Below are 115095 nucleotides of genomic sequence, written 5' to 3' on the forward strand. Positions count from 1 at the left end.
CTCCCGACGCGGAGACCGGCCGGGCGCTGTGGTGGGCGTTCGCGCTGGGCGCCTGCTTCTCCGGCAACGGCACCGCGATCGCTGCGAGCGCGAACGTGGTCGCGATCGGCATCGCCCAGCGCGCGGGTCACCGCATCAGCTTCTGGCGCTTCACCCGCTACGGGATCGTCGTGACGCTGCTCAGCACTTTGCTGGCGTGGGTCTACGTCTGGCTGCGCTACTTCTGATGAATCTGGCGCCCACGACGCCGGGAGGTACCGCCGATCGGCCCACGTAGAATGTCCATCAACCGAAAGCCATTACTCGGCTGACACCCCGACCATCAGTTCTCCGGTTGGCGGCCGCGTGCCGTCCAGCCCAACCGATCGGAGTGCCCTGCTCGCCGTTCTGCTCGCCCACGCGGTCGCCACCGCGCTGGCGCCGCTGCTTGTCCACAGGTGGGGGCGGACGGCGTTCTATCCGCTGGCGCTGGTGCCGCTCGTCTCGCTGGTCTGGGTGGCGCTGAACTGGCCGGCGGCCGGTCGGTCGAAGACCGTCGACCTGCCATGGGTGCCCGAGCTGTCGATGAACATCACGCTGCGGTTCGACGCGCTCGCGGCGATCATGAGCGTGCTGGTGCTCGGCATCGGTGCGCTGGTGCTCTTCTACTGCGCCGACTACTTCCAGCACCATGACGGCCGCCTCGAGAACCGGTTGCCCAGCTTCGCCGCCGAACTGGTCGCCTTCTCCGGCGCGATGTTCGGCCTGGTGATCAGCGACAACATGCTGATGCTGTACGTGTTCTGGGAGATCACGACGGTGCTGTCGTTCCTGCTGGTCGGCCATTACGCCGAGCGCGTCACCAGCAGGCGGGCGGCGACCCAGGCGCTGCTCGTAACGACGTTCGGCGGGCTGGCGATGCTGGTCGGCATCATCGTGCTCGGCAACATCGCGGGCACCTACCTGCTGTCGGAACTGCTCGCCTCGCCGCCGACGGGAGCGGCGGTGTCGGTCGCCGTGGTGCTCATCCTCGTCGGTGCGTTGTCGAAGTCGGCGATCGTGCCGCTGCACTTCTGGCTGCCGGGCGCGATGGCCGCCCCCACGCCGGTCAGCGCTTATCTGCACGCGGCGGCCATGGTCAAGGCCGGCGTCTACCTCGTCGCGCGAATGACGCCCGGGTTCGCCGACGTGGCGCCGTGGCGGCCGATGGTCGTCTCGCTGGGCCTGCTGACCATGCTCTTGGCGGGTTGGCGCGCGGTCCGCGAATACGACCTGAAGCTGATCCTGGCGTTCGGCACGGTCAGCCAGTTGGGGCTGATCACCGTGATGGTCGGCACGGGCGGCAGCGACATGATGCTCGGCGGGCTGGCCATGCTGGTTGCGCACGCCATGTTCAAGGCGGCGCTGTTCATGGTCGTCGGCGTCATCGACCACGCCACCGGCACGCGGGACATCCGCAGGCTGGCCTGGCTCGGCGACCGGGCGCGCCCGCTGCTGATCATCGCGATCGGCGCGACCGCGAGCATGGCCGCGCTGCCGCCGTTCTTCGGTTTCGTCGCCAAGGAGGCCGACTTCGAGACCGTGCTCTACAGCCCGTATCTCGGTAGCGCTTCGCCTTTCGTGCTGGCCGGCATCGTGCTCGGCTCGGTGTTCACCACCATCTACAGCCTGCGCTTCTTGTTCGGTGCGTTCGGCCGCAAAGGACAGCGGCAGCCGAGCAGGCGCGTCACCGAGATGCACCGCCCGAAGACCGCGTTCATGATCGCGCCGGGCATCCTTTCGGCGGCGGGACTGGCTTTCGGGGTCTGGCCCCTCGGGATCGGCGACGTTCTGGAGGGCTACACCGACACCGTGCCCGGCGGCGAGGACTACCACCTCGCACTGTGGCACGGGGTGAACCTGCCGCTGCTGTTGTCGGTGCTCGTGGTCGCCACCGGCGTCGCCGCCTTCGTCGGCCGCGAGCGGTTGCGCAAACTCCGCACCGTGCGCGAACCGCTGGGCAACGCCGACCACATCTACGACGGCGTGGTGCGCAAGCTGGACCTGTGGTCGGTGGAACTCACCGCGGTCACCCAGCGCGGTTCGATCCCCGCCACGCAGACGGCGATCCTGTCGACGCTCGTGCTGGTGCCGACGATCGTGCTGGCGTTCGGCGCCCGTGACCGCCCGAACTTCGCGCTGTGGGGTTCGCCGCTGCAGGTGGTGATCGGCCTCATCATCCTGGCCGCCGCGCTGGGTGCGCTGGTGATGCGCAACCGGTTGGCCGCGGTGCTGCTGGTCGGCGTGACCGGCTACGGCTGCGGGGCGATCTTCGCCGTGCACGGCGCACCCGACCTGGCCCTGACGCAGTTTCTGGTCGAGACGCTGACGCTCGTGGTGTTCGTGCTGGTGCTGCGGACGTTGCCCGCCGAGGCCGACCGCGTCCACATCAAACGGAATCGCTGGCCGCGGGCCGCGCTGGCGCTCGCGGTCGGTGCGACCGTGACGACGCTGACCGTGTACGCGATGGCCGCGCGCACCGGCGTCCCGATCGCCTCGCTGATCCCCGATGCGGCGTACTACCGCGGCCACGGCGCCAACGCCGTCAACGTGCTGCTGGTCGACATCCGCGCCTGGGACACCATGGGCGAGATCATGGTGCTCCTGGTCGCTGCGACCGGCGTCGCGTCAATGGTGTTCCGGCACAGGCGGTTCGGGACACCACCCCGGGTGGCCGACGCGGGACAGCCCGACATCGGACGGCTGCCTGCGATCCTGAACACCAGCCCGGCAGCCGGGGAGATCACCTGGCTGCGGGGCAGCGAACTGCGCGACCCACGGCACCGGTCGCTGATCCTGGAGGTCGCCACCCGGCTCGTCTTCCCGCTGATCATGGTGTTGTCGGCGTACTTCTTCTTCGCCGGGCACAACACCCCCGGCGGCGGCTTCGCCGGCGGGTTGACCGCGGGCCTGGCGCTGGTGCTGCGTTATCTGGCGGGCGGGCGTTACGAACTCGGCGAGACGCTGCCGTTGGATGCGGGCAAGATCCTCGGCGCGGGATTGTGCCTGTCGGCGGGCACCGCGTTCGCCTCACTGCTGGTGGGGGCGCCCGCGTTGTCGTCGGCGCTGATCGAGGTCGAGGTACCGGTGCTCGGCACCGTCAAGTTCGTCACCGCGTTGTTCTTCGACCTCGGGGTGTACCTGATCGTCGTGGGCCTGGTGCTCGACGTGTTGCGTAGCCTCGGCGCCCGGATCGACGTGGAGTTGGGCCAGGGACACAAGACGGCGGTGCCGGCCCGATGACCACCTCGTTCGTGCCACTCGTCCTGCTCGGCGGGCTCACCAGCGCCGGTGTCTACCTGCTGCTCGAGCGCAATCTGACCCGAATGTTGTTGGGGCTGCTGCTGATCGGCAATGCGATCAACCTGTTGATCCTGATAGTCGGCGGTCCATCCGGTAATCCACCGGTGCGGGGCCGCACCAGTGAGGGCCACACCACCACCGCAGATCCGTTGGCGCAGGCGATGATCCTGACGGCCATCGTAATCACGATGGGCATCGCGGCGTTCGTGCTGGCGATGGCGTACCGCACCTACAGGTTGACCACCGAGGAGGAAGTGGGCGACGACCCCGAGGATGCCAAGGTCTCCGAGCTGGCCGCGCTGGACACCGCGGCGGTCGAAGAGGACCGCCCGCGCCCCGACCGTCGGCGCGACACCGATGCGCCCGACGAGTTGGACGCGCTGCCCGGATACGAGGGCTCGAAATGAGGGGCGGGCGCGCATGACGTTGGCGGGTACCTTGACACCGCTGCCGGTGCTGATCCCGACGCTGGGCGCGGCGGCCACGCTGATCGCCGGTCGCCGGCCCCGCCTGCAGCGACTCGTCACGCTCGTCGCACTGTCGGTCGTCGTCGCGGTGTGCGGCGCGCTGCTCTATCTCGCCGACAGGGACGGCACACTCGTGCTCTACGTCGGAGGCTGGGGGCAGTCGGTGCCCGGGATGGGCCCGCTGGGCATCACCCTGGTGGTGGACCGCCTGTCGGCGCTGATGCTCGTGGTGTCGTCGATCGTGTTGCTGGCCGTGGTGTTCTACGCGATCGGCCAGGGCATCCGCGACGGCGACGAACGCCAGCCCGTGTCGATCTTCATGCCGACCTATCTGGTGCTGTCGGCCGGCGTCTGCATGGCGTTCCTGGCCGGCGACCTGTTCAACCTCTTCGTCGGGTTCGAGGTGCTACTGGCGGCGAGCTTCGTGCTGCTGACCATCGGTGCGAGCAAAGACCGTGTCCGCGCGGGCATCTCGTACGTGATGGTGTCGATGGTCTCGTCGCTGGTATTCCTCTTCGGGATCGCTCTCGTCTACGCGGCCACCGGGACGCTGAACTTGGCGGAGCTCGCGGTGCGCCTCGACGACGTGCCGGCCGGAACCCGCTCGGCGATGTTCGCCGTGCTACTGGTGGCCTTCGGCATCAAGGCCGCCGTGTTTCCGCTGTCGGCGTGGCTGCCCGACTCGTACCCCACGGCGCCCGCACCGGTGACCGCGGTGTTCGCCGGGCTGCTCACCAAAGTCGGTGTGTACGCGATCATCCGGGCACACTCGCTGCTGTTTCCCAGCGGCGGCCTCGACCCGGTGCTGCTCGTCGCGGCCCTGTTGACCATGCTGGTCGGCATCCTCGGCGCGATCGCGCAGAGCGACATCAAGCGACTTCTGTCGTTCACGCTGGTGAGCCACATCGGCTACATGGTGTTCGGTATCGCGCTGTCCAACCAGCTCGGCATGTCGGGTGCCATCTACTATGTGGCGCACCACATTCTGGTGCAGACGACGCTGTTCCTCGTAGTCGGGCTGATCGAACGCCAGGCCGGCGCGTCGACGATGGACCGCCTCGGCGGCTTGGCGGCCGCCAGCCCGCTGCTGGCGTTCGTGTTCGTCGTGCCCGCGCTCAATCTCGGTGGTATACCACCGTTCTCCGGTTTCATCGGCAAGGTCGCGCTGCTGGAGGCGGGCGCGCAGGACGGCTCGGTGCTGGCCTGGGCGCTGGTGGGCGGCGGCGTGGTGACCAGCCTGCTGACGCTGTATGTGGTGGCCCGGGTGTGGACCAAGGCGTTCTGGCGGTCCCGCGAGGACGCGCCCGAAGGCCATTTATCCGCGGCGTCACCCTCGGCGTTGCTCGACGAACCCGGGGACATCAAGTTCGTCGACCGCGACAACGTCGGTCGCATGCCGGCCGGGATGGTCGCGCCCACGGGCGCGCTGATCGCCGTCGGGTTGGCGCTGACCGTGCTCGCCGGGCCCATCTTCGGCTACAGCGAGCGGGCCGCCGGCGAGGTATTGGACCGTGGCCAGTACATCACCGCCGTGGTGGGTACGCGATGAGAAGTATCGCGTTGCGCCTCTGGGTCATCTGCTGGCTGGTGCTCGTCTGGGTGCTGTTGTGGGGCAACCTCTCTGCGGCCAATCTGCTGTCGGGCCTGGCTGTCGCGTTGCTGATCACGGTGCTGCTGCCGCTGCCCGCCGTGCCCGTCGAAGGCAAAGTGCACCTGCTGTCGCTGATTCGGCTTCTGCTCACGGTTGCCTACCGGTTGGTGCTGTCCTCCGTGCAGGTCGCGCTGCTCGCGGTGAAGCCCCGTCCGCCGTTGTCGGCCGTGCTGCGCGCCCAACTTTCGGTGAAATCGGATCTGGTGCTGGCCCTGGCGGTCAACATCTTCAACTTGATTCCCGGCTCGATCGTGCTCGAGATCGACCAGACTCGACGGCTGCTCTACATGCACGTCATCGACGTCGGCTCGGACCGTGCGTTGAGCGCGTTCTACCACCAGGTGGCCGTGGTGGAGCGGCTGCTGGTCGCGACATTCGAACGTCAGGAAGACTGGCGGCCCGCGGCTGCCGAGGAGGACGACGCATGAACACCGTCTGGGTCATCGCCGCCGTGATGATCACCGCCGCCGCGGCGATCACGATGTTCCGCCTTCTGGCCGGCCCGAGCACCCTGGATCGTCTGGTGGCGGTCGACACCCTCATCGCGGTGGCGATGTGCGGGATCGGCATCTGGGCGGCGTACAGCCTGGACAGCACTGTGACGTACGGCTTGACCGCGTTGGCGTTGATCAGCTTTGTCGGCACGGTGAGCGTCGCGCGCTTCCGCGTACCCGACGTCGACACCCCACGGACCGCCCGGAGGCGGCGATGAACGTCCTCGACATCGTCACGAGCGTGCTTGTGTTGGGCGGCTCGACGTTGGCGCTGACCGCGGCGATCGGCGTGGTTCGCTTCCCCGACACGTTGACCCGGATGCATGCGGCCTCCAAACCGCAGGTGCTCGGCCTCCTGCTGGTGCTCGCCGGCGCCGCGATCCGATTGCGCGGCCAGGCCGACGTCGGCATGCTCGTGCTGACCGGGCTGTTCACGGTGATCACCGCGCCGGTGGTGGCGAACCGGGTTGGTCAGCTCGCGTACCGGGAACAGAACGTCCGAGACGATCTGTTGACCACGGACGAGATCGATGAGTTCGCCGATCACACGGAAAGCGGTGGCAATGGCCAGGACTGAGAAAGACAGCTGGGACATCACCGAGAGTGTCGGCGCGACGGCACTGGGGGTGGCGTGGTCCCGCGCGCTCGAGCAGGACAGCGATTGCCCGCTGTTCACCGACCCCTACGCGAAGATGTTCGTCGACGCTGCGGTGGAGCGAGGTTGGCAACTCCCGCCGAAATACATGGTCGAGCGGATCAAGGCCATCGGCGGTTATGCGGCGTCCCGCACCAAGTGGTTCGACGAGTTCTTCGTCGCCGCGGGCGCCAACGGCATCGATCAGGCGGTGATCCTCGCCGCCGGTCTCGACGCGAGGGCCTGGCGGCTGCCGTGGATCGACGACACCGTGGTCTACGAGATCGACCAGCCGATGGTGTTGGCGTTCAAGGCCGAGACGCTGAACAAGCACGAGGCGACACCCGCCACCAGGTACGCCCCCGTGCCGATCGACCTTCGCGACGATTGGCCTCGAGCGTTGCGCGACGCGGGGTTTGACGCCAGCGAGCCGACCGCCTGGGCTGCCGAAGGGCTGCTGCCATACCTACCTGCCAGCGGCCAGGATCTGCTGTTCGAACGCATCCACGAACTCAGTGCGCTCGGCAGCCGGATCGGCGTCGAGTCGTTCGGCGCGGGCTTCTTCGACCCGGAGTATCTCGCGAGTCGACGCGAGAAGCTGCAGCAGTACCGGCAGGAGGCCGGCGAAGAGGACGCCGAGAACGTGTTCGACGTCGAGGATCTGTGGTTCAACGAAGAGCGCACCGAGGTGACCGACTGGCTGGCCGACCACGGTTGGGAAGTGACCGCGATAGCTGCCGCGGACCTGATGGACCGCTACGGCCGGTGCGCGGCCGGCGAGGCCGACGATGCCACGCCCCGAACGATTTTCGTCGAGGGCCACAAGACGCGCTGACCGGCCGAGGGCCTACTCGCCCGACGAGAGCTGAAACTCGACCATCGCGGTGACGGTCTCCACGGCATCGCTGAGCGCCGCCAGCCGCTCGGCAGCCGTCGGCGCCGCCAGCACGGCGTAGCGGTCGGCCTGACCCATCGGGAGCCGGGACGCCAACGCGTACAACCATTTACCGGCGTCGTCGGAGGCGTCGGCTCCCCTAACGATGTCGCGGGCGTCGACCTCGGGGGCGCCGCGAGCGGCGGCGATCCGTTCGAACAGTGCGACGATGCGGTCCTCGACGTCCCGGATCGCATCCACCTCGACGGCGTCGCCCGGCGCGTCCGGCCACGGTTCGACCGCGGCGCGCGGGTACGGATCGTCGGGCTGCCACTCGATTACCCGGAGGCGTTCGCCCATCATGCATTTCAGCCGGTATCGGCCATCGCCGAAGTCTGCGACCTCCGTGATGTGCGCGAGTGCACCAACGTCGCTGCGGGTGTCCCCGCCGCCGACCTCCCGACCCGCGGCAATCAGGACCACGCCGAACGCCGGGTCCGCATCGGCCAGACAGTCCGAAACCAGCGCACTGTACCGGGGTTCGAAGATGCGCAGCGGAAGTTCCTCGCCGGGCAGCATGGCCACCTGCAGTGGGAACATCGGGATCGCCGCCACGTCAGATCTCCAATTCGGCGACCAGCGCATCCACCACCGCACGCAGGTCACCGTCGTGCTCCTCGGCGACGCGGCGTTGCCGTTGATACGACGCGCCCGAGGTGTAGATGTCGGCGACGCGCCTCAGCTCGTCGGCGCAGTGCAGTGAGGCGGCCACCGGTTCGAGGCGGTTCAGCAACTCGTCGAGGTCCTCGGTCACCAACCGCTCGTTGCTGTCCGCGTCCTGGATGATGATCGCGTCGAGCCCGTAGCGTGCGGCGCGCCACTTGTTTTCCTGCACATGCCACGGCGGCATGGTCGGCAGCGACTCACCCGCATCCAGACGCCTGTCGAGGTCGACGACCAGACAATGCGTCAACGCCACCAGCGCACTGAGTTCGGCCAGGTTCGAAACACCGTCGAAGACCCGCACCTCCACCGTACCTATGTGCGGTGAAGGCCTGATGTCCCAACGGATTTCGTTCATGTGGTCGATGATGCCGGTCTTCTTCTGGTCGTAGACGAAGCGTTCCCACTCCGCCCAGGTCTGGAAGTGGAACGGCAACCCGGCCGTCGGCAACTGCTGGAACATCATCGCCCGGTTGGAGGCGTAACCGGTGTCCTCCCCGTCCCAGAACGGTGACGACGCCGACAACGCCAGCAGGTGCGGGTAGTGGTTGAGCAGTGAGGTGTTGATCGCCATCACCTTGTGCGCCGACCGAACCCCCACGTGCACATGCACACCCCAGATCAGCATCTGTCGGCCCCACCACTGGGTGCGCTTGATCAGTTCGGCGTAGCGGGGGGCGTCGGTGAGGCTGCCCGGCGACCATTTCGCGAACGGATGCGTGCCCGCGCAGAACAGATCCATGCCGCGGTTGCGAACGATCTGGCGGGCGGTCCCCAGCGTCGAGCGCAGGTCATCCATCGCCTCGGGCACCGAATCGCAGATCCCCGTGACGAACTCGACCGTGTTACGCAGCAGTTCCTTGTGCACGCGCGGATTGCCGCCGAGTTCTTCGATGACCGCGGCCGCCCCGTTGCTCAGGTCACGCGTCGTGGCGTCGACGAGAGCGAACTCCCACTCCACCCCGACGGTCGGCCGAGGCGAGCCCGCGAAGTCGATGCGGCTGTTAGCCGGTACCGATAACACCGCATGCCACCCGCGCGCCGGCGTCACCGGTCGCCAGAGTGGCCGCGTCCGGTGGCGGGTCACCGTTGACCTGCTGGTAGCGCTCCGGCGGGATGTTGGCGAAATTGTCCGCCTTCTCGTGGATGATGATCGCCGTTCCCGCGCCCGCGGTGAGTTCCTCGGCGGTGAACGCGTCGGTCGTCGTCACCAACTTCGCCGAACCGTCCTCGCGGACCTGCAGTGACGACAGGTCGCCACTGGCCGGATGACCGCTGTGGCCGGGGACCTGGAAGTGCCCGCCCGCGGAGTTGAAGTTCCCGGGTGCGCCGCCGGTCGGTGGGACCGAGTTGGCCTCGCACTTGCCGACCTGATGGATGTGCATGCCGTGGAAACCGGGGGTGAGCTCACCGGGTGTCGTTGTCTCCACGGTGACCGTGGCATAGCCGCCGCTGAACTCGATGTCGGCCTTGGCGACTGGGGTGCCGTCAGCCAGTTTCAGTTGCGCCGTGAGCTTCTCGCCGCCGGGCTGAGCTTCGCCCTGGCCTGCGCCGTGACCGCCACTGCCCTCCCCCGGCGCGGCCGAGGGCGCTGGAGAACCGGTCCACACGGACGGTGTCGTGCCGGGCGCGCTGCTGGGTTCTTCGGGCGCCGCGCAGGCGCCCAACGCGAGAGCGGGAACGGAGAACAAGGCAGCGGCTGCGACGGTCTTGAACATGCGCAAGAGCCTAACCGGTGACCGCCACGACGACTCCCGGCGGTTGCTCGGCGAGCCCGGGCACGCGCGGTTCGACGGGCGCCTCGAGCAGTCGGCCCACCTCTTCGGCGGCCTCGCGTTCGCCGGGGGCGTCACTGAAGTACACCGTGGTGGCGGTCACCTCCGGCAGTTCGAGGTTGCCGGTTTCGGTGACGTTCCAGCCGGCCTCCCGCAGCCGGTTGGCCGCGTCCTCGGCGGCGCCCTGCACCGTCGAGATGTTGAAGACGCGGACTTCGGCCTTTTCCGGGGTCGCCGGTGTGCTCGTCGGCGTGCTGGTCGTCGTCGCGGTGGCCAGCGGGGCCTGGGCGTCGTCGTCGTCGCTGTCGGAACCCATCGCCTGGAACGCCACCAACAGGAACACCACGCCGAGGAAGAGCAGCACCATCACCATGGCGCGCAGTGGTAACCCGGACGAGTCTCGCTGGTTCATTGCGCCCACCTTATCGAGCGGGCCACCCGGCCCGGGAAACTCAGGTGACGTCGAAGCCGAGACGGCGCGCCGCCCGGGCCTTCTGCCGGCTGGCCCGCAGCCGCCGCAACCGTTTGACCAGCATCGGGTCCGCCGCCAGCGCCTCGGGCCGGTCAACCAACGCGTTCAGCACCTGGTAGTAGCGGGTGGCCGACATGGAGAACAGTTCCCTGATGGCGTCTTCCTTGGAGCCGGCGTACTTCCACCACTGCCGTTCGAACGCGAGAATGTCGTGCTCGCGCCGGGTCAGCCCGTCGGAGAGATCGGAGTTGTCCCCGGATTGCTCAGTCCGCGCGATCGCGCCGTCCATCTGGCTCTTGGACCCTTCCGACAACTTGAATGACATCGCTGTGGTTCGGCGCTCATTCAACCACGGGTTTGGTTGATGAGCCGTCCGACATGCCCGCGAGTCGGCTCATTAAGCTTTCCGAGCATGGCAGTCGTTCCGATCCGCATCGTAGGAGATCCGGTCCTGCACACCGCTACCGAGCCGGTGCCGGTCGGGGACGACGGTTCGCTGCCGGCCGATCTCGCGGACTTGATCGCCGACCTCTACGACACGATGGACGCCGCGAACGGTGTCGGTCTGGCCGCGAACCAGATCGGGGTCGCCAAGCGGGTGTTCGTCTACGACTGCGCGGAGGTGCGAGGGCGCATCACCCGTCGCCGCGGAGTGGTCGTCAACCCGGTGTTGGAAACCTCCGAGGTGCCGGAGACCATGCCCGATCCGGAGGACGACGACGAGGGTTGCCTTTCGGTGCCGGGCGAGTCGTTTCCGACGGGGCGAGCCACCTGGGCGAGGGTGACGGGCCTGGACGCCGACGGCACCCCGATCACCATCGAGGGGACCGACCTGTTCGCCCGGATGCTGCAGCACGAGACCGGCCACCTCGACGGCTTTTTGTATCTGGACCGGTTGGTCGGCAGGCACGCGCGAAGCGCCAAACGGGTGTTGAAGTCGCACGGCTGGGGGGTGCCGGGCTTGTCGTGGATGCCCGGCAAGGATCCGGATCCGTTCGGGCACTGATGCAGTTACCTCCGGCCGGAGTCCGGGTGATGATCCGCTACCGGCTGCCTGCCGGTTCGGAACCGCCGCTCAACGACGTGGTCGGACACCTGGTGGAAACCGGTCCGAAGCTGCGGGTGCGCACCAAGCACGGCGACACCGTGGAGGTCGACACCGACGATGTCGTCGTCATCAAGGAACTGCCGCCGGCGACGGTGCGCACCGCCGACATCCGTAATCTCGAACACGCCGCGGCGCTGGCATGGCCCGGGATCGAACGACGATGGGTGAACGGGTGGCTCCTGCGTGCCGCCGGCGGCCACACTCATCGCGCCAATTCCGCTGCGCCACTGGGGTTCGAAGCGGACGCTTCGGCGCTGCCCGAAATCGTCGACTGGTACGACGAACGCGGGCTGACGCCGTGGCTGTCGGTTCCGGACCGGCTGTACCGGCTCGCCGATGGCCCGCCGCATCTGGAGACCGTCGTCATGGCTTGCGAACTCGGTGTCGAAAGAGCCTCTCCGCCAGTGCCTTTGAGTGCCGCCCCCGACGACGAGTGGCTTAGACTGTATTCACGCGACGTGCCGGTCGACGTGTTGACCGCCGTCGTGGACGGCGAGGTCACCTTCGCGACGATCCCCGGTGCGGCCGTCGGGCGGGCCGCGGTGACGACGGCACCCGACGGTCGGCGCTGGGTGGGATTGTCGGCGGTACGGGTGGCCGAGAAAGCGCGCGGACAGGGCCTGGCGCGGCAACTGTGCTCGGCGCTGCTGGGCTGGGGCGCGGAGCATGGCGCGGCCCGCGGCTACGTGCAGGTGCTGGCCGACAACGCGGTGGCCATTCGACTCTATGAGTCGATCGGGTTCGCGGTGCAGCACCGAAGCCGCTATATCGACGCTCGTAGCCTGTAGGCCATGCGGATCGCCACCTGGAATGTCAACTCGATCCGGGCCCGGGTCGAGAGGGTCACCGACTGGCTCGAGCGGGCCGACGTCGACGTGCTCGCGATGCAGGAGACCAAGTGCAGCGACGAGCAGTTCCCGACGATGCCGTTTCTCGCCGCCGGCTATGAGGTGACGCACTGCGGCTTCAACCAGTGGAACGGGGTGGCGATCGCGTCGCGGGTGGGAATCGACGACGTGCAGGTCGGTTTCGACGGGCAACCGACCTGGAGCGACAAACCCGAGGTGGAGGCGGCGGCCGAAGCTCGAGCGCTCGGCGCCACGTGCAACGGCGTGCGGGTGTGGAGTCTGTATGTGCCCAACGGCCGGTTCATCGGCTCACCGCACTACTTATACAAGTTGCAATGGCTTGCAGCACTGCGGGATACGGGGCACAAGTGGTTGTCCGACGATCCGGGCGCACAGATTGCGCTCGTCGGGGACTGGAACATCGCACCGACCGACGAGGACGTGTGGAGCGTCGAGTTCTACCGGGGGAGCACCCATGTCACCGAACCGGAACGCCAGGCGTTCGATGCGGTGGTCGAAGCCGGGTTCACCGATGTGGTGCGACCGTTCGCGCCCGGCCCGGCGGTCTACACGTATTGGGACTACACCCAGTTGCGGTTCCCGAAGAACCGCGGGATGCGCATCGACTTCGTCCTCGGCTCGCCGGCGCTCGCGAAACGCGTCGCACACGCCGAGATCGTCCGGGACGAACGCAAGAGCGGAAAGGATCGCATCGGAGCGCCTAGTGATCACGCCCCGGTGCTGGTGGAACTCGAGAGTCTGCGTTGCTAACTAGCGGGGCATTCCGGCCGACCGAAGTCGCATGGCAGACCGGGGCCTTGGGGTCGCCGAGCGCGTTCTTCTGCACCGACTAAATGCCCTTCTCAAAGGAACCATTGTCTGCCGCCTAGGACCGCAATTAATTGTTCCGCTCAACTTACTCTGATGTGATATTCGCATTTGAGCTCAGTTTTCTGTTCGTAGCGATGATTCTTGCCACGATCAGATAGTTGCATCCGCAACCGCAGCCCCTGCCCTCTTGCCTAATACGTTTTGCTGCGCCGCTAGGGCTCCTAAACTTCGCTAGGACATGAGTTTGCTGTGGATTGGCTGTGAGCTTCTTGTCGATAGCCGAGAAGAAGGAGGAACACCATATGAAGTAGAGGCAGGCTCAGCTCGACGCATCGCAGGAAATGGCTAACCTCAATCGCACTGGCCAGAATGAACCCGCAGGAGTAGCCGATACGGCTTCACCGGCGTCGAGCACTGGGAGGTGCGCCGTGTCCGAATAGGACCATCTGACAGGAAAACAAGATGAAGATTCTCATCGCAATCGCAGTGGCCAGTGCTGCCGCTATCGCGCTGGCCCCCAATGCCAGCGCCGCTACTCCCCCGGTCGCAGAGGGCATGCACAAACTCTGTGTGGCTTCCGGTGAGTGTCTGACCGAGCAGGTCTCCTACAACTGCGGGCCGGACTGCTTTTCCATGGATGACATCGCTGATCCGAAGAGTGGCACTCACTACCGCTTCGACCCGGCTACCAGCCAATGGCGAGCGCCCAGCAACGGGAATTGGACGCCAGACGGCGTCACCTTCCATACCCCTAGCGGGACGACGGCGACCCTTTCGCCACTCTGACCAACCCGACAGAACAGAATCGGTCGCGAGGATAGCGGTCCCGGCACAGGCGGTGCGCTGTACCCTCGGCTGAGGTCAACCGCTGCCGAGAACACCACCGGGTAAAGACGTTCCTGAGCCGAAACCGGAGAGCCGCCGCCCGATTGGGAACCGCCACCATCATCCCCCGGTCCCGACGAACCACCGTCTGACCTCACTGGCTCGGGCAGCGGTCACCTCGCCGCGGCGTCGTACAGCAATTCGCGTTCCATCTCCCCCAGTCGTCCCGGCTGCGCTAACGTGGCTGGCGTCCACACACGGGAGCGCACACCAGTGCGCTGAGAGGACGGGTGGGCCCGTCGACCGTACGAACCTGACCGGGTAATGCCGGCGTAGGGAGATGATCGAAATGACTGATGTTGTCGTGAATCCGTCCGTGACCACCGGCCCCATCGAGGGCAGCACCAAGATCTACCGGGACCTCGACGGTGTGCCCGGCGCGAAGGTGCCGTTCCGCCGGGTGAACCTGTCCAACGGCGAGCACCTCGACCTGTACGACACCTCCGGCCCGTATACCGACCCGGCGGCGAACCTCGATCTGCACGCGGGTCTACCGCCGAGGCCCGGCGTGACGCGCGACCGCGGCACCCAACTGCAGCGGGCCCGCGCCGGCGAGATCACCGCCGAGATGTCCTTCATCGCCGAACGCGAGGGCGTGTCCGCCGAGTTGGTCCGTGATGAGGTGGCTCGCGGCCGTGCGGTGATCCCAGCCAATCACCACCATCCCGAGAGCGAGCCGATGATCATCGGCAAGGCCTTCGCGGTGAAAGTCAATGCCAACATCGGCAATTCGGCGGTCACCAGTTCGATCGCCGAAGAGGTCGACAAGATGGTGTGGGCGACCCGGTGGGGTGCCGACACGATCATGGACCTGTCCACCGGCCGTGACATCCACACCACCCGCGAGTGGATCCTGCGCAACTCCCCCGTGCCGGTCGGCACCGTGCCGATCTACCAGGCGCTGGAGAAGGTCAACGGCGACCCCGCGGAGTTGACGTGGGAACTGTACCGCGACACCGTGATCGAGCAGTGCGAACAGGGTGTCGACTACATGACCGTGCACGCCGGTGTGCTGCTGCGCTATGTGCCGCTGACGGCCAAGCGCGTCACCGGCATCGTCAGTCGCGGCGGTTCCATCATGGCCGCCTGGTGCCTGGCGCATCATCGGGAATCGTTCCTCTACACCCATTTCGACGAGCTGTGCGAGATCCTGCAGCGCTACGACGTGACATTCTCGCTCGGCGACGGCCTGCGGCCGGGCTCGATCGCCGACGCCAACGACGCCGCCCAGTTCGCCGAGCTGCGCACGCTCGGCGAACTCACCAAGATCTCGAAATCGCATGGCGTGCAGGTGATGATCGAGGGGCCGGGTCATGTGCCGATGCACAAGATCGTCGAGAACGTGCGGCTCGAAGAGGAGTTGTGCGACGAGGCGCCGTTCTACACGCTGGGGCCGCTGGCCACCGACATCGCCCCCGCCTACGACCACATCACCAGCGCCATCGGCGCGGCGATCATCGCCCAGGCGGGCACCGCGATGCTGTGTTACGTCACGCCCAAGGAACACCTCGGCCTGCCCGACCGCAAGGACGTCAAGGACGGGGTGATCGCCTACAAGATCGCCGCACACGCCGCCGATCTCGCCAAAGCCCACCCACACGCTCAGGAACGCGACGACGCCCTGTCCCGCGCACGCTTCGAGTTCCGGTGGAACGACCAGTTCGCATTGTCACTGGATCCCGACACCGCACGCGCGTTCCACGACGAGACGCTGCCCGCCGCGCCGGCGAAGACCGCGCACTTCTGCTCGATGTGCGGGCCGAAGTTCTGCTCCATGCGGATCACGCAGGACGTCCGCGACTACGCCGCCAAGCACGGACTCGAGACCGAAGAAGACATCGAGGCTGCGCTTTCGGCGGGCATGGCCGAGAAGTCACGCGAGTTCGCCGAACACGGCAACCGCGTGTACCTCCCGCTGGCATGACTTACCTGCCGTTGCCCGAACCGGGCACCACGCCGGTGCGGGTGATGACGATCGCCGGATCGGATTCGGGCGGCGGTGCGGGCATCCAGGCCGACATGCGCACGTTTGCGCTCCTGGGCGTGCACAGTCTCGTCGCGGTCACCGCGGTGACGGTGCAGAACTCGATGGGTGTCAAGGGTTTCCACGAGATCCCACTCGACGTCATCGCCGGTCAGATCGAGGCGGTGGCGACCGACATCGGTGTGCAAGCCGCTAAGACGGGGATGCTGGCATCGTCGGACATCATCGACACCGTCGCCGAGGTGTGGCGCCGGCAAGGCCTCGCGGGCACGGTGCCGCTGGTGGTGGACCCGGTGTGCGCCTCGATGCACGGCGATCCGCTGTTGCACCCCAGTGCCCTGGATTCTCTGCGGACACAACTGTTTCCGCTCGCAACGCTGGTCACCCCGAACCTCGACGAGGTGCGCCTGCTGGTCGGGATCGATGTCGTCGACGACGCCACGCAGCGGGAGGCGGCCCGCGCACTGCACGCGCTGGGACCGCAGTGGGCGCTGGTCAAGGGCGGGCACCTGCGCACGTCGGCGCAGAGTTCGGACCTGCTGTTCGACGGCGCCGAGTTCCACGAGTTCGACGCCACGCGCATCGATACCGGACACGACCACGGTGCCGGGGACACGTTGGCCGCCGCCGTCACCTGTGCACTGGCACACGGATATCGGATGCCCGACGCCGTGGCGTTCGGCAAGCGCTGGGTCACCGAATGTCTGCGCGCCGCTTACCCGTTGGGCCAGGGCCACGGCCCGGTGTCGGCACTTTTCAGGCTGACCGGGTGAACCTCGAGCAGATCGCGGGCATCGCGCACGCGCCCGATGGCGACCCCGCGGGCGTCGTCGTCCTCACCCACGGCGCGGGCGGCAGCCGAGAAGCGCCGCTGCTCAAGAAGATCTGCGATGAGTGGGCCGCCCGAGGTTGGCTGGCGGTGCGATACAACCTGCCGTACCGGCGGCGCCGCCCGAAGGGGCCGCCGTCCGGATCCGCCAAGGCCGACCAGGCCGGGGTGGTCGAGGCCATCGGTGTCGCTCGCGAACTCGCCGACGGTCCGGTCATCGCCGGTGGGCACTCGTACGGCGGCAGGATGACGTCGATGGTGATCGCCGAAGGGCTGGCCGACATCGACGTGCTGACGCTGTTCTCCTACCCGCTGCATCCGCCCGGCAAGCCGGAACGTGCCCGGACCGAACACCTCCCGCGCATCGCGACACCGACGGTGTTCACCCACGGCACCGCAGACCCGTTCGGTTCGATCGACGAATTGCGGCCGGCCGCCGCGTTGATCGGCGCGCGCACCGAGGTCGTCGAGATCACCGGCGCCCGGCACGACCTGGGCTCCAAGGCGCTCGATGTGCCCACGCTCGCGGTCGACGCCGCGATACGGTTGCTCGGATGACCACGCCCCCGGGCCCGCCCCCGCCGTACGGACCGCCGTACGGACCGCCGTACGGCGAGCAGCCCAACCCGTACCCGCCGCCCGGGTCCCCGTACCCGCCGCCCGGCTCCCCGTACCCGCCGCCTTACCCACCGCCTTACCCACCACCGCCTCCGCCGCCGTATGCGGACCAGGCGCCCGGCTACTACCCGCCGCCCCAGCAGCGGCCGACGAACTGGTGGGCCATCGTCGCGCTGGTCTTCGGTCTGCTCGGCGGCGTGGTGATCAGCGTCGTCTGCGGCATCGTGGGCCTGAAGAAGGCCAAGGAGGGCCAGGGCGGCCGAGGATTGGCGATCGCGGGCCTGGTGCTGTCGGCGCTGTGGGTGGTGGTGATCGTCGCCGGCCTGCTGTTCTACTTCCTGATCAGCAAGGGCACCGTCACCGCGACCGAAGTCAGGGAGGGCGACTGCCTCGCCGACATCCCCGGCGACACCCGGGTGCGCACCGTGCAGACCGTCGCGTGTGACGAAACCCACGCCGGTGAGGTGTTTGCGGTACTGCAGATGCCCGACGGCGATTTTCCCGGTCAAGCGGCGATCGACGCCTACGCCGAAAAATGCGCCCCGGAACTGGCGGCCTACTCGCCCGCAGTGATGACAGACGACTCGGTCCAGCTGTATGTGCTCTACCCCACAGAGGAGACGTGGGCGGAGGGCGACCGCGCCGTCACCTGCGTTGCGACGCTCGATCCGCCGCGGTCGGGGTCCATCAAGGGCTGACGGCGCAACATCAAGAGCGGACCCGCCCAGCGCCGGTACGGGCGCTATCCAGTACCTGAGGTACCGTTTTCGGCATGATTCCGGAACGGTTCGACGCGGTCATCGTGGGCGCTGGATTCGGTGGAATCGGCGCGGCCATCCAGCTCAAGCGGATGGGTTACGAGAACTTCGTCATCCTGGACCGCGAGGACGACCTGGGCGGCACCTGGCACGTCAACCGCTACCCCGGCCTCGCCGTCGACGTGCCGACGACCACCTACTCCTACTTCTTCGAGCCCAACCCGAACTGGTCGCGGCTGTACTCCACGGGCGCCGAGATCAAGCAGTACGCCGACGACGTCGCCGACAAATACGACGTGCGCCGCCACATCCGGTTCAACACCACCGTCGAGGGCGCCCGCTGGGACGAGGAGGCCAACGTGTGGCGGGTCGGGTTGGCCGGCGGTGACACGCTGACGACGCGGTACCTCATCACGGCCACCGGGTTCCTGTCGCAGCCACACACGCCGGACATCCCGGGCATCACGAGCTTCGCAGGCAAGATCATCCACACCACGGACTGGGACGACAGCCACAAGCTCCACGGCCGCCGCGTGGCGATCATCGGCACCGGCGCGACCGCGGTGCAGCTGATCCCCGAACTGGCCAAGAAGGCGGCCGACCTGACCGTCTACCAACGGACACCGATCTGGGTGGTGCCCAAGGTCGACTTCCGGTTCTCCAACCACGTCAAGCGGTTGTTCGCCCGGGTCCCGCTGGCGCAGAGGGCAATCCGAGCCGTGACCGACGCGGTGTATGAGTTCTGCATCTACGTCGTGCTGCACCACCGCCAGCTGCTGTTCCGGCGGCTCATGGTCGCGGCGGCCGACCTCGCGAAGACGCACCGATTCTTCTCGGTCCGCGATCCCGAGCTGCGCAAGCAGCTCACTCCGGACTACGACTTCGGCTGCAAGCGGCCGACGTTCTCCAATGACTACTACCGGGTCTTCACCAAACCGCATGTGCACCTGCAGAGTTCGGGGATCGAGCGGATCGAGACCGACGGCATCGTCGCCAACGACGGCACCAAGACCGCGATCGACACGCTGGTGCTGGCCACCGGCTTCGATCTGTGGGAGGCGAACTTCCCGGCCATCGAGATCACCGGACGAGAGGGACGCAACCTCGGAAAGTGGTGGCGCGAGACCCGTTTCCAGGCCTACCAGGGCGTCACAATGCCCTACTTCCCGAACTATCTGAGCCTGGCCAGCCCGTACGCGTTCCTCGGGTTGAACTTCTTCAACACGATGGAATACCAGATGCGCCACATGGATCGGCTGTTCGGCGAGGTGAAGCGCCGGGGCGCGACGACATTCGAGGTCACCGAGGAAGCCCACACCCGCGACTTGACCCGAATGACAGAACTGGTCGGCGACTCGACGTTGACGGTCGGCTCCTGCGCGACATCGCGGTCCTACTACTTCGATCCGAGTGGTGAACCCTCGCTGCTGCGACCATTGTCCACCCGCAAAGCCATCAAGGAAGCATCGCAGTTCCCATTGAGCGACTATCGAATTGCGTAATCAGAGAGGAAGACCAGCTGTGTCACTTCAGGAGTCGGGCAGCGGTTTTCACGCGCGGCCACATTGGCGGGTCTAGGCATGGCGGGCGTGGGTCTTGCGCACTTCGCCAGGTCCGAGCTGTTCGAGTCGGTGACCGTACAGGCGTTCCCCCGCAACACCCGCGAGTACATCTACCTCAACGGCGCCATCGAGACCGCGCTCGGACTCGGGTTGGCCGCCCGCAAAACCCGCAAGCTGGCGCTCGTCGGTACTGTCGGCTACCTGGCCTACTTGGCGGGCAACGTGGCGCGTAACCGGTAGCGGCCCACCAGCGTCACATCCAGCAGCCGCTGCAGAACGTCCCGGTTCTGCGGTGTGTTCGCGTATCGCATCAACCGGCCCATGTCGATCACCAAAGACATAGCCGCGTGCACGGCGAACCTGGCCTGACCCGGCGTCCACTCGGGCCGTACGGCAACCACCAACTCCATCCACGATTCGACGGTGGAGCGCTGCATGTTGCGCAGGATCTTCTGGTCCGTCGGCGACATGTTGAGCCGCTCGGTGTAGTAGACGTAATCGAGTTCCGGCTGCGCGAAGGACCTCGCCACGTAGGCGTCGATGACCGCGCTCAGCGCGTCCTCGGGGTCCGCGATGGAACCGGTGATGGCCGTCAGTTCCTCCGAGAGCCGGTCGGCCGCGCGCCGGAACGCCGCGGCCAGGATGTCGCTCTTGCCCGCGAAGTACCGGTAGATGCCCGAAGCGGGCATGCCGACCGCGGCGGCGATGTCCTCCATGCTGGTGTCGCGGTACCCCTTGATGTTGAACAGCCGCATCGACTCGTTGAGCAGCGCTTCGTATTTCGACGGCTCGGTGCCCGCCGGGGACGGCGCGGACGGCTGCTCGGTGACGGCGTCGATGTCGGGCAGTTCCATCGCGGTGACCGCTTCCGCGAGATCGGCCAACAGGGCCCGCACCTGGATGGCGGGCAGCTTCGCCCGATGGTCGACGATGCTGCCGATGACCGACAACACGGCGATGGACAGCGTCCAACGTTGCCGTGACGTCAACTCCGGCCGCATGACACCCAGCGGGCGTTGGATGCGGTAGTGGACGGTGCGCATCTGCGCGATGAGCGACGCTTGATCGTCGCCCCGCAGATAACGGCCCTCCCAGCGGTAGAGGCCACCCGATTCCCGGTTCGCCATCGCGGTGTCGGTGAGCGCAGCGACCAGTCGGCGCAACTGCAGTTGCGGATCGTCGGCCGCAGACTCGTCGGCGAAGGCCGTGGCGTCCACCAGCTGCTGTCCCAGGCTCAGCACGGCGTCGCGGAACAGGTCGTACTTGCTCGCGTAGTGCCGGTACAGTGCGGCCGCCGAGATCCCGACCCGGGATGCGATGGATTCCATGCTCACGCCGTAGAAGCCCAGCGTGCTGAACGCCTCGGCGGATGCCCGGGCGATTTGGGCCTTGCGGTCCTTCGGCCGGCGCCGGACCGCGTCACCGCTCGCCGGCCGAGTGCGCGACATGGCAAACACGATAACGGACCATGCGCCTACATATCGGCCCACTTCGGTTGCCAATAATGACCGAACTTGCCCGATCAACCAGAATGGCCATTAACATAAGAGCGTGTTCGGGGCGCTGAGGAAGTTTCTGGGCTTTCAGGTCACCATCGGCGAGCTGATCACGGTCGCGCTGATCATCGGCACGCCGTATCTGCTCGTCGGCGTTTTCTGGTCGACCATGCACACCGAACATCTGCGGCAGATGGCGGGTGCCGACCCGGTCGTCTCGTATCTCGGGTCGATCGTATCCTGGCCGGTGCTGCTGTTCGCGGACGTCTGTATGACATGAACGGGGGAACACGTTGACTGCGCGCCATCATCGTCTCGCCTACACCGGCATCGTCGCCGCCGTCGTGTTGATCATCGGCTTGCTGGCGATGAACTTCCCGGTGTTCATCGACAGCTACGACCAGTACGGCTGGCAGATCAAGTGCGGAACGGGTTACGTCAGCAATCTCACTCAGGCGGCCGCGACCGTCGGTGAGGACAACTACGTCGAGCAGTGCAAGGACGCGCTGCTCGCCCGCCGGATGTGGACGATTTCCATGGTGGTGCTCGCCGGCGCGGTGCTGCTCACGACGCTGGTAGCAGCCGCGACGACCTCGGCGCGCGAGTCGTTGCAGCCGCACCACAACAACGCCTGAACTACCATTCTGGCGGTGAGCACGCCGGACGGCCCAGCGCTGCACCGGCGGCTCGGCACCTTCGATGCGGTGACCATCGGGCTGGGCTCGATGATCGGCGCGGGCATCTTCGTCGCCCTCGCACCCGCCGCGGCCGCCGCCGGATCGGCACTGCTCATCGGTCTCGCGGTCGCCGCCGTGGTGGCCTACTGCAACGCGACGTCGTCGGCGCGGCTCGCGGCGCGCTATCCGCAGTCGGGCGGCACCTACGTCTACGGGCGCGAACGGCTCGGCGAGTTCTGGGGTTTCACCGCGGGGTGGAGCTTCATCGTGGGCAAGACCGCGTCGTGTGCGGCGATGGCGCTGACGGTCGGGTACTACGTGTGGCCCGGCTGCGCCCGCGGGGTCGCGGTCGGGGCGGTCGTCGCGTTGACCGCCGTGAACTACGCCGGGATCCAGAAGTCGGCATTGCTGACCCGCGTCATCGTCGGGCTGGTGCTCGCGGTGCTCAGCGCCGTGGTGGTGACGGTCCTCGGTTTCGGCGAAGGGGGTACCGCCCCGTTGTCATTCGGCGCCGATGCCTCGCTCACCGGCGTGTTGCAGTCCGCCGGCTTGCTGTTCTTCGCGTTCGCGGGCTACGCGCGGATAGCCACTCTCGGTGAGGAGGTCCGCGATCCCGCCCGGATCATCCCTCGCGCGATACCGCTGGCGCTGGCCATCACGCTCGCCGTCTACGCGCTCGTCGCGATCGCCGTGCTGGGCGAATTGGGCAGCGACGCACTTGCTTCCGCGACAGCGCCACTGGCCGACGCGGTGATCCAGGCCGGCTTCCCCGCCCTCGGCGGGGTGGTTCGGGCCGGTGCCGCCGTGGCAGCGCTCGGCGCGCTGCTGGCGCTCATCCTCGGGGTGTCACGTACCACGCTGGCGATGGCGCGAGACCGTCGACTGCCGCACGCGTTGTCCGCCGTGCACCCGCGGTTCGGCAGTCCGCATCGCGCCGAGGTGGTCGTCGGGGTGGCCGTCGCCGCGCTGACCGTCGCCGTCGACGTCCGCGACGCGATCGGGTTCTCGTCGTTCGCGGTGCTCCTCTACTACGCGATTGCCAACGCGTCGGCCTGGACGCTGGGCCGCAGAACAATTCCGGCGATCGGGCTGGCGGGCTGCCTGTTGCTGGCCGTGCTGTTGCCGATCTCGTCGGTGCTCGCGGGCGCGGCCGTCGTGCTCGTCGGCGCCCTGGCCTACCGGCTGCGCCGCTGATCCCTCGGCGGAACGCCGTTGACGCCGTCGACCGACCGCGCATAGGTGGCGACGGCGTAGGCGACCGCCGGCCCGAGCACCGAGAGCGCGTCGGAGTTGATGTTGTCGACGGTGTCTCGTTCGGTCCGGTAGTTCGGATCGAACGGGACCCCCGCCCGGCCACCCCAAAGCCGGGCCTGCACTTCGCTTTTGCGGTGCGAGGCGCCGGCCGTCAGGCCGCCGATCGGGACTCCCGCGGCGAGGAAGGGGTAGTAGTCGGTGAACTGGCTCAGCGGCATGTCGGCGGGCCGCACGCCAGAGGAGTTGAGGTAGGCGGCCAGTGTGCGTTCGATACCGGCCGAGCCCGTGGGCACCGATCGGGTGGGGATATCCGGGTTGGGCTGGGCCGACTGGTCACCGTCGTAGGTGAAGTAGCCGGCGTTGGGCGAGCCGAGCATGTCGAAGTCCAAATACAACGCGATGTCCCGCAGTTCGTCCGGGGAGAGTCCCTGCAGGTACTTCGTCGGTCCGGCCAACCCGTTCTCCTCCGACGCCCAGAACACGAAGCGCACGGCGTTGGTGACCGGTGGCTGCGAACCCAACGCCGCCGCGGTCTCCAGTAGCGCCGCGATCCCCGTCCCGTCATCGTTCACGCCCGGGCTGGCCGCGGAGCTGTCGAGATGTGCGCCTGCGAGTACGACGTTGCGGGCGTCACCGGTCCTGGTCTGCGCCACCACGTTTCGGGTCTTCTTCATGACCGGTTCGCTGTCGAGGACCAGCCGCACCGGCGCTGTGGTGCGCAGCAGGGCGGCGTTGGCGTCGCGGTCGATCACGCCGACGGGAACCGTCAGATCCTGGTAGTAGCCGGGCGTGAACAGGCCGGCGGGGCTGCCGTCCGGTCCCGGGGTGCTGACCACGAGAAGGCCGACAGCGCCTTCGGAGACCGCGGCGTTCTGTTTGTCGACGACCGAGCAGCCGGTGTCGTCGACGACGGCGATCGCGCCCCGCACCGATGTGCCGTCGTAGTCGGAGGTACGGCAGCCGGCGGCTTTCCGGGGCCGCAGCGTGACGGCGTTCAGACCGCCGGGCCCAGTGGTGATCAGTAAAGAGGCCTGGTCGACGGGGAACTCGCGCCCGTTCACCCGTATCGTGGGGTTCCCGCCCTGGATACGGTCGAGCAGTTCGAACTCCGGAGTTGTGACGTCGAATCCCCTGTCGCGCAGAAATTTCGCGACATAGTCGACGGTGGCGTCGTAGCCGGCGGTGCCGTCGGCGCGGTTACCGTCGTTGGCGTCGGCGATCTCCTGCAGCTTGCGCAGATGGGTGTACATTCCGTCGGCGCTGACCTTGGCCGCCAGCTCCTGCGGTGTCGGCGGCGGCTCCTGCGACGCACACGACGTCAGTGCCGCGACGAGCCCGACAACGACTCCCACACTGGCCGCCCACTTCCTCATGAGGCGAGCGGGTGGCGGGTCCGCAGATCGCGGGTGGGCAAGCCGTTGGGGCCATCCTGATCTTGCGCGTAGATTCCGATCGCGTAGGGCACACCCGCTCCGTGGATGCCCAGCGCGGTGCGATCGATGTGGTCCAAGGTGTCGGATGCCTTGTGGTAGTTGGGGTCGAACGGCTGGCCGGCCTCGCCGTCCCAACGCTCGGCCTGCTCGGGTGTCATGTCTTTCTCGGCGCCCGAGAAGGTACCGCCCGACGGGATGCCGGCCAGGGCGAAACCGTCATAGTCGGAGCGGCCGTCGAAAGTCGTGTCCTGCGCCGGCTTTCCGGCCGCATCGAGGTATGCGACCAGGGTGCGTTCGATGCCCGCCGAGCCTTCGGGTATCCGGCTCGGGGCGCCGTCCGCGTCGGGCGGCAGGGACAGGTTTCCGTCGTAGGTGAAGTAGCCCGGATTCGGCGACGCGACCATGTCGTAGTTCAGGTACATCGAAATATCCTTGAGCGCCTCGACATCCAGCGACTGCAGATAGTTGTTCGACCCGAACAGCCCGACCTCCTCAGCGCCCCAGAAACCGAACCGTACCGCGTTCTGCACGTCCGGGGAACCGCCCAACTGCACTGCGGCCTCGAGGACAGCCGCCACGCCGGAACCGTTGTCGTTGATACCGGGCCCCTCCGGAACACTGTCGAGGTGGGCTCCGGCCATCACGACGTTGTGGGTGTCGCCGGTCCTGGTCTGGGCGATGACGTTGCGGGTGTGTTCTGTGCGCACACCTGCATTGAGTTTGAGCGTGGTTTCGCCCGGAGCGGCCCGCAGCTGTTCGCCCTCGACCTTGGAGATGCTGACGACGGGGATCTCCACCTCGGTGTCCTCCCCGAGGGTGCCGCCCATCTCGTCGTTCTCCTCGTTGTTGGCGACGATCAACGCCACCGCGCCCCGTTCGGCCGCCGCCTGCTCCTTGTCCGAGAACGGGCACACGCCACGGTCGACGAGCACGACGGCGCCCTTGACGGGCAGGCCGTCGTAGTCGGAGGCTGTGCAGCCCGGTGTGTCCTCCACCCGGGCGGGCACCAGTGGACCCCACACGCCGTCGGGCCCGGTGCCGATCGTGAAATTCAACGGCTTCGCGGTGATCTCGGCACCGCCGACGGTCAGCGATGGTTCGTCGGCGAACGGCAGCCGCACCTCGAACTCGGGTGTCTGAACGTCGAACCCCTTGTCGCGCAGTATGTCAGCGACGTACTCGACGCTGGCGTCGTAACCCGGTGTGCCCAGCGCCCGGTTGCCGCCGTTGTCGTCGGCGATCTCCTGCAACCGGACCAGGTGCGCGTACATGGCGTCGGCGGAGCTTCGCTGCGCGAGCGTCCTGGCGAACTCCACGGCCGCGGGTGCGACACCGGCCTGCGTCGTGGGCGGCTGCACCGACGGTTGCTCTTTGTCGCGGCCGCATCCGCCGAGCACCACGACGGCGGCCGACATCAGCGCGATTGCTTTCGAAACCCTTGTGTGGCTCATCGCCCACTACGTTAGCGTCGCCGGACCCTTGCGTTGAGCGACGACGAACTCCGCCACGGCGCGCATGCCCGCCGCGTTGGGATGCAAGGGAGCCGGCCTGCCCGGTAGCGGCAGCCCGAACTTCGTGGTCCAGGGATCGGCCGACCAGGCGTGATGCGCTTGGCTGGGCTCGGCGACCCGCACCAGCCCGCACCCGGTGGCGGTCGCCGCCTCGGCGGTCAGCCGCTGCAGCGTTTCGGCGACGTGACGGCCGGCCGCGACGTCGGCCTCGGACAGCGGCGGCGCCGCGGTACCAGCAGGCGGCAGCAGGGTGAGGTAGTCGACGAACAGCACCGTCGCGCGCGGGCAGCGGGTACGCAGCGTCCGACCCACCTCCTCGAGCGACGCGGCGACCTCGGCCAGCGCCGCCTCGCGGGCCCGCGGATCCAGTTGTGCTCGCAGCATCGCGCCCAGCAGCGGCAACTTCCGCATCGCCCGCGGCAGGCCGGCGGCGAACAGCATTGGGACATAGCCGACGTCGTTGCCGCCGATGGTCACCGTCACCAGGTCCTCGGTGCCGTCCAGCACCGAAACCTGTGGTGGTGCACCGTTTTGCGCTTCGCGCAGCACATTGGCCGTAGTCGCGCCGGAATACGTCACGTCGACGAGGTCGAGGCCCAACTTCTCGGCGACCAGGTGCGGGTAATTGCGCGCCGACCGGCCCGCGCGCCGTGGGGCGCCGTCGGCACGGGGCGCGATCCCCGGACCTGCGGCCATCGAACTGCCCAGTGCGACATAACGACTCATGGGGCCGGACTGGATGCCCGCGCCCAGAACCGCTTCGGAATCCGGCCCGCCTGCCGCGCCAGCTGACCCGCGGTGACGGCGGCGGCCATCGCCGCGGCCATGGCGGGCGGATCGGCGGCACGGGTGACGGCGGAGGCCAGCAGCACGGCGTCACAACCGAGTTCCATCGCCAAAGCGGCGTCGCTGGCGGTGCCGATGCCTGCGTCCAGCACGACGGGAACCGAAGCGGACTCGACGATCATCTCGATGTTGTGCGGGTTGGCGATGCCCAGACCGGTGCCGATCGGCGAACCCAGCGGCATCACCGCCGCGCATCCGATGTCTTCGAGCCGCCGGGCGAGCACCGGATCGTCGTTGGTGTACGGCAGCACGACGAATCCGTCGTCAACCAATTGCTCTGCCGCCCTGACCAGTTCGACCGCGTCGGGTAGCAGCGTGCGTTCATCGGCGATCACCTCGAGCTTGACCCAGTCGGTGTGCAGCGCCTCGCGGGCGAGTTGAGCGGTCAGCACCGCCTCGGCCGCGCCTCGGCATCCCGCGGTGTTGGGCAACGGCGTGATGCCGAGGCGGTTGAGCAACTCGAGCACGCCGGTGCCGCCGTCGGCGTCGACGCGCCGCATCGCCACGGTGGTCAGTTCGGTGCCGGAGGCGACGAGCGCCTCTTCCAGCACAGCGAGGTTCGCCGCGCCGCCGGTGCCGAGGATCAGCCGCGAACCGAACTCGCGGCCGGCAATGGTGAGTTTCGTGTCAGCCACCCTGCACCGCCGTCACCACCTCGACGCGGGCGCCCTCGGACAGCGCGGTGTGCCACTCGGACTTCGGCAAGACCGACCAGTCCACCGCGACCGCGATGCCCTTCTCCGGGAAGCCCAGCCGTTCCATCAGCGCGGCGACCGTCGTCTGCGCATCCACTTCAACCGCTTCGTCGTTGACAAGTACCTTCATCGGATTGCTCCAACCGTGATATCGAGTTCGGCCGCGATCCGCTCGGCGGTCCACGGCGCGAGAAGAAACCCGTTGCGCCCGTGGCCCGCAGCGACCAGTGTGCGCTCGTCGAGGCGTTCGACGAGCGGCAGTCCGTCGGTGGTCATCGGCCGCAGACCCGCAGCGCACTCGGCGAATTCGTACTCACCCAGCGCGGGCATCACCGCACAGGCGTCGTCGAGCAATTCGCGCACCCCCGTCACCGCCGGTGCGGTGTCGCGGCCGTGCTCGTACTGGGTCGCGCCCACCACGACTCCGTCGGCGCGCGGCACCAGGTACACCTGCCTGCCGTGAACCCGGGCGCGAATGACCCGCGTGGGTACGGGCATGCAGCCGCGGCGCCACCGCAGCCGCAGCACCTCGCCCTTGACCGGGCGGATCGGCAGATCGGGCCAAAGCTTCGGCGCGTCAACACCGTTCGCGATGACCACGGCGTCGGCGTGTACCTCGGCAAGGTCGGACACCGGCGGCGCCCACTGCACCCCGAGCCGCTCACACAGCGCGGCCAGCGCCCGTACCACCGCGCGATTGTCAACGGCCAGTTCGGTTTCGGCGCGAAACCCGTGCCGGATACCTTGAGCCAGCAGCGGTTCGATGTCGCGGGCGCTCGACGTCACCGTCACCGGATGCCCCTGGGCCGCCAGCCACTCGCCCACGGTCCTGAGGTCAGCGGCGTCGGCGCGGTCGACGGCGACCACCAGGGACTCGCGGGCGGTGACGACCTCGTCGGGCAGGCCGTCCAGGAAACCGCCGTGCCACAGGTGCAGCGACTCCAGCCCCAGTTGCAGCAGCTTCTCCTCGCCGGGCCAGCCCTCGCTGTGCGGGGCGAGCATGCCGCCGGCGACCCATGAGGCGCCCCGCTCGTCGGTGCGGTGCACGCGCACGTTCCAGCCGCCCATCAGCGCGCGGCGCGCCACGGCCAGCCCGATGACGCCGCCGCCGATCACGGCGAGACTTGCGTTGGTCAACATCCCTCCCTTCGCCGGCATGACCCGGATCAGGTGCGACGGTAAGGGCAGGTGCGCATGCCCACTCTCAGTCCCCGGTCCCGGGACTCCCGCGTTCGTCAATCCACACTACCCGCCGGCGTCAGCGACGATCGGGCGTGCGGCGCCGATCGGCTAGCGTCGCGGTGTGCACGAACCTCGGGAGCGCCTGGCCACCGCGTCGCTGTACCTGTGCACCGACGCCCGCCGCGAACGGGGCGATCTCGCGGAGTTCGCCGACGCGGCGCTGGCCGGCGGCGTCGACCTCATCCAGCTGCGGGACAAGGGGTCAGCGGGCGAACAGCGGTACGGGCCGCTGGAGGCGCGTCAGGAACTCGAGGCGCTCGAGGTGCTCGCCGACGCCGCCCGCCGCCACCACGCGCTGCTGGCCGTCAACGACCGCGCGGACATCGCGGTGGCCGCCGGTGCGGATGTGCTGCACCTGGGTCAGGACGACCTGCCGCTGGCGGTCGCCCGCGACATCGTCGGCGACCGGCCGGTGATCGGTCGCTCCACCCACGACGTCGGTCAGGTCGGCGCTGCGATCGCCGAAGCCGTCGACTACTTCTGCGTCGGCCCCTGCTGGCCGACCCCGACCAAACCGGGCCGGCCCGCCCCGGGCCTCGACCTGGTCCGCCACACGGCCGGGGGCGGTACGGCCAAGCCGTGGTTCGCGATCGGCGGCATCGACGCAGCGCGGCTGCCCGAAGTGCTGGCGGCCGGCGCGCGGCGCATCGTCGTGGTGCGGGCGATCACGGCCGCCGAAGATCCTCGAGCGGCCGCCGGACAGTTGAAGGCCGCGCTCAGCGCTGCGGGTTGACGTCCAGCGGGATCGCGGCGAACTCGTCGCGCAGCCGCTCCCAGCTCGCGGCGAAGCCGGGGTGCAGCGGCAGCTCGGCGACCTCCTCGACGGCGACCCAGCGCAACTCGGCGCTCTCCTGGTTGGGAACGGTGTGCAGCATCGCCGGCGCATCGGCGATCACCGTGCTGTAGGTCCAGCTGACCCCGCCGGCCGCGACGGTCTTGGTCTGGACCACTTTGCGCACCGTCAGCTGGTCCTCCGGCAGGCCCGCCTCTTCGTGGGCCTCCCGGATGGCGGCCTGCTCGGCTGTCTCGTGGCTGTCGCGCGCACCGCCGGGCAGACCCCACGTGCCGCCCTGGTGACTCCACGGCGCCCGGTGCTGAAGCAGCACCACGGCAGCGCCGTTGTGGCCGGGGGCCCGCAGCAGCAGGCCGGCCGCACCGTACCTACCCCAGAAGGCCTGGCCCTCGGAAACCACCCAGCCGTCACCGTCGCCACGCACGCCACAAGAATAGGGGCGCCCGCGTTGCCGGAAACTCTTAGACTTCTTTTATAGAGTTGAGAGCGGTCGGAATGACAAGCCGGAAAGCGATGCTGATGAGGACCGCGCGAACGTGACTGTGGAGTTGGCGCACCCGTCGACGGAGCCGCTCGCCTCGCGGTCACCGGCAACACCGGCGCACCAACGCTGGTGGTTTCTGTGGACCACTCCCGGCCGGATCCTGACCATCGGGGTGGTGCTCTCCGCGCTCGTCATCGCCAGCGCATTCGCCACCTCGACGACGATCAACGACCGCCAGCAGGCGCTGACCACGGTGCTCAACCACACCGAGCCGCTGGCGTTCGCCGCCGGACAGCTGTACACGACACTCTCCGTGGCCGACGCCGCCGCGGCTACGGCGTTCATCGCCGGCGCGGAGCCCCGCGACGTCCGGCACCGCTACGAACAGGCGATCACCGACGCGTCGGTCGCCGTGACACGGGCGTCGAGCGGGCTCACCGACGAGGAGCTGGTGCAGTTGCTCGGCCGGGTCAACGCCGAGCTGTCGATGTACACGGGTCTGGTCGAGACCGCGCGCACCAACAACCGGTCGGGCAATCCGGTCGGCTCGTCCTACCTGTCCGAGGCGTCGGCGTTGATGCAGACCCAGATCCTGCCCAGCGCGCAACGGCTCTACGAGGAGACCTCGGCACGGGTGGACGCCGAGACCAGCGCATCGACCCGGATCCCGGGTCCGGTCATTCTCGTGGTCCTGGCGACGCTGTTGTTCGGCGTGTTCGCCAACCGCTGGCTGGCCCGCCGCGCCCGCAGGAGGATCAACATCGGCTTCGTCGCGGGCGGCCTGGCGGTGCTGATCATGTTGATCTGGGTGGGAACGGCGCTGATCATCTCGACCGCCGACAGCCGCAGCGCAAAGGACACCGCCGCGGAGTCCCTGAAGACCATCACGAACCTCGCCATCACCGCCCAGCAGGCGCGCGCCGACGAGACGCTCTCGTTGATCCGGCGCGGCGACGAGGAGGTGCGCAAGCAGTCCTACTACCAACGCATCGACATGATGCAGCAGCAGCTTTCGGAATACCTGGCTCGTGACGACGCCATCGACAAGACCGATCTCGCCGAGGCCGAGCAACTGTTGAAGAAGTGGCGCGCCGCAGACGACCGGATCAACGCCTACATCGGCGTCGGTAACTACCAGGCCGCGACGCAGGTGGCGTTGGGCACCGGCGAGGACGACTCCACGCCGGCGTTCAACAAGCTCGACGAGGCGCTGAGCAAGGGCATCGAGGAGAGCCGGAACCAGTTGCGCAACGACATCATCAACGCTCACCGGGTGTTGTCCGGCGCGACCGTCGGCGCCGCGGTGCTCAGCGTCGTCGCGGCCATCGCGGTGGCGCTGGGGCTCTGGCCGAGGTTGAGTGAGTACCGGTGATGCTCAAGCTCTTCGGGATCCTCGTCAGCGCCGCACTGGTGCTCTCCGGTTGCGGGCAGGCGGCGTCGGTGACGTCGACGCCCAGTGTCACGCTGGCGCCGCCGACCCCGGCGGGCATGGAGGAGCTGCCACCCCGGCCGGTGAGCCCGCCGGACGAATCCGAGGACGAGTGCAACCGCACGGCGAGCCTGCGACCGTTCAACACCAAAGCCGAGGCCGATGCAGCGGTCGCAGACATCCGCGCGCGCGGGCGGTTGGTCGTCGGGCTGGACATCGGCAGCAACCTGTTCTCGTTCCGCGACCCGATCACCGGTCAGGTCACCGGATTCGACGTCGACATCGCCGGTGAGATCGCGCGCGACATCTTCGGCACCCCGTCCCAGGTGGAGTTCCGCATCCTGTCGTCGGCCGACCGTATCGCGGCCCTGCAGAACAACCAGGTCGACGTCGTCGTCAAGACCATGACGATCACCTGCGAACGCAAGAAGGTGGTCGGCTTCTCCACCGTCTACCTGACTGCCAATCAGCGCATCCTCGCACCCCGCGACTCGACGATCCGGCAGGCGTCGGACCTGTCGGGCCGGCGGGTGTGCGTCGCCAAGGGCACGACGTCGCTGCAGCGGATCCAGCAGATCACGCCGTCACCGATCATCGTCGGGGTGGTGACGTGGGCCGACTGTCTGGTGGCGCTGCAGCAGCGGCAGGTCGACGCGGTCAGCACCGACGACTCGATCCTGGCCGGTCTGGTGTCACAGGATCCGTATCTGCACATCGTCGGGCCGAGCCTCAACGAGGAGCCCTACGGCATCGGGATCAACCGCGAGAACACCGGATTGATCCGCTTCGTCAACGGCACGCTCGAACGTATCCGCCGCGACGGCACGTGGAACACGTTGTACCGCAAGTGGCTCACGGTGCTCGGCCCCGCGCCCGCGCCGCCGGTTGCGAGGTACTCCGACTGATGTCCGAGACGCAGCGCGAAGAGCTCGACGAGGGGCCGGGCACACAACCGGCGAGCTTCGACGACATGGGCATGGACTCGGCGTCGACCGTCCGGCCGATGGCCACCCAGGCGGTGTTCCGGCCGCAGTTCGACGACGACTCCGAGGGCGGCTCGGTGGGCACCGGCGACACCGAGCCGCAGGACCACACCACGACGACGAGGGCGTTGTCGCGGACGCGCCGCCTCGGCGGCGGCCTGGTGGAGATTCCGCGGGTGCCGGCCAAGGACCCGCTCGGAGCGCTGATGTCCAACCCGGTGGTCGCCGAGTCGAAACGGTTCTGCTGGAACTGTGGACGTCCCGTCGGTCGCTCCGGCGGCGGTAAACGCGCCCAGTCGGAAGGCTGGTGCCCGCACTGCGGTAGCGCGTACTCCTTTCTGCCACAGCTGAATCCGGGTGACATGGTCGCCGACCAGTACGAGATCAAAGGCTGCATCGCGCACGGCGGACTGGGCTGGGTGTACCTGGCGTTCGACCACAACGTCAACGAGCGGCCCGTCGTGCTCAAGGGTTTGGTGCACTCCGGCGACGCCGAGGCGCAGAAGATCGCGATGGCCGAACGGCAGTTCCTCGCCGAGGTGACCCATCCCGGCATCGTGAAGATCTACAACTTCGTCGAGCACGAGGACAAGCACGGCAACCCCGTCGGCTACATCGTGATGGAGTACGTCGGCGGCACCTCGCTCAAACAGGCTAAGGGCGAGAAGCTGCCCGTCGCCCAGGCGATCGGCTACATGCTCGAGATCCTGCCCGCGCTGGGCTATCTGCACTCGATCGGGTTGACCTACAACGATCTCAAGCCCGAGAACATCATGATCACCGAGGAACAGCTCAAGCTGATCGACCTCGGCGCGGTGTCCACGATCAACTCGTTCGGCTACCTCTACGGCACCCCGGGATACCAGGCGCCCGAGATCGTGCGCACCGGGCCCACGGTGGCCACCGACATCTACACCGTCGGGCGCACCCTCGCCGCGCTGACACTCAACTTGCGCACCCGCAAGGGCCGCTACGTCGAGGGGTTGCCCGAGGACGATCCGGTGCTCGCCGAGTACGACTCGTTCGGCCGCGCCCTGCGCCGGGCCATCGACCCGGACCCGCGGCGCCGGTTCGGCAGTGCGGACGAGATGTCGGGCCAGCTGCTCGGCGTGCTGCGCGAAGTCGTGGCGCGCGACACCGGTTCGCCGAAACCCGGTCTGTCGACGGTCTTCTCGCCCGCCCGGTCCACGTTCGGCATCGATCTGCTGGTCGCCCACACCGACGTGTATCTCGACGGGCAGGTCCATTCGGAACGGTTGACCGCCCAGGAGATCGTCAAGGCGCTGCCGGTCCCGCTGGTGGACCCGACCGATGTCGGCGCGGCGGTGTTGTCGGCCAGCGTGTTGAGCCAGCCCGTCCAGACGCTCGACCAGCTGCGGGCGGCTCGGCACGGGGCGCTGGAGTCCGAGGGCATCGATCTGTCCGACTCGGTCGAGCTGCCGTTGATGGAGGCGCGCGCGCTGCTGGACCTCGGCGACGTCGCCAAGGCCACCCGAAAGCTCGACGACCTGGCCGAGCGCGTGGGCTGGTCCTGGCGGCTGGTCTGGTTCAAGGCGGTATCCGAGCTGCTGACCGCCGACTACGAGTCGGCCACAAAGCATTTCACCGAGGTCCTGGACACCATGCCCGGTGAGCTGGCGCCGAAGTTGGCCCTGGCGGCGACGGCTGAACTGGCCGGCGGCGCCCTCCAGCAGGCCCCCGCGGGCAAGTTCTACAACACGGTGTGGTCGACCGACAACGGGGTGATCTCGGCGGGTTTCGGACTGGCCCGCGCGCAATCTGCGGCCGGTGAGCGGGACGCCGCCGTGAAGACGCTGGACAAGGTGCCGGCGATGTCGCGGCATTTCACCACGGCACGGCTGACCAGCGCGGTCACGCTGCTCTCGGGCCGGTCGTCGAGCGAGATCACCGAGCAGCAGATCCGCGATGCCGCCCGCCGCGTGGAGGCGCTGCCCGACACCGAACCGCGGGTGTTGCAGATCCGGGCGCTGGTGCTGGGCACCGCGATGGACTGGCTGGCCGACAACACCGCGAGCACCAACCACATCCTCGGGTTCCCGTTCACCGAGCACGGGCTGGCGCTCGGCGTGGAGTCGTCGCTTCGCGCCCTGGCCCGCGTGGCCCCCACCCAGGCACACCGCTACGCGTTGGTGGACCTCGCCAACAGCGTCCGCCCGACGAGCACGTTCTAGCCGCGTCCTGGCGATTGCGGCTTGGCAAAAGTCCCCGTGATCGCCGGCAGCCCGACACGATGCGAGCCTACGGAATCCGTAGGCGGCGTCAGCAAACCGAGCCCCGTGCAGCGCTTCTTTACAGCATCCGCGCATGTAGTAACAGCCAATGGTCTGCGCGCGGAATCCGTAGTAATCTGCATCACAGGTTGAGGTCACAGCCAACTGCAGAGGTCATCGGGGGTTTGAACTCCCGAGTGCGGCTTGGAGAAACAGTAAGGCGCCCCTGACGGCATCCGCGGTTTCATATGCGTCTCGACAACAGGAGTGCACCGTGTCCGCTGTAGGAACCTGCAGGGTGTTCCGACCGGATCCCCGGTCGTTCGATCGGTGCGAACACCACCACCGCGCCAGCTTCTCCGCGTCTCACCGAAACGGTTCGACGGTCCTCGTGACGGTCGACGGAGAACTCGATGCGACCAACAGTCGCGCCCTCGCCGGATACGTGGAAGGACAGATCGCGGGCACCAGACGCCTGGTGATCGACCTTCGGCTCGTCGACTTCTTCGGCACGGCGGGGTTCGCCGCCCTGCACTACATCAACGTCATCTGTTCGCGGTACGGGATCGACTGGGAGGTGCGTTGCGGCAGGCAGGTGCGCCGGCTGCTGGCCATCTGCGATCCGGCGGGCGAGCTGCCGCTCGACAAGCCGCGCTCACTGCTCGACGAGGTGGGTGCAGGCGCGGGCGATCGCGAGCTCCTCATCAGTGGGAACCACTAGCACCGTCGTCGGAGAACTGTCGGCCGAGATACGCCGGGCGGTCTTTTCGGGGCTCGCGTTGAGCCGTTCGTCAAGTTCGATTCCCAACGGCGCCAGCCCGCTCAGCGCGTCGCGACGCACCGCCGCATCGTTCTCGCCGACTCCAGCCGTGAACGTGATGACGTCGACGGAGCCCAGCAGCGCCAGGTACGCACCGATGTACTTGCGCAGTCGGTGGATGTACACGTCGTAGGCCAATTGTGCTGCCGTATCACCGGATTCGATGCGCTGATGCAGGATCCGGAAGTCGATCTCACCGCCGAGCCCGAGTACGCCGGAGCGGCGGTTGAGCATCTTCTCGATGTCCTCGACACCCATGTTCGCGGTGCGCCACAGGTACACCAGCACACCGGGATCGATGTCTCCGGACCGGGTGCCCATCACCAGCCCCTCCATCGGAGTCAATCCCATCGAGGTGTCCACCGGGCGCCCACCGACGATGGCGGAAGCCGATGCGCCGTTGCCCAGGTGCAGCACGATCTGGCGCAACGACTCCAGCGGCTTCCCCAGATACGCGGCGGCCTGTTCGCTGACGTACTGGTGCGACGTGCCGTGGAAGCCGTATCGACGGATCTGCCACTGCGCGGCAACGTCACGGTCGATCGCGTACGTCGCGGCCGCAGGCGGCAGATCGTGGAAGAACGCGGTGTCGAAGACCGCGACATGGGGCAGGTCGGGCAGCGCCTTGCGGGCCTCCTCGATACCCAACAGTGCGGGCGGATTGTGCAGGGGCGCAAGGGCGGACAACTCGTCGATCTCGGCGACCAGCGCGTCGTCGATGAGCGTCGGCCGATAGATGTCCGGACCACCGTGCACGACCCGGTGGCCGACGGCGACGAGCCCGAGCGTGTCGAGCCGCTGCCCTGACTCCGCCATCTGGTCGAACGCCTTCTGCAGCGCCTCGGCGTGGTCGCGGACCTGACCCTCACCGATCCGTTCGACGATGCCGTCCACCACCATGTTTTCTGAATCTGGTTCGACAACGGCGTATTTGAGCGAGGACGAACCCGAGTTGAGCACCAGCACGCTGCGGGCCATCAGAGTGTCTGCGCCTGGATGGCCGTGATCGCGACGGTGTTGACGATGTCCTCCACCAACGCCCCGCGTGAGAGGTCGTTGACGGGTTTCTTCAGCCCCTGCAGCACCGGTCCGATCGCGATCGCGCCCGCGCTGCGCTGCACCGCCTTGTAGGTGTTGTTACCGGTGTTGAGGTCGGGGAAGATCAGCACCGTCGCGCGGCCGGCCACCTTCGACTCCGGCATCTTCGACTTGGCCACCGACGGTTCCACCGCAGCGTCGTACTGGATCGGCCCGTCGACAAGCAGGTCCGGCTCCCGCGCTATCACCAATTCCGTAGCCGCTCGGACCTTCTCGACTTCTGCGCCGGCCCCGCTGGTGCCCGTCGAGTAGGACAGCATCGCGACCCGTGGTTCGATTCCGAAGCTGGCCGCGGTGCGTGCCGACGAGATCGCGATGTCGGCCAGTTGCTCCGACGTCGGGTCCGGCACGATCGCGCAGTCGCCGTAGGCCAGCACCCGGTCGGCCAAACACATCAGGAAGATGCTCGACACCGTCTCGACGTCGGGCAGCGTCTTGATGATCTCGAATGCCGGCCGCACCGTGTGCGCGGTGGTGTGCCGCGCCCCGGAGACCATGCCGTCGACCATGTCGTTGTAGACCAGCATGGTGCCGAAATACGAGACGTCGTGGATGGTCTCGCGGGCCTGTTCGACGGTGACGCCCTTGTGCTTTCGCAGTTCGGCGTACTGTTCGGCGAACTTGTCACACAAGTCGCTGGTCTGCGGGTTGAGCACGGTGGCGCCGGAGATGTCGACGCCCAGTTCGGCTGCGCGGGGACGGATCTGCGACTCGTCGCCAAGGATCGTCAGGTCGGCGACGCCGCGGTGCAGCAGTCGGCCCGCGGCGGTCAGGATGCGGTCGTCGTCGCCCTCGGGCAGCACGATGTGTTTACGGTCGGACCGGGCCCAGTCCAGCAACTTGTAGGTGAACATCTGCGGGGTGACCACCGCCGGGATCGGGATCGCCAGCTGCGCAAGCAGTTCTCGGGTGTCGACGTGCGCCTCCATCAGCGCCAGCGCCGTGTCGATCTTGCGAACCGAGGCCGCCGTCACCCGGCCGCGGGCCGATGCCACCCGGCTCGCCGTCTCGAACGTTCGAAACTCGGTGGCGATGATCGGTAACCGCAACCCCAGGCCCGACACCAGCGCGGCGATCGCCGGATGCAGTTCCAGCCCGCCGTTGAGGATGATGCAGGACAGTGACGGAAAGCCTTCGGCGGCATGGGCGCTGGCCAACGCGAGCACGACGTCGGACCGGTCACCCGCCGCGATGACGGCGACGCCCTCGGTGAGTCGCTCGAGCACCCGTTCGGCGGTCATCCCTGCGACCATCAGATCCATCGCCTCACGCGACAGCAGCGCCGGATCACCGCTGAGCAACGTGCCTTCCACCGCCTGCTGCAGTTCGGTGACCGAGGGCGCGACCAGCAGCGGCTCCTCCGGCAGCGCGTAGCACTTGGGCTCGAAGCCCTTCAGCGCGTCGGTCACCGCGGACAGTTGAGCGGGATCGCAGCGGTTGGCGACGACCGCCGCGGTGTGCGCATGCTGGGCGGCGATCTCGCCCAGGCAGATGTCGACGATGTGGGCGACCTGCTCGGGAGTGCGGTCCTTGGCCTTCACCGCCAGCACCACCGGGGCGCCGAGGTTGGCCGCGATACGCGCATTGGTCGACAGCTCGCTGGGCGCGGCGACGTCGGTGTAGTCGCTGCCGACGATCAACACTGCGTCGCAGCGGTCGGCCACCCGGTGGTACCGGTCGACGATGTCGGCCAGTGCGCCGTCGGGGTTGTCGTGCAGCTGCTCGTAGCCGACGCCCACGCTGTCGTCGTAGGACAGTCCGGCGGTGCTGTGCTCGAGTAGCAGCTCGAGGATGTAATCCCGGTCCTCGCCGAGCCGGGTGATCGGCCGGAAGACACCGACTTTGGCCACCGTGGCCGTCAACCGGTGCAGGATGCCCAGCGCGACCGTCGACTTGCCGGTGTCCCCTTCGGGCGATGCCACGTAAATGGCGGATGAGCGCTCGCGCGAAGACAACGGCTCCGAGACGGGATCGGCGGGCACGCGCCCCAGCCTAAGGCAATCTCATCCGGCGGTCGGGTCCATCGGCACGTCGACGGTGGCCGCGAGTCCGCGGTGATCGGAACCCGGAAGCGCCACGGTGTAGGCCACCGTCGCAGCGCAGTTGCGCGTCAGCACGTGGTCGATGCCGATCACCGGCGGGCTCCACGGCTTGCTGGGATAGCTGCGGGTCATGCCCGCACCGGCCTGTTCGGCGGCATCGCGGTACCCCTCGGCCAGCAGCGCCCGGAAGGGGCGCATGTCGTAGGTGGCGTTGAGGTCGCCGGCGACGACGACCGCGCCGGAACCGGCGTCACGGGCGACGGCCCGCATAGTCTCGGGCAACCGCGCGATGTCGCCGCTGAACCAGCGCAGCGGCTGCACCCACGGCGCGGCCAGATGCACGGCGAGCACGGTGAGGTCGGCCCGCACTCCGGGCACCCGGACGTGGGCGCGAAGCATCGGCATCTGGTAGCCCGCGACGGACGCGGCCGCCACGATCGGATGCCTGCTCCACACGCCGATGCCCGCCGCCATCGGGCGCGGGTCGAGCACCCGGTGGCCGAACACGGCGTCGAGTCCGGCGGCCGACAAGGCGTTCGCGGCCTCCGGTGTCATCTCCTGGACGACGAGCACATCCGCCGAGCCGGTCGCCAGTTCGACGACCGCGCGCGCGTCGGCCCGGCCCATCCCGAGGTTGGCGGTCAGCACCCGTAGCGCAATCGAGGGCACCGAGGTCTTCTCCGGCCCGAAGTACCGCGGGGCGAGCACGGCGAGCATCGCCAGGCACAGCACCGCGGCCAGGATCGTCGGCACCCACCGCCGCGCGACCGCGAACAAAACCATGGCGGCGATGCCCGGCGCCGTCAGGTACGGCGCTGCCGCGGCGAGGATCAGCACGATCTCGTGATCGATCGGCAGATAGCGCGACAGCAGCCCTGCGAGCGCCACCGCGAATGCGAGCGCGCCGAGGACCGTTGCCGGTACTCGAATCATGTTGTGCTGGTGGGGATGTCGGGATAGTCAGCCGAGGCGGCGCAGCCGCGGCTCGAGGTCACGCTGGAAGAGCTCGAGGAACCGGCGCTGGTCGTGGCCGGGAGCGTGGAACACCAGGTGGTTCAGCCCCCACTCGACGTACTGGCCGACCTTCTCGACGGCCTCGTCCGGATCCGATGCGACGATCCACCGTTTGGCGACCTGCTCGATGGGCAGTTCGTCGGCGGCCTTCTCCATCTCGATCGGGTCGTCGATGGAGTGCTTCTGCTCGGCGGTCAACGACAGCGGCGCCCAGAACCGGGTGTTCTCCAGCGCAAGCTCGGGATCGGTGTCGTAGGAGATCTTGATCTCGATCATCCGGTCGATGTCGTCGACCTGTCTGCCGGCAGCCGCTGCACCTTCGGCGACCGCAGGAATGAGTTTGTCCTTGTAGAGTTCCTCGCCCTTGCCGCTGGTGCAGATGAACCCGTCGCCCGCCCGCCCCGCATACTTGGCGACCACCGGTCCGCCCGCCGCGATGTACACCGGGATGCCGCCCTCGGGCACGTCGTAGATCGACGCTCCCTTGGTGCGGTAGTACTCGCCATCGAAATCAACGCGGTCACCCAGCCACAACTCGCGCATCAGCTTGACCGACTCCCGCAGCCGGGCGAAGCGCTCCTTGAACTCCGGCCAGTCGCCCTCGTATCCGGTGGCGATCTCGTTGAGCGCCTCACCGGTGCCCACGCCGAGGAAGATCCGGTTCGGATACAGACATCCCATCGTGGCGAACGCCTGCGCGATCACCGCGGGGTTGTACCGGAATGTCGGGGTCAGCACCGACGTGCCGAGGATCAGGTTCTTGGTGCGCTCGCCGACGGCGGTCATCCACGCCAGGGAGAACGGTGCGTGGCCGCCCTCGTGACGCCATGGCTGGAAGTGGTCGCTGACCGTCGCACTGTCCATGCCGTGCTCTTCGGCCGCCACGGCCAGCTCGACCAGTTCCCGCGGCGCGAACTGCTCCGCCGACGCCTTGTATCCGAGTTTCAAGTCCACACGTCGTTTCTACTCCACCCTCCTAAACTCGCGGCATGGCAGCAGAGCTGAGGGCCATCACCGACAGCGTCCATTTCGCCTACACCGACCTGGTCAACTGGACGCTGGTCACCGACGACACCGGGGTGGTGTTGATCGACACCGGCTTCCCCGGCAACCGCGACGACGTCTTGCGGTCGATGCGCCAGCTCGGCTTCGACGTCGACGAGCTGCGCGCAATCCTGTTGACGCACGCGCACATCGACCACTTCGGCTCCGCGATCTGGTTCGCCAGAACGCACGGCACGCCGGTGTACTGCCACGCCGCCGAGGTGGGCCACGCCAAGCGGGAGTATCTCGAGCAGGCCTCGCCGGTCGACATCGCCAAGCACATCTGGCAGCCGCGCTACCTCACCTGGTCGGTGGCGATCACCCGCAAGGGCGGCATGGTGCGCGACGGCATCCCCACCGCGCAGGCCCTCACCGAGGAGGTCGGGGTGGGCCTGCCGGGTAAGCCGATGGCGATTCCGACGCCGGGCCACACCGGTGGGCACTGCTCTTTTCTCGTCGACGGTGTGTTGGTGAGCGGCGACGCGTTGGTCACCGGTCATCCGCTGTTGTCGCGCGGTGGCCCACAACTGCTGCCGAACCTGTTCAACCATGACCAAGACGGCTGCGTGCGTAGCCTGGCCGCGCTGGGCCTGCTGGACGCCGAGGTGCTGCTGCCCGGGCACGGCCCGGTGTGGCGGGGGTCGATCCGGGAAGCAGCGGAGGCCGCGGCGGCCGGGCGCGGCTAGACGATTTTCTGGTAGCCGAGCAGGAAGACCGCGGTCAGGCACAGGCCGCAGGCGACCACGATCGTCGGCATCAGGATCATGGCGTCGAGCTCGTCGTCGTCGAGCACGTCGCTTTCGAATCGGCCGAACAGCACCCGCGCCACCCCGGTTCGCCGGAACGTGTGCACCATGCCGCGGACGGCTCTGCTCTCGCGCCGTCGGCCGATGAACACCCTCGACGCCACCCCGATCAGGACAGTCAGCAGTCCGGCCGCAACCAGCAGCCAGCCGACCATCGTCTGCGATAACGCCACAATCACCCCCGGTGTCTGCGACACCTCGACCCAGCTTATCGGCCGGGGCGCAGGTCCTTGGCGAACGCGATGGGATACCCGTCGCCCTCGGCGGGCAGCGGCTCGGCGAGGCGGGCGTAGCCCGCGGACAGATACAGCGCCTCGGCCTCCGGCTGGCGGTCACCGGTCGTCAGGTAGACGCGGGCATAGCCGCGGACGGCGATCTCCCGCTCGAGTTCACCCAGCAGCGCCTTGGCGTAGCCACGCCGGCGGTGGTCGCTGTCGGTCCAGATCCGCTTGAGTTCGGCGGTGTCGGCATCGAATCGGCGGAACGCACCGCCGGTCACGGGTCGTCCGGCGCGCATACCGATGAGCAGACCGCCGTGCGGGGCCTCGAACTCGTCGGCGGGGTGGCTGCGCAGCCAGGTCATCACCCGTTGTTCGGTGCTGCCGTAGCGGCGGGCGTACTCGACCGCGAGTTCGGCGAGAAGCGGCGCGGCCAGCGGATCGTCCTGACTGACCGACACGAAGCGGAGTTGATGGACTGCGGCGGACTCGCTCACGCGCTTATCCTTCCGCAATGACGTCGGAGCCGAGCGTGTCGGGCAAGGTGGCTTTCATCACCGGAGGGGCGTCCGGCATCGGTGCGGCGCTGGCGACCAAGCTCGCTGACGGTGGCGCGGAGATGTGGATCGCCGATCGCCAGATCGGTCCGGCACAGGAGTTGGCACAACGGCTCAACAGCGGTGGCGCAAAGGCGCATGCGGTCGAGCTCGACGTGCGCGACTATCCGGCGTTCGAGCGCGTCGTCGCCGACGCGGTGCAGCAATCCGGGCGGATCGACTTCCTGTTCAACAATGCCGGCATCGGGGTGGGCGGCGAGATCGACTCGTACACACTCGACGACTGGAACGACGTCATCGACGTAAACCTGCGCGGCGTGGTGCACGGCATTCAAGCGGTCTATCCAATCATGATCCGTCAACGCTCCGGCCACATCGTCAACACCGCCTCCATGGCCGGCTTGATGACGAACGGCAGCCAGGCGAGTTACGCCGCCACCAAACATGCCGTGGTCGCGCTCTCGCGGACGCTGCGGGTGGAGGCCGAGCGTCACAATGTGCGGGTCTCGGTGCTGTGTCCGGGCGTGATCCGGACACCGATCCTCACCGGCGGCGAGTACGGACGCCTCAACCTTCCCACCGCCAGCAGCGACGACATCCTCAAATCCTGGGAGCAGCTGCGGCCGATGGCGCCCGAAAAGTTCGCCGACCGCGCCCTGCGGGCCGTCCTACGGAATGACGTGATCGTCGTGGTGCCCGGCTGGTGGAAGATGATTTGGTATCTGGAACGGATCTCACCGGCGTTGACGCTGCGGCTTGCGAAACGCGTGCTCAAACAGTGGCGTGAACTGGAGTCGACGCCCTGACGCCACTCAAAACGGCGGTGGTCCCGAATTACCTTGTGCGCGTTCGGTGTTGATGCGTGCGGCGCGGTTGGCGGCGCGGGTGGGCATCATCGCGCCGCGTTCCGCACCAGACGGTAGTGCGTGCTTGGGCGGCGGGAGGTCGGTGGCGGTGGTGTCCCAATCGGGGAAGAAACTTCGACACCCCGGATGGGTCGTGTAAGTGCGGCCCGTCGGCGCCGTCCACACAACGGTGCCATCGGAAAACAACAGCAGCGCCCAGTCCCCCACCCAGAAAGTCTTCAAATGGTGGTGTTTACGGCATAAACAGATCAGATTGGCCGCGTGCGTGACTCCCAGCGGATACGGGATCACATGGTCGATATCGCACAACACCGCGGGCACCGCGCAGCCGGGAAATCTGCAGGTCAAATCCCGCGCCCGCACGAACGCCGCCAACCTGGCGCTGGGCCGGTACCGCGGCTCAGGCTCGGCGGCCGGCAGCCTCAGCGGCCGTAGTTTGGCGCCGTCGCGCAACAACTCCGCCAGCATCGGGGTCGGTAGCGGCGTGTTGTCGGGCAACAAAGCCGTCCCGCTGTCCCGGCGCTCTTCTGACGGCGATTGCGCGGCCGCGGGAGCGTGTGGCACGGCGTTCAATTCCTTGGCCGCGTCGATGGCGGTCTGGTCGGCGATCACGTTGATCACCACCGACGACTTGGGCGCCGGATTGCCAGCCGCCGGGCACTGCGGTGATCCGCACGCACACGGCAGGACGTCGTTGCCGTTGCCGATCGCGGCGAACGCATCTGCGCGCCGCTCGGCGGCCGTGCGCGGATCGTCGTCACATACCCCTGCGACCATCGCCGCGACCCGCTTCTTCCACACCTGCGCATCGTGGGCCAACAGCCGGGCCCACACCGAGGTGGTCCCGGCCTCGTCCTCGTAACCGCCGACGACGAAGTCGCGGGTCCGCGCATTCTGGCGGGCGATGATCACCGCCTCCGGATCGAACCGCTGCACCAACGCATCCACCGCGTCATCGAGCCGGTCATCCGACAGAGGCCCCCACTTCAGTGCCCTCTCGGCCACCGCCGCATCGATGCGCGCCCACACCTCGTCCTCAGTGATCAGCCGGGTGCGCCAGGTGATCGCCGCGACCACCCGACTGGAAAGCCGACCCTCCCGAAACAGCGCGGCCACTGCGGGTAGGTGATCGCGCAGCGTCTCGGCAATCCGCATCTGCCCCGAGGCCTTACGGTGACTGATCGACATCGCCGCAGCGATCTCGGCAGCCGTGCTGTCCCACGGATCACACAGCCACCACTCCCGCGGATCATCGGCAGCCTCGCGCAACCGGCGCGCGGTCAATTCCCCCACCGCCGCACTCCGAAGCGCCCCGGCAGCGGCCTCAGCGCGGGTGGCCTCCTCAATCGTGGCCACCAACCCCGCCTCGTCAACGCTGTCGAACATATGTTCGATATTGCCATAAACCACTGACACGTCGATGATTAATGCGCGCTCAGCCCACTTCCGAGCCAAACTTGACAGGTGTAAAGTTCCGCCGCATGGACAACATCATGGGTAGGACCATCGCGATCACCGGCGCCGCCCGCGGCATCGGTTACGCGACCGCGAAGGCGCTGCTGGCGCGCGGTGCGCGCGTGGTCATCGGCGATCGTGATGTGGCACTGCAGGAGTCGGCCGTCGCTGGGCTGACCAAGCTCGGCTCGGTGTCGGGCTACCCGCTCGATGTCACCGACCGGCAGTCGTTCGAGACGTTCCTCGACAAGGCCCGGGTCGACGGCGGCGGCCGCATCGACGTGTTGATCAACAATGCCGGCGTTATGCCGATCGGCCCGTTCCTCGAGGAGTCCGAGCAGTCGATCCGGTCGACGCTCGAGGTGAACCTGTACGGCGTGATCACCGGCTGCCAGTTGGTGCTGCCGGAGATGATCGCGCGGCGCAGCGGCCACATCATCAACATCGCCTCGCTGTCCGGGCTGATCCCGGTGCCGGGTCAGGTGGTCTATGTGGGCGCCAAGTTCGGTGTGGTCGGATTGACTGCGGCGCTGGCCGACGAGGTCGCGCCGTACGGCGTCGACGTGTCGGTGGTCATGCCGCCGTTCACCCGCACCGAGCTGATCTCGGGCACCAAGGAAACGATCGGCACCAAGCCGGTCGAGCCGGAGGAGATCGCCGCGGCCATCGTGAAGACCCTCGAGAAGCCGAAGACGCATGTTGCGGTCCCACCGTTGCTGCGCTTCACCGCCCAGGCCTCGCAGATGTTGGGCCCGCGCGGGCGGCGCTGGATGAATCGCAAGCTCGGGCTCGACAACGTGTTCCTCGAGTTCGACACCGCCGCGCGCAAGAACTACGAGGACCGGGCCCGCACCGCGCAGGGCGTCGTCGAGGACTGACTTTCTGCGGCGAGGGCTAGTTGTCGAACCGCGGCGGCGGGTCGCCGAGCCGGTAGGCCTCGATGACCTCCACGCTGTCGAAGAGTTCCTCGAAGTCGAACTGGTAGTCGTCGGCGGTGCCGACGAACACGACATGTACGACGTCCGCGACGTCGTCGGCGGTCAGCACGATCGTCGTCACGTTGACGAGGTCCTCATCGGGCACGTCGGCGTGCGACGGCGGGTAGAACCACAACGCCGACTCCTCATCGGAGAGCTCGTCGTCGAACACCCAGCCCCGCTCGGTGATTCGCGCGTCGAAGGCCTCCAGCACGGCCGCCGTCGCGGTCTGGTCGGTCAGCGCGTGCATCACACCGTCGGGCACCCACCGCTCATTGCGGGCGACCTGACGCTTGCGCCGGCGCGCCTTCTTCGCATCGCTGCGCCTGGACACCTACCCGAGCGCCTGGTCCAGGTCGGTGAGCAGATCGTCACTTCCCTCCAGCCCCACCGAGATTCGCACCACACCGTCGCCGAGCCCGACGGCCGCGCGGCCCTCCGGACCCATCGCGCGGTGCGTGGTGGTCGCCGGGTGGGTGACCAAAGACTTGGCGTCGCCCAGGTTGTTCGAGATGTCGATGATGCGCAGCTTGTCGAGGAACTCGAACGCGCGGTCCTTGGTGCCGCCACCGAGCTCGAATGTGACCACCGTTCCGCCCCCGGTCATCTGGCGCTTGGCCAGGTCGTACTGGGGATGCGAGTCCAGGAACGGGTAGCGCACCCAGCTCACCGCGGGATGGTTCTCCAGGAACTCCGCGATCCGCTGCGCCGACGCGTTCTGGTAGTCCACTCGAACCGCCATCGTCTCCAGGCCTTTGAGCAGCGTCCACGCATTGAACGGGCTCAGCGCGGGCCCGGTGTGGCGCATCAGCTTCTGGACCGGCTCGTCGATGTAGGTCTTGTCGCCCAGGATCGCGCCGCCGAGCACCCGCCCCTGCCCGTCGATGTGCTTGGTGCCCGAGTACACGACGACGTCGGCGCCCAGCGGGAAGCCCTGCTGCAGGATCGGCGTGGCGAACACGTTGTCCAGCACGACTTTTGCGCCCGCGGCATGGGCGAGGTCGCAGACCGCCGCGATGTCCACCAGTTGCTGCATCGGGTTGGACGGGGTCTCGAAGAATACCGCCGCCGTCGGCACCGAGAGTGCCTCTTCCCACTGCGACAGGTCGTCGCCGTCGACGAACACCGTCTCCACACCCCAGCGCGGCAGGATCTCGTTGCACACCACGAAGCACGACCCGAACAGGCTGCGCGCCGCGACCAGCCGGTCGCCCGCCGCCAGCAGCGCACCCAGCGATGTGAACACCGCCGCCATCCCGGACGCGGTCGCGAAACAGGCAGGTGCGCCTTCGATAAGCCGCAAGCGCTCCTCGAACATCGAGACCGTCGGGTTGCCATATCGGGAGTAGACGTAGCGGTCACTTTCACCGGTGAACGCCCTTTCCGCCTCGGCGGCGGATGCGTAGACGTAGCCCGAGGTGAGGAACAGCCCCTCGGCGGTCTCTTCGAACTCCGACCGCAACAGCCCGCCGCGCACGCCGATGGTGGCCTGGCTGACGCCGTCGGGCAGTTCCGCGGGTGTTCGGACGGACGGCACGGGCTCCTCCGGGCCAGATGTCATGTCTGCTTCCAGGGCAGGCCGACGGCCTTCCACCCGGTGCGCCCGCGATGACGATTCTCGTCGAGGTTGCCCTCGAAGCCGTCGAGCACGTTGTACGACGGCGCGATGCCCGCCTCGGTGGCGGCCTCGGCGGCGCCGATCGACCGGTTACCGGACCGACACAGGAACACCACGGGCCTTTCGCCAGGGGTGATTCCCGCGGACTTCAGCTCTTCGACGAACGACTCGTTGTGCGTGCCGTCGACGCGATTCCATTCGATGAACAGGACATCACGCTGCAGCGAGGACAGGTCGGGCACGCCGACGAAGCGCCACTCGGCGTCGGTGCGGCAGTCCACCAGCACGGCGTCGGGGGTGCCGGCCAGCAGTGACCATGCCTCTTCGGGCGTGATGTCTCCGGCATAACTCACGATCGTTGAGTGTCCCACAGCTATCTGGGCCCGGGGGAACAGACCTTCCAGGCGTCGCCGTCGCGCACGAACGTCATCTCGACCACTTTCTCGTCGTCCGGCGCCTTGTCGAAGTGATACGTCACCGTGGCGGTGGCGCGGTTCCCGTCGATCTTCACGTCGGTGACGTCGTCGACGAACCTCTCACCGCGTGTGTCGACCGAGTTGCTCTGCGCTGCAAGCACTTCTGTCTCAGTGCCGACGTGCGCGGGACACGTGTAGCTGCTGAAGTCGGAGTAGTTGCGCCGCTGCAGCGCGTCGTTCTGCGCCACCACGGCCCGGGCCACCTGCTGATCGGCGGGCGGCTCGTCGTCCTCGAACAGATTCAGCAGGCCGATTGCGATCACCACGAGCACAAAGAGGGTGAGCGCGATCAGGAACGGCGCCGCGGTCGAGCGGTCACGGGGTTCCGGCCCGGGTTCGGGCTCTGGGTCCGTCACTGCCTACCAGAGCCTGCGCAGCGCGGCGGTGACGCGCCGAGCGCGGTCGCGGGCGACGATCGGATCGGGTGCGGTGGCCAGCGCCACCGCCAGTCGCCGCCTGGCCTCTGTCTCGTCGGGACGGTTGAACAGCCGCACGTCGCTCTCGGCGACGGTGAGCGCCTCGGCGAGCACCACCGACGGGTCGCCGCCGATCACGGGATTCGCCTCCGCCCCGGCGTAGGTGACCTCCGCGGCGGCCGGCGAGATCATGATGGTGTCGACGGGCAGTCCCAGGATCGCGCGGGCGTGCAGCTCGAACTCGGAGAGTCGTTGCGAGCGCAGCGTGACCAGGCCGCTGTCATGCGGTCGCGGGCGCACGTTGTCGAAATAGACCTCGTCACCGCTGACCAGCAGCTCGACGCCGAACACGCCGCGGCCGCCCAGCGAGTTCACGATCCGCGCGCCGATCGACTTCGCGGCGTCCAGCGCGGCCGGCGCCAACCGCTGCGGCTGCCACGACTCGAGGACGTCGCCGTCGGCCTGGCGGTGCCCGATCGGCTCGCAGAAGTGCACCGCGGGGCCCGTCGGCCCGACGGTGCGGATCGTCAGCAGCGTGACCTCGAAGTCGACCTCCACCACCGACTCGACCATCACCCGGCTGTGCGGCATCCGGCCGGCGGCCACGGCGCGCTGCCAGGCGGGTTCGACGTCCTCGGGGCGGACCAGCACAGACTCGCCTTCGCCGGGCGCCGAGGCGATCGGCTTGACCACCAACGGAAAGCCGGAGTGCTGCGCGATCGCGGTCAGTTCCTCGGTCGAACCCGCGAACCAGAACGGCGCGGTGGGCAACCCGAGCTCGTCGGCGGCCAACCTGCGCAGCCCTTCCCGATCCAGCGACAGCCGGGTGCTGCGTGGGGTCGGGAACACCTCGACCTCGCCGCGTTCGGCGACCGCGATCAGCGCATCGGCCGCGATCAGGCCCGCCTCGGCCACCAGGTAACGCGGGTTTTCCTTCTCGATCAGCGCGGATAGCACTTCGGCGTCGTTCATCTTGGCGACGATCGGGCGGTCGGCCACCCCGTGTGCGGGGGCGTCGGCGTAGCGGTCGACCGCGATGACCTCGGCGCCGAGCCGCTGGAACGCCAGCGCCAACTCCCGGCTCAGTTCGCCCGAGCCGAGCAGCATGACAGAGGACGGACCGGACGTCCCCGCGGCAGGTTCCGGTCCGGTCGCCGCCTCACCGGCGTCGAGCGGCGTCTGGTTGTCAGGGGTGTCACTCATCGCGCATCCAGCCTGCCAGACGTCGGCTCAACCCGAGATACCAGACTGGTCGAGCTGTCCGCGGAACTGGCGCATGGCGGCGATGAGCGCGGTGAACGTACGGTGCGCCGCGGTCAGCTCGGCATCGGACAGTCCGACCAGCGCGTCGTGCGTGCGTTCGGCCAGCGGGGTGAAAAACCCTCGCGCGACGTTCATTCCGTGATCGGCCACCCGAAGGATCACCTTGCGGCGGTCCAGGGGGTCGGACTCCCGCCGGAAATGGCCGGACGCGATCATCCGCTCGACGAGGTAGGTGATCGCCGCGGCCGACATGCCCATCCGCTTGCGCAGGTCCCCGGCCGTCAACGGCGACCCCTGCGTCTCTGCGACCATCACATACAACAGAGCGCGAAAGTCGTTGGCGGCGACGTCGTGTCGGCTCGCGAACAGCCTGCCGATCCCGTCGGATTCGGCGTTGATCGCGCGCACATCGGCGGCGATCGTCGCCTCCAGTGCGTCGCGGTCCTCCGGCACGCCCGAAAGCATAAGCCGTTTGCCTGTTCGTTAAGTATCTGAAATATTCGTAGTCATGTCCCGGCGCATCTCCTGGGTACTCGCGATACTCGTCGTGCTGGTCTCCGGTGCCCTGATGGCGCTCGTCGGCAGCGACGACTCGAGCGCCCGGTCCCCGGTTCCCGTACCCGACTCTGCGGAGTCGGCGCGCGTCGACGCGCTGCGGGCGCAATTCCCCGGCGGCGACCGGGTTCCGGCGATAGTCGTGATCACCCGCGACGACGGCGCGCCGCTGAGTCCGGACGACGTCGCCGCCGTCAAGCAGCGCTGGCCCGCGGCCCAGGTGTCGGCCGACGGCGTGGCCGCGCTGGCGGTGGTGCCGATGGACGCCGACCTCACCGGGTTCGCACTCACCGATGAGGTCGAGAAACTGCGTGCGGCGGCCTCCGACGGCCTGCCCGCAGACCTGCGCAGCGAGGTCACCGGCGGCCCGGCGTTCGGCGCCGACATCGCCGACTCCTTCTCCGGAGCCAACTTCACGCTGTTGGCCGTCACCGCGGCCGTGGTGGCGCTGCTGCTGATCATCACCTACCGCTCCCCCGTGCTGTGGCTGGTGCCGCTGGCAGTGATCGGCTTCGCCGACCGGGCGGCGGCGGTGCTGGGCAGCGCGGTCGCCCAAGCGTTCGGCATGAGCCCAGACGGTTCGACGTCGGGCATCACCAGCGTGCTGGTGTTCGGCGCGGGCACCAACTACGCGCTGCTGCTCATCTCGCGGTACCGGGAGGAACTGGGCCGCACGGCGAACCACCGCGACGCGCTGGGCACCGCGGTGCGCCGGGCCGGTCCGGCGATCGTCGCCAGCAATGCCACCGTGGTGCTGGCCCTGCTCACGCTCGTGTTCGCCTCGTCGCCGAGCGTGCGCAGCCTCGGCGTTCAGGCGGCGGCCGGCCTGGTCGTGGCCGCGGTGTTCGTGATGTTGGTCCTGCCGCCGCTGCTGAGCCTGTTCGGCAAGCGGCTGTTCTGGCCGTTCGTCCCCGCGGTCGGGGCCGAACCGCTCACCGACAGCGGCGTTTGGCACCGCATCGCAGAGGCGGTGGCCCGCAGGCCCGGCCGCGTCGCCGCGGTGACCGTGGCCGGCCTGGCGGTGTTGTCCCTCGGGATATTGAGCACACCGGTCGGGCTGTCGCAGACCGAGCAGTTCCGGGTGCAGGCCGAATCGGTCAGCGCATACGAGACGCTGGCCGACCACTTCCCCAGCGGCCTGACCGACCCGACCCGCGTCATCGCGTCGACGGACCGCGCCGCCGCGGTGCAGCGCGCGATCACACAAACCGCCGGTGTGGTCTCCGCGAACCCGGCCGGACAGAGTCCCGGCGGGCTGACCCAGTGGTCGGTGGTGCTCGACGCCGAGCCGGCTTCCGAGAATGCCTTCGAAACCATTGACGCCCTTCGCAACTCAGTGCGCAGTGTCGACCCCGGCGCGCTGGTCGGCGGATCCGACGCGACCGCCCGCGATGCCAGCGCCGCCGCCTCCCGCGACCGGATGGTGGTGATACCGGCCATCCTGGTCGTGGTGCTGGCGGTGCTGTACGTGTTGCTGCGCGCCGCGCTGGCACCGCTGATCCTGGTGGCGGTGACCGTGTTGAGCGCGCTGGCCGCACTGGGCCTGGGCGGCTGGGCCAGCGTTCACCTGTTCGGTTTCCCCGCGCTGGACAACACCGCGCCGCTGTTCGCGTTCCTGTTCCTGGTGGCGCTCGGCGTGGACTACACGATCTTCTTGGTCACCCGGGCCCGCGAGGAGACCCCCGAACACGGCACGCGCGACGGGATCGTCCGCGCGGTGTCAGCCACCGGCGCGGTGATCACCAGCGCGGGCATCGTGCTGGCCGCGGTGTTCTGCGTGCTCGGGGTGCTGCCGCTGATCGTGCTGACGCAGGTCGGCATCATCGTCGGCCTCGGCATCCTGCTCGACACATTCGTCGTGCGCACGGTCATCATCCCGGCGCTGTTCACGCTCATCGGACCACGCATCTGGTGGCCGGCGCTGCCTGTCCGGTTCGCCGAAACCGACGTTTCGGTCGGTCAGCGCGAGTGAAAACGACCACAACGTCGATCTCGGCGACGGCGTGGCGCCTGTAACGTCGTGTCATGACGCAAGCGCCCGAATTGCCGCCGCTGCACATGCGTCGCGACGCCTTCTCACCGACGCCGGCGCTGGGTCAGATCCGCGAGACCACGGGTGTGCGCACCGTGACCAATGCGTTCGGTATGACGGTCTACCTGATCACCCGGCACGACGACGTCAAAGAGGTGCTCTCGGATCACGAGCGGTTCTCCAACGGCCGGCCACCGGGCTTCGTCCTTCCTGGCGCGCCAACGCTTTCCGACGACGAGCTGGCCCGTTCCCGGGCGGGCAACCTGCTCGGGCTGGACCCACCCGAACACCAGCGGCTGCGGCGGATGCTCACCCCGGAGTTCACGATCCGCCGAATGAAGCGGCTCGAGGCGCGCATCGTGGAGATCGTCGACGCTCAGCTGGACCTGATGGAAAGTGCCGGGGCGCCCGCCGATCTCGTCGAGCATTTCGCGCTGCCGGTCCCGTCGCTGGTGATCTGCGAGCTGCTCGGGGTGCCCTACGAGGACCGCGCCGACTTCCAGCACCGCAGCGCTCGCCAGCTCGACCTTTCACTGCCGATCGACGAGCGGCTGCAGTTGCAGCGGGCCGGCCGCGCGTACATGCGGTCGCTCGTCGAACGCGCGCGCCGGGCGCCGGGCGACGACATCCTCGGAATGCTGGTGCGCGAGCACGGTACCGAGCTCACCGACGACGAGCTCGTCGGCATCGCCGGGCTGTTGCTGCTGGCGGGCCACGAGACCACGTCGAACATGCTGGGCCTCGGCACCCTCGCGCTGCTGCGACATCCCGAACAGCTGGCGCAGGTGCGCGACAATCCCGACGCGGTCGCCCCCGCGATCGAGGAGCTGCTGCGCTGGTTGTCCATCGTGCACACCGCCATCCCGCGGATCACCACCACCGACGTCGAGATCGCGGGTGTCGGTATCCCGGCCGGGAAACTGGTGTTTGCATCGCTGCCGTCGGCCAACCGCGATCCCGACTTCCTCGACGCCCCAGACGTTCTGGACATCGGCCGCGGCGCAGCCGGGCACCTGGCGTTCGGCCACGGCGTGCACCACTGCCTCGGCGCGCCGCTGGCCCGGATGGAGATGCGGGTGGCGTTTCCCGCTGTGTTGCAACGCTTCCCAGCGCTACGGTTGGCCGAGGACTTCGCCGATGTGCAGTTCCGGTCATTTCATTTCATCTACGGTCTGAAGTCGTTGTCAGTCGACTGGAGGTGACGCAATGAGGGTGCAGGCCGACCGTGACGTGTGCATCCAGGCGGGCAACTGCGTGATGAGCGCGGGCGCGATCTTCGACCAGGACGACGACGGGATCGTGGTGGTGCTGGTGGATGAGGTGCCCGACGATGAACTCGATCACGCCCGCGACGCCGTGAAGCTCTGCCCCTCACAGGCTTTGCGGTTGATCGACTAGTCGTCGCGGTCGAGGTCGAGCACGCCGGCGCGCACCAGCAGCAGCACGCTGACCACCAGCACCCAGATGGGGAAGGCCAAGACCAGCCACGTACTGACGTCCGCCGCCACCAAGAGCACGAGAGCCGTGACATACGTGACAATGACCAGCCAGCGTGGCATCAGGTTGGTCCGCAGCCAGATGGTGGCCAGCGAGATCATGAACACCGCCGCCATCCGCAGCCCGTATGTGGTGCCGAGGACGTCGAGCATCGCGATACCGAAGTCCGCCACCTGATCGCGGGCCATGACGTCGGCCTGATCCGCCCTGCTGGCGACCAGCCCGGCGGCCACCGCCGACATCGCGAACGTCATCGCCAGGAAGAGCAGACCGCTGCCGATGAACACCGACGAGAAGAACTTGTCCTCGTAGCGCCCGAACCCGTCCCGGATCACGCCGATGAACCACAGGAACGCGATGCCCGCGAACGGGGTCAAGATCCCCGACAGCCGAAGCTGGCCGCTGGCCCCGGCGATCCACTGCGACCCCGGCTCGGCGCCGGCGGGCACCGCGGTGCGGACGAGCACCAGCGCGGTGCCGAACAGCAGCGCGAACAACACCCCCGCCAGCGCCGCCGCGCGCGGGGTCGTCAGCCGTCGCAGATGTCGATCGGCGGGATGGGTCGCCACGCGGTCATGGTGTCACTGAGGCGCCCGAGCCTGCGTACAGATCGCGGATGTCGGCCGAAACGTGATCTGTCCGCAGTCTCGGCGCAAAGGATTACGGCTGGCCGGGGCGCAACTGGATCATCAACCCGTTCGCCTCGGCGAGCAAATTGTCGTCGGGATCTCGCAACTCGGCGTTCACGAAGGCCTTACGCCCGTCGGCCTCACGCAACCAGCCGCGCGCCGTCAGCTCGGTGTCGATGGGGGTCACCTTGCGGTAGTCGACATGCAGGAAGCCGGTGCGGCTGATCGGCCGCCCGACGGCGTGGATCACCATGCCGAACACGGAGTCGAACAGCAACGGCAGCACCCCGCCGTGTACGGCGTAGTTGCCGCCGACGTGATATCGGCTGAATTGCACCTTGAGGTCAACCCCGTTCGGGTCGAGCCTCACCTGCCGGTACGGCGGCATCAGCAGGCTGCCCGCGCCGGGAAGCGACGGCACCCGGTTGGCCGGGCCGACGCCCTCGGCCGCTTCGAACGGATCGAGCAGCGCCACCAGGGCCTCGGCCCGATCCGCGGCCTCGTCCCAGGTGTCGCTGTCGGGGTCGGCTGACACGGCCAGGTCCTGCGCCCGGCGCATCGCGGCCAGGAACCGGCCGAAACCCGGACCGGGTTGGGCGCGTTGAAAGTTCGGGAATCCGCCGTGTTTGTCGTAGTCGGGGTCGACGAGGTGGGGATCGGTCACGGATGCGCCAGGATGTCGCGTCGCACGATGGTCTGATCCCGGCCGGGGCCCACGCCGATGCACGAGACATGCGCGCCAGCAAGCTCTTCCACCCGCAGCACGTAATCGCGGGCCTTGGCGGGCAGATCCTCGAATGCGCGAGCACCGGAGATGTCCTCCCACCAACCGGGCAGTTCCTCGTAGACGGGTTCGGCGTGCGCGATGTCGGACTGCGTCATCGGCATGTCGTCGAGACGCTTGCCGTGCACGCGGTATCCGACGCAGACGGGCACGGTCTCGAGGCTGGAGAGCACGTCGAGCTTGGTGAGGAAGTAGTCGGTGATGCCGTTGACCCGGGTGGCATACCGGGCGATGACCGCGTCGAACCATCCGCACCGTCGCCGCCTGCCCGTGGTCACGCCGAATTCGCCGCCGGTCTTGGACAGGTACTCACCGTTGGCGTCGAACAGTTCGGTCGGGAACGGACCCGAGCCGACCCGGGTCGTGTAAGCCTTGAGGATGCCGAGCACCGTGGTGATCCGCGTCGGCCCGATGCCGGACCCCACCGCGGCGCCGCCCGCCGTCGGATTCGACGACGTCACAAAGGGATACGTACCGTGGTCGACGTCGAGCAGGGTGCCTTGGGAGCCCTCCAGCAGCACCGTCTCGCCCTTCTCCAGCGCTGTGTTGAGCAGGTAGCGGGTGTCGGCGATGCGGTGTTTGAAGCCCTCGGCCTGGTCGAGCAGGTTGTCGACCACCTCCGCGGCGTCGAGCGCCTTGCGGTTGTAGATCTTGACCAGCACCTGGTTCTTGAATTCCAGTGCAGCGTCGATCTTTTCGGCCAGCAGAACCGGCTCGAGCACGTCGGCCATCCGGATCCCGATGCGCGCGATCTTGTCTTGGTAGCAGGGGCCGATGCCGCGGCCGGTGGTGCCGATCTTCTTGCTGCCGGCGTAGCGCTCCACGACCTTGTCGATCGCGACGTGATACGGCATCAGCAGGTGCGCGTCCGCCGAGATCAGCAGCCGCTCGGTGTCGACGCCGCGATCGACCAGCCCCTGCAGCTCGGCGAGCAGCACACCGGGATCGACCACCACACCGTTGCCGATGACGTTGGTGACGCCGGGCGTGAGGATCCCCGACGGGATCAGGTGTAGGGCGAAGTTCTCACCCGTGGGCAGTACGACGGTGTGGCCGGCGTTGTTGCCGCCCTGGTACCGCACGACCCACTGGACGCGCCCCCCGAGTAGATCGGTGGCCTTTCCTTTGCCCTCGTCGCCCCATTGCGCGCCGATGAGCACGATTGCCGGCATGGCTTGGTCTCCCGTTAATCTGCATCAACACTGTGCAGCCGGTGAGCTACCTTATCCCAGCCGCTTGTGAGGAGCCGTGTTGAGCGCCACTGACGTCGCAGTGTTGCTGTTCGGCGGCCGGCGACTGCCTCGTGCGCTGCGGGCTCTGCCCGTCGCCGATGACCCCGATGCGCCCTGCCGACGCCTGATCGTCGTCGGCTCCGACGCTGACCTGGCGACGGTGCTGACCCGGCTGATGCGCACCGACCGGCTCGGCGTCGAGGTCGCGCACGTACGGCGCCCGTGGCAGGCGCGACGGGCCCTGCGCGGCAGCGCCGCCCGGGTTCCGCTCATCCGCGACGACGCCGGCACGGTGGTGGTCGGCGCCGCCGAGTGGCGGGGCGAGCCGGCCGGCCAGCCGCTGCACGGCGAGGCCGTCGTCGACGACACCGTGCTCTTCGACGGCACGGTGCCCGCGGTGCGAATCGAGCCGACGGGCGCCATGCCCGGCCTGCGTGCGACTGTTGTCGGCGCACGCCCGCGGCGCTGGGTCGCAGGCCGCGCCGCCCAGCTCGGCACCATCGGCGCCCGCGTCGTCCGCGACGGCGCGCCTGCGGCCCGCCCGGTCAAGCGTTCGACGTTCTACCGGCACACCGAAGGGTGGCTGCGGGTCGGGTAGTCCCTCGCCGAGGGCTGCGGGTCGCTCAACGACTCGGCGAGACCGACGCAATGGCGGAATCCACCCGCATTTTTCCGCCATTACGTCGGTTTCGAGGAAGCGGTAGGTTTCGTGAGGTGACCATCCGCCCGCTGCACCAGTCGGTGCGGCCGAGCCCGATCTTCCTGGCGATCGTCGCGACAACGGTGGTCGGCGGCGTGCTGGCGTGGCTGGCTGCGGACACGGTTGAACCGCTCGCCTACGTCGGCGTGTTCGTCTTCGTCATCGCCGGCTGGGTGGTCACGCTGTGCCTGCACGAGTTCGCGCATGCATACACCGCGTGGAAGTTCGGTGACCACGACGTCCCGGTCCGCGGCTATCTGACGCTGAACCCGCTGAAGTACTCGAATCCGCTGCTGTCGATCGGGCTTCCGGTGCTGATCATCGCGATCGGCGGAATCGGGCTGCCCGGCGGCGCGGTTTGGGTGCGCACGTCGTTCATGACGAAGCGCCAGAAGTCTCTGGTGAGCCTCGCGGGCCCGGGCACCAACCTGGCGTTCGCGGTGCTGCTGTTGGCTCTGACCGCGCTGCTGCGCGACTCAGGGCGTTCGGTGTTCTGGGCCGGTGTGGCCTTCCTCGGGTTCCTCCAGGTGACGGCGTTCGTGCTCAACATGCTGCCGATCCCCGGCCTGGACGGCTACGGCGCGCTGGAGCCCCACCTGAGCCCCGACACGCAGCGGGCGCTGCAACCCGCAAAGCAGTGGGGGTTCTTCATCCTGCTGCTCCTGCTGCTGACGCCGGGGCTCAACCAGTGGTTCTGGGACCTCGTGCTGTGGTTCTTCGACATCTCCGGCGTGCCGCGCCAGCTGGTCGGAGCAGGCAATTCGTTGACGAGGTTCTGGTCGGCCTGGTTCTAAAGCGTGGGCCCCGACGCACGAAGGCGCCGAGACCTTGCATCATATGCGTACTTCCGCATACATTGCAGGCATGGGGGCCGGCCACGATCACAGTCAGCGCGACACCCGCGTCAGCCGGATGGTCATCGCCGCGGCGATCCTGACCGCATTCTTCGTGCTCGAGCTGGTCACCGCGCTGCTGATCAATTCCATCGCGCTGCTGGCCGACGCCGGCCACATGCTCACCGACCTGGTCGCGATGTTCATGGGCCTGACCGCGGTGCTGCTTGCCCGCCATGGCAGCGCCTCGCCCGCCCGCACCTACGGCTGGCATCGCGCCGAGGTCTTCACCGCCGTGGCCAACGCGGTGCTGTTGCTGGGGATGGCGGTGTTCATCCTCTCGGAGGCATTCGAGCGGCTGGGCGACGCGCCGGAGGTGCCCGGCGTGCCGATGATCGTCGTCGCGTTGGCGGGTCTGGTGGCCAACGCGGTCGTCGTGTTGCTGTTGCGGGCGCACTCGCAGAACAGCCTGGCCGTGCGCGGCACCTACATGGAGGTCGTCGCCGACACCGTCGGCAGCATCGGAGTGCTGATCGCGGGCATCGTCACGGTCACGACGGGCTGGCCGTACGCCGACGTCGTGGTCGCCGTGTTCGTGGCGCTGTGGGTGCTACCACGGGCGATCTCGCTGGCGCGCGCGGCGTTGCGCATCCTGTCGGAGTCGTCGCCCGCCCACATCGACGTCGAGGAGCTACGCACCGCGCTGTGCGCCGTCGAAGGCGTGACCGAAGTGCACGACCTGCACGTGTGGACGTTGGTGCCGGGCAAGGACATGGTCACCGCGCACCTGACCAGCGACCGGGACTCGGCGTCGGTGCTCGACGACGCGCGTGCGGTGCTCACCGCGCGGGGACTGGACCATTCGACGGTTCAGGTGGAACCGCCCGACGGCGGCACCGACTGCAGGTGCGAAGCGGAGTAGTCAGGCAAGCCCGAGTTCGGCCCGCGCCGACGGGTCGCAGTCGTCGAGCAGATCGAGGCAGCGCTGGTTCTCGTCGGTCTCTCCGATCGCGTCGGCCGCGCGCGCCAGTGCAGCCACACAGCGCAGGAATCCGCGGTTCGGCTCGTGACGGAACGGGACCGGACCGAAACCCTTCCACCCGTTGCGCCGCAACTGGTCCAACCCGCGGTGGTAACCAGTGCGCGCGTAGGCGTACGCCGTGATGGCCCTGTCGTCGGCCAGCGCCTCCTCGGCCAGCGTCGCCCATGCGACCGAGGCCGACGGATGTGCGGCCGCCACGATCGCCGGCTTCTCGCCCGCGGCGAGCTCGGCTTCGGCGTCGCTGTCGCCGGGCAGCAGCACCGGATCCGGCCCCAGAAGATCACCCATCCGTGTCATGGCCTCATTGTGCCGTGTGCGCCGCCGGGGCCGATGGGCGCACGGGTCCGAGCGACGGGCCGGACCAGTGACTAAGCTTCCCGCCGTAGCGTCGTAAGGGAGGACCGCAGCAGGCATGTCGAACCCATCAGGGCCTGACCAGCCGGAAGACGTATCGGCCGCGCCGGACGCTTCCGACGTTGAAGCCTCCGAGAACTCCGAAGCGCCCGAGCCGGCCGATTCGACGCCCGACGAAGCGCCGCACGATCGGGAATCGGTGACCGAGGTGATCGAGCAGCACGGCGACCACGAGCCCGCGACCGAGGTGATGGCGGCCCAACCACAGTCCGGGGCCGCTGCGGAGACTCAGGAGGGCGAGCGCCGATTCACCGCGCCGTCCGGTTTCGACGCCGGCACGACGCAGCGGATCGACACCCCGGCCGATCCGGCCACGGAGGTGTTCTCCTCCCCATCCGAAGCAACCGGACAGCAGAAACCAGTTGCCCCACAAGTCATTCCCCCGCGTGGCGAAGCGCCCAAGCCACCTGCGCAGCGCCGCAGCTGGGGCTGGGTGGTGGCCGTGGTGCTGGTGATCGCCGCGCTGGTCGCGATCGCGGTGCTCGGCACCGTGCTGCTGACCCGGGACTCGCAGCCCAAGGTGTCGCAGGAGGAGATGGTCCGCGCCGCCATCGAGGAGTTCGACACGGCGATTCAGAGCGGTGATCTGGCGAAGCTGCGCGGCATCACCTGTGGAAGCAAACGGGACAGCTACGTCAAGTACGACGACAGGACCTGGGCGGAGATCCACGAGCGGGTGAGCAAGGCCAAGCAGTATCCGGTGGTCGCAAGCATCGACCAGGTGGTGATCAACGGCGATCACGCCGAGGCGAACGTCACCGCTTTCATGGCTTATGCACCTGCGGTCCGGTCGACCCGCAGCTTCGACCTGGAGTTCCGCGACGACCAGTGGAAGATCTGCCAGGCGCCGCAATAGCGGATTTCACCCGTCGGCGGTGACCGAACGGCCGGCGCTGTGCAGATCCCGGCACGCCTCGATGACGCGTTCGGTCATCGACGCCTCCGCCTTCTTCAGATAGCTGCGCGGGTCGTAGGCCTTCTTGTCTCCGACCTCCCCGTCGATTTTCAGCACGCCGTCGTAGTTGGTGAACATGTGCGCCGCGACGGGCCGGGTGAATGCGTACTGGGTGTCGGTGTCGACGTTCATCTTCACGACGCCGTACCGCAGCGAATCCTCGATCTCGGTCTTCAGCGAACCCGAACCGCCGTGGAAGACGAAGTCGAAAGGCTTTGCGTCCGAGGGCAACCCGAGTTTGGCGGCCGCGACCTTCTGTCCCTCTGCGAGCACCTCCGGGCGCAGTTTGACGTTGCCGGGCTTGTACACGCCGTGCACGTTGCCGAACGTCGCCGCCAACAGGTACCTGCCGTGTTCGCCCGCGCCGAGCACCTCGACCGTCTTCTCGAAATCGTCTGCGGTGGTGTAGAGCTTGTCGTTGATCTCGTGCGCCACGCCGTCTTCCTCGCCGCCGACCACGCCGATCTCGATCTCCAGGATGATCTTCGCCGCGGCGGCGACCTTGAGCAGTTCACGGGCGATCTCGAGGTTCTCGTCGATCGGCACCGCCGACCCGTCCCACATGTGCGACTGGAACAGCGGCTGCCCGCCTTCAGCAACGCGTTGCTGCGAGATCGCCAGCAGCGGACGGACATAGGTGTCGAGCTTGTCCTTCGGACAGTGATCGGTGTGCAACGCCACCGTGACCGGGTACTTCGCGGCGACGACGTGGGCGAACTCGGCCAGTGCGACCGCGCCGGTGACCATGTCCTTGACACCTAGGCCGGACGCGAATTCGGCTCCGCCGGTGGAGAATTGGATGATACCGTCGCTGCCCGCGTCGGCGAAGCCCTTGATCGCGGCGTTGACGGACTCCGACGACGTGCAGTTGATGGCCGGAAACGCGAACCCGTGCTCCTTGGCCCGGCCGAGCATTTCCGCGTACATCTCGGGCGTTGCGATGGCCATGAGCGGTCCTCTCGGCGGTTTCGGTGATTATCCCACCGAACGGCCCACCTCACATGGTCAAGACCATGCGGTACCGGGCCCGACCCTCCTCCATCGCGGCGTAGGCCTCGGCGGCCTCTGCCAGCGGCCGCTCCTCGATTCGCGCCCGCACCCCACTCTGCACGGCGAACCGCATCGTCTCCTCGACGTCTCGCGACGTGCCCGACGGATGCCCGCTCACGCTGAGCCCTTCGTTGATCAGCTGGATCGGCGCGATCGGCAGGGGATCGGCGGTCACACCGATGATGACGAGCTCCCCCTGTGGCCCGAGTCCCCCGACGGTGTCGGCCATCGCCTGCGAATTGGCCGCCGTCGCGAGCACCACCGCGGCACCGCCGAGTCCCTTCAGCGCCGACGCGACATCGACGGCCCGGGAGTCGATGTAGTGGTGAGCACCCAGCTCTCGGGCGTCGGCCTCCTTGTCCGCACCCCGCGCGATCGCCACGGTCTCGAAGCCCATCGCGCGGGCGAACTGCACGCCCAGGTGCCCGAGACCTCCGATTCCGAGCACGGCCACGAGATCGCCGGCCTTGGCCCGCGTTTGGCGCAGGCCGTTGAAAGTGGTCACACCGGCGCACCCCATGGGAGCGGCCTCGGCGAACGACAGACCCTCGGGAATGCGGGCCAGCGCCGTGACCGGAGCGGTCACCGATTCGGCGTAGCCACCGGGATAGTGCCAGCTCGGCACCTGCATGCGCTCGCACTGCATGAACCGCCCCTTGCGACACGGCACACATCGGTTGCAGTTGCCGCCGAACCATCCGACGGCCACCCGGTCGCCCACGGCAAAGTCCCCGTCCTGCACACCTCTGCCCAGCTCGGCGACCGTGCCCGCGATCTCGTGGCCCAGCGTGATCGGCCACTGCAGGTTCGGGAATGCGCCGGCCACAAAGCCGTGATCGGTGCCGCATACCCCACATGCGGCGACGTCGATTCGCACGTGATCGGGGGGCGGCGACGTGGTTTCCACCTCGGCGAGGGTCAGGGGGGCGCCTACGGATTCGACGAGAACCGCCTTGTGAGTCGGCATGACCGGAACATTATCGACGGCATATCGGCCGCGTCGCGCTTCGCCGTTTCGGGCCAGGCACCCGGTGGCCGGTATCTTGGGGCACTGTGACGATCTCGGCCCTTGCGGCGACCGACCAGCTGGCGCTCATGCCGGACTTCCTCGACCCGATGACGCTGCTCGGCTACTTCGGCACGTGGGCGCTGGTCGGGCTGCTGGTGGTCATCTTCGTCGAGTCAGGGGTGTTGTTCCCGATTCTGCCCGGCGACTCGCTGCTGTTCGTGGCGGGCATGCTCGCCGCCGGTACGGCCGCGCTGGCCGAAGGCGGCGGCGAGGTCATCAACTTCCAGCTGTGGCAGCTGCTGGTGTTCATTCCGATCGCCGCCATCCTGGGCGGCCAGGTCGGCTACTGGATCGGCCGCAACATCGGCACCGCGATGTTCAAGCCGGATGCGCGGTTCCTGAAACAGAAGTACCTCGAAGAAGCGCACCTGTTCTTCGAACAGCGCGGGCCGTTCGCGATCGTCATTGCCCGGTTCGTGCCGATCGTGCGCACGCTCGCCCCGCTGACCGCCGGCGCTGCCCGGATGAACTACGGGGCCTTCACGATGTTCAACGTGATCGGCGCGGTCGTATGGGCCGTCGGGCTGACGCTGCTGGGCTACTGGCTCGGCCGGTTCGAGATCATCCAGAAGCTGCTCGAGCCGATCGTCGTCGCGATCGTGGTGGTCTCCGTGCTGCCGATGTTCATCGAGTGGTTCAAGCGGCGCCGGGCCGCCAAGCGGGCCGGGATCGCGGCGCCCCCGCTCGACTCCGGCGAGCAGCCGGGCTAACGGCCGGATCGACCGCGCTCGAGCGCGCGGATCAGGCTGGCGGCGTCCCACGGGCCCCTGTGCCGCTTGCCGTTGACGAAGAACGTCGGCGTCGAGTTCAGGTCCATCAGCTCCGCGTCCTGCGCGTCGTCCTGCACGTGGTGCAAAGCCTTCGACGCGTGCACGCGCACGTCCTGGTCGAACCGCTCGATGTCGCAGCCCGCCGCCACGGCATAGCGGTACATGTCCGACCACTCCAGGTCGTCCTGGTGGCCGAACAGTTCCCGCGCCATCTCCCAGAACCTGCCCTGCGCCGCGGCCGCCTCGCTCGCCCGCGCGGCGTCGAAGGCGCGGGGGTGGGCGCGTTCCAGCGGTAGGTGGCGCCACACATAGCGCAGTTCGGCGCCGAAGTGGTCGCGCACTTCGTCGATCGCGCCGGTGGCCCGGCTGCAGAACGGGCACTCGAAGTCGCCGTACTCCACAAGCGTCAGCGGGGCGTCGGGATCGCCCTTGATGTGGTCACGATCCGGGTCGACGGGCCGCAGCAGTTTCAGCCCGACCGGGTCCGGCGGGCTGAGCCAGTCAGTGATCCGGAAGATCGCCCAGCCGAGCAGGAATGCGACCACCGAGGCGATCAGCACGCCGATGATCGCCTGCTCCTGGCGCTGCGGGTCGTCGATCGCGATGTCGACGATGAAAAGCGAGATCGTGAAACCGATTCCCGACAGCGCGGCGCCGCCGGCGATGCGGCGCAACGTCAGGCCGGGCGCCAGTTCGCCGACGCCGCTGCGTTGCATCACCCACGTCGCGGTGGTGATGCCGACGAACTTGCCGACCACCAGACCGGCGACGATGCCCCACGTCAGCGGCGAGCGAAGCGCAGCCGTCACGCCGGCCGCATCCAACACCACCCCGGCGTTGACCAACGCGAACAGCGGCAGCACCACGAACGCCACATAGGGTCGCACGTCGGTCTGCAGGCGTTCGTTGATCGAGATCGAATCCCGCAGACCACGGGTCACCTCGCGGGCGTAGCGCGAGTTCGGTGACTGGCGGAACGCGCGAATGCGCGCGACGACCTCCTCGACCTGGCTGCGTTCCGGGGAGAACACCGGAATCAGCAGCGCCACCGCGACGCCGGCCAGCGTCGGGTGCACACCGGCCATGAACAGCCCCACCCACAGCGAGACGCCGAGCGCGGCGTAGGCGGGCCCGCGCGCCGCGGGCAGGAATCGCACCAGCGCGAGCGCCACGATGATTCCGATCGAGACCGCAAGCGGCGCAACGTTGATGCGGTCGGAGTAGAACAGCGCGATCACCCCGAGCGCGCCGACGTCGTCGACGACGGCCAAGGTCAGCAGGAAGGTCCGCAGCCGGGCCGGGAACTTCGGTTTGATGATCGCCAGCGCGCCGATCAGGAACGCGGTGTCGGTGGAGATCACCACACCCCACGCCTGCGCGTTCTCGCCGGAAGGGTTGAACATCAGGAAGATCGCGGCGGGCACCGCCAGGCCGGCGATCGCCGCCACCACCGGCACAGCCGCCCGGGCCCGGTCGGTGAGCTCCCCGATGGCGAACTCGTGCTTCACCTCGAGCCCGACGATGAAGAAGAAGAACGCCATCAGGCCGTCGTTGATCAGGTGTTTGACGGTCATCTCGAAGCGGTGCTCGGCGAAGGCGAGCCCGACGTGAGTGTCGAGAAAAGCCCAATAGCCGTGCGCCCACGGGGAATTCGCCCAGACGAGCGCGGCGATGGTGAAGAGCAGCAGCAGGGCGGCCGCGGTGTTCTCTTCGGTTTTGACCGCCTTGGCGTCGCCGCTGAACCGTGTCGGTAGCAGCCGGACGATCCGCGGCACCGAGTGTGAGGTGCTCACTCCTCGGTCACGGTGTGGGCGGCTTCCATCAGCATCCATCCCGACAGCTGCACCGACATGTCGCGTTCGGGCACCTCGGAGGCGTTGACCGCACCCTCGACGAACTGCGCCTGACTGCCTGCGGCGGTGGGGATTTCGGCGGTGCGCTCCCAGAACGCGCCGAACAGGGGCAGCCCGTCGACGGTCTGGCGGTTCTGCCACGCCGCCTCCGCGGAGCCGAGCACCATTGAGCGGGCGGTGTCGCGGGCCGCGGCGTCGTCGTCGCCGTGCTGCGGCAGCGTGGTCGCGACCAGCGCGAGATAGCGCGCCAGGATGCCGTTGAACAGGCCGCCGTCGCCGCCGCCGGCGCCTTTGATGACGCCGTCGGGTGCCATGTTCTCGGCAACCGCGGCGACCAGCCGGTGCACCCGCCGGGCGTGGTCGGGGTCATCGGTGCGCGCAGCCAGTTCGGTCTCCAGGCCCAGCACCACGCCCTGGCAGTACGTGTACTGGGCCCGCACCAGCGAGCCACCCTTGATCCCGTCGAACACCAGGTGGCTGTCCGGGTCGATCAGGGTCTCGTCGATCCAGTCCGACATCTGCTGGGCCCGACGCAACCGGTCGTCGTAGCGGGCCAGGAAGATCGCCGCCGGGCCGTTGGCCGGGGCGTTGAAGAACTGGTCCTGCTTGCGCCACGGGATGCCGCCGCCGTCCTCGGGCACCCAGGCGTTGACGAACTGATCGGCCAGCTTCTCCAGCGCCTTGGGCCGCTCCACCCCCGCGAGCCGGCCTGCGCGTTCCAGCGCCAGCGCCAGCCACGCCATGTCGTCGTAGTAGTCGTTGATCCACCGCAGGTTGTTGCGCAACCGGTGCGAGCGGATCTGGCGGGCGATCATCTTCTGCCGCTCGGGTTGCGGGTCGCGCACCTGCGCGTCGACGAGGTTGTCCAGCAGATGCGCCTGCCACCAGTAGTGCCAGGTGCCGAACAGTCGGTGCTTTCGCGCCGCGGGCCAGGCCACCACGCCCAACTGGGTACCGGGCAGCCACCACAGCTTCTTCAGATGACGTTTGACCATCGCGGATTCGGCGCTACCTGCGCGGTTGGCCCAGAGCTGATCCATGCTCTTGATCCTGCCCTACCAGGCGTCGGTGTCCCGTCGGAATCGGCGACGCATGCCCGTGATTCGTTGGCCGCAGCCACCATCGCCGCGGGGGTGGGGCGGTGCTGATGCTGGCGTCAGCCCTGGCGGTGTGGCTCCTGCTGCGCAGTGAACCGCTACCAGGCCAAGCCGAGGTCGGCGTGCTGGGCGATCCAGGCGTGCATCGCGATACCGGCGGCGACGCCGGCGTTGATGCTGCGGGTCGAGCCGAACTGTGCGATCGAGACCACTGACGCCGCACCGGCTTTGGCGTCCTCGGTGATGCCGGGGCCTTCCTGACCGAAAACCATCAGGCATTCCCTGGGCAGGGCGGTGTGTTCGATGCGCGAGGCGCCGGGAATGTTGTCGACGGCGACGACGGTCAACCCCGCGTCTGCGGCGAACGCGAGCAGGTCCGCGGTGGTGTCGTGATGGCGTAGCCGCTGATAACGGTCGGTCACCATCGCGCCGCGGCGGTTCCACCGCCGCCTGCCGACGATGTGCACGGTGTAGACGGCGAACGCGTTGGCCGTGCGCACCACCGCGCCGATGTTGGCGTCACTGCCGAAGTTCTCGATCGCGATGTGCAGCGGGTGTCTGCGGGTGTCGATGTCGGCGATGATCGCGTCCCGAGTCCAATACCGGTACGCATCAACGACATTGCGGGTGTCGCCGTCCCGCAGCAGCACGGGGTCGTAGCGCGGGTCGTCAGGCGGCGGGCCGGTCCACGGACCGACGCCGGGGCCCTCACCCCACTCCGTCGGTCCCGGAGCCGCGGCGGCGGCGACATCCTGCCCGGGCGGCTCAGGCATCCTCGGTCCACAGCGCGGCATGCGTGCCGACCAGCGAGACCGTCGCATACAGCAGGGCTTTGTTGATCTCCCCCTGGGTGCACAGCGACGCACGAACCTGGACCGCGTCGCGGGAGGCGTCGGGTAGCACCAGCACCGAATCGCCGTAGATGTCGCAGGCGTGGCTGAGCCCCGGCGGGGGCAGCGACGGCGACACCAACACCATCGACGGCCCGCCGCGCCGCTCGGAGGCGTCGCGGTACTGCTCTGCCAGGCCGCTGATCTCGAGGCCGATCAGCATGTAGCCCTTGCCGGTGAACGCGTTCGGGTCACCGAGCGCCGTCGGGTCGAGCATGGCGCCGTCGGCGCGAAACGCGTCGAGGCTCGTGGTCTTGAGGGACAGCCCGGTGTCGTTGTCCCTGACGGCGGGCAGCCCGACGGGGAACGCCGCGGGGTGCGCGACGGTGGTGCCCGGCGTGCGGTCGCTCGGCGAGTAGGCGTACACGCCTCGGACCTGCACCTGGTCGCGCGCCGGCCCGATGCACACCGTGCCGGTGAGGCGGTCGGGTGTCGGCGCCGAAAGTGGTTGCACCTCAAGGTTCGTCACGTCGCGGCAGCCGCCGATCGCGTTGGCCTCGATCGGGTGTGCGAGGGCCCCGTAGAGGCCGAACCGGATGTCTTCGGGCTTGGTGTGCGCGCCACCGGGTTCCGACGGCGACGCGTCGACGTCGAACAGGACGTAATCACCGTCGAAGCGCAGGTTCGACACCGACATGTTCCAGCCCAGCGTCGCAAGCGATTCGCCGATGGTCGCAGTCTGCGCCGAGTAGGGTCGCTCCAACCGGTCGTCAGTGGAACACGCCGAGGCCGCGACGACGACGATCGCTGCCAGCGCTGCGATCAGCGCGCGCACGTAAGACAAGCTCTACGTCCTGCTGCGGCCACGGCCGACGACTTTCGTCATCGCTCGCACCAGGTTTCGCGGCACGAACCGCCCGCCGACGGTCAATGCCTTGTACTGCAGGCCCGGCACGATCACGACCTTGTTCCTGGCGGCACCGGCGATCGTCTCGCGCACCACGTCATCGACGTCGAGCCAGAACCACGACGGGGTGCCGCTCATGTCGATGCCGGCGCGTCGGTGAAACTCCGTGCGGACGAACCCCGGGCACAGCGCGTGCACGCCGACGCCGGTACCGCCCAAACCGTTGGCCAGCCCCTCGGAGAACGCGATCACCCACGCCTTGGACGCCGAATAGGTCGACCCCCGGCCGGGCAGCAGGCCGGCGACGCTGGCGACGTTGATCACCGTGCCCCGGTGTGCGGCCAGCATCGGCGGTAGCGCGGCGTGCGTCAGCTCCATGACAGCGGTGACGTTGACGTCCAACTGCGACTGCAGCAGCGCGAGGTCGGCAGTCCAGAACTCGCCGGAGGTGCCGAACCCCGCGTTGTTGACCAACACCTGCACGCCGGCGGTCAGCCGGTCGGCGACCTTGGCCCGGTCGCCGGCCTCGGCGAGATCGGCGGCGAGGACCTCGACGTCCGCGCCGGTTTCGTCCCGCAGTTCGGCGGCCAGGCGCTCGAGTCGCGCTCCATCGCGCGCGACGAGGACCAGGTCATGACCGTCGCGCGCGTACCTGCGCGCGAATCCGGCGCCGATGCCGGACGTCGGCCCGGTGATCAGTGCGACGGGACGAGACATGCTCTAAACATTACTTACCGCTGATAGTGCGGCGACTGCCGTCCGTTGCGCGACGGCGGTTGCCGCCGGGCCGCATTGGGGCGAGCGGGCGGCTGCTGGGGATAACGAGCGGCTTCGGGACGCGCAGGTGCCTCGGCGCGGTCGGGGGCCGGTTCGGCGCGGCCGGCGGCGGGGGTGAGCGGTCGGCTCGGCGACCCGCTGCGCCGGGCCAGTGCGGCCTGGCTGCCCGGGCTCGCCATGGCCTGCGGAGTCGGCGGCAGCACCCTCAGCAGGTCGTTGAACTGACGGACGGTGCGCAACCCCTCGTCCCACTGCGCCCGCGTGCTGGTGACGGGCATGGACACCAGCGTCCAGTGCTCTTCGTTCCACATGATCTCGGCGCAGTCCGGGGCGGTGTGGGCGAACGTCACCATCCGCCGGTCGCACGCGCGCCGCGCGGCGTCGAGGTTGGTGGAGTAGACCATCCGCGGCCCGATCGCGCCGAGCAGCCAGATGTCGTTCTCCCGCGGCTCTTTGATGCCCTTGAGCCGCAGGTCCACGACGACGTTGGTGCCGACCTTACGGTGCAGCGCGATCACCGTCGCCACGTCCTCGAGGTCGAAGATGAACACCGCCTCGCCGCGGATCTGGCCCAGCACGACGTTCTTGGCGGTGACGTCGCCGACGGTCGACATCACGCCGCGCTTCCAGCGGTTGACGATGTCGTGCGATTCGTTTTCGTAGTCGAAGCCGTGCGACTTCGCCCAGGACTTGCGCCGGCGTCCCAGCCCGCGTCGACGGTCGACGTCGACGTACAGCAACACCGCCGCACCCACGAAGCAGAGTGCGGACAGCGTGAACCAAAGCGGAACCATTGCGCCCTAGCCTACTTGCAGGTAGTCCTTAATCCCGAACTCATCCTGATCACGAGACCATCTCACCCGTGAAACTGTCCCCTGCCTTCGGTGTGGCCCCAGCCGCCGCAGTCTCGATGGGGGCTCAGCCCAGGACCAGCGAGTCCCCGTCGGGGCTGACGTTGACCGGCACCACGTCGCCGTCGTGCACCTCACCGGCGAGCAGCATCTTGGCGAGCTGATCACCGATGGCCTGCTGAATCAGCCGGCGCAGCGGCCGGGCGCCGTACTGCGGGTCGAAGCCGCGCTGCGCCAGCCACTTCTTGGCCGGCAGCGACACCTCGAGGGTGAGCCGCCGCTGCGCCAACCGCTTGGCCAGCTGCTCGAGCTGGATGTCGACGATGTGGACCAGCTCCTCGGGGTTGAGCCCGTCGAACACGATCACGTCGTCGAGCCGGTTGATGAACTCGGGCTTGAACGCCCCGCGCACCGCGGCCATCACCTGTTCCTCGCTGCCGCCGGCACCGAGGTTGGACGTCAGGATCAGGATGGTGTTGCGGAAGTCCACGGTGCGGCCCTGCCCGTCGGTCAGCCTGCCCTCGTCGAGCACCTGCAGCAGCACGTCGAACACGTCCGGGTGGGCCTTTTCGATCTCGTCGAACAGGATCACCGTGTACGGACGCCGTCGCACCGCCTCGGTCAGCTGACCGCCCTGGTCGTAGCCGATGTAGCCGGGAGGCGCACCGACGAGGCGGGCCACCGAGTGCTTCTCGCCGTACTCGCTCATGTCGATGCGGACCATCGCGCGTTCGTCGTCGAACAGGAACTCCGCCAACGCCTTCGCCAGCTCGGTCTTACCGACACCGGTAGGGCCGAGGAACATGAACGAGCCGGTCGGCCGATTCGGGTCGGCGACACCGGCGCGGCTGCGGCGCACCGCGTCAGAAACAGCCTGCACGGCCTTGCGCTGGCCGACGACGCGTTTGCCGAGCTCGTCTTCCATCCGCAGCAGCTTGGCGGTCTCGCCCTCGAGCATCCGGCCCGCCGGAATGCCGGTCCACGCCGACACCACGTCGGCGATGTCGTCGGGCCCGACCTCCTCCTTGAGCATGAGGTCCTCGCGCGCCTCGGCCTGTGGCAGCGCCGCGTCGAGCTTCTTCTCGACCTCCGGGATACGGCCGTAGCGCAGTTCGGCGGCCTTCTCGAGGTTGCCGTCGCGTTCGGCTCGGTCTGCCTCGCCGCGCAACACCTCGAGCTGCTCCTTGAGCTCGCGGACGATGTCGATGGCGCCCTTCTCGTTCTGCCAGCGGGTCGTCAGCTCGGCCAACTTCTCCTTGTGGTCGGCCAACTCGGCGCGCAGCTTCTCCAGCCGCTCCTTTGAGGCGGCGTCCTCTTCCTTGGAGAGCGCCATCTCCTCGATCTCGAGCCGACGCACCAGCCGCTCGACCTCGTCGATCTCGACGGGCCGCGAGTCGATCTCCATCCGTAACCGCGATGCGGCCTCGTCGACGAGGTCGATGGCCTTGTCGGGGAGGAACCGGCTGGTGATGTAGCGGTCGGACAGCGTGGCCGCCGACACCAGCGCCGAGTCGGTGATCCGCACGCCGTGGTGTACCTCGTAGCGGTCCTTCAGTCCGCGCAGGATGCCGACGGTGTCCTCGACCGACGGCTCGCCGACGAACACCTGCTGGAAGCGGCGCTCCAGCGCGGCGTCCTTCTCGATGTGCTTGCGGTACTCGTCGAGCGTGGTCGCGCCGACCAGGCGCAGCTCGCCGCGGGCGAGCATCGGCTTGATCATGTTGCCCGCGTCCATCGAGGACTCGCCGGTCGCGCCGGCGCCGACGATGGTGTGCAGCTCGTCGATGAACGTGATGATCTGGCCGGCGGAGTTCTTGATGTCGTCGAGCACGGCCTTGAGCCGCTCCTCGAATTCGCCGCGGTACTTCGACCCGGCGACCATCGAGCCCAGGTCCAGGCTGATGACGGTCTTGTCGCGCAGGCTCTCGGGCACGTCGCCGGCGACTATGCGCTGGGCCAGGCCCTCGACGATCGCGGTCTTGCCGACGCCGGGCTCACCGATGAGCACCGGGTTGTTCTTGGTGCGACGGGACAGCACCTGAACGACGCGACGGATCTCATTGTCGCGTCCGATGACCGGGTCGAGCTTGCCTTCCTTGGCGCGGGCGGTCAGATCGGTGGAGTACTTCTCCAGCGCCTGATAGGTGCCTTCGGGATCCGGGCTGGTGACGCGGGCGCTGCCGCGCACCTTGACGAAGGCTTCGCGAAGCGCCTGCGGGGATGCGCCGTGGCCGGTGAGCAGCTTGGCGACATCCGAGTCACCGGTCGCCAAACCGACCATCAGGTGTTCGGTCGAGACGTACTCGTCGTCCAACTCCGTCGCCAGGTGCTGGGCAGCGGTGATCGCGGCCAGGGCCGGAGGCGACAGCTGCGGCTGCGCGTTGGAGCCGGACGCGCTGGGCAACCGGTCCAGGAGCCGCTGGGTCTCGGCGCGGATGGTCGCAGGTTCGACGCCGACGGCCTCCAGAAGCGGCGCGGCAATGCCATCGTTTTGAGTCAGCAGGGCCATCAACAGGTGGGCCGGCGTGATCTGCGGGTTGCCTGCGCTGGTCGCCGCCTGCAACGCCGCGGTCAACGCCGCCTGGGTCTTGGTCGTCGGGTTGAACGAGTCCACGACACGTCGCCTTTCTTGGGTTCATGAGCTATCGGAAATGCTTGTCGCATGGTTCAACGTCGTCAATCTTGAGTCTGTTCCGCTCAAGTCTAGCCAATTTCACCGACTCCAAACATCGCCCGGCCTCCGCAGATCGCAACACGCCGCTCACAAGTCACAGCTTTCACACCGGTATCGGCGACGCTTGTCCCATGCGTCGACTCGCCGCCATGCTCGCGGCCGTCGCGGTAGGCGTCTCCAGTTCGCCCGTGCTGACCGCGCCCGCGCACGCCGCCAGCGATGCCGACCAGGTCCGCGCCGTCCTCGACGGGATGAACGGCTCGTACAACCGCTCGGATTTCGCGTCGTTCGCCGCGCACGTCTGCGCCGCCATGCGCAACGCCGACGGTTTCCGGTCAGAGTGGTACGCGAGCCGCAGGGCGGACGGCCCCACCCGGATCTCGGTCGACTCGGTGACGGTGGCCGGCCACCCCGCATCCTCGGCCGTCGCGACCGTCCGGTTCGCGGCCGAAAACCGGCCCAGCGCCAAGACCTTCGATATCGACTTCGTCCGCGAGGGCAGCGACTGGAAGGCCTGCCACTACCACCCGACGCGAGCCGCATAGTGCTCACCGAACTGATTCCGCTGGCGCTGGTGATCGCGCTGTCGCCGCTGTCGATCATCCCGGCGGTGCTCGTGCTGCACACGCCGCGGCCACGCCCGACCGGCCTGGCCTTCCTCGCGGGCTGGCTGATCGGGCTCACCGTGCTGACCGTCGTTTTCCTGCAGGTGTCCGGGCTGCTGGGCGGCCGGGAGGACAGGCCGCCGGGATGGGCGTCGTGGTTGCGCATCGTGGTGGGCGCGGCACTGATCGTGTTCGGCCTCTACCGCTGGTTCACCCGCAAGACGTCGGCGCACGCGCCACGCTGGATGCAAGGCCTGGCCAAGCTGACGCCGCTGCGCGCCGGCGCCACCGCCGTTATCCTCACGGTCGTCAACCCCAAGGTCTTGTTCATCTGCGCGGCAGCGGGTTTGGCCATCGGCACGGCGGGCATCGACGATCCGGGCGGCCTCTGGATCGGCGTCATCTGGTTCGTGGCGATCGCCGGTTGCACTGTCGCGCTCCCGATTCTGGCCTATACGGTGTCGGGCGATCGCCTCCGCGAACCGCTGATCCACCTCAAGGACTGGATGGAGCGACAGCACGCGGCGCTGGTCGCAGCAATCCTCGTCGTCGTCGGAGTTCTCGTGCTGTACAAGGGAATTCACGGGCTATAGAGCCGGCAGTCCGAGTTCGGCGGCATCGGCGGTCAGGTACCTCGTGACCGTCGGCGCCAGCAACCCCACCAGATCGTCGTCCGGCAGCGATGCCAACGGCTCGATCTTCATGACGAAGCGCAGCACCGCGGTCCCCACGAGTTGGCCCGCGGCCAACAGCGCGCGCAACCGGGCCTGCTCCCCGCCACCTAGCTCCCCGGACACCGCGGTCAAGACGTAGTTCTGCATGAACCCACGGAACGCCTCGTGGGCGTCGGGGTTCGACGTGGCCGACTGCAGCATCGCGACCATCGTCGGGCCCGATTCCGGCGACTGCCAGATGTGCAGATACGTCCGAATCAGCCGGGTGCCGATGTCAGGGTCGTCGTCGGGCCCGCCGGCGATGGCCCCCGCCAACACCTGCGGGTCGACGATCAGGCTCAGCGCCTCCCGGAACAGGTCGGCCTTGGAGCCGAACAGGTACAGCACCATCGATGGATCGACGTGCGCATCGCGGGCGATCGCCCGAAGGGTCGTCCTCTCGTACCCCTCGGCGCCGAACCGCTTGCGCGCGGCGGCCAGCACGGCATCCCGAGACACCGGTTCCCCCAGGCGGCGTCCGCGGCGCGTTTTCGCAGGTGATGGCATACAGCCAGGCTATCATTTCAATAGATGTTGAAATAGTGGCGGTGTGGAGTTACGCTGCCAGCACCAGTAATTCAACGACGAATGAAAAGGGTTTTGGCCATGACTACCGAAACGGCTGCGAGGCCCAACCACCAGGCATCGGGCGGCCACGAGCCGCCGGCCGCGATCCGTGCGACCGGCGTGGTGGTCGTGCTCACCGTTGTGATCGCGATCGTCGCGCTCGCTTTCGCACTGCCCGCGGCACGCACCGCACCGCACGACGTGCCGATCGGCGCGGCCGGACCGCAGGCGGCGAGCGGCCAGGTCGCCGCGACGATGGAGCGGCAAGCGCCGGGCGCGTTCGTGTTCACCTATTACCCAGGCGCACAGGCGCTGCGCGAGGCCATCCGCAACCGCGACGTCTACGGCGGCATCGCGCTCGGGCCCGACGGGCCCACGCTGATGATCGCCACCGGCGGCAGCCCGATGATCGCCCAGATGCTGACCCAGATCGGCAACGGCATCGCCCAGAAGACCGGGGCGCAGTTGCAGGTCGAGGACTTGGCGCCGCCGACCGCTGACGATCCGCGCGGAGCGGGGTTGGCCGCGTCGGCGCTGCCCATCACGCTGGCCGGTCTGCTGCCCGCGATCGCGCTGCTGTTCGCGCTCAAGCGGGAGGTGTGGACCCGGTTCACCGCCGCGGTGGTGTTCGCGGGCGTGGCCGGCGTGTCGATCGCCGGGCTGCTGCGCTGGGTGCTGGGCTCGATCGACGCGAATTTCTGGGGCGTCACCGGCGCGCTGACGCTGGGCATCCTGGCCACCGGCTTGACCCTGCTGGGCCTTGGGTCGTTGTTCGGCCGGGTCGGCCTGGCATTGGGCGCGGTGAGCGCGCTGCTCATCGGCAACCCGCTGTCCGGCCTGAACACCGCACCTGAACTGCTGCCGAGCGGTTGGGGACAGTTCGGACAGTTGCTGCCCCAGGGCGCCAACGCCACGCTGCTGCGGTCCGCCGCGTTCTTCGACGGGGCCGGCGCCACGATGCCCGTCATCGTGCTCACCTGCTGGACGGCGTTCGGGGCCGTGCTGATCGTGATCGCGGCGCTTCGACAGCGGAGGACCAGCTCAGCCTGACACTTACACTGGGGCCGCGTGGGACTCGACGACCGTGACGCGCTGCGCGTGCTGCGCGACGCGGTCGATCCCGCGCTCGGCTCCGGTGAGCTGGTTCGCCGCTTCTACACACACTGGTTCGCCATCGACACCTCGGTGCGCGACCTGTTTCCGCCGGACATGGAAGCGCAGCGCAACCGGTTCGCCCAAGCGGTCACCTGGGTGCTGGGTGAGCTCGCCTCCCAGCGAGCCCAGGAGCCGGTGGCGTTCCTCGCCCAGCTCGGCCGAGATCACCGCAAATACGGTGTGGCACAACATCATTACGACAGCATGCAGAACGCGCTCTACAGCAGCTTCCGCAGTCATCTGGCCGAGTGCTGGGACGACACGCTCGCCGAGGCTGCGCGTGACGCCGTGGCACTGATGATCGGGATGATGCGGGGCGCCGCCGACGCCGAGCAGGGCCCGCCGTTCTGCGACGGCACGGTGATCGAGCACATCCGCGCCACCCGCGACGTCTCCGTCGTCCGGTTGCAGTTGGACCGCCCGCTGTTCTACCACCCGGGTCAGTACGTCACGGTGCAGGTTCCGCAGTGGCCGCGCCGGTGGCGCTACCTGAGCCCGTCGATCCCGACCGACCCTGCCGGCGCCATCGAGTTCCACATCCGCTCGGTGTCCGGCGGCATGGTGAGCACCGCCATCGTCGGCGAGACCACGCCCGGCGACCGGTGGCGGCTGTCCCACCCGCACGGCGGCCTGCACATCAACCGCGACGGCGGCGATGTGTTGATGGTCGCGGGCAGCACCGGCCTGGCGCCGCTGCGGACGCTGATCATGGATCTCACCCGCTGGGGGGTCAACCCGCGAGTCCATCTGTTCTTCGGCGGCCGCTTTCCGTGCGACCTCTACGACCTGCGCACCCTGTGGCAGATCGCTTCGCAGAACCCGTGGCTGTCGGTCACCCCGGTGTCGGAGTTCAACGTCGACCCGCCGTGGGCGCGCGACTACCCCGATGTGCACCCGCCGCGCGGCCTGCATGTGCGGCAGACCGGCAGGCTGGCCGACGTGGTGACCCGCTACGGCAGCTGGGGTGATCGGCAGATCCTGATCTGCGGTGGACCGGAGATGGTGACGGTGACGAAGGCCGCGTTGATCGCCAAAGGGGCACCGGCCGAACGAATTCAACACGATCCGCTGCATTCCTGAACACGCGCGAGGCCGCGCACGACAACCGTCAGTGCAGTCTCGGCGGTAGCTTCGTGTCATGGCCGACTTCGAAACCGTCACGCTTCGCGACCCGTCGTCCGCGCTGACCGCATCGTTCGTGCCGTCCGCGGGCATGGTGGGCACCTCGCTGGCCGACGGCGGCGACGAGTTCCTCAGCCAGCGTCGCGGCCTGACCGCCTACGTCAACGACGGCAAGACCATGGGCATCCCGATCCTGTACCCGTGGGCGAACCGGTTGAGCGCCAACACCTATGAGGTCGACGGCACCATAGTCAGCCTGACCCCCGGCACAGGCGGCGTGCGAACCGACGAGCACGGAGCGCCGATCCACGGCGTACTCGCCGGCTACCCCGGCTGGCGGGTCAGCGCGCAAACGGAGAACAGCCTGACCGCGGTGCTCGACTACGGGGGCGACCCACAACTGCTCGCGGCGTTCCCATTCCCGCACCTGCTGACACAACACGTGACTCTCGACGACCGGACACTCACCATCGAGACGACCGTCGCCCCCACCACGTCGGCACCCGTACCGCTGTGCTTCGGCTACCACCCGTACCTGAGAATCCCCGGCGTGGCCCGCGAGGAATGGGCGCTGAGCACCCCGACGCTGCGCCACCTGCCGGTCGACGACAACGGCATTCCGACCGGAGCCCAGGCACCGTGGCCGGCCAGGACCGAGCAGCAGTTGAAGATCACGGCATACGACGACGGCTTCGACCGGGTGCCCGCGGGCGCGGTGTTCACGCTCACCGGCGGTGACCACCGCATCGACGTGACGTTCGAAAGCGGCTATCCCGCAGCGCAACTCTTCGCGCCCACCAACGATGACCTGATCGCCATCGAGCCGATGGCCGCCCCGACCGACGCGCTGCGGCGGGGCGGATACCGAAAAGCGGCCCCCGGCAAGCCGGAGACCGCTCGGTTCTCGATCACCGTGCGCTAGCGTTTGTTTCGCGGCTGCCAGACGACCAGCGCCGTGCTCTTGGGGCGTGGCTGGGCGCGCAGCGCCTCCACTTCCTCGCTCAGCTCCCGCACCCGGGCCTGCAACGCCTCGACCTGATTGGTCAGCTCGATGATGCGCTTGATGCCGGCCAGGTTGACACCTTCGTCCTGGCTCAACCGCTGCACCTCGCGGAGCAACTCGACATCGTGCTGCGAGTAACGCCTGCCGCCACCCGAGGTCCGCTGCGGGCGCACCAGGCCGAGCCGGTCATAGGTGCGCAGGGTTTGCGCGTGCATGCCCGCCAACTCGGCGGCGACGGAGATCAGGAAGGTGCGGGCCTCCTGCTTGGACCGTTTCTCTTTCATCTAGTGCTCCTCGCGTGCGCGGCACATCACGCACCCGCCCATCCGGCCCGCGGATCGAAGCCGCTGGCCCGCTCCGCTTTCGCGTAGGCCTCCAGCGCCTCGACCGCCTCCCCTTCGAGGTTCGGCGGCACCGCCACCTTGACCGTCACCAACAGGTCGCCGTGGCCGCCGGAGCGTTTCGGCACACCGCGTCCGCGCACGCGCAGAATGCGGCCGTCCGACGTGCCCTTGGGCACTCGCACACCGACCTTGCCCTCCAGCGTCGGCACCGAAAGTGTTGTCCCCAGGGCCAATTCATGGAAGCTGACGGGAACCGTCACGGTGAGGTCGTCGCCGTCACGGCCGAACACCCGGTCCGGGCGCACGTGGACGGTGACGTACAGGTCGCCCGAGGGCGCGCCGCGCAGACCCGCTTCGCCCTGGCCCGCCAACCGGATCCGCTGGCCGTCCTCGACGCCGGGCGGGATCCGCACGTTGATGGTGCGGGTACGGGTGGTCACGCCGGTGCCCTTGCACTCCTGGCAGGGGTGCTCGATGATCGACCCGCTACCACGGCATTCGGTGCACGGCTCGGAGAATCCGAACGCACCCTGGTTGCGGTTGATCACGCCGGAGCCGTTACAGCTCGGGCAGACTTTCGGGCTGGTGCCCGGGCGCGCCCCGCTGCCATGACAGTTCGTGCACGGCGCAGGACTGGTGAGCCGCAACGGCATCGCCACGCCCTTGGTGGCCTCCAGGAACGACAGCTCGGCCTCGGTCTCGAGGTCGTTGCCGCGGCGCGGCCTGCTGGGCCGCGGTTGCTGGGCGCCGCGGCCGAAGAGGCCGCCGAAGAGGTCGCCGATGTTCGCGCCACCGGTCTGACCGGCCGCGTCGAACAGGTCGTTCAGGTTGAACTCGACGCCGCCGTCCGAGCCGCCGAAGCCACCGAAGCCACCGCCGCCTCCGAACCGGCCGCGGCCGAATCCGCCGTTGGCGAACAACCGCCGGGTCTCGTCGTACTCCTTGCGCTTGGCCGGATCGGTGAGCACCTCCTTGGCCTCGGACACGGCCTTGTACCGTTCCTCGGCCGACGAATTGCCCGGGTTGCGGTCGGGATGATTCTCCGCGAGCAGCTTTCGCGCCGCCCGCTTGATCTCCTGGTCGCTGGCGTCGGAGGAGACGCCGAGCTCCTTGTAGAAGTCTTTTTCGACCCACTCACGTTGGGCCATACCGCGTCACCTCCTTACCGGTGTCACTCCTGGTCTGATTCTGCTGGTTCTGGCGCCGCGTCGCCGCCGTTATCGGCCGAGGCCTGCGCTTCGGGCGCGTCGGGCACCGTGTCGACCACGCCGACCATGGCGTGGCGCACGACCTGTTCGCCCACCTTGTATCCGCGCCGCATCACGGTGCCCAGCACGGGGTGAGTGCCGTCGCCCTCGTGCTGCACGGCCTCGTGCAGTTCCGGGTCGAACTCGTCGCCTTCGGCGCCGAATGCCGAAAGACCCTGTCCCTCTAGCGCACTGACCAGCTTGTCGGCCACCGCCTTGAGCGGACCGCTCTCCAGGTCACCGTGGCTGCGGGCACGCTCGAGGTCATCGAGGATCGGCAGCAGCTGCGTAATGACCGAGGCCTTCGCCCGGTCGGCCGCCAACTGCTGATCGCGCAGCGCCCGCTTACGGTAGTTGGTGAAATCGGCCTGCACCCGCTGCAGATCGGCGAGCAATTCGGAGGCCTTGTCGGCCTCTGCACCTGCGTTCTGCGGCGAGGGCTGGTCCGGCGCCGGCCCACTGGGGGCCGGCTCGGAACCTGCTTCTCTCACTTCACCGGTGACCGGATCGATGCGCCGTTTGTCGGTGACGGTCACCGGCTCGTGCGGATCGTTTCCTGTCACTTGTTCTCCCCACCCTTGTCGGACTCGTCATCGACAACTTCGGCGTCCACGACGTTGTCGTCTGCCGGCGCACCGGCATCCGCCCCGCCGCCTGCCGCCTGCTCGGCCTGGGTGGCCTCGTAGATGGCCTGGCCCAAGCCCTGCGACTCGACACCCAGCTTCTCCATCGCCGATTTGATCTCGGCGATGTCGGTGCCTTCGAGCGCCTTCTTGGCGTCGGCGATGGCCGCGTCCACCTTGCTCAGCGTGTCCTCGGGGACCTTCGAGCCGCCTTCGGCCTCACGCTGTTCCTTGACGAACTTCTCCGTCTGGTAGACCAGCGACTCGGCCTGGTTGCGAACGTCGGCCTCTTCGCGACGCTTGCGGTCCTCCTCGGCGTGCGCCTCGGCATCCTTGACCATCCGGTCGATCTCTTCCTTGGACAGGCCGGAGCCCTCCTGGATGCGGATCGTGTTCTCCTTGCCGGTGCCCTTGTCCTTCGCGGTCACGTGCACGATGCCGTTGGCGTCGATGTCGAACGTGACCTCGATCTGCGGCACGCCACGCGGCGCCGGCGGGATACCGGTCAGCTCGAAGCTGCCGAGCAGCTTGTTGTGCGCGGCGATCTCGCGCTCACCCTGATAGACCTGGATCTGCACCGACGGCTGGTTGTCGTCGGCAGTGGTGAAGGTCTCCGACCGCTTGGTCGGAATGGTGGTGTTGCGCTCGATCAGCTTCGTCATCACGCCACCCTTGGTTTCGATGCCGAGGGACAGCGGCGTGACGTCAAGCAGCAGAACGTCTTTCACCTCACCCTTGAGCACACCGGCCTGCAGCGCAGCGCCGACCGCGACAACCTCGTCCGGGTTGACGCCCTTGTTCGGCTCCTTGCCACCGGTCATCTCCTTGACCAGATCGGAGACCGCCGGCATCCGTGTCGAGCCGCCGACCAGCACCACATGGTCGATGTCGGACACCGAGATACCGGCGTCCTTGACCACCTGCTGGAACGGCTGGCGGGTGCGGTCCAGCAGATCCTGGGTGATGCGCTGGAACTCGGCGCGCGTCAGCTGCTCGTCGAGGAACAGCGGGTTCTTGTCCGCGTCAACGGTGATGTAGGGCAGGTTGATCGAGGTGCCCTGGCTCGAGCTCAGCTCGATCTTCGCCTTCTCGGCGGCCTCCCGCAGGCGCTGCATGGCCATCTTGTCCTTGGTCAGGTCGATGCCCGAGGTGCCCTTGAACTTGTCGACCAGCCAATCGACGATCCGGTCGTCCCAGTCGTCGCCGCCGAGGTGGTTGTCACCGCTGGTGGCACGGACCTCGACCACGCCCTCGCCGATCTCGAGCAGCGAGACGTCGAACGTGCCGCCGCCGAGGTCGAAGACCAGGATCGTCTGTTCCTTCTCGCCCTTGTCCAGGCCGTAGGCCAGCGCGGCCGCGGTGGGCTCGTTGACGATGCGCAGCACGTTGAGGCCGGCGATCTGGCCGGCTTCCTTGGTGGCCTGGCGCTGGGCGTCGTTGAAGTAGGCGGGCACGGTGATGACCGCGTCGGTGATGTCCTCGCCGAGGTAGCTTTCGGCGTCGCGCTTGAGCTTCTGCAACGTCCGGGCGCTGATCTCCTGCGCGGTGTACTTCTTGCCGTCGATCTCCACGGACCAGTCGGTGCCCATGTGCCGCTTGACCGAACGGATGGTCCGGTCGACGTTGGTCACCGCCTGGTTCTTGGCGGGCTGGCCGACCAGCACCTCACCGTTGCGCGCGAACGCGACGACGGACGGCGTGGTGCGGGAGCCCTCGGAGTTGGCGACGACAACGGGATCGCCACCCTCCAGTACCGCGACGACGGAGTTGGTGGTCCCGAGGTCGATTCCGACCGCACGAGCCATAGTTGTTCCTCCCTGAATAGTCCTGCTAAGGGTCTGAGTGCACCGCACTCAAGACTGCGCCGACACACCCTACCCTGTCAACTCAGACCTGAGCCTGACTCACTCAACTGTCGATGGCATCAACGGGGGTGTCGGGCGATTTGTTCCCGGACGTGGCGTGCCGCGGAGGGCGCATGGATCGTGCCAGGCCAGGCCTGTACGCGATGGCAGGTCATAGTCCATTAACGGTGATATACTGCCGTTAGCCACCGTTAAGCAACCGCGAAGGTTCCCACAATGACCACAGATGAGCTCGACCAACTCCTGCTAGACCGCTTCAACCTGCACCGTTCCGACCTGATCGCGGCACTCAAGACGCTCCCCGCGCATCGGCCGTGGGCGGCCACACTCACCGCCGACGAGGCCCGGCTACTCGACGACGTCGGCTTCACGGACGACCCGCAAGCGTACGCAGAGATCGCAGCCGATGTGACCGCCCACATGGCCAGGCTCTACAGCACTGCCTATACCGCCGCCGAGGTCAAAGAAGGACTGAGCGTCAACGATTCCCGCGTGCGACAGCGCCGCCTCGCCCGCACGCTATGGGCGATCAGCGACGGCGGCACGTGGGTGTACCCCGCGATTCAGTTCGAGATCGTCGACCGCGGCCGCGACGAGCCACGCAAGCTCAAGCAGGTCCGCGGCCTTGACGAGGTGCTGCCGGCTCTGCTCGCCAGGGAGCTGCACCCCACTGCGGTAGCTAGCTTTCTCATGACCCCGCAGCTCGATTTACGAATCGATGGTCAACCAAAGTCGGTGCGGGAGTGGCTGTTGCACGGTGAATCCGTCGAGCCCGTACTCGGACTGATCGAGATCGGCGAATGGGCGGCGACTTGACCGTCGACCCCACGCTGCCGGGCCCTCCGCCACCGCACGGACTGCGTTCGCTCGGGATCGACGATGACGAGATGCGCGCGATCGACGTCAACGAGATCTGGTGGCGCGTCCATCGCACTGAGGGCGAGCACATACTGGCGTGGAACGCATTGCGCACTTTCGGGCCGGTGCTGCGGTTCGACCCTCATCCCCTCCCCAAAGGTGAACATCTGCAGCATGGCGTTTGGTACGGAGCCTCAACCCCGTGTGCTGCACTCGGCGAGGCCTACCAAGTGGACCGGACCATTGACCGTGAACGCCGCCGCCCATACCTAACCGGCTTGTCATTCACCCGCCCACTCATGGTCCTCGACCTCGCCGCTGACAGCCAGGGAGCGTGGGCCACACGCGCCGGCGGCACGTTCGCCATCTCGACAGCCCCGCATACCGTGACTCAGCAGTGGGCGCGGCACATCACAGAGGCATTCCCCGACCTCGACGGCCTGCGCTACAACAGCCGATTCGCTGGCGACCCATGCCTAGCACTGTTTACACCGGCCACATCTGCGATGCCGGCCCGACCGAGAATATCGCTGCCCCTGGCTCATCCCGATCTAGCCGGCCGCATCGCCAGCGCGGCGAAACGTCTCGGCTACGGCGTGGTTTGACAGAGGATGCGGTGGGATTTCCCGAACTCCTACAAGCCACCGCGGCACGTCGAGCGCGCGATCGCCGCGAGACACCTGCCGAGTCACGCCGATCACCCCCGCGTCGTACGCCGCGGGCCTAGCCGACCTGATGGGGCTCTCAAACTCAACGCCAGATGTGTGACGCTCGCCTCGAATTCCGCTTCTTGGGCTCTCATTCGGAAGCGAGCCAGGAACCGCCGGTGGCCCGGCTCGTCGCCGCGAGCTCGCGCAGTCATCGCGTTCAGACGCAATAGGGGCAGCTCGTGCATGAGATAACCGGGGTCGGTCGGTACCGCCGCCAGCCTGTCAATCGCCTGCTGGGCGGCGGCGAGGTCATCTGCCAGCCCGCGTCGTAGCAGCGCCTCGACCAGAACCGTGGTCGCTGCGCCGCGCGAAATCATCTCACCCGTTTCGAACTGTTCGTCAACGGTGGACTGCGCCAACGCGATTGCCCCATCGAGATCACCGCTGCGGGCCCGGTGGGCTGCGAGCTCGATATCGGCGAAGCGCCGCAGCGCGCTCGACAACCTCGACAGGCGGTCGTATACCTCGACCAGCAGATTCACTCCGTCCTCGCGATACTGCGGCGCGGCGTGGATCAGCGTGATGCCGCGAATCAGCCTCACGAGCGTGATGGCGGTGGTGTCATCGGACGTGTCGGCGGCCTCGAGCCATTCCGCCGTTCGGTCCACATCCGTCTGGTCAGGGACAACCGATTCGCATTGAAACGCCAACACGTGCTTGTACAGCGCGCCGTTGCACATGGTTCCGATGTCGAACCGCACGGCGATCTCGAGCGCACGGTCGAGGTCGGCGAGCCAGCCCGTCCGGCCAAGACACATCTTCGCGGTGCCCCGCAAGGCGTGGGCCCATCCGAGCGGGCTCGCGATGATGATGTTGCCCATCTTCTCGTCACCACGGGCCAGCTCGATCACCCGCTCGGCAAATCTCAGACATTCAGCCACTTCGCCCGATTCGTATTTCACCTGAGCCGCCGCCGGAAGCAGCCCCACTGTCATCACGTCATCGCCGATCGCCTCGACCAACGTGACCAATTCAGAGGCCATCCGCGACGCTTCGCGATGATGCGACATGAACGCCAGGGTCGTGAGGTGCCCGGCCATGCCGATCGCGAGCGAAGTCTTGTCGCCGGCTTCCGACGTGAGCCGCTGCAGCTCGTCGAACCCGGTGTCCGCCGGTCCACCGCCCACACGAAATGTCGTCGCGCAGATCAACGTTCGAGGTGCAATCCGCATCGACAGCCGCGCCGGATCGTCGCCTGGCAAGCGGTCGGCGACGGCACGGGCACGCTGCCAACTCGTCAGCGCCGCGCGGTGATCCCGATTGTCGAACCACGATCCGGCCCGCATGTGCCACTCAAACGCTTCGCGGAAGTCACCGGCGGCCTCCCAGTGTGTGGCAATCAGCGCGGCGTTCTCGTCGATCGGGTCGATCACCGTCGCCAGCCGGCGGTGCAGCTTCTCCCGCTCAGATCGCAACTGCGAATGGTAAGCGACCTGCTGGATCAGCGGATGACGAAAGGCGTACTCAGCAGGTGGCCCCGCCGAGACCGCGACGATCAGTTCGCCATCGATCAGTCCCGCCGTCGCGGCGGCCGGCGTCAGCTTCCCGAGCAGGTCCGCGCTGAACCGTGCACCGATCACAGCCGCCGCGTGCAGGGTCCGCTTCGCAGGCTCGTCGAGCCGGTCTATACGCGCACCGATGGCGGCCTGCAGCGTGGCGGGCACGTGGATGTCCTCGACCGCTGTGACGCACCGGTACGCGCCGCCGGCCCCTTGCAGGACGCCGCGCTCGGCGAAGTCTCGGACGATTTCCTCGGCGAAGAACGGGACTCCGGCGGCTCGGTCGGTGACCAAGCCGGCCAGGGCGCGGACCGACGGATCGCCTCCGAGAAGTTCGACGGTCAACTCTGAGCTTTGCGAATCGTCAAGTGGAACAAGCGTTATGGTTCCCATGTTCGCAACCGCTGCCAGCGCGCCCCGGTACTCCGGACGGTAGGTCACCAACATCGATGACCGTGTTCGGGGCAGTGCGGCCGCCAGCTCGGCAAGCAAACCCTCGCTGACAGCATCGATCCAGTGCACGTCTTCGACGACGTACACCGCGGGTGTCCGCCGGGCGACGGCGCCCGTGTTGAGAATCTCGACGATGCGGCGGCGGCGGGCGTCGGGACCGACCTCGACCAGCGCTGCGTCGGGGTCTCGGATACCGAGCAGGTCGTCGAGCAGCGAGATGTCCTGCTCGTCGTGATCCGCGAGCCTGCTGCGCAGCTGAGCCCGCGCCTGCTCGGACGACAGGCCGGTGAGGCCCATTGCGGCGCGCAGAGTCCGCGCGATGACATGGAATGAGACGTCGCGGGTGTGCGATTCGCAGTAGGTGTAAAAGACTTCCGCGCCCAGGGTTTTCGCGATGGTCGTCGACTCCCGGATCAATCGGCTCTTGCCGATGCCCGGTGGCCCCACAACCGTGACGACACCCCCGCGCCCACCCATGGCGGCATGCAGCGCTTCCCGAACCGCCGCCATTTCGCGGTCGCGCCCGACAAGACGAGATTCACTCTTCGCGGCCCTTTGGTGTTGGGTGTCGACGGCCAGCAGCGGACGCGCGGTCACCGGGTCGGCGACGCCTTTGATGTTCACCGACCGCGACTCACCCAGGGCGGTCTGGTCCTCAACAAGCCGGGCAGTCGACTCGCTGAGCATCACCCCACCGGGTTCGGCGACGGACTCCATCCGCTGTGCCATGCCGACCTGCTGACCCGACACGGTGTATTTCATCGGTCCTGAGTCGATGTCGCCGACGACCACCTCGCCCGAGTTCAGGCCGATCCGCAGTTGCAGGGCGATACGGTCGCGCGGGTAGACCTCGGCCGCCAGCGCGCGGGCCTGTGCCTGCACGTCCAACGCGGCGAGACAGGCGCGCAGAGCGTGATCCTCCATCGCGTGGGGCGCGCCGAACAGCGCCATGAACCCATCGCCGGTGAACTGGTTCATCGTGCCGCCGTACCGCTGCACCACCACACCGGACCGCTGGATGAGGTCGGTCATCAGCTCGCGCAAGCGTTCGGCACCGAGCGCTTCTGCGATGTCCATCGACCGCACCACGTCGGCGAACAGAATCGTGACTTGCTTGTACTCGGTCAGATGATCTGGTCCCGACAGCGCGGCGCCGCAGGCATCACAGAACCGCGCTTGATCGCGCGGCTTCGCGCCGCATCGTTGGCATGCGGACGGCGCAGTCTTCACATCACCTCTTCGCACGCTCGAGGCTGGTCGATACGGTGCATTGTCCGTCGGTAGACGCATTACGAGGCGAACTTGACCAAGTGCTGCCGAAGAACTTCCCTTGTCAAGGGCGGGGCCGGTCGCACCGGGTGCTTCCCGAGTAGCGTCGAAACCGTGTGTCAGTACTGCGGTTGCCGGGACATGCCGCTGATCCGTGACTACATCGCTGAACATGCCCGCGTGCTGAACCTCGGCGCTGGAGCGGTCCGGGCGATCGACCGCGGCGATCTCGATTCGGCACGCCGCTTGCTTGCCGAGATGGCGTCGGAGTTGAAATCACACTGGCGTGGCGAAGAAAACGGGCTGTTCAAGGTGATGGCGCGCGAAGAGTTGTTCGCCGAGCATATCGATCCGCTGATCCGCGAACACCGCGAACTGAACGACTTACTTGCCACGGTGGATCTGACCCGTCCGGATGATCAGGCCGCGATCCGCGACGCGATGGAAGAACTGTGGGAGCACACCCGCAAAGAGGAGGACGGGATCTTCCCGGCCGCGCTCACTTCCCTGGACGGCGACGCGTGGGACGCCGCGATCGAGGCGTGGCACGAGGCCCATCCCGACCGCGAGATGGTCAAGTGGAGCGTGTGAGGGCCGCCCGTCCTTAAGGTGAAACGCATGACCGCCGCCCAACGCGAACGCGCCGCACTCGTCGAAACCATGCGCACCGTCGGCCCGGATGCGCCGACCCTGTGCGGCGACTGGACGACCCGCGACCTCGCCGCCCACCTGGTGGTCCGCGAGCGCAGGCTCGACGCCACCCCCGGCATCGCGATTCCCGCGCTGGCCGGTTACACCGACAAGGTGCAACGGCAGACCGCGTCGAGCACCGAGTGGGACGAGCTGCTGGCCAAGGTCGCCTCAGGCCCACCGCTGTTCTCACCATTCAAGCTGCTCGACCCGGTGGCCAACATGGGCGAGATGTTCATTCACCACGAAGATGTCCGCCGCGCCCAATCCGATTGGGAACCAAGACCACTCGATGACGACACCATCAAGGCACTGAGCCGCTCACTGCCCCTGATGGCGAGGATGACGCTCGCCAAGGCGCCCGCGCGGATGACGCTGAAGACCCCGCAGGGCAAGGTGCTCGCCACCGTCGGAAAGGGTTCCGCGGTGACCCTCACCGGTGAACCGCAGGAACTGCTGCTGTTCATCTCCGGCCGCGACGCCGTTCGGGTCGACTTCGACGGCGACGCCCAGACCGTCGCCGCAGTCCGGGCCAACCGCCGCGGGCTGTAGCGCCAGCCCGCCGCTTAAGCTGGCGGCCGTGAGTTCATCGCTGGATTTCCGCGTCTTCGTCGAACCTCAACAAGGCGCCACCTACGGCGACCAACTCGCGGTCGCCCGGGCCGCCGAGAAACTCGGCTATTCGGCGTTCTTTCGATCCGACCACTACCTCGCGATGAGCGGCGACGGCCAACCGGGCCCCACGGACTCCTGGGTCACGCTGGCAGGCATCGCCCGCGAGACGTCGACGATCCGGCTCGGCACGATGGTCACCTCGGCGACGTTCCGGTATCCGGGGCCCCTGGCGGTCTCGGTCGCGCAGGTCGACGAGATGAGCGGTGGCCGGGTGGAATTCGGTATCGGTGCCGGCTGGTTCGAGGCCGAACATCAGGCGTATGCGATCCCGTTCCCGTCACTGCGGGAACGCTTCGACCGGCTCACCGAACAACTCGAGATCATCACCGGCCTGTGGACGACGCCGCGGGGCCAGACATTCGACTACTCGGGCGACCACTACACGGTCGTCGAGTCTCCCGGATTGCCCAAGCCCGCACAGACGCCGCACCCGCCGATCATCGTCGGCGGGCAGGGCGCCAAGCGGACGCCGGCGTTGGCCGCGAAGTTCGCCGCCGAGTTCAACGTCCCGTTCGTGCCGCTGGAAACGGCCAAGACCCAGTTCGAGCGGGTCGCCGCGGCGGTCTCGGAGGCCGGCCGGTCCGCCGATTCGATGACGTATTCCGCGGCGTTCGTGCTGTGTGCGGGCCGCGACGACGCCGAGATCGCCCGACGAGCGGCGGCGATCGGCCGTGAGGTCGACGAGCTGCGCAGCAACTCCGCGACGGTCGGCACCCCTGCAGAGATCGCCGACAAACTCAGCACATTCTCCGAGGCCCGGATGCAGCGCGTGTACCTGCAGGTTCTCGATATGTCCGATCTGGAACACCTGGAGTTCTTCGCCGGCGAAGTCATCCCGCAACTCCGCTAAGTGTGACGCGGACCTTCGATCCGTACCCCTGAACGCCTACTATCGGCCCGTGGCGCGAAACGGACCTCCCGACGACCCGAACTACCCCGACAACGACCCCACCGCCTACATCGACTACGGCGACGACGGTGGCTACGGCCAACCGCCCCAGGGTCCGGTTCCCTGGTACCGCAAGCCCGCGGCCCTGGTCGCCTTCGGCGCGCTCGGCGCATTGATCGTCGCCCTGATCGTGTGGGGGCTCGCCAATCTGATCAGCGACGACAACACCACCGAACCGACCTCGTTGACTCCGCTGACCACGACGTCACGCACGGCGACGGCCACCACCTCCGCGACACCGGAAACCGTCACGGAGACCGTCACTCCCACCACCACTGCGCCGCCGATCACGACGACCACCGAGCCGACCACCACGACTACGACAACGACGACGACCGTGCCGCCGACGACCAGCGTCAGCACCAGCACGGAGACCAGCACCGAAACCGTCACCGAAACCGTGACGGCGCCGCCGCCAGGGCCGTAGCCGCCGTCGAGCGCACGCTTGATGCACGGTTTCTCGCGAGTCGTGTACACCGACCGTGCGCGCGGCGCATAGAGGTTGGCGTCCCGTTCGACCAGGTTGTCGGTTATCGGCCGCTTCGCTGGCCGATCTGCGATGATCAACGCGGAAATTGACGGCGCAGGAGATATAGGGGGATGGCCGGTCCGCCCAGTGAAATCGCCGACCGGTGTGGGTCATGTGGCCATGATCTCCGCGCCGGAGCGCGCTTCTGCGACGCCTGCGGAGTCCGGGTTTCTCCACAGCAGCCCGACGGTGAACACAAGCACGTAACGGTGCTGTTCGCCGACGTAGTCGGCTCGATGCAACTCGCGGCGCGGCTGGATGCCGAGCGACTGCAGGAGATCATGCATGAGCTGTTCAACCGCGCTGGGGCGGTGGTGCAGCGCTACCAGGGAACCGTCGACAAGTTCACCGGCGACGGCTTGATGGCATTGTTCGGCGCTCCAAGGGCTCTCGAAGATCACGCACTGCGGGCTTGCATCGCAGCGCTGGAAATCCAGTCGGCAGCCCGAGAGCTCGCAGAGGAAGTGCGCAACCGGGATGGCGTCGCACTGTACTTGCGTGTCGGCCTGAACTCCGGTGAAGTCATCGCCGGTGAAATCGGCTCGGGCCCCGGCAGTTACACGGCGATCGGTCATCCCGTCGGGATGGCCCAACGAATGGAGGCGGCCGCTGCGTCGGGGGTAGCCTTGTGCTCGATGTCGACCGCTCGGCTCGTCGAAGACGCAGCGCGACTCGGCCCTATTCGTAAGTTCGCGGTCAAGGGTAGCGACACACGTGTACAGGCCCGTGAACTCCTCGCCGTCGAATCCGACCGAATTGTATTGGGACGCAACGAGGCAATGATGCTCGGCCGCGACGCCGAGATGGATCGATTGCGGACCCTCCTCGCGGCGCGACGAGGGTCGCTGGTCGGGATCGTCGGCGCGCCAGGCTTGGGAAAGAGCCGGCTCATCCGGGAATTCAGCGCGATAGCGGCCGACGACGGCGCCCGAGTGGTGGTCGCCCGCTGCGAAGCACACACCACACAGCTCGCGTTCCGTGCAGTGACACGGTTGCTGCGCGCCATGTTCGACGTCCAGGCGCAAAGCGACGACGACGCCCGCCAGCAGACGCTGGCCGCCTGTGCCGGGCTGGAGCCCTACTCGACCGATGCGCAGATCCTGTTCGACGCCATGGGTATCGCGGACCCCAGCGCTCCCGCGGTGAACGTCGGCGTCGACGGTCGACGACGGCGGCTCGTGGAGATGATGGGCCGGGCCGTGCGGGCGCATCCGACCAGATTCGTGTTCGTACTCGACGACGCACATTGGATCGACGAACCCAGCGACGCGGTCCTCGCTGATTTCGCCGCCACGCTCGCGCAGACCACGTCGATCTTCGTGACGACTTACCGACCCGAGTTCCATGGAGCGTTACACCGGCAATCGCAGCACACGCTGACACTCGAACCGCTGACGAATCCGAAAGCGCTGGAGTTGCTGGGCCAGCTTCTGGGCACCGATCCGTCGCTGGTTGGCGTCGCCGATCGAATCGCCGAAGCGGCGGCCGGATATCCGTTCTTCATCGAGGAAATCGTTCGCGATCTCGCCGGTCGCAGCGTGCTGTCCGGAAGCCGCGGCAGCTATCGGCTGGTCGCGAATATCGGCGAAATAACGGTTCCTGCAACGGTTCAGGCCGTGCTCGCGGCTCGTATCGACCGCTTGTCCGCCGACGCAAAGGCGATTCTGAATTCGGCCGCCGTGATCGGTACCCGGTTCGACGTCGATACCCTTCGCGTGCTGCGGCCCGGTGCCCTGACACCGGATTTGGCCGAACTGGTGTCTGCCGAGCTGATCGACCAGACGGAATTCGTACCGCGCCAACGCTATTGCTTCCACCACCCGCTGGTCCGCACGGTCGCCTACGACTCGCAGCTGAGCGGCACCCGGTCCCGAGCACACCGTCGCCTGGCAACCGCCATCGAAGCACGCGACCCCAGTGCCACCGAGGAGAACGCGGCATTGATCGCGACCCACCTGGAGGCAGCGGGCGAGCTTTCCGATGCCTACCGGTGGCACATGCGGGCAGCGGAGTGGCTTCGGCCGCGGGATGTGCGCGCCGCGCGCGCGGAATGGGACAGCGCGCGGCGTGTTGCCGATCAGTTGCCCGACGACCATCTCGACGTCATCGCCATGCGCGTCGCACCCAGGACGATGTTGATGTCGACACTGCTGTACGTCGGCGACGCGTCAGACACTGATGAGCTATTCGAAGAGTTCCGTGAGCTGGCGATAGCGGCTGGCGACCACAAATCGCTCGCTCTGGGTACGGCCGGACGCATCTTTTCATTGACGGTCAACGGTTTCCGTATCCGCGACGCCGCAGCGATGCTGCCGCACCTGGACGCGCTGGCAGCAAGTCTCGACATCGATGCAGAGACGCGCGCGATCATCCTGAACTCGCTGGGCTATGCCCATTTCGCAAATTGTGACTTCGAAGCGGCGCTGCGGGCGGTCAACGCAATCACTGACGTGATACCGGATGTGCCGCCGGTCGAAGTGGCTCCAGCCGTGATACTTCGCGGGGTCATCGAGGTATGTCTGGGTAACCCCGAGGTCGGTCGACGGCATCTTGAGGAAGGAGCTCGGCAAGCGCGCTCGCTTCCCGCTGTCAACTATTCTGCGGTGCAGGTCTACTGGGCGCTGCTGGTGGCCTTGGGCTTGCGCGAGGCAGCCGATCTGGTGGACAGCACCCGGGATGTACTCAGCCGCGCCGAGGCATTCGGCGATGCTTGCGGCATCATCATCGCGCAGTGGGCCTACGGCACGGTGTTGCTGCGGGCGGGCGAGGAGAATCGTGAGGAAGCGGTAGATGTGCTCCGACGCGCGCGGACCAACACCATGAAATATCGAGTTGGAGTGGTCGGCTTGACCACGGTTATATGCGATCTCGCACGCGACGCCGCCCGTCGCGGAGCGAAAGACGAGGCGATCGGCGAACTTCGAGCTCTGCGGTCACAAAGCAGCGGCTGCTCGCCGGTCTTCGGTGTGGTCGCGAATGAAGCCCTGGTCGAGCTCCTGACCGAGCGCGGAACCGTCGACGACCTCGCAGAGGCACATCGAATCGTCCAGCAATGGCAGGATGAGCGTCCCGGCATACCCGCTCTCGACTTGTGGTGGCTGAAGTGTCGCGCGTTGCTGGCCCGCGCCGAAGATCGCTCGGCTGCCTATGCGGAACTGGCGGCCCGATATCTCGAGCTCTGCGAAAGCCTTGATGCGCGAGGCAGATTGGACGAAGCACACCGGCTCGCGGATGAGTCGACTGTGCAAGCCGGGATCGTATGACACATGGCGAGAATCCTGGCGTACACCTCCCCCGCTTTGGGACACATGCTGCCGATCAGCGCTTTGCTGTCGGAGTTGTCACGCCGCGGCCACACCATCCACCTTCGCACTCTGTCCAGCGCGGTCGACATGGCAACACGCCTGGGTTTCGATGCCGCCGCGATCAACCCACACATCGAGTGCATCCCCCTCGGCGACGGGAATACGACCGATGCTCGTCGCGCCTTGCAGATCGGCGTCGCGGCCTTGGGCCGACGCGCCACACATGAAGTCACCGACCTCGCCGCAGCAATTGCCGATCTCGCGCCGGATGCGCTGCTGATCGACGTGAACTGCTGGGGAGCGCGGTCGGTAGCCGAGGCCGGTGATATTCCGTGGGCCTGCTTCTCGCCGTATACGCCTCCGATGCGGTCGCCCGGAGTGCCGCCGTTCGGGTTGGGCCTCAAACCGATGCAAGGAGCGCTCGGCCGAGCCCGCGATGCGTTGGTACAAGCCGTCGTCGGCCGATCGATCGAACGGACAATGCTGCCGTCGGTCAACACCATCCGCGCGAACGTCGGCCTGCCGGCGGTGGCCACGGCCGACGAGTACCTTCGTCGGGCGCCGCTGATGCTGGTGGCCACCGGTAAGCCGTTCCAGTACGAGCAGACCGATTGGGGCGATGCCGTCCACATGATCGGACCCTGCACCCTGGATCCCGGCTGCGGTACCGCTTCTGACTGGCTGGCCGACATCGACCGGCCGCTCGTTCTGGTGACGACGTCTTCCGAGCCGCAGGCCGACGCCGAACTCGTCTCGATGTCGTTGGCCGCGTTGGCCGATGAACCGGTGCACGTGATCGCCACCGTCCCAGCCGGCCCGTTGGAAGGCTTGACGACATCGCCCAACGCGACGGTGTGCGGAATGGTGCCCCACGAAGCCGTGCTGGCCCGTTCGGTGTGCGCAATCACCCACGGCGGGATGGGCGCGACGCAGAAGGCGCTTCTGCACGGCGTACCCGTCTGCGTCGTGCCATTCGGGCGAGACCAGTTCGAGGTTGCGAGACGCGTCGAGGTGGCCCGGTGCGGCACCCGGCTGCCCGCGAAGAAGCTGTCGGCACCGCGGCTGCGGACGAAAGTGCTGCAGGCGCAAACCATGACGGACGGCGCCAAACGCGTCGCGGCGGGATTCGAGGCGACCGGCGGAACCTCCCGAGGCGCCGATCTGTTCGAAGAGCGGATACTCCCCTAGCGAGCGTCGACTGCGACTCAGGCGCGCCCGCGGGCCGCATAGGCGGCGACGAGCGCTTCGGCGCTGCGCACCGCCGCCCGGCACGCGCGGGTGGTGAACGGGTCGTTCAACGGGTGCTCGGCCCGCCTGCGCCAGCGCTGGGCCGCCGCGAAGGCCGCGCGCGGCCCATCGTACGGATTGTCCGGTTGCAGGCCCAGCCTGCTGGCCGCGTCGGTACCGGACCCGCCGATGATCCGGCGCAGCGACGCCATCTCATCGTCGTTCAAAGTCGTTGGTCGAGAACGTAACTGGCTAAGCAGTCGCAGCTCTTCGAAAGCGTGCGTGTCGGCCAGCAGCGGATCGATATCGGCGAGGATGTACGGCGTCGCGTAGATCGGGTAGTGCTGCACGAACTGCCGCAGCGACAGCAATGCCGTGTGCGCCTTGAGCAGATCGGACCGCTGCGCGAACTGCTGGTCGATGACCTCTCGCAACGCCACCAGCCCGCTGCGCTCCAACAACTCGTCGGCCAGCGCCACCGAATCGCTGACACCGGCGCGCAACACCGCGATCGAGATCCGGATCCCGAACATGCCGAACCGGTCCAGCAGCGCCGCCCGCGTCGCCGCGTCCACGGGCAGCGAGCTGTCCTCGCGGACGAAGCGGTCCACCGACAGCATCGCCTTGGTCAGTTCGGCGGCGTCCACCCCGGCGAGTTTCTCCAGCGCGACGAACTCGCTCTGCCGCAGAGTCCGTGCCGTCAACGCCAGCAGGCCCGACACCGGGACCACCGCCTGACACGTTCCGGTCCGCTCCATCTCGACGGTGAATCGCGTCGCGACATCCTTGGCAGACAGCATCGCGTCGATCCGGCCGGCTCCGATCTCGTCGGCGCGGGACGCGACCCCGATCACGCCGAGCGCCCCGGCCGAGCCGCCGACCAGTTCGCCGATCTGTTTGAGCAGCGCGATGTCGGCGGCGTTGAGCGTGCGCAACAGGAAGACCACCGCGTCGACCCGTGGCACCCCGTCGTCGGGCACAAGCAGTCGCAGCGTGCGCTCGGAGACGTCACGGGACAACGACGAGGTGCCCGGGGTGTCGATGATCGTGGTGTCGATCAACTCGGCGGCCGGCCACTCGACGTCGAGATCGATGATGTCCTCGGGGTCGAGGCTGGCGAAGTCGAAGGTCAGTCCGCCCTCGTTCGGGTCCCGGCCGATCGGCACGTTGGACCGCCTGCCGCCACGGTGATTGGCGGTCACCTTTGGTGTGGGTCCGTGCCGGAACCATGTCACGATCCGGGTTGCCTCGGTGGCGTCTGTGGGCGCAATGTCTTCGCCCACAAGGGCATTCACCAACGTCGACTTGCCGGCCTTGAGCGTGCCCGCCAGCGCGATGCGGATCGGCTGGTTGAGCCGACCGCCGATGCGCTCCAACTCGTTGTGCACGTCAGGACGTTGGCGGTAAGCGGGGTCGGCCCGGTAGGCCTGCATGGTCCCGGCGAGGATCGCGCGCACCTGATCGCTAGTGCTCATCTCGCGCTACCTCGGCGTCCTCCCGCTCGGCGATGGCCAAGGCTCCAGCTTAGATACCGGCGCGGTTAGGTGGTTGCCACGGGTTGGGGCTCGGATTGGGCGGGCAGCAGCTTGACCGCGTGCTCGGTGACCTGGTTGAGGATGTTGAGTTGGCGCTCGAGTTCTTTGATCCGGCCGTTACGTTCGGCCTGCTCGACCTGCGCTGCCGCCAACGTCGCCTGCAGCGATTCGTTGAGCGATCTGGTCGTCTGGTTCGCGATGCCGCGATAGTGATCGCGCAACTGCCGCTGGATGGCCTTGAGCCGGTCCCGCGATTCCTTGCTGACCGCGAACTGCGTGTCGTCGATGAACCGTCGGGTGTTGGTCTTGGCCTCGTTGCGCACCCGCAGCATCCGGTTCTCGACGTTCTCCTTGTACGCCGTGCGTCCCATCAGCAGACCCGCGCCGAGCGAGATCGGGTTGAACATGCCCAATCCCGCGAACGACGTCATCATGCCGAACATCAGCACACCACCGTACGAACCCTGCATGCCCATGGTCAGCTTGCGGCCCTTGGTCAACTGCTTGGCCTCCAACCGGCCCAGCGACTTCATCTCCCCGAGGCTGGCGCCCATCCGGCTGGGGTCGAGCTCCGGCATGTTCACCGCATCGAGCCCCGCTTCGACGAACGTGCGGGCGACCTCGGCGGCCAGCACCTCGGCGCGCTGATAGGCCCAGACGAAGTTGTCGCCCACCGCGGTGGCGACCGCGTTCTCGAGTTCCGCACCGATCTCGGCCCAGTGCTGGGTCGGGTCGCACGAGTCGATGACCTTCTCGATGTGCTGGCTGATGACCCGGAACCGACCGCGCAGGTCATGGTCGACATCGGCGGTCAGGTCTGCGATTCCGTCGTTGAGCACCTGCTGCCACAGCGCCGTCTGCTGCAGCGCGTCCTGGGCCTCCTGCTTGCGCCGCTCGAGGTCCTCCTTGAGCCGGTCGCGGGTGCCCGGGTCGTTCAGCGCCGACAGCTCGGCCTTCACCTTCAGAGTCAGATGCTCGGCCGCGGAATGGATTTCGCTGACGACGTGATCGCGGATGCGGTCGTTCTGCCGCGACAGCACCTGCTCGCTGAGGAACTTCACGATGGCCGGGAAGTTCGACTCCTCGTTGAGCTCCTTGTCGTTGAGCTGGATCGCATGGGCGCGCAGCAGCGACGACGCCGGGATCATCGGGACGGACAGGCCGGCGCGCTGCAGGTGGGCGTTGTTGGCCTGCACGATCTGGCGCCAGTGCGGGTAGAGGTCGGTCTTGGTGGCGACAATTGCTGCGAGAGGGCAGATTTCGAACGCCTGGCGCATGAACGTCATCTCGGGTTCGGTGAACTCTTGGCTGGTGTCGCTGCACATCAGCAGCGCGTCGGCGTCGGGCAGCAGACCCAGCGTCGCCGACAGGTGCGGCTGGCCGTGCCCACCCACACCCGGGGTGTCCACGAACGCCAAGCCGTTCTTGAGCAGGGGGCTGGCCGCGGTGACCTCGACGCGGATCACCTCACGGCCGCCGGCTTGCGGCGCCCGCCGCAGATCGTTCTTGATGTCGGCCATCGGGATATCGATGGCTTCGGGTTCCTCGCCTTCGCCGCGCGCGACGATCAGCTTCGCGGCTGCGGTCTCGCCGTAGGTCACCACCGTCGCCAGCACCGTGCTCTCGTCGTCGCCCACCCGCGAGACGGGGACGTTCAGCAGCGAGTTCAGCAGCTGGCTCTTCCCCTGCTTGAGCTGACCGGCGATCACCACCCGAATCTGCGGGTCGGTGATGCGAACCTTGGCCTTGGCCAACCGCTCGACCAGGTCGCCTCGATCGTTGGCATCGGCGATCTTGCTGGTGTGGTCGATCAATTCGACGATGACCTTCACCTGTTTGGCCTTGGGTGCGTCGCTGGGTTGCGTCATGAAGTCCTCGTGTCGGAGACCGGATGGGCCGGTCAGTCAACGGTAGACGTGCCAACTGGCGGGGATCATGGTTTGATCCCCGCCAGTTGCGCTGTGTGGTTGTGGGTCAGAACAGGCCGGCGTCGACGGTGGTGTCGACATCGACATCGGTGTTGACCTGACCGGAGTTGTCGACCGAGTTGTCCTGCCCGGAGTTGTCGACGGAATTGTCCACCGAGTTGTCCACCGAGTTGTCCTCCACACTCGAGCCCCCGGAGATGCCGCCGGACACCCCGCCGTCGATGTCTCCGACGGTGGTCTGGTTGCCATCGACGTTGGTGGTGCTCGTGTCGCTGTCGTTGATCACGATGCCGCCACCGGCACCACCGGCACCGCCCGCGGCGTTGCCGCCGTCGTTGCCGACCCCGATCAGCCCGCCGCCACCATCGCCACCGACCGCGCCGCCACCGGCACCGCCGCTCATGTCGACGTCATTGATCACCGGGCCCTCGTTGTCGGAGATGATGTCCCCGCCGGCGCTTTGATCGCCGCTGTCGTCGATCTCGTTGTCCTCGCCGATGTTGACGTTGGAATCCTCGATGTCACCGGTGTTGACGTTCTCGTTGTCATCACCGACCACGTTGCCGTCACCCTCGACGTTGGTGGCGTCGATGTCCCCGGCGGTGCCGGTGTTGACCACACCGCCGTCGGTGGCGGTGTTGGTGGTCTTGTCACCGAAGGTGATGTCACCGAACTCCAACCCGACATTGCCGATGCCCTGCTGCTGATCCTCACCGGCATGACTGACGGTGGTGGTCTCCGGGCTCAAAAACCGGGTGTCGTTGTGGCTCAGGGTGTCGTTGTTCGACCACAGATCGGTCTGGCGCTGCGGAGCGAACGCGATCCCGTGAGTCTGGGCCACCGCCTGCTGCAAACCCAGCACCGGATCACCCCCACCATGCACCACCGCAGCCGGCGCCACGGTGGCCGCCACGGCCTGCACCTGGGCGGCGGAGACGTTGCCGAAGCCGGCCTGCTGCAATTCGCGGTCGGGGTCGGCCACGAACGCCGCAGCGGAAACCGGATCGCGGAACAGGTTCAGAAACCAGTCGATGAGGTTCATTGTCGGGTCCTTTCGAGTGTTCGGTTCTTGGTCTTGTCACCGGGCTGTCCGGCGAACTGAAGACCACGTTATGGGCACCGCGACTGCGCAGAAACGGGGTCGCAACCCCTCCCTGCGGACGACCGTCCCGGGATTGCGATGGGGGCTGCGTTAGGGGATTAGGGGGTGACCAGGGGACAGCGGAGACGGATGCCATCCGGTTGTGCGGTTTCCGACGCGACACGCCGAGGCAGGCGTAGCAGGACGCACAATCGAGGCAGGCACGCGGCGCTTCCACCCCAGCCAATCGCAAAAATGCGCGGCCCCGGAACGGGACCGCGCACTTTCGTCGCTGAATGGTCAGTCGAAGATGTCGAAACCGCCTGCATCGACATCCAGCTGCTGGACGTCGACCACCGCGTCGCTGAAGTCCTCGACCGTCGGCACATCGTCGACGTCGGTTTCCTCCATCACCGGCTGGTCGAACTGCAGCGATGTGTCGCCGGCAGCCGGGACGTCCGGGACGCCCGGATCGGCGAGGCCGGTGCCCGGATCGGCGATAACAGCGGTGTGCACGTCGTCGAACGTCTCGGCCGGCACATGGTCTCCGAACGCGTCGAAGGCGGCCGTGGCCGCGCCGCTGGCCCACACGTTGCCCGCCGCTTCGGCGACGCCGCCGTCCAGCCCGGCCGTCGGTACCGTCGTCGGAAGCGCTGACAGCGACTCGGAGACCACTGGGATCAGGGCGTTGACATCAGCACTGGTCACGTTGGTCAGATTGGCGTCGAGAATGGCTTGATCCGGATCGGCGGCGAACCGCGCGGCGGCGTCAGGATCGCGCACCACCGACATCACGAAATCGAGTAGCTCGTTGGCCATGAAACACCCTCCCTCCCTCAAACAGATATACGTAGCTAGATATGCGGCTGCGCTCAACAAGGCGCTGAACCCGATGCTATCGACGGCCACGGCGCTGGTGATCGGTGCGAAACCCACCTGTGTGGCCGGACCATTAGGGGACGCACCGTTAGGGGATTTCGCCGCACTAGGGGCAGCTCCCATGATCGAGGGAAATGAGCCGCTATCGTGATGGACGGCTTAATGCAGAGGTGGAGATGAGCGACTCACTCGGGTTGTCGATCGGATCGACCAATTTGGTGGCGGCCCGAATCGGCCGCCCCCCGGTCATGCGCCGGTCGATCCTCACCGTGTTCGACGACCGCGCCCCGGAGGTCGGCATACCGGGCGAGAACCCGAACCTGAACCAACCCGGCATGGTGCTGAGCGGTTTCGTCGAACGGGTCGGCGATCCGGTGCCGTTGGTCGCTGCCGACGGCTCACCGCACCGCGGCGAGCGGGTCCTGGCCGAGGCGCTTGACGCGATGGGGCGCACGGTCGGCGGCGGTGCCCCCATCGTGATCGCGGTGCCTGCGCACTGGGGGCCGGCCACTGTCGACGCGTTGCGGGGCGCGCTGCGAGCCGCCCCCGGCCTCGCTCCCGGCGGGGCGGCGCCACCGCTGGTCGCGGACTCGGCCGCCGCGCTCGCCGCGCTGCAGGCCGCGCCGGGGCTGCCGTCGAACGGCGTCGTCGTGTTGTGCGACTTCGGGGGCAGCGGGACCAGCATCAGCCTGGCCGACGCGGGCGCCGACTTCGCTTCGATCGGCGAGACGGTCCGCTACCCCGACTTCTCCGGCGACCAGATCGACCAGGTACTGCTCAACCACGTCGTGGCCGGTATCGCGGCGGCCAACAACGCCGATCCGGCGGGCACCGCGGCGGTCAGCTCGCTGGCCCGGCTGCGCAACGAGGCCCGGCTGGCCAAGGAACGGCTGTCGGCCGAGACCGCCGCGGTCGTGCACGCCGAACTGCCCGGCTTCAACTCCGACATCCGGGTGACCCGTACCGAGCTGGAGCGACTGATCGACGAACCGCTCGCCGGCGTACTCAACGCCGTCGAGGAAACGTTGCAGCGCAACAACATTGCATTGGCCAACGTGTCGGCGGTCGCCACCGTCGGCGGCGGGGCGAACATCCCGCTGGTCACTCAGCAGCTGTCGACACGGCTGCGCGCACCGGTGATCACCACGCCGCAGTCCCAACTCAACGTCGCCGCGGGCGCCGCGCTGGTCGCCGACGCCGCTGACGCTGCGACCGGGATGGCTCCTGCGGCGGATGCCCCGACCGGGATGGCGCCGGCGACCATGGCCGCCGCCGCGTGGGCCGCCGGGGCGGCGGGAGTGGCGGCCGCAGGGGCGGCCGACGACGGGCCGGCCTCGGCGACGTTCCGGGCGCTGGCCTGGTCGCAGGACGAATCGCCGGCAGGCGAGCCGGTGCCGTATGCCGGTGACGATTACACGTTCGAACCGGGCATGACCGGTGCTCGCCCGGCGATGGAATTCGCCCACGAGGAAGAGGGATACGAACCCGAACCGGCACCGCTGCCGTGGTACCGACGGCCCACGGTGCTGTTCGGCGCGGCCGCCGCGGCCGCTCTGCTGGCCGTCGGTGGCCTCGCGGTCACGCTGACGAGCACCAGCGGCGAAACCGGACCGGTTACCGAGACCGCGACCACCGTCGAGACCGGCCCGTCGCCACAGCAGACGACTTCGGCAGCGCCACAGACGATCACGGTCACAGGATCGGACGGCCGGCCCAGCACCACCGTGGTGCCGCCGCCTCCGCCACCGACGACCACGACCACGTCGCCGACCACCACGGCAACGACCACCACGACGACGACCACGACCACCACGACCGCGCCGACCACCACCACGACGACACGGGCCACGACGACACGGCCGACGACTACTGAGCCACCGACGACGACCGAACCACCGGTCACCACGACGGTCGAGCCGATTCCGGACGTGCCGATTCCGGACGAGCCGTAGACCATGACCGCGTCGGACCCGCGGACCGACATCCCGCCAGCCGCGCGTGAAGCGGTCGCCCGGCTGACCGCAGCGCCGACCGAACCCGTCAAGCTCCTCGTGTCCGGAGGAATCGGCACAGGCAAGAGTTCGGTGTTGGCCGCGGTCCGGACTGCGCTGCGGTCCGCGGGCGCGGCGGTGCTGACCCGACCCCCGCGTGCCGGCGACGACCCGGGGGTTGCCGTGGTGATCGACGACGCCCACCTGCTCGACGACCAGGAACTCGAGCACCTCGCGGGCAGAGTCGCCGACCCCGCCTCGACCGTCGTCATCGGCGTCGAACCACTCGTGCACCGTCCTGCACTGCGCGCGCTGACGACGGCGGTCGAACGCGAGAACCCGATCGTCGCGCTGGGCCCGCTGCCGCCCGCGGAGGTTGCGCATCTCACCGCCGAAAAGCTCGGCGGCCCACCGGCATCCGACCTCGTCCGGTCATTGCTCGTCGCCACGGCCGGCCTTCCGTTCCTGCTGCAGCCGGCGATCGCGGCCGCCGCCGCTCCGGACGGTGAGCCACCGGCCACCGCGATCCTGCAGGCCGCGAAGTACGCGTTGATCGAGCGGCTGCGCCGGGTCGACGGCGCCACGCTCGACACGCTGCTGATGACATCGCTGAGCAGAGACCTCGGCCCGGACGACGTCGCGGCCGCGTTGCAGATGAGCGCCGAAGATGCCCACGCCGTGGTGGACCGCGCCCGCGCCACGGGGCTGATCGAGCCGTCCCACAGTCGCGCCTTCCTGCGGGCGCTACATCGATGCATCGCCCAGATCCTCGGCGCCGCACGCCATCACGACATCGAGGTGTCGCTGCTGGTGTCACAGCTCGAATCATCGACGCTGTCAGCTGAGTTGGCGCTTCAGCTGGCTGAGCACGGGTTGCGCGATGATCGGCTCGCCACCGCTCTGGCCGAACTCGCGTCCCGCAGCAATGGCCAACCAGCCAGGGCGGCAAGGCTTTACCGTGCCGCCGCCGATGCCGGAGCGACCACGCTGAGCTCGCAGCTGGCCGACGCGCTAGCGATGACCGGTGACTGCGCCACCGCGGGCCGGCTCACCGACGAACTGCTCGGCTCCGAAGACGCCGCCGAAAGGGCCGCCTCGGTGCGGATCGCCGCCAGCATCGCCGTCCACGACGGCAGCGCAGCGCAGGCCGCCGATCTGTTCCGCTGGCTGGGCCCCTATCCGGACGCGTTCGTCAGCGCGGCGGGCGCGGTGGTGTCGCTGGCCGCCGGCGACCTGCCCGCCGCTCGTGCGGCGCTGTCGGCCGAGACCACCGGTCCCCCGACGTCGACGGCGCGGGCCGCGCGCAGCCTCGCCGACGGGCTGCTGATGTCGCTGGAGGCGCCGTACCCCTCCGCGGTCGCCCGGCTGGGCCAGGCCATCACCGCGGACCAACCGGCGGCGGGCGTCGCCCCGGACACCCCGGCGGCGCTGGTGACGCTCGCCGCGCTGCACGGCGGCGATCCGGTGCGGGCCCGCAGCGTGATCGCCCGCGCCGTGCGCGCGGGACTGGAGGACGGCCCCGAGGCCGCACTCTTCGTCAGCCGCAGGCACCGGCTGCTGCTGGGCTGGGTGCGCATGCAGGACGGTCAACTACCCGCAGCCACCTCCGACGTCGCAACCGTGTGCGCCGACGCCGACGCCAGTTCCCCGCTGCACCGCCGCGACGCGTTGTGGGCGGCGGCGCTGCAGACCGCCATCGCCCGCCGCAGCGGCGACCCGGGCGCCATGCAGAAGCACTGGTACGCCGCGGTGGAGGTGCTCGCCGAGTACTCGACGGACCTTTTCTCGCTGCTGCCGCTCGGCGAGCTGTGGGTGGCCGCCTCCCGGATGCATCAGGTCGACCGGCTACAGCACGCCATCGACGAGGCGTTCGCGCTGCTCGGCTCGCTCGGCGATCCGGTGTTGTGGTCCGCGCCGCTGCACTGGGCGGGCGTGCACGCCGGAATCCTGGCCAACGCGCCGGACGCGGTCGCCCCGCACGGCCAGGCGCTGACCACCGCGGCCGCCCACAGTGCGTTCGCCAAGACGCTGGCCACCGCCGGGCGGGCCTGGTTGCGGGTGCTGGCCAACCACGTCGACGTCGACGATGTCACCACGGCGGCCCGGTTGCTGGCTCAGGCGGGACTGACCTGGGACGCCACCCGCCTTGCCGGTCAGGCCGCGCTGCAGACCCCCGATGGCCGCGTGTCCGGCGCGATGCTGCAGCTTGCCCGTGATCTGAAACAGACCGTCGCGGTCGACGAGGCCCCGGGTGTCGAACACCCTGCTGCCCCCGAAGCCCCGCGGGCGGGCGCCTCGCGGCCCGCGTCGTCGCGACTGTCCGACCGCGAACGTGAGGTCGCCGAACTGTTGCTGCTCGGCATGCCCTACCGCGACATCGGCGCGCAACTGTTCATCTCGGCGAAGACCGTTGAGCACCACGTCGCGCGGATCCGGCGACGACTCGGTGCGGAATCCCGCTCGGAGATGCTGTCGATGCTGCGGGCGATGTTGGCGCCACAGGCCTGAGGTCCCTAACGCCGCGCCATCCCCTAACCGAAATCCCCTAACCGGACCTTTCGACGACGGGTGTCGCACCGGATTCGTCGCTCCGGCCAGCGCAATAGCGTCGTGCCATGTTCAACGACCAGGCAACTCCCACCGCGCCGCTGGGGCTGTCGGTCGGCGCGACAAACCTCGTCGCGACGCGCGACGGGCACGCCGCGGCGGTCCGGCCCTCCGAGGTGACACTGCACGGGCAGCGGCTCACCGGTTTCGTCGACCGCATCGGCGATCCGGTGCCGCTCGTCGCGCCCGACGGCACCGCGCACCGTCCCGAGCAGTTGCTCGCCGAGGCGCTGCGCGCGCTCGCACCACCTGATGGCGCGGCCCGCCCGACGGTGGCCGTCCCGGCGCACTGGCGGCCGTCGGTCGCCGACACCCTGCGCCGCGTCCTCCATGACGAGGTGCCGGTGGTCTCCGACGCGACCGCCGCGTTGACGGCGCTGAACGCCGACCCCGGCCTACCGTCGCGCGGCGTGGTGGTGCTCTGCGACTTCGGCGGCAGCGGCGCCAGCATCACGATCGTCAACGCCTCGGCGAACCATGCGGTGGTCGGCGAGACCGTCCGGTTCGCCGACTTCTCCGGCGACCTCGTCGATCAGGCACTGCTGACCCATGTGATGGCCTCGATCACCACCGACGCCGACCCGTCCGGCACGGCGATGGTGGGGTCACTGGCACGGCTGCGCGACGAATGCCGCGACGCCAAGGAACGGCTGTCGGCGCAGACCGCGACGGCCGTCGCGGTCGACCTGCCCGGCCACCACGCCGACATCCGCGTCACCCGTACCGAGCTCGAACGGCTCATGGCGGGATCGCTGACGAATTTCCTTGCCGCACTTGACGATACGCTGGATCGCTACGGGGTTCCGCAGGCAGCCGTGGCGGCCGTGGCAACGATCGGCGGCGGCGCACGCATCCCGCTGATCACCCAGAGGTTGTCCGCACACCTGCGCGCGCCGGTGGTGACCACCCCGCAACCACACCTGACCGCCGCCGCGGGCGCAGCGCTGATCGCCCAGCGCAGCGGGGTCGTAGAAATCGCGACGACGCTGGCGCCTGCCGCCGAAGTCGCGACCGCGCTGTTCGACGCCGGAGCACCATCGAGCACGTTCGGCGCGCTGGCCTGGTCGCAGGACGACCAGGACGATGCGGAACTGACCGACTCCCCGGCCGCGTTCCGCCCCGAACTTCACTTCCAGCGCGAGGAGTGGCAGGAGGACGAAGCGGCGGCACCGCGGCGGTCTCCGCTCATCCTGTTCGGCCTCGCCGCGGCGGCCGCGGTGGTCACCACGGCCCTGTTCGGGGTCATGCAGCTACGTGACGACACCACCACCCCGGTCGAGGCGGCGACGACGGTCGCGCCGCCCCGCGCGCCTTCCGCGCCGGCTCCCACTCCTGCACCCCCGGCGCCGCAGGCCCCGCAAGCCACCACCGTCGTCGTCCAACCCGCGCAGCGATCCACCCCGCCCCAGCGGCAGACTCCCCGCCACGCCCCCGTGACGCAGGCGCCGGCGCCGGTCGCCACGCCGCCCACGACCGCGCCGCCGACGACTCCACCAACCACCGCGCCGCCCACGACCGCGCCGCCGACGACCACACCCCCTTCGACACCTCCGCCGGAGCCCCCACCGGCGTCCACACCCCCTTCGACACCTCCGCCGGAGCCCCCGCCGACGTCCACACCCCCTTCGACACCTCCGCCCATCGACCCGGGCCCGGGCGACGGCGAATCGGACGCCGGATCGACGCCCGAGAACCCCTCACCAAGCGACGAGGGATCCGGCGACGACCCCGCTCCCGTCGACCCCGATCCGAGCAACGGCCCTTAGTTAGGTCAACCTTCGTAGCGGCGCATCCCCGCAAGGTGCAACTATGAGCCCCGGACTTGAGCAGGCCCTGAGCTAAAGTTACTCGCGGGTAACATGCATTAAGTTACCCTTGGGTAACTTAGAAACGGGAGGCGCGCGGTGGATACCCAGATGCTGATCAGACTCGTCGTCGGCCTCGGGCTCACGGCACTGGTACTGGTCTTCGCCGCGAAACGCGTGCTCTGGCTGACGAATCTGATCCGCTCCGGGGCGCCGACCAGCGCGGAGAACAACCGCAAAGACAACCTCTCCACACGCATCACCACGCAGTTCAAAGAGGTGTTCGGGCAAACCCGGCTGCTGAAGTGGTCGATTCCCGGCATCGCACACTTCTTCACGATGTGGGGCTTCTTCATCCTCGCGTCGGTCTATCTCGAGGCGTACGGCCTGCTCTTCGACCACGACTTCCACATCCCGTTCATCGGCCGCTGGGACGCGCTGGGATTCCTGCAGGACTTCTTCGCCGTCGCCGTGCTGGCCGGCATCATCGTCTTCGCGATCATCCGGCTGCGCACCGAGCCCAAGGAGCACGGGCGCGACTCCCGCTTCTACGGATCGCACACCGGCGGCGCCTGGCTGATCCTGTTCATGATCTTCAACGTCATCTGGACCTACGCGCTGGTGCGTGGCGCCGCGGTCAACACCGATGCCCTGCCGTACGGCAACGGCGCGTTCTTCTCCCAGTTGATGGGGTGGGTGCTGAACCCACTGGGCCACACCGCCAACGAGTGGATCGAAACCATCGCGCTGCTGCTGCACATCGCGGTGATGCTGGTGTTCCTGCTGATCGTGCTGCACTCCAAGCACCTGCATATCGGTTTGGCCCCGATCAACGTCACGTTCAAGCGGCTGCCCGACGGCTTGGGCCCGCTGCTGCCCGTCGAATACGAGGGCAAGGAGATCGACTTCGAGGATCCGCCCGAGGATGCGGTGCTGGGCCGCGGCAAGATCGAGGACTTCACGTGGAAGGCCTACCTCGACATGACCACGTGCACCGAGTGCGGCCGCTGCCAGTCGCAGTGCCCGGCGTGGAACACCGGCAAGCCGCTGTCGCCCAAGCTCGTGATCATGAACCTGCGCGATCACCTGTTCGCCAAGGCGCCCTACGTCCTCGGCGACAAGGAGTCCCCGCTCGAGAACACCCCAGAGGGCGGTCTCGGTGAGGAAGTGCGCGGCGAGAAGCACTCCGAGGAGCATTCGCACGAGCACGTCCCGGAGTCCGGTTTCGAGCGGATCATGGGCTCGGGCCCCGAGCAGGCCACCCGGCCGCTGGTCGGCACCGAGGAGCAGGGCGGCGTCATCGATCCCGACGTGCTGTGGTCCTGCACGACGTGCGGTGCGTGCGTCGAGCAGTGCCCGGTCGACATCGAGCACATCGACCACATCGTCGATATGCGTCGCTACCAGGTGATGATGGAGTCGGAGTTCCCCGGCGAGCTCGGCGTGCTGTTCAAGAACCTGGAGACCAAGGGCAACCCGTGGGGCCAGAACGCCAAGGACCGCACGAACTGGATCGACGAGGTCGACTTCGACGTGCCGGTGTACGGCAAGGACGTCGAGTCGTTCGACGGCTTCGAGTACCTGTTCTGGGTCGGGTGCGCCGGCGCCTACGAGGACCGCGCAAAGAAGACCACCAAGGCCGTCGCGGAGCTGCTCGCCGCCGCGGGCGTGAAGTACCTGGTGCTCGGCGAGGGCGAAACCTGCAACGGCGACTCGGCCCGCCGCTCGGGCAACGAGTTCCTGTTCCAGCAGCTGGCCGCGCAGAACGTCGAGACGCTCAACGACCTGTTCGAGGGCGTCGAGCGGGTGGACCGCAAGATCGTGGTCACCTGCCCCCACTGCTTCAACACGCTCGGTCGCGAATACCCGCAGGTCGGCGGCAACTTCACGGTGCTGCACCACACGCAGCTGTTGAACCGGCTGGTCCGCGACAAGAAGCTGATTCCCGTCACTCCTGCCGACGGTGGGATGGACATCACCTACCACGACCCGTGCTACCTGGGTCGGCACAACAAGGAGTACTCGGCGCCGCGTGAGCTGATCGGCGCGTCGGGGGCGAAGCTGACCGAGATGCCCCGGCACGCCGACCGAGGCCTGTGCTGCGGCGCCGGCGGCGCGCGGATGTGGATGGAAGAGCACATCGGCAAGCGCGTCAACGTGGAACGCACCGAAGAGGCGATGGACACGGCCTCGACGATCGCGACCGGCTGCCCGTTCTGCCGCGTGATGATCACCGACGGTGTCGACGACGTCGCCGCTTCGCGCAACGTGGAGAAGGCCGAGGTTCTCGACGTCGCTCAGCTGCTGTTGGGCTCTCTCGACAAGACCGCGATCGCGCTGCCCGAGAAGGGCACCGCGGCCAAGGAGGCCGAGGAACGCGCCGCCGAGCTGGCCGCGCGGGCGCCGGCGGTCAAGGAGGCGCCGGCCCAGGCGGAGACAGAGGCCGAGCCGGAGCCCGTGGCACCCCAAGCCTCCACGGCCACTGAAACCAAGCCGGTCACCGGCCTCGGCATCGCGGGCGCCGCCAAGCGACCGGGAGCGAAGAAGGCCGCCCCCGCCGCGGACAAGCCTGCTGCCGCGGCGGCACCTGCGAAGGGGCTGGGTCTCGCGGCCGGGGCCAAGCGCCCCGGCGCCAAGAAGGCCGCGGCGACGCCGACCGCTGAGGCACCCGAGGCTGAGGCACCCGAGGCAACGGCCAAGCCGGAGCCCGAGGTGAAGGGCCTGGGTATCGCGGCGGGCGCCAAGAGGCCGGGGGCGAAGAAGGCCGCCAAGACCCCCCACGCGGGGGAAGCCACCGTCACCCAGCCGCCGAACGTCGACCCGGACAAGGCGGTGCCCGGCTCCAAGACCGACACCGCGGACTCGGATCGAGGCTTGGACGGAAAGCCCGAGCCCGAAGTCAAGGGCCTGGGCATCGCGCCAGGTGCCCGTCGTCCCGGCGCCAAGAAGGCAGCCCCGGCAGCACAACCGGCCGCTGCACCGAAACCCGCTGCGGCACAATCGGAGTCGACAGACGGCGACGAATCCGGCGCTGCCACTGAGCCTTCCGACGCCGACAATGGAGACAAAGCGGCGCCGCCACCGGTGAAGGGTCTCGGCATCGCCAGGGGCGCCCGCCCGCCGGGCAAGCGCTGACCCCATGAACAGCGTTTTTCGTTAATCGCTGGACAGCAGTGAGACTATGGAGGGCGTGACCACCCACCAGGTGCCGATCCATGCCACGGGGCACAGCCCGCGGCAGCGCACGTTCACGCAGTCTTCCAAGCTGCAGGACGTTCTGTACGAGATCCGCGGTCCGGTGCACGAGCACGCTTCGCGCCTCGAAGCCGAGGGCCACCGCATTCTCAAGCTCAACATCGGCAACCCGGCGCCGTTCGGCTTCGAGGCGCCCGACGTGATCATGCGCGACATCATCCAGGCGCTGCCGTATGCGCAGGGATACTCCGACTCCAAGGGCATCATGCCGGCCCGGCGCGCGGTGTTCACCCGCTACGAACTCGTCGAGGGATTCCCGAAATTCGACGTCGACGACGTCTATCTCGGCAATGGCGCTTCAGAGCTGATCCAGATGACGCTGCAGGCGCTGCTCGACAATGGCGACCAGGTGTTGATCCCGGCGCCGGACTATCCGCTGTGGACCGCGTGCACCTCGTTGGCCGGTGGCACCCCGGTGCACTATCTGTGCGACGAGACGCAGGGCTGGATGCCCGACATCGCCGATCTGGAATCCAAGATCACCGACCGCACGAAGGCGATCGTCGTGATCAATCCGAACAACCCGACCGGCGCGGTATACCGCCGCGAAACCCTCGAGCAGATCGCCGAATTGGCGCGTGAGCACCAACTACTGCTGCTCGCCGACGAGATCTACGACAAGATCCTCTACGACGACGCCGAGCACATCGCGATGGCTTCGGTGGCCCCCGACGTGCTGACCCTGACCTTCAACGGGTTGTCGAAGGCCTACCGGGTGGCCGGTTATCGGTCCGGTTGGCTGGTGATCACCGGACCCAAAGAGAACGCCGGCAGCTTCATCGAGGGCATCAGCTTGCTCGCGAACATGCGGTTGTGCCCGAATGTTCCTGCGCAGCACGCGATTCAGGTCGCCCTCGGCGGACATCAAAGCATCGAGGACCTGGTGCTGCCGGGCGGCCGGCTGCGCGAACAGCGCGACGTGGCCTGGCAGATGCTCAACGAGATACCCGGCGTCTCATGCGTGAAACCCCAAGGGGCGCTTTACGCTTTCCCCCGCCTGGACCCCGAGGTCTACGACATCGTCGACGACGAGCAGCTGGTGCTGGATCTGCTGCTGCAAGAGAAGATCCTCGTCACACAGGGCACCGGCTTCAACTGGCCGACACCGGATCACCTGCGCATCGTGACGCTTCCGTGGTCCCGCGATCTGGCCAACGCCATCGAGCGGCTGGGTAACTTCCTCGTCAGCTACCGACAGTAGCGGCCTTCTCTACGCTGTAGTCCGTGACGCACTCGCACGGACACTCGCATTCTCTGCAGGGTCCAGCGCCGCTGGGGCCGATGGCCGCGAAAATCGTCGTCGGCCTGTTGATCGTGATCGGGTTGGCCGTCCTGGTCGGTGCGACCTGGCTGTGGCCGAGCCAGCAGAAGACCGACATCCCGCTGCCGTTCCAGAACGCCGAAGGCGGCGCGGTCACCACCGAATCGGGCCACGTGGTGTCCAGCAGTAAAGCTGTCTGCGGCGGGCCGGCCGTGGGAGCGGTGCTGACGACCGAACCGGTACCGGTCGAGGGCGACGCGGCCAACTGCGTGCACTCGTTCGTCGCGATCGACTCCGGCCCGAACGAGGGCGCCCACACACTGCTGCAATTCAGCGGCGGAGCGGGGCAACCCCAGCTCGCGGTCGGTGACCAGATCCGCATCACCCGCCAGGTCGACCCGACCGGCACGACGACGTACTCCTTCTATGACTACGAACGGGCCTGGCCGTTGACCGGGCTGGCCGCGGCGTTCGCGGTGGTGGTCGTCGCGGTCGCCGGATGGCGCGGGTTGCGTGCGTTGGTCGGCATCGTGGTCGCTTTCGCGGTTCTCGTCGTCTTCATGCTGCCGGCCTTACGGGACGGTGCCGCAGCCATTCCCGTCGCGTTGGTGGCGTCGGCGCTGATCCTCTACGCGGTCATCTACCTGGCGCACGGCGTGAGCCTGCGCACCAGCGCGGCGCTGCTCGGCACGTTGACATCTCTGCTCCTCGCAGCGGTATTATCCTGGGCCGCAATTGAATTGACTCACCTCACCGGCCTGTCCGAGGAGGAGAACAACGCGGTCGCCACCTACCTCGGCAACGTATCGATCACCGGGCTGCTGCTGGCCGGGTTCATCATCGGGTCACTCGGCGTGCTCAACGACGTCACGGTCACGCAGGCGTCTACCGTGTTCGAGCTGGCCGAACTCGAGGGGGCCTCGCGGCGGGCGATCTTCGTGGGCGCCATGCGGGTGGGTCGTGACCACATCGCGAGCACGGTTTACACCCTGGTGCTGGCCTATGCGGGCAGTGCGCTGCCCTTGCTGCTGCTGTTCAGCGTCGCCAACCGAGCCCTCGGCGACGTGCTGACCAGCGAGAGTGTGGCCATCGAGATCGCCCGCTCGGCGGTCGGTGGTATCGCGCTGGCCATGTCGGTCCCGCTGACGACGGGCATCGCCGCGGTGCTGGCGACGCCTACCGGCCGACGATCGGCACCTGTGTCGCCTCACAATGCGCCAGACTGAGATGATGGCGGCCACCGACAGGGCGCAGGACGCCTTTGAACACCGGGCGTGGCCCGAGGTCTACGACACCCTGATCCAGGCCAGCGCGCAGCGCGATCTCGATGCGAACGATCTCGAACGCCTCGCCATTTCCACCTACCTGCTGGGAAGGGACGAGGAAAGCACTCGAGCCTGGGAACAGGCCTACTCCGCACACTTGGCGCGCGACGACCCCGGCCGCGCCGCAGAGTGCGGGTTCTGGCTGGCGCTCACACAGCTGCTTGCAGGCAACGGCGCACGCGGCGGCGGATGGCTGGCGCGGGTAGGCCGGCTCGTGGAGGACGGCAAGCTGGACTGCGCCGCCCGCGGTTACCTACTCGTATCCGCGGGCCTTCAGTTGTGGACGAGTGGGGACTCGGCCGAATCTTTTGCGATGTTCGCCGAGGCCGGCAGGATCGCTGCACGGTTCGCCGACCCGGACCTGGCGGCCCTCGCTCGGTTGGGGCAAGGTCAGGCGTCGGTCACCGGCGGTGAGACGGCGCGGGGCGTCGCGCTGCTCGACGAAGCGATGGTGAGCGTCACCGCGGGCGAAGTGTCGCCCATCCCGGCCGGCATCGTCTACTGCGCCGTCATCGAGACGTGCATGGGCGCGTTCGACCTGCGGCGAGCAACCGAGTGGACCGTGGCATTGAGCGAGTGGTGTGACGCCCAGCCTGGCCTCGTCCCCTACCGCGGCCAATGCCTCGTGCATCGCGCGCAAATCTTGCAGATCCACGGCGAGTGGTCCAAGGCGACGACCGCTGCCCGTCAGGCCTGCGCACACCTGTCACACCCGACGCCACACCCTACTTTCGGGCTGGCCGCCTACCAGCAAGCGGAGCTGCACCGGCTGCGCGGGGAGTTCGACGACGCTGAGGCCGCATACCGGCAGGCCCACCAATCTGGACGAGAGCCGTTGCCCGGCTTGGCCTTACTCCGAATGGCCGAGGGAAAACTCGACGCAGCGACGACCGCCATCCGCCGCGCGGTGGACGAAAGCTCAGATCCCTTCGGCCGGCCGGCCGCATTGGCGGCTCACGTTGAGATCATGCTCACGAGCGGCGACGTCGCGGCAGCGCGGACGAGCGCCGACGAACTCTCCGGGCTCGCGGAAACCATCAACGCTCCGTTCCTGCGCGCGGTCGCCGCTCACGCCGACGGGTCGACGCTGCTGGCCGAGGGCGACGCCGCTGGGGCGCTTGCCGCCTTGCACCGCGCATCAGCCGGGTGGCGGGACCTGGCAATGCCTTACGAAGCCGCTCGAACTCGGGTCCAGTGCGGGCTGGCGTGCCGGGCGCTTGGCGACTTCGACTTCGCGGCAATGGAATTCGACGCGGCACGTGACGGCTTTCACCGGCTCGGCGCCAAGCCAGACATGCGACGCTTGGCCGAACTCGTCGGGAGCCCGCAGGGGCCGAAGGGCATGCTGACCGCACGCGAATGCGAGGTGTTACGGCTTGTCGCTGCCGGCAAGACCAACCGAGAGATCGGTGCGAGCCTCGTGCTCAGCGAGCACACCGTCGCGCGCCATCTGCAGAACATCTTCACGAAGCTCGGCTTGTCGTCCCGGTCGGCGGCCACCGCTTACGCCTACGAGCAACACCTCGTCTGAGGGACGAGTGGTCAGAACTGACCACTGGCATCGCAGCGAAATGGTCGATTCGGTCGACGCGGCGAGAGCGTTGCCGTTCGTACCGTCTCACCATGTCTCAACAAGTTGATTACCGTGACCTCCGGCGAACCGAAGCTGATAATTACGCGACAAATTTCGTCCCGCTCATTCCCGCGCCGTTGGCCGACGATCTCATCGAGGCGGCCGCACCCGAGTCGGGTGAATATGTCGTCGACATCGCGTGCGGAACCGGCGTCGTCACCCGTCTGGCCGCCGAGCGGGTGGGACCCACCGGGAAAGTCGTCGGAGTGGATCTCACCCCTGAAATGCTGGAGGTTGCCCGCGCAAGCGCCGCACCGTCCGGTGCCGTAATTGAGTGGCGGCAGGGAAGCGCCGAAGCTCTCCCGCTTGCCGATGAGTCCTACGACTTGGCGTTGTGTCAGCTCGGGCTGATGTTCTTTCCCGACCGAGCCGCGGCAGTGAGCGAGATGTGGCGGGTGCTGTCGCCGGGTGGCCGCGTCGCCGTCAACGTGCCCGGAGCGATGCCGCGACTGTTCGAGATCATGGCTGACGCTCTTGGCCGCCACATCAATCCTGATCTCCCCGGTTTCCTTCGGGCGGTCTTCTCAGTGAGCGAAACTGAACTTCGCCGGCTGTTGGACGGCGCTCACTTCCAAGACGTGACCGTCAAGACCGTGACGAAGGCGTTGCGACTCCCGCCACCGGCCGAATTCCTTTGGCAATACCTCGAAGTCACACCTATAGCGGGCCTCGTCTTAGGGACGGATGACGGCCACCGACGAAGACTCGAAGACGACGTCGTCGCGCGCTGGCAAGACTTCGTCCACGACGACGAACTGGTTCTCGAGCTGTCAGTCGCTATAGCCACAGCCCGAAAGTAGTTGGTACTCATGCCATCCCTAGCAACATTCGGCGCCGCCGCGGTACTAGCGTCCAGGCTCATCTTGGGAATCACAACAAGCACACTCGAAGACCCCGCCACTGGCATGCGCCAAACGCACGGGGCTCGATTGGGTCCGTTATGAAGCGTGCGTACCCACCGCTTATCTGTAACGTCTCACGCGGATTGCGTTGTTTAACCTGACCTTTGCGTCAGTGTCATGTATAAGACGTTGCCCTAAAACGGGTCTTGTGGCCTACATGTAACCGGCGATCAAGCTTCGTGAGTGGACAGCTGCCCTCCGCCGGTTCCTGGCGGCTTGGCTCAGCCTAGGTGCGCGGTTAGCAGGAGGGCCGGCAGAGACTTTCGACCGTTGGGTTCATCCCAGAGCAGTACGAACCAGCCGAACAGCGAGATGATGACGGCGGCGCTGCGCCAATACGGGTGGAACGCAACGATGAAAACACCTGCGAAGAAGATCAGCGCGCCCATCTTCGGCTTGCATTTCTTGCTGCACCGGTCAGGATCGGCAAATTGAGAACAGATGGATAGTCGGCGCCCGTGTGCAGCACATGCGCAGCTGTGTTGTTGAGAAGATCGTGCCCGTTGACGAGGTGCTGTACGGGCCAGCGGTAGATATCGGCACCGGCGACGGTGAGGCGCAGTGTCTCGCCACAGTTGAAATATGCTGTGAATAGCAAGATCTCGATGTCGAGGCGGACAGGTGCGCCGACAGGTAGGGGAAGATCACGCTGATGGGCTTGAACTGGGCGGTCCGCGGTGCCCGAACGGTTAACCCGCGACACGGTGGCCAGTCTGCAAGCCCAAACCCAACGCACACCCGAAACCCGTTACAGATAACGTCGCGGAAGATCTCTACATCGAGGGCAAAATCGACAAGGGCACCCTGTTATCTGCGGACGAGGGCTGCTGTGTTAATAACGGCGGTCTATGGGTGGACGACCTTTAAACAGGCGAAGGACACTGCGAGGATCCTCCACCGAACGAATTTCCTGCTCCTCCTGCCGGGCAGCTGCAACAGATAGCGGGTCCAACCGAGGCCACACAGGTTCCGCCGCCTCCCGCCAGCCCAGTAGTCACGCTTCCGAGTCTGCTGGCGGTGCAAACCCCGTTGAGCGCAACAGCCGTTAGCGCTTTAGCGTGTCGCATTGGTCATGGCCGAGAAGGTACGCCGTCAGAACGACGTCCGCTCCAGCCACTGGTCCCAGACAGCGGCATCGCCCAGCACTTCGACGCCGAGTTCGGCGGCTTCGCGCCGGCGGGTGATCGCCAGCAGCAGGTCAGTGGCGGTGCCGCGCAGGGCGGCGTCGGCCTTCGTGTGGTTGTGCGACCACCAGACGCCTTCCTCGTCATGGACGATGGTCCACTCGCCGGTGGGTCCGAGCCCGTCGTCGGCGGCGTGCATGTGGATGGTCCTGCCGCGGTCGAGCGCGGGTTG

The 115095-nt window shown here is 67.9% G+C and carries 110 protein-coding genes and 1 riboswitch (2 of these 111 cut by a window edge); of the genes, 58 read left to right on the top strand and 52 right to left on the bottom strand.

Features of this window, described 5'->3' with window-relative positions:
- The 8 genes from G6N18_RS13885 to G6N18_RS13920 form a co-directional block, all read left to right on the top strand.
- Positions 1-227, top strand: partial view of an ArsB/NhaD family transporter gene (locus tag G6N18_RS13885; RefSeq protein WP_067220545.1) — the final stretch only. 1060 nt of this gene lie to the left of the window's left edge; 227 of the gene's 1287 nt are visible here — the last part of the coding sequence; its start codon lies beyond the left edge, outside the window; it ends in the stop codon at positions 225-227.
- A gap of 148 nt (positions 228-375) precedes the next feature.
- Complete coding sequence (locus tag G6N18_RS13890; protein ID WP_083003579.1) at positions 376-3261, top strand: Na+/H+ antiporter subunit A; 2886 nt, start codon at positions 376-378, stop codon at positions 3259-3261.
- On the top strand, positions 3258-3728 hold the full coding sequence (locus G6N18_RS13895; protein ID WP_083003345.1) for a Na(+)/H(+) antiporter subunit C: 471 nt from the start codon (positions 3258-3260) through the stop codon (positions 3726-3728). Before G6N18_RS13890 ends, G6N18_RS13895 begins: the two co-directional genes overlap by 4 nt.
- 13 nt (positions 3729-3741) lie before the next feature.
- Positions 3742-5337 (top strand): Na+/H+ antiporter subunit D, encoded by a 1596-nt coding sequence (locus tag G6N18_RS13900; RefSeq protein WP_083003348.1) that lies wholly within the window; start codon positions 3742-3744, stop codon positions 5335-5337.
- Positions 5334-5867: a Na+/H+ antiporter subunit E gene (locus tag G6N18_RS13905; protein ID WP_067220554.1), complete on the top strand. Its 534-nt coding sequence runs from the start codon at positions 5334-5336 to the stop codon at positions 5865-5867. The genes G6N18_RS13900 and G6N18_RS13905 overlap by 4 nt, the downstream gene beginning before the upstream one ends.
- Positions 5864-6151 (top strand): monovalent cation/H+ antiporter complex subunit F, encoded by a 288-nt coding sequence (locus G6N18_RS13910; protein WP_067220558.1) that lies wholly within the window; start codon positions 5864-5866, stop codon positions 6149-6151. Before G6N18_RS13905 ends, G6N18_RS13910 begins: the two co-directional genes overlap by 4 nt.
- Positions 6148-6510, top strand: coding sequence for a monovalent cation/H(+) antiporter subunit G (gene mnhG / locus G6N18_RS13915; protein ID WP_059164850.1), 363 nt, complete (start codon positions 6148-6150; stop codon positions 6508-6510). The genes G6N18_RS13910 and mnhG overlap by 4 nt, the downstream gene beginning before the upstream one ends.
- On the top strand, positions 6497-7402 hold the full coding sequence (locus G6N18_RS13920; RefSeq protein WP_083003351.1) for an SAM-dependent methyltransferase: 906 nt from the start codon (positions 6497-6499) through the stop codon (positions 7400-7402). Before mnhG ends, G6N18_RS13920 begins: the two co-directional genes overlap by 14 nt.
- A gap of 12 nt (positions 7403-7414) precedes the next feature.
- On the opposite strand, the gene G6N18_RS13925 is transcribed toward G6N18_RS13920, so the two are convergent.
- The 5 genes from G6N18_RS13925 to G6N18_RS13945 are packed head-to-tail and all read right to left on the bottom strand — an operon-like array spanning position 7415 to position 10700.
- Positions 7415-8056 carry an LON peptidase substrate-binding domain-containing protein gene (locus G6N18_RS13925; RefSeq protein WP_109749487.1) on the bottom strand — a complete coding sequence of 214 codons (642 nt, stop codon included), beginning with the start codon at positions 8054-8056 and terminating at the stop codon, positions 7415-7417.
- 1 nt (position 8057) lies between these two features.
- On the bottom strand, positions 8058-9188 hold the full coding sequence (locus G6N18_RS13930; RefSeq protein ID WP_067220866.1) for a glutamate--cysteine ligase: 1131 nt from the start codon (positions 9186-9188) through the stop codon (positions 8058-8060).
- Positions 9169-9882 carry a superoxide dismutase[Cu-Zn] gene (gene sodC, locus G6N18_RS13935; RefSeq protein ID WP_083003358.1) on the bottom strand — a complete coding sequence of 238 codons (714 nt, stop codon included), beginning with the start codon at positions 9880-9882 and terminating at the stop codon, positions 9169-9171. The genes G6N18_RS13930 and sodC overlap by 20 nt, the downstream gene beginning before the upstream one ends.
- A gap of 10 nt (positions 9883-9892) precedes the next feature.
- Complete coding sequence (locus tag G6N18_RS13940; RefSeq protein ID WP_109749488.1) at positions 9893-10351, bottom strand: LytR C-terminal domain-containing protein; 459 nt, start codon at positions 10349-10351, stop codon at positions 9893-9895.
- A gap of 40 nt (positions 10352-10391) precedes the next feature.
- Complete coding sequence (locus G6N18_RS13945) at positions 10392-10700, bottom strand: nucleoid-associated protein NapA (protein ID WP_067220869.1); 309 nt, start codon at positions 10698-10700, stop codon at positions 10392-10394.
- Between the two features lie 123 nt (positions 10701-10823).
- Here G6N18_RS13945 and G6N18_RS13950 point away from each other — a divergent pair, with 123 nt between their 5' ends.
- The 10 genes from G6N18_RS13950 to G6N18_RS13995 all read left to right on the top strand — a co-directional run bounded on the left by G6N18_RS13950 (position 10824) and on the right by G6N18_RS13995 (position 20074).
- Complete coding sequence (locus tag G6N18_RS13950) at positions 10824-11417, top strand: peptide deformylase (protein WP_083003361.1); 594 nt, start codon at positions 10824-10826, stop codon at positions 11415-11417.
- Positions 11417-12307: an N-acetylglutamate synthase, CG3035 family gene (locus G6N18_RS13955; protein ID WP_083003363.1), complete on the top strand. Its 891-nt coding sequence runs from the start codon at positions 11417-11419 to the stop codon at positions 12305-12307. Before G6N18_RS13950 ends, G6N18_RS13955 begins: the two co-directional genes overlap by 1 nt.
- Positions 12308-12310: 3 nt before the next feature.
- Positions 12311-13138 carry an exodeoxyribonuclease III gene (locus G6N18_RS13960; protein WP_083003366.1) on the top strand — a complete coding sequence of 276 codons (828 nt, stop codon included), beginning with the start codon at positions 12311-12313 and terminating at the stop codon, positions 13136-13138.
- A gap of 522 nt (positions 13139-13660) precedes the next feature.
- Positions 13661-13984: a hypothetical protein gene (locus G6N18_RS13965; protein ID WP_133052467.1), complete on the top strand. Its 324-nt coding sequence runs from the start codon at positions 13661-13663 to the stop codon at positions 13982-13984.
- 286 nt (positions 13985-14270) lie between these two features.
- A riboswitch (TPP riboswitch) is annotated at positions 14271-14380 on the top strand.
- Complete coding sequence (gene thiC / locus G6N18_RS13970) at positions 14373-16007, top strand: phosphomethylpyrimidine synthase ThiC (protein WP_083003369.1); 1635 nt, start codon at positions 14373-14375, stop codon at positions 16005-16007. (Overlaps the previous riboswitch by 8 nt.)
- Positions 16004-16840 (top strand): bifunctional hydroxymethylpyrimidine kinase/phosphomethylpyrimidine kinase, encoded by an 837-nt coding sequence (gene thiD / locus G6N18_RS13975; protein ID WP_083003373.1) that lies wholly within the window; start codon positions 16004-16006, stop codon positions 16838-16840. Before thiC ends, thiD begins: the two co-directional genes overlap by 4 nt.
- Positions 16837-17454, top strand: a complete 618-nt coding sequence (locus G6N18_RS13980; protein WP_083003376.1) for an alpha/beta hydrolase family protein — start codon at positions 16837-16839, stop codon at positions 17452-17454. Before thiD ends, G6N18_RS13980 begins: the two co-directional genes overlap by 4 nt.
- Complete coding sequence (locus tag G6N18_RS13985) at positions 17451-18212, top strand: DUF4190 domain-containing protein (protein WP_083003379.1); 762 nt, start codon at positions 17451-17453, stop codon at positions 18210-18212. Before G6N18_RS13980 ends, G6N18_RS13985 begins: the two co-directional genes overlap by 4 nt.
- A gap of 74 nt (positions 18213-18286) precedes the next feature.
- On the top strand, positions 18287-19774 hold the full coding sequence (locus G6N18_RS13990; RefSeq protein ID WP_083003383.1) for a flavin-containing monooxygenase: 1488 nt from the start codon (positions 18287-18289) through the stop codon (positions 19772-19774).
- Positions 19775-19852: 78 nt separating this feature from the next.
- A complete protein-coding gene (locus tag G6N18_RS13995) occupies positions 19853-20074 on the top strand; it encodes a DoxX-related protein (RefSeq protein WP_083003386.1) in 222 nt (73 codons plus the stop codon).
- Here G6N18_RS13995 and G6N18_RS14000 read toward each other — a convergent pair.
- Positions 20041-21282 (bottom strand): TetR/AcrR family transcriptional regulator, encoded by a 1242-nt coding sequence (locus G6N18_RS14000; RefSeq protein ID WP_083003390.1) that lies wholly within the window; start codon positions 21280-21282, stop codon positions 20041-20043. The two genes, G6N18_RS13995 and G6N18_RS14000, sit on opposite strands and share 34 nt — an antisense overlap.
- A gap of 103 nt (positions 21283-21385) precedes the next feature.
- On the opposite strand from G6N18_RS14000, the gene G6N18_RS14005 reads away from it, so the two are divergent.
- From G6N18_RS14005 to G6N18_RS14015, 3 genes are read left to right on the top strand one after another with little or no spacing between them, the layout of a single operon-like run.
- Positions 21386-21610, top strand: coding sequence for a hypothetical protein (locus G6N18_RS14005; RefSeq protein ID WP_083003395.1), 225 nt, complete (start codon positions 21386-21388; stop codon positions 21608-21610).
- 13 nt (positions 21611-21623) lie between these two features.
- Positions 21624-21965: a hypothetical protein gene (locus tag G6N18_RS14010; protein ID WP_083003398.1), complete on the top strand. Its 342-nt coding sequence runs from the start codon at positions 21624-21626 to the stop codon at positions 21963-21965.
- A gap of 15 nt (positions 21966-21980) precedes the next feature.
- Positions 21981-23201: an APC family permease gene (locus tag G6N18_RS14015; protein ID WP_083003402.1), complete on the top strand. Its 1221-nt coding sequence runs from the start codon at positions 21981-21983 to the stop codon at positions 23199-23201.
- Here the strand turns inward: G6N18_RS14015 and G6N18_RS14020 are convergent.
- From G6N18_RS14020 to thiO, 6 genes are read right to left on the bottom strand one after another with little or no spacing between them, the layout of a single operon-like run.
- Positions 23183-24634 (bottom strand): M28 family peptidase, encoded by a 1452-nt coding sequence (locus G6N18_RS14020; protein WP_083003405.1) that lies wholly within the window; start codon positions 24632-24634, stop codon positions 23183-23185. The two genes, G6N18_RS14015 and G6N18_RS14020, sit on opposite strands and share 19 nt — an antisense overlap.
- The gene (locus tag G6N18_RS14025) at positions 24631-26145 is read right to left on the bottom strand and encodes a M28 family metallopeptidase (RefSeq protein ID WP_083003408.1); all 1515 of its coding nucleotides are present in this window, start codon (positions 26143-26145) and stop codon (positions 24631-24633) included. The genes G6N18_RS14020 and G6N18_RS14025 overlap by 4 nt, the downstream gene beginning before the upstream one ends.
- A 6-nt stretch (positions 26146-26151) precedes the next feature.
- On the bottom strand, positions 26152-26931 hold the full coding sequence (locus G6N18_RS14030) for an SGNH/GDSL hydrolase family protein (protein WP_083003412.1): 780 nt from the start codon (positions 26929-26931) through the stop codon (positions 26152-26154).
- On the bottom strand, positions 26928-27686 hold the full coding sequence (gene thiG / locus G6N18_RS14035) for a thiazole synthase (RefSeq protein ID WP_083003415.1): 759 nt from the start codon (positions 27684-27686) through the stop codon (positions 26928-26930). The genes G6N18_RS14030 and thiG overlap by 4 nt, the downstream gene beginning before the upstream one ends.
- The gene (gene thiS / locus G6N18_RS14040) at positions 27679-27876 is read right to left on the bottom strand and encodes a sulfur carrier protein ThiS (protein WP_059163218.1); all 198 of its coding nucleotides are present in this window, start codon (positions 27874-27876) and stop codon (positions 27679-27681) included. The genes thiG and thiS overlap by 8 nt, the downstream gene beginning before the upstream one ends.
- Positions 27873-28886: a glycine oxidase ThiO gene (gene thiO, locus G6N18_RS14045; RefSeq protein ID WP_083003418.1), complete on the bottom strand. Its 1014-nt coding sequence runs from the start codon at positions 28884-28886 to the stop codon at positions 27873-27875. The genes thiS and thiO overlap by 4 nt, the downstream gene beginning before the upstream one ends.
- Positions 28887-29049: 163 nt before the next feature.
- On the opposite strand from thiO, the gene thiE reads away from it, so the two are divergent.
- Positions 29050-29721 (top strand): thiamine phosphate synthase, encoded by a 672-nt coding sequence (thiE, locus tag G6N18_RS14050; RefSeq protein WP_083003421.1) that lies wholly within the window; start codon positions 29050-29052, stop codon positions 29719-29721.
- Here the strand turns inward: thiE and G6N18_RS14055 are convergent.
- Positions 29705-30205 carry an NUDIX hydrolase gene (locus G6N18_RS14055; protein ID WP_083003425.1) on the bottom strand — a complete coding sequence of 167 codons (501 nt, stop codon included), beginning with the start codon at positions 30203-30205 and terminating at the stop codon, positions 29705-29707. The genes thiE and G6N18_RS14055 overlap by 17 nt on opposite strands.
- Before the next feature lie 112 nt (positions 30206-30317).
- Here G6N18_RS14055 and glnX point away from each other — a divergent pair, with 112 nt between their 5' ends.
- The 4 genes from glnX (at position 30318) to G6N18_RS14075 (ending at position 35629) form a co-directional block, all read left to right on the top strand.
- A complete protein-coding gene (gene glnX, locus G6N18_RS14060) occupies positions 30318-31637 on the top strand; it encodes a protein kinase G-activating protein GlnX (protein ID WP_083003428.1) in 1320 nt (439 codons plus the stop codon).
- Entirely contained in the window at positions 31637-32599 is a 963-nt protein-coding gene (locus G6N18_RS14065) for a glutamate ABC transporter substrate-binding protein (RefSeq protein ID WP_083003431.1), read from the top strand. Before glnX ends, G6N18_RS14065 begins: the two co-directional genes overlap by 1 nt.
- Complete coding sequence (locus G6N18_RS14070) at positions 32599-34869, top strand: serine/threonine-protein kinase PknG (RefSeq protein ID WP_083003434.1); 2271 nt, start codon at positions 32599-32601, stop codon at positions 34867-34869. The genes G6N18_RS14065 and G6N18_RS14070 overlap by 1 nt, the downstream gene beginning before the upstream one ends.
- 337 nt (positions 34870-35206) lie before the next feature.
- On the top strand, positions 35207-35629 hold the full coding sequence (locus G6N18_RS14075) for an STAS domain-containing protein (protein WP_179962435.1): 423 nt from the start codon (positions 35207-35209) through the stop codon (positions 35627-35629).
- On the opposite strand, the gene G6N18_RS14080 is transcribed toward G6N18_RS14075, so the two are convergent.
- Genes G6N18_RS14080 through fgd form a run of 4 tightly spaced genes read right to left on the bottom strand, consistent with a single transcriptional unit; the run spans position 35564 to position 40836 of the window.
- Positions 35564-36706, bottom strand: a complete 1143-nt coding sequence (locus tag G6N18_RS14080) for an acetate kinase (protein WP_083003437.1) — start codon at positions 36704-36706, stop codon at positions 35564-35566. The genes G6N18_RS14075 and G6N18_RS14080 overlap by 66 nt on opposite strands.
- A complete protein-coding gene (pta, locus tag G6N18_RS14085) occupies positions 36706-38808 on the bottom strand; it encodes a phosphate acetyltransferase (protein WP_234783645.1) in 2103 nt (700 codons plus the stop codon). The genes G6N18_RS14080 and pta overlap by 1 nt, the downstream gene beginning before the upstream one ends.
- 21 nt (positions 38809-38829) lie before the next feature.
- The gene (locus G6N18_RS14090) at positions 38830-39801 is read right to left on the bottom strand and encodes an endonuclease/exonuclease/phosphatase family protein (protein WP_083003440.1); all 972 of its coding nucleotides are present in this window, start codon (positions 39799-39801) and stop codon (positions 38830-38832) included.
- Between the two features lie 27 nt (positions 39802-39828).
- Positions 39829-40836, bottom strand: a complete 1008-nt coding sequence (fgd, locus tag G6N18_RS14095; RefSeq protein WP_083003443.1) for a glucose-6-phosphate dehydrogenase (coenzyme-F420) — start codon at positions 40834-40836, stop codon at positions 39829-39831.
- A gap of 35 nt (positions 40837-40871) precedes the next feature.
- On the opposite strand from fgd, the gene G6N18_RS14100 reads away from it, so the two are divergent.
- On the top strand, positions 40872-41612 hold the full coding sequence (locus tag G6N18_RS14100) for an MBL fold metallo-hydrolase (RefSeq protein ID WP_163689885.1): 741 nt from the start codon (positions 40872-40874) through the stop codon (positions 41610-41612).
- On the opposite strand, the gene G6N18_RS14105 is transcribed toward G6N18_RS14100, so the two are convergent.
- Entirely contained in the window at positions 41609-41887 is a 279-nt protein-coding gene (locus G6N18_RS14105) for a hypothetical protein (protein ID WP_067220875.1), read from the bottom strand. The genes G6N18_RS14100 and G6N18_RS14105 overlap by 4 nt on opposite strands.
- A gap of 53 nt (positions 41888-41940) precedes the next feature.
- Positions 41941-42447 carry a GNAT family N-acetyltransferase gene (locus tag G6N18_RS14110; RefSeq protein WP_083003449.1) on the bottom strand — a complete coding sequence of 169 codons (507 nt, stop codon included), beginning with the start codon at positions 42445-42447 and terminating at the stop codon, positions 41941-41943.
- 17 nt (positions 42448-42464) lie between these two features.
- Here G6N18_RS14110 and G6N18_RS14115 point away from each other — a divergent pair, with 17 nt between their 5' ends.
- On the top strand, positions 42465-43313 hold the full coding sequence (locus G6N18_RS14115) for an SDR family NAD(P)-dependent oxidoreductase (protein ID WP_083003451.1): 849 nt from the start codon (positions 42465-42467) through the stop codon (positions 43311-43313).
- Positions 43314-43319: 6 nt separating this feature from the next.
- On the opposite strand, the gene G6N18_RS14120 is transcribed toward G6N18_RS14115, so the two are convergent.
- Positions 43320-44759: an HNH endonuclease signature motif containing protein gene (locus G6N18_RS14120; RefSeq protein ID WP_083003454.1), complete on the bottom strand. Its 1440-nt coding sequence runs from the start codon at positions 44757-44759 to the stop codon at positions 43320-43322.
- A 95-nt stretch (positions 44760-44854) separates the two neighbouring features.
- Between G6N18_RS14120 and G6N18_RS14125 the strand changes: the two genes are divergently transcribed.
- Positions 44855-45706, top strand: a complete 852-nt coding sequence (locus G6N18_RS14125; protein WP_083003458.1) for an SDR family oxidoreductase — start codon at positions 44855-44857, stop codon at positions 45704-45706.
- Between the two features lie 16 nt (positions 45707-45722).
- On the opposite strand, the gene G6N18_RS14130 is transcribed toward G6N18_RS14125, so the two are convergent.
- From G6N18_RS14130 to G6N18_RS14155, 6 genes are read right to left on the bottom strand one after another with little or no spacing between them, the layout of a single operon-like run.
- Positions 45723-46139 carry a hypothetical protein gene (locus G6N18_RS14130; protein ID WP_083003461.1) on the bottom strand — a complete coding sequence of 139 codons (417 nt, stop codon included), beginning with the start codon at positions 46137-46139 and terminating at the stop codon, positions 45723-45725.
- Positions 46140-47366 carry an O-succinylhomoserine sulfhydrylase gene (locus G6N18_RS14135; protein ID WP_083003465.1) on the bottom strand — a complete coding sequence of 409 codons (1227 nt, stop codon included), beginning with the start codon at positions 47364-47366 and terminating at the stop codon, positions 46140-46142.
- Positions 47363-47776, bottom strand: a complete 414-nt coding sequence (locus G6N18_RS14140) for a rhodanese-like domain-containing protein (RefSeq protein ID WP_083003584.1) — start codon at positions 47774-47776, stop codon at positions 47363-47365. Before G6N18_RS14140 ends, G6N18_RS14135 begins: the two co-directional genes overlap by 4 nt.
- Before the next feature lie 20 nt (positions 47777-47796).
- Positions 47797-48255, bottom strand: a complete 459-nt coding sequence (locus tag G6N18_RS14145) for an Rv0361 family membrane protein (protein WP_083003468.1) — start codon at positions 48253-48255, stop codon at positions 47797-47799.
- A gap of 3 nt (positions 48256-48258) precedes the next feature.
- A complete protein-coding gene (purT, locus tag G6N18_RS14150; RefSeq protein WP_083003472.1) occupies positions 48259-49518 on the bottom strand; it encodes a formate-dependent phosphoribosylglycinamide formyltransferase in 1260 nt (419 codons plus the stop codon).
- 27 nt (positions 49519-49545) lie between these two features.
- Positions 49546-50031, bottom strand: coding sequence for a MarR family winged helix-turn-helix transcriptional regulator (locus tag G6N18_RS14155; protein WP_234806188.1), 486 nt, complete (start codon positions 50029-50031; stop codon positions 49546-49548).
- A 55-nt stretch (positions 50032-50086) separates the two neighbouring features.
- On the opposite strand from G6N18_RS14155, the gene G6N18_RS14160 reads away from it, so the two are divergent.
- Genes G6N18_RS14160 through G6N18_RS14170 form a run of 3 tightly spaced genes read left to right on the top strand, consistent with a single transcriptional unit; the run spans position 50087 to position 53563 of the window.
- Positions 50087-52105, top strand: a complete 2019-nt coding sequence (locus G6N18_RS14160) for an MMPL family transporter (RefSeq protein WP_083003480.1) — start codon at positions 50087-50089, stop codon at positions 52103-52105.
- A gap of 53 nt (positions 52106-52158) precedes the next feature.
- Positions 52159-53367 (top strand): cytochrome P450, encoded by a 1209-nt coding sequence (locus tag G6N18_RS14165; RefSeq protein WP_083003483.1) that lies wholly within the window; start codon positions 52159-52161, stop codon positions 53365-53367.
- A 4-nt stretch (positions 53368-53371) separates the two neighbouring features.
- Positions 53372-53563: a ferredoxin gene (locus tag G6N18_RS14170; protein ID WP_083003485.1), complete on the top strand. Its 192-nt coding sequence runs from the start codon at positions 53372-53374 to the stop codon at positions 53561-53563.
- On the opposite strand, the gene G6N18_RS14175 is transcribed toward G6N18_RS14170, so the two are convergent.
- The 3 genes from G6N18_RS14175 to G6N18_RS14185 form a co-directional block, all read right to left on the bottom strand.
- Positions 53560-54231: a hypothetical protein gene (locus tag G6N18_RS14175; RefSeq protein WP_083003487.1), complete on the bottom strand. Its 672-nt coding sequence runs from the start codon at positions 54229-54231 to the stop codon at positions 53560-53562. The genes G6N18_RS14170 and G6N18_RS14175 overlap by 4 nt on opposite strands.
- A gap of 91 nt (positions 54232-54322) precedes the next feature.
- Positions 54323-54955 carry a PaaI family thioesterase gene (locus G6N18_RS14180; RefSeq protein WP_083003489.1) on the bottom strand — a complete coding sequence of 211 codons (633 nt, stop codon included), beginning with the start codon at positions 54953-54955 and terminating at the stop codon, positions 54323-54325.
- Positions 54952-56247, bottom strand: coding sequence for an adenylosuccinate synthase (locus G6N18_RS14185; RefSeq protein ID WP_067220712.1), 1296 nt, complete (start codon positions 56245-56247; stop codon positions 54952-54954). The genes G6N18_RS14180 and G6N18_RS14185 overlap by 4 nt, the downstream gene beginning before the upstream one ends.
- A 79-nt stretch (positions 56248-56326) precedes the next feature.
- Here G6N18_RS14185 and G6N18_RS14190 point away from each other — a divergent pair, with 79 nt between their 5' ends.
- From G6N18_RS14190 to G6N18_RS14200, 3 genes are all read left to right on the top strand, one after another.
- Positions 56327-56905: a peptidase M50 gene (locus G6N18_RS14190; RefSeq protein ID WP_067220880.1), complete on the top strand. Its 579-nt coding sequence runs from the start codon at positions 56327-56329 to the stop codon at positions 56903-56905.
- Between the two features lie 116 nt (positions 56906-57021).
- Positions 57022-57801, top strand: coding sequence for a site-2 protease family protein (locus G6N18_RS14195; RefSeq protein WP_083003491.1), 780 nt, complete (start codon positions 57022-57024; stop codon positions 57799-57801).
- Positions 57802-57871: 70 nt separating this feature from the next.
- Entirely contained in the window at positions 57872-58762 is an 891-nt protein-coding gene (locus tag G6N18_RS14200; RefSeq protein ID WP_083003493.1) for a cation diffusion facilitator family transporter, read from the top strand.
- Here G6N18_RS14200 and G6N18_RS14205 read toward each other — a convergent pair whose 3' ends face one another.
- A complete protein-coding gene (locus G6N18_RS14205; protein ID WP_067220717.1) occupies positions 58763-59179 on the bottom strand; it encodes a DUF3151 domain-containing protein in 417 nt (138 codons plus the stop codon).
- 115 nt (positions 59180-59294) lie between these two features.
- Between G6N18_RS14205 and G6N18_RS14210 the strand changes: the two genes are divergently transcribed.
- Entirely contained in the window at positions 59295-60152 is an 858-nt protein-coding gene (locus G6N18_RS14210; protein WP_083003495.1) for an Rv0361 family membrane protein, read from the top strand.
- Between the two features lie 6 nt (positions 60153-60158).
- On the opposite strand, the gene fbaA is transcribed toward G6N18_RS14210, so the two are convergent.
- Together fbaA and G6N18_RS14220 are read right to left on the bottom strand one after the other, a co-directional pair.
- Positions 60159-61199 (bottom strand): class II fructose-bisphosphate aldolase, encoded by a 1041-nt coding sequence (fbaA, locus tag G6N18_RS14215; RefSeq protein ID WP_083003499.1) that lies wholly within the window; start codon positions 61197-61199, stop codon positions 60159-60161.
- Positions 61200-61248: 49 nt separating this feature from the next.
- Positions 61249-62268: an alcohol dehydrogenase catalytic domain-containing protein gene (locus G6N18_RS14220; RefSeq protein ID WP_083003502.1), complete on the bottom strand. Its 1020-nt coding sequence runs from the start codon at positions 62266-62268 to the stop codon at positions 61249-61251.
- Between the two features lie 128 nt (positions 62269-62396).
- Between G6N18_RS14220 and G6N18_RS14225 the strand changes: the two genes are divergently transcribed.
- Entirely contained in the window at positions 62397-63080 is a 684-nt protein-coding gene (locus G6N18_RS14225; protein ID WP_083003588.1) for a DedA family protein, read from the top strand.
- Here G6N18_RS14225 and nhaA read toward each other — a convergent pair.
- The 7 genes from nhaA to clpB form a co-directional block, all read right to left on the bottom strand.
- Positions 63077-64915, bottom strand: a complete 1839-nt coding sequence (gene nhaA, locus G6N18_RS14230; protein WP_234783648.1) for a Na+/H+ antiporter NhaA — start codon at positions 64913-64915, stop codon at positions 63077-63079. The two genes, G6N18_RS14225 and nhaA, sit on opposite strands and share 4 nt — an antisense overlap.
- A 14-nt stretch (positions 64916-64929) precedes the next feature.
- Entirely contained in the window at positions 64930-66033 is a 1104-nt protein-coding gene (locus G6N18_RS14235; RefSeq protein WP_083003509.1) for a glycoside hydrolase family 76 protein, read from the bottom strand.
- Between the two features lie 155 nt (positions 66034-66188).
- Positions 66189-66863 (bottom strand): TrmH family RNA methyltransferase, encoded by a 675-nt coding sequence (locus G6N18_RS14240; RefSeq protein ID WP_083003512.1) that lies wholly within the window; start codon positions 66861-66863, stop codon positions 66189-66191.
- Positions 66856-67755: a hypothetical protein gene (locus tag G6N18_RS14245; RefSeq protein WP_083003516.1), complete on the bottom strand. Its 900-nt coding sequence runs from the start codon at positions 67753-67755 to the stop codon at positions 66856-66858. The genes G6N18_RS14240 and G6N18_RS14245 overlap by 8 nt, the downstream gene beginning before the upstream one ends.
- Positions 67756-67767: 12 nt before the next feature.
- A complete protein-coding gene (locus G6N18_RS14250; protein ID WP_083003519.1) occupies positions 67768-68544 on the bottom strand; it encodes an SDR family NAD(P)-dependent oxidoreductase in 777 nt (258 codons plus the stop codon).
- Positions 68545-68558: 14 nt separating this feature from the next.
- Positions 68559-69398, bottom strand: a complete 840-nt coding sequence (ttfA, locus tag G6N18_RS14255) for a trehalose monomycolate transport factor TtfA (RefSeq protein WP_083003522.1) — start codon at positions 69396-69398, stop codon at positions 68559-68561.
- Positions 69399-69522: 124 nt separating this feature from the next.
- A complete protein-coding gene (gene clpB, locus G6N18_RS14260) occupies positions 69523-72069 on the bottom strand; it encodes an ATP-dependent chaperone ClpB (RefSeq protein WP_083003526.1) in 2547 nt (848 codons plus the stop codon).
- Positions 72070-72260: 191 nt separating this feature from the next.
- Between clpB and G6N18_RS14265 the strand changes: the two genes are divergently transcribed.
- Both G6N18_RS14265 and G6N18_RS14270 read left to right on the top strand, forming a co-directional pair.
- Positions 72261-72674, top strand: a complete 414-nt coding sequence (locus G6N18_RS14265) for an Rv0361 family membrane protein (RefSeq protein ID WP_109749489.1) — start codon at positions 72261-72263, stop codon at positions 72672-72674.
- Entirely contained in the window at positions 72674-73327 is a 654-nt protein-coding gene (locus G6N18_RS14270) for a GAP family protein (protein WP_109749490.1), read from the top strand. The genes G6N18_RS14265 and G6N18_RS14270 overlap by 1 nt, the downstream gene beginning before the upstream one ends.
- On the opposite strand, the gene G6N18_RS14275 is transcribed toward G6N18_RS14270, so the two are convergent.
- Positions 73322-73954 (bottom strand): TetR/AcrR family transcriptional regulator, encoded by a 633-nt coding sequence (locus tag G6N18_RS14275; RefSeq protein ID WP_179962307.1) that lies wholly within the window; start codon positions 73952-73954, stop codon positions 73322-73324. The two genes, G6N18_RS14270 and G6N18_RS14275, sit on opposite strands and share 6 nt — an antisense overlap.
- Before the next feature lie 99 nt (positions 73955-74053).
- On the opposite strand from G6N18_RS14275, the gene G6N18_RS14280 reads away from it, so the two are divergent.
- The 3 genes from G6N18_RS14280 to G6N18_RS14290 are packed head-to-tail and all read left to right on the top strand — an operon-like array spanning position 74054 to position 77213.
- Positions 74054-75064: a hypothetical protein gene (locus G6N18_RS14280; protein WP_083003535.1), complete on the top strand. Its 1011-nt coding sequence runs from the start codon at positions 74054-74056 to the stop codon at positions 75062-75064.
- An 18-nt stretch (positions 75065-75082) separates the two neighbouring features.
- On the top strand, positions 75083-76249 hold the full coding sequence (locus G6N18_RS14285; RefSeq protein WP_083003537.1) for an FAD-binding oxidoreductase: 1167 nt from the start codon (positions 75083-75085) through the stop codon (positions 76247-76249).
- Positions 76250-76307: 58 nt separating this feature from the next.
- Entirely contained in the window at positions 76308-77213 is a 906-nt protein-coding gene (locus G6N18_RS14290) for an aldose 1-epimerase (protein ID WP_083003539.1), read from the top strand.
- Here the strand turns inward: G6N18_RS14290 and G6N18_RS14295 are convergent.
- Genes G6N18_RS14295 through dnaK form a run of 4 tightly spaced genes read right to left on the bottom strand, consistent with a single transcriptional unit; the run spans position 77210 to position 81313 of the window.
- The gene (locus G6N18_RS14295) at positions 77210-77578 is read right to left on the bottom strand and encodes a heat shock protein transcriptional repressor HspR (protein ID WP_083003542.1); all 369 of its coding nucleotides are present in this window, start codon (positions 77576-77578) and stop codon (positions 77210-77212) included. The genes G6N18_RS14290 and G6N18_RS14295 overlap by 4 nt on opposite strands.
- Before the next feature lie 26 nt (positions 77579-77604).
- Positions 77605-78786 carry a molecular chaperone DnaJ gene (dnaJ, locus tag G6N18_RS14300; RefSeq protein ID WP_083003545.1) on the bottom strand — a complete coding sequence of 394 codons (1182 nt, stop codon included), beginning with the start codon at positions 78784-78786 and terminating at the stop codon, positions 77605-77607.
- A gap of 23 nt (positions 78787-78809) precedes the next feature.
- Positions 78810-79448: a nucleotide exchange factor GrpE gene (gene grpE, locus G6N18_RS14305; RefSeq protein WP_067220776.1), complete on the bottom strand. Its 639-nt coding sequence runs from the start codon at positions 79446-79448 to the stop codon at positions 78810-78812.
- A complete protein-coding gene (gene dnaK / locus G6N18_RS14310; RefSeq protein WP_067220781.1) occupies positions 79445-81313 on the bottom strand; it encodes a molecular chaperone DnaK in 1869 nt (622 codons plus the stop codon). Before dnaK ends, grpE begins: the two co-directional genes overlap by 4 nt.
- A 276-nt stretch (positions 81314-81589) precedes the next feature.
- Here dnaK and G6N18_RS14315 point away from each other — a divergent pair, with 276 nt between their 5' ends.
- Complete coding sequence (locus G6N18_RS14315; protein WP_083003547.1) at positions 81590-82189, top strand: hypothetical protein; 600 nt, start codon at positions 81590-81592, stop codon at positions 82187-82189.
- Entirely contained in the window at positions 82174-82836 is a 663-nt protein-coding gene (locus G6N18_RS14320) for an RES family NAD+ phosphorylase (RefSeq protein WP_083003550.1), read from the top strand. The genes G6N18_RS14315 and G6N18_RS14320 overlap by 16 nt, the downstream gene beginning before the upstream one ends.
- Positions 82837-82928: 92 nt before the next feature.
- Here the strand turns inward: G6N18_RS14320 and G6N18_RS14325 are convergent, their stop codons facing one another.
- Positions 82929-86123, bottom strand: a complete 3195-nt coding sequence (locus G6N18_RS14325) for an ATP-binding protein (protein WP_234806189.1) — start codon at positions 86121-86123, stop codon at positions 82929-82931.
- Between the two features lie 180 nt (positions 86124-86303).
- On the opposite strand from G6N18_RS14325, the gene G6N18_RS14330 reads away from it, so the two are divergent.
- The 6 genes from G6N18_RS14330 (at position 86304) to G6N18_RS14355 (ending at position 93498) form a co-directional block, all read left to right on the top strand.
- A complete protein-coding gene (locus tag G6N18_RS14330; protein WP_165757346.1) occupies positions 86304-86753 on the top strand; it encodes a hemerythrin domain-containing protein in 450 nt (149 codons plus the stop codon).
- Positions 86754-86780: 27 nt separating this feature from the next.
- Positions 86781-87404, top strand: a complete 624-nt coding sequence (locus tag G6N18_RS14335; protein ID WP_083003560.1) for a TIGR03085 family metal-binding protein — start codon at positions 86781-86783, stop codon at positions 87402-87404.
- 40 nt (positions 87405-87444) lie between these two features.
- Positions 87445-88377 (top strand): LLM class F420-dependent oxidoreductase, encoded by a 933-nt coding sequence (locus G6N18_RS14340; RefSeq protein ID WP_083003591.1) that lies wholly within the window; start codon positions 87445-87447, stop codon positions 88375-88377.
- 49 nt (positions 88378-88426) lie between these two features.
- Complete coding sequence (locus tag G6N18_RS14345) at positions 88427-88903, top strand: hypothetical protein (protein ID WP_067220797.1); 477 nt, start codon at positions 88427-88429, stop codon at positions 88901-88903.
- Between the two features lie 173 nt (positions 88904-89076).
- A complete protein-coding gene (locus G6N18_RS14350) occupies positions 89077-92268 on the top strand; it encodes an ATP-binding protein (protein ID WP_083003563.1) in 3192 nt (1063 codons plus the stop codon).
- A gap of 3 nt (positions 92269-92271) precedes the next feature.
- Positions 92272-93498, top strand: coding sequence for a glycosyltransferase (locus G6N18_RS14355; protein ID WP_083003566.1), 1227 nt, complete (start codon positions 92272-92274; stop codon positions 93496-93498).
- 17 nt (positions 93499-93515) lie between these two features.
- Here the strand turns inward: G6N18_RS14355 and G6N18_RS14360 are convergent, their stop codons facing one another.
- The 4 genes from G6N18_RS14360 to G6N18_RS14375 form a co-directional block, all read right to left on the bottom strand.
- Positions 93516-95012, bottom strand: coding sequence for a dynamin family protein (locus tag G6N18_RS14360; protein ID WP_083003569.1), 1497 nt, complete (start codon positions 95010-95012; stop codon positions 93516-93518).
- A 65-nt stretch (positions 95013-95077) separates the two neighbouring features.
- Positions 95078-96940: a dynamin family protein gene (locus G6N18_RS14365; protein ID WP_083003572.1), complete on the bottom strand. Its 1863-nt coding sequence runs from the start codon at positions 96938-96940 to the stop codon at positions 95078-95080.
- 106 nt (positions 96941-97046) lie between these two features.
- The gene (locus tag G6N18_RS14370) at positions 97047-98042 is read right to left on the bottom strand and encodes an IniB N-terminal domain-containing protein (RefSeq protein ID WP_163689887.1); all 996 of its coding nucleotides are present in this window, start codon (positions 98040-98042) and stop codon (positions 97047-97049) included.
- Between the two features lie 339 nt (positions 98043-98381).
- Positions 98382-98900 (bottom strand): Rv0340 family IniB-related protein, encoded by a 519-nt coding sequence (locus G6N18_RS14375; RefSeq protein ID WP_067225852.1) that lies wholly within the window; start codon positions 98898-98900, stop codon positions 98382-98384.
- A 236-nt stretch (positions 98901-99136) separates the two neighbouring features.
- Here G6N18_RS14375 and G6N18_RS14380 point away from each other — a divergent pair, with 236 nt between their 5' ends.
- The 8 genes from G6N18_RS14380 to G6N18_RS14415 all read left to right on the top strand — a co-directional run bounded on the left by G6N18_RS14380 (position 99137) and on the right by G6N18_RS14415 (position 113637).
- Positions 99137-100912 carry an Hsp70 family protein gene (locus G6N18_RS14380; RefSeq protein ID WP_067226048.1) on the top strand — a complete coding sequence of 592 codons (1776 nt, stop codon included), beginning with the start codon at positions 99137-99139 and terminating at the stop codon, positions 100910-100912.
- Positions 100913-100915: 3 nt separating this feature from the next.
- Positions 100916-103459, top strand: a complete 2544-nt coding sequence (gene iniR, locus G6N18_RS14385) for an isoniazid response ATPase/transcriptional regulator IniR (protein ID WP_083007164.1) — start codon at positions 100916-100918, stop codon at positions 103457-103459.
- Positions 103460-103566: 107 nt separating this feature from the next.
- A complete protein-coding gene (locus tag G6N18_RS24735) occupies positions 103567-105324 on the top strand; it encodes an Hsp70 family protein (RefSeq protein WP_083007168.1) in 1758 nt (585 codons plus the stop codon).
- A gap of 138 nt (positions 105325-105462) precedes the next feature.
- Positions 105463-108498 (top strand): heterodisulfide reductase-related iron-sulfur binding cluster, encoded by a 3036-nt coding sequence (locus G6N18_RS14395; RefSeq protein ID WP_083007170.1) that lies wholly within the window; start codon positions 105463-105465, stop codon positions 108496-108498.
- Between the two features lie 46 nt (positions 108499-108544).
- Positions 108545-109819: a pyridoxal phosphate-dependent aminotransferase gene (locus G6N18_RS14400; protein WP_067225865.1), complete on the top strand. Its 1275-nt coding sequence runs from the start codon at positions 108545-108547 to the stop codon at positions 109817-109819.
- 23 nt (positions 109820-109842) lie between these two features.
- A complete protein-coding gene (locus G6N18_RS14405; protein WP_083007173.1) occupies positions 109843-111105 on the top strand; it encodes a YibE/F family protein in 1263 nt (420 codons plus the stop codon).
- 4 nt (positions 111106-111109) lie between these two features.
- Positions 111110-112735 (top strand): LuxR family transcriptional regulator, encoded by a 1626-nt coding sequence (locus tag G6N18_RS14410; protein WP_234806278.1) that lies wholly within the window; start codon positions 111110-111112, stop codon positions 112733-112735.
- Positions 112736-112827: 92 nt separating this feature from the next.
- Complete coding sequence (locus tag G6N18_RS14415; RefSeq protein WP_083007177.1) at positions 112828-113637, top strand: class I SAM-dependent methyltransferase; 810 nt, start codon at positions 112828-112830, stop codon at positions 113635-113637.
- 323 nt (positions 113638-113960) lie between these two features.
- Here the strand turns inward: G6N18_RS14415 and G6N18_RS14420 are convergent, their stop codons facing one another.
- From G6N18_RS14420 to G6N18_RS14430, 3 genes are all read right to left on the bottom strand, one after another.
- Positions 113961-114128 carry a hypothetical protein gene (locus G6N18_RS14420; RefSeq protein ID WP_163689755.1) on the bottom strand — a complete coding sequence of 56 codons (168 nt, stop codon included), beginning with the start codon at positions 114126-114128 and terminating at the stop codon, positions 113961-113963.
- Positions 114116-114475, bottom strand: a complete 360-nt coding sequence (locus G6N18_RS14425) for a CocE/NonD family hydrolase C-terminal non-catalytic domain-containing protein (protein ID WP_109749595.1) — start codon at positions 114473-114475, stop codon at positions 114116-114118. The genes G6N18_RS14420 and G6N18_RS14425 overlap by 13 nt, the downstream gene beginning before the upstream one ends.
- Positions 114476-114831: 356 nt before the next feature.
- Positions 114832-115095, bottom strand: partial view of a maleylpyruvate isomerase family mycothiol-dependent enzyme gene (locus G6N18_RS14430; protein WP_083007180.1) — the 3' portion only. The gene runs 480 nt beyond the window's last position; only the last 264 of its 744 coding nucleotides appear in the window; the start codon falls outside the window, past its right edge; its stop codon occupies positions 114832-114834.

This window comes from Mycolicibacterium celeriflavum, from assembly GCF_010731795.1.
GTDB classification, from domain to species: Bacteria; Actinomycetota; Actinomycetes; order Mycobacteriales; family Mycobacteriaceae; genus Mycobacterium; species Mycobacterium celeriflavum.

Coding starts and splice junctions, on each gene's coding strand:
- G6N18_RS13960 (WP_083003366.1), top strand. CDS start 12,311: ATGCGGATCGCCACCTGGAATGTCAACTCGATCCGGGCCCGGGTCGAG.
- G6N18_RS14080 (WP_083003437.1), bottom strand. CDS start 36,706: ATGGCCCGCAGCGTGCTGGTGCTCAACTCGGGTTCGTCCTCGCTCAAA.
- G6N18_RS14360 (WP_083003569.1), bottom strand. CDS start 95,012: ATGAGCACTAGCGATCAGGTGCGCGCGATCCTCGCCGGGACCATGCAG.
- iniR (WP_083007164.1), top strand. CDS start 100,916: ATGACCGCGTCGGACCCGCGGACCGACATCCCGCCAGCCGCGCGTGAA.
- ttfA (WP_083003522.1), bottom strand. CDS start 69,398: ATGGTTCCGCTTTGGTTCACGCTGTCCGCACTCTGCTTCGTGGGTGCG.
- G6N18_RS14400 (WP_067225865.1), top strand. CDS start 108,545: ATGGAGGGCGTGACCACCCACCAGGTGCCGATCCATGCCACGGGGCAC.
- G6N18_RS14235 (WP_083003509.1), bottom strand. CDS start 66,033: ATGGATCAGCTCTGGGCCAACCGCGCAGGTAGCGCCGAATCCGCGATG.
- G6N18_RS14240 (WP_083003512.1), bottom strand. CDS start 66,863: ATGCCTGAGCCGCCCGGGCAGGATGTCGCCGCCGCCGCGGCTCCGGGA.
- G6N18_RS14335 (WP_083003560.1), top strand. CDS start 86,781: ATGACCGCCGCCCAACGCGAACGCGCCGCACTCGTCGAAACCATGCGC.
- dnaK (WP_067220781.1), bottom strand. CDS start 81,313: ATGGCTCGTGCGGTCGGAATCGACCTCGGGACCACCAACTCCGTCGTC.
- G6N18_RS14135 (WP_083003465.1), bottom strand. CDS start 47,366: ATGACATCTGGCCCGGAGGAGCCCGTGCCGTCCGTCCGAACACCCGCG.
- dnaJ (WP_083003545.1), bottom strand. CDS start 78,786: ATGGCCCAACGTGAGTGGGTCGAAAAAGACTTCTACAAGGAGCTCGGC.
- G6N18_RS13940 (WP_109749488.1), bottom strand. CDS start 10,351: ATGAACCAGCGAGACTCGTCCGGGTTACCACTGCGCGCCATGGTGATG.
- G6N18_RS13985 (WP_083003379.1), top strand. CDS start 17,451: ATGACCACGCCCCCGGGCCCGCCCCCGCCGTACGGACCGCCGTACGGA.
- G6N18_RS14030 (WP_083003412.1), bottom strand. CDS start 26,931: ATGAGTCGTTATGTCGCACTGGGCAGTTCGATGGCCGCAGGTCCGGGG.
- G6N18_RS14120 (WP_083003454.1), bottom strand. CDS start 44,759: ATGTTCGACAGCGTTGACGAGGCGGGGTTGGTGGCCACGATTGAGGAG.
- G6N18_RS14125 (WP_083003458.1), top strand. CDS start 44,855: ATGGACAACATCATGGGTAGGACCATCGCGATCACCGGCGCCGCCCGC.
- G6N18_RS14355 (WP_083003566.1), top strand. CDS start 92,272: ATGGCGAGAATCCTGGCGTACACCTCCCCCGCTTTGGGACACATGCTG.
- G6N18_RS13995 (WP_083003386.1), top strand. CDS start 19,853: ATGGCGGGCGTGGGTCTTGCGCACTTCGCCAGGTCCGAGCTGTTCGAG.
- thiC (WP_083003369.1), top strand. CDS start 14,373: ATGACTGATGTTGTCGTGAATCCGTCCGTGACCACCGGCCCCATCGAG.
- G6N18_RS13950 (WP_083003361.1), top strand. CDS start 10,824: ATGGCAGTCGTTCCGATCCGCATCGTAGGAGATCCGGTCCTGCACACC.
- sodC (WP_083003358.1), bottom strand. CDS start 9,882: ATGTTCAAGACCGTCGCAGCCGCTGCCTTGTTCTCCGTTCCCGCTCTC.
- G6N18_RS14410 (WP_234806278.1), top strand. CDS start 111,110: ATGGCGGCCACCGACAGGGCGCAGGACGCCTTTGAACACCGGGCGTGG.
- G6N18_RS13920 (WP_083003351.1), top strand. CDS start 6,497: ATGGCCAGGACTGAGAAAGACAGCTGGGACATCACCGAGAGTGTCGGC.
- G6N18_RS14420 (WP_163689755.1), bottom strand. CDS start 114,128: ATGGGCGCGCTGATCTTCTTCGCAGGTGTTTTCATCGTTGCGTTCCAC.
- thiO (WP_083003418.1), bottom strand. CDS start 28,886: ATGTTGACCAACGCAAGTCTCGCCGTGATCGGCGGCGGCGTCATCGGG.
- fbaA (WP_083003499.1), bottom strand. CDS start 61,199: ATGGCCATCGCAACGCCCGAGATGTACGCGGAAATGCTCGGCCGGGCC.
- G6N18_RS13955 (WP_083003363.1), top strand. CDS start 11,417: ATGCAGTTACCTCCGGCCGGAGTCCGGGTGATGATCCGCTACCGGCTG.
- G6N18_RS14320 (WP_083003550.1), top strand. CDS start 82,174: ATGGGCGGCGACTTGACCGTCGACCCCACGCTGCCGGGCCCTCCGCCA.
- G6N18_RS14100 (WP_163689885.1), top strand. CDS start 40,872: ATGGCAGCAGAGCTGAGGGCCATCACCGACAGCGTCCATTTCGCCTAC.
- G6N18_RS14160 (WP_083003480.1), top strand. CDS start 50,087: ATGTCCCGGCGCATCTCCTGGGTACTCGCGATACTCGTCGTGCTGGTC.
- G6N18_RS14365 (WP_083003572.1), bottom strand. CDS start 96,940: ATGACGCAACCCAGCGACGCACCCAAGGCCAAACAGGTGAAGGTCATC.
- G6N18_RS13905 (WP_067220554.1), top strand. CDS start 5,334: ATGAGAAGTATCGCGTTGCGCCTCTGGGTCATCTGCTGGCTGGTGCTC.
- G6N18_RS14370 (WP_163689887.1), bottom strand. CDS start 98,042: ATGAACCTCATCGACTGGTTTCTGAACCTGTTCCGCGATCCGGTTTCC.
- G6N18_RS14225 (WP_083003588.1), top strand. CDS start 62,397: ATGCCGGACTTCCTCGACCCGATGACGCTGCTCGGCTACTTCGGCACG.
- G6N18_RS14090 (WP_083003440.1), bottom strand. CDS start 39,801: ATGATTCGAGTACCGGCAACGGTCCTCGGCGCGCTCGCATTCGCGGTG.
- G6N18_RS14220 (WP_083003502.1), bottom strand. CDS start 62,268: ATGCCGACTCACAAGGCGGTTCTCGTCGAATCCGTAGGCGCCCCCCTG.
- purT (WP_083003472.1), bottom strand. CDS start 49,518: ATGAGTGACACCCCTGACAACCAGACGCCGCTCGACGCCGGTGAGGCG.
- G6N18_RS13900 (WP_083003348.1), top strand. CDS start 3,742: ATGACGTTGGCGGGTACCTTGACACCGCTGCCGGTGCTGATCCCGACG.
- G6N18_RS14065 (WP_083003431.1), top strand. CDS start 31,637: ATGCTCAAGCTCTTCGGGATCCTCGTCAGCGCCGCACTGGTGCTCTCC.
- G6N18_RS13895 (WP_083003345.1), top strand. CDS start 3,258: ATGACCACCTCGTTCGTGCCACTCGTCCTGCTCGGCGGGCTCACCAGC.
- G6N18_RS14185 (WP_067220712.1), bottom strand. CDS start 56,247: ATGCCGGCAATCGTGCTCATCGGCGCGCAATGGGGCGACGAGGGCAAA.
- G6N18_RS14165 (WP_083003483.1), top strand. CDS start 52,159: ATGACGCAAGCGCCCGAATTGCCGCCGCTGCACATGCGTCGCGACGCC.
- G6N18_RS14295 (WP_083003542.1), bottom strand. CDS start 77,578: ATGAAAGAGAAACGGTCCAAGCAGGAGGCCCGCACCTTCCTGATCTCC.
- G6N18_RS13990 (WP_083003383.1), top strand. CDS start 18,287: ATGATTCCGGAACGGTTCGACGCGGTCATCGTGGGCGCTGGATTCGGT.
- G6N18_RS14070 (WP_083003434.1), top strand. CDS start 32,599: ATGTCCGAGACGCAGCGCGAAGAGCTCGACGAGGGGCCGGGCACACAA.
- G6N18_RS14000 (WP_083003390.1), bottom strand. CDS start 21,282: ATGTCGCGCACTCGGCCGGCGAGCGGTGACGCGGTCCGGCGCCGGCCG.
- G6N18_RS14205 (WP_067220717.1), bottom strand. CDS start 59,179: ATGACACGGATGGGTGATCTTCTGGGGCCGGATCCGGTGCTGCTGCCC.
- G6N18_RS14020 (WP_083003405.1), bottom strand. CDS start 24,634: ATGAGGAAGTGGGCGGCCAGTGTGGGAGTCGTTGTCGGGCTCGTCGCG.
- G6N18_RS14115 (WP_083003451.1), top strand. CDS start 42,465: ATGACGTCGGAGCCGAGCGTGTCGGGCAAGGTGGCTTTCATCACCGGA.
- G6N18_RS14280 (WP_083003535.1), top strand. CDS start 74,054: ATGACTACCGAAACGGCTGCGAGGCCCAACCACCAGGCATCGGGCGGC.
- mnhG (WP_059164850.1), top strand. CDS start 6,148: ATGAACGTCCTCGACATCGTCACGAGCGTGCTTGTGTTGGGCGGCTCG.
- G6N18_RS14105 (WP_067220875.1), bottom strand. CDS start 41,887: ATGGTCGGCTGGCTGCTGGTTGCGGCCGGACTGCTGACTGTCCTGATC.
- G6N18_RS14330 (WP_165757346.1), top strand. CDS start 86,304: ATGCCGCTGATCCGTGACTACATCGCTGAACATGCCCGCGTGCTGAAC.
- G6N18_RS14200 (WP_083003493.1), top strand. CDS start 57,872: ATGGGGGCCGGCCACGATCACAGTCAGCGCGACACCCGCGTCAGCCGG.
- G6N18_RS14375 (WP_067225852.1), bottom strand. CDS start 98,900: ATGGCCAACGAGCTACTCGATTTCGTGATGTCGGTGGTGCGCGATCCT.
- G6N18_RS14265 (WP_109749489.1), top strand. CDS start 72,261: ATGCGTCGACTCGCCGCCATGCTCGCGGCCGTCGCGGTAGGCGTCTCC.
- G6N18_RS13965 (WP_133052467.1), top strand. CDS start 13,661: ATGAAGATTCTCATCGCAATCGCAGTGGCCAGTGCTGCCGCTATCGCG.
- G6N18_RS14315 (WP_083003547.1), top strand. CDS start 81,590: ATGACCACAGATGAGCTCGACCAACTCCTGCTAGACCGCTTCAACCTG.
- thiD (WP_083003373.1), top strand. CDS start 16,004: ATGACTTACCTGCCGTTGCCCGAACCGGGCACCACGCCGGTGCGGGTG.
- thiS (WP_059163218.1), bottom strand. CDS start 27,876: ATGAAGGTACTTGTCAACGACGAAGCGGTTGAAGTGGATGCGCAGACG.
- G6N18_RS14025 (WP_083003408.1), bottom strand. CDS start 26,145: ATGAGCCACACAAGGGTTTCGAAAGCAATCGCGCTGATGTCGGCCGCC.
- G6N18_RS13945 (WP_067220869.1), bottom strand. CDS start 10,700: ATGGACGGCGCGATCGCGCGGACTGAGCAATCCGGGGACAACTCCGAT.
- G6N18_RS14380 (WP_067226048.1), top strand. CDS start 99,137: ATGAGCGACTCACTCGGGTTGTCGATCGGATCGACCAATTTGGTGGCG.
- G6N18_RS14275 (WP_179962307.1), bottom strand. CDS start 73,954: ATGCCATCACCTGCGAAAACGCGCCGCGGACGCCGCCTGGGGGAACCG.
- G6N18_RS14250 (WP_083003519.1), bottom strand. CDS start 68,544: ATGTCTCGTCCCGTCGCACTGATCACCGGGCCGACGTCCGGCATCGGC.
- G6N18_RS14350 (WP_083003563.1), top strand. CDS start 89,077: ATGGCCGGTCCGCCCAGTGAAATCGCCGACCGGTGTGGGTCATGTGGC.
- G6N18_RS14290 (WP_083003539.1), top strand. CDS start 76,308: ATGGCCGACTTCGAAACCGTCACGCTTCGCGACCCGTCGTCCGCGCTG.
- G6N18_RS24735 (WP_083007168.1), top strand. CDS start 103,567: ATGTTCAACGACCAGGCAACTCCCACCGCGCCGCTGGGGCTGTCGGTC.
- G6N18_RS14415 (WP_083007177.1), top strand. CDS start 112,828: ATGTCTCAACAAGTTGATTACCGTGACCTCCGGCGAACCGAAGCTGAT.
- G6N18_RS14170 (WP_083003485.1), top strand. CDS start 53,372: ATGAGGGTGCAGGCCGACCGTGACGTGTGCATCCAGGCGGGCAACTGC.
- G6N18_RS13910 (WP_067220558.1), top strand. CDS start 5,864: ATGAACACCGTCTGGGTCATCGCCGCCGTGATGATCACCGCCGCCGCG.
- G6N18_RS14210 (WP_083003495.1), top strand. CDS start 59,295: ATGTCGAACCCATCAGGGCCTGACCAGCCGGAAGACGTATCGGCCGCG.